We start from the raw sequence: 112,376 nt of genomic DNA on the forward strand, positions 1-112,376 counted from the left end.
AACGGCACTTGAGATGTTCGAGGCCAAGAAAGCCAAGACACTCAGCCCGGCAAATCGTGACCACAAGCCGCTTACGGATCTTGAGAAGTACTTTGTCGAACAGATGAGTGCGGCCAAGACCGAAGCTGAAAGACAGGCAGTGCTGAAACTGATCGAAGCGCTGACGGACACCTTCACCCCAGAGCAGAAGATCGCTCTGTTACAAACCCCCCGTGCTTTTGCTCATGAGGCCTGACCCCCTCACCTCATAGTACAAAGCCACCCATGCGGAGCCGTCTAATTTCGAGACGGCTCCGCTTTTTTTGCCCCTGAAAAGGGGAAGGAAGAGGATTATTCCTCTTCCAGTGCCTCAACGGCTTTCTGCAGATCGTCTTTGCTGACTTCTTTGTCTTCGACCTGTGCCAGCTCGACGATATAGTCGACAACCTTGTCTTCAAAAATCGGCGCGCGCAGTTGCTGTTGCATCTGAGCGTTCTGCTGCACGAATTCAAAGAACTGGCGTTCCTGACCCGGGTACTGACGCGCTTGGTTCATGATCGCCTGCGTCATCTCGGCATCGGTCACTTCGACCTCGGCTTTCTGGCCCAGTTCAGCCAGCAACAGGCCCAGGCGCACGCGGCGCTCGGCCAGCTTGTTGTGCTCGTCGGTCGGCTCGATCGGATCATGATCGTGACCTTCGACTTCCGGGTTCTCTTCGTGCCACAGCTGATGTGCGATCTGCTTGGCTTCGGCTTCAACCAGCGACGGCGGCAGTTCGAACGACACCTTCTCGTCCAGTACGTCCAGCAGGGCACGCTTCATAACAGCGCGCGACGCGCCAGCGTATTCGGCTTCCAGGCGTTCACCAATCTGTTCTTTCAGTGCAGCCAGATCGTCGGCGCCGAATTTCTTGGCCAGCTCATCGTCGACCTCGGCCGCGACCGGTTCCTTCACCTCTTTGATGGTGCAGGAGAAAACGGCGTCTTTACCCGCCAGATGCTCGGCACCGTACTCTTCCGGGAAGGTCACGTTGACGTCTTTTTCTTCCTCGGCTTTCACACCAACCAGCTGCTCTTCAAAGCCGGGGATGAAGCTGTTCGAACCCAGAACCAGCGGGTAATCCTCAGCTGAACCACCTTCGAACTCTTCGCCGTCAACCTTGCCAACAAAGTCGAAAACGATCTGGTCGCCGTCCTTGGCTTTGGAACCCTTACGGCGCGCTTTAAAGTTCTGCGCGGTCTCGGCCAGATTGTTCAGCGCTTCTTCAACGGCTGCGTCATCGGCTTTGACAACCAGCTTCTCCAGCTCGACCGATTTCAGGTCAACTTCGGGGATCGCAGGCAGTGCCTCATAAGACATCTCGACGTGGACGTCGTCGCCTTCTTTCCAGTCCTCATTGGTCATCTTGACCTCGGGCTGCAGAGCCGGACGATCACCGCTGTCTTCAAAGTGCTTGTTCATCGCACCATCGATGGTTTCCTGCATCGCTTCGCCCAGCAGGCGCTGGCCAAACTGCTTTTTAAGCAGCGCCATAGGCACCTTGCCTTTGCGAAAACCCTTCATTTCAACTTCGGGCTGCGCTTCGGTCAGCTTTTCGTTAACCTTGTCGTCCAGCTCGGCCGCGGTCACAACGATGTTGTAGCCGCGTTTCAGACCTTCGTTCAGCGTCTCGGTAACCTGCATTTTGGTAGTCCCCATAGGATTCGGGGCGCGCAAAACGGGCGCGCCGGGCAAATTTGACGCCTTCTATTTGCCCTGCCGCCTGCGTGCAAGAGGCAAAGGCCCTTTCGGCCCTGTTTTACCCCTATCTCAGACGAAAAAACGCCCCGACACAGACCGGGGCGTTCGAACATCAAATGTTGCGAAATCAGAACTTCCAGCGGGCGCCCAGCACCCAGGCTTCGTTGTTGTCAAACGAAGCGCCATCTTCGAAGTCGTGATTGCGGTATTTCAGGTAGGCATCGGTATTGATGCTGTCGATGCGCTGAACAACTGCAATGCCCCATGCATCGGTGTCAGACCCGTCATTTACAAAATCCGAACCTGAGTAATAGTCGATCCCGATACCGGTCTTGCCCCAAGATACCCACTGATCCTCGTAGGCAATCTTGCCGTAGAAGTAGTTCGGATCAGATGCTGCATCCGCATCATTGTCGCGCGTACCGGCAGCAACGGTAAAGCTGAGGCCACTTTGTAGCAGAACCGAGGCCGATCCGATGGTATCTTTGCGATCCCCTGATCCATCGTCAGCCGACCGAACCGAGTACGCAACGGCCGCTGCAAACTCGACCCCACCACCGAAGGTATTGTTGTAGCGCACACCGATGTCGTAATAATCGTCGTCATCGCTGCTGGACAGAATGTTTTGACCATAAGCGATCCCTGCCTTGAAACCGCTGAAGTCAGGCGTGTCATAGCGAACGCGGCCACGGCGTGCACCGTCAAAGTTGCTGCTGGAATCACCAACGGTGATGTCGCTCAGCAAACCGTCAGTACCGCGATAGAAGAACCCGCCATTTTCGTCATTGGTAAAGGAATACAGCGCGGTTCCGACATAAGACAGGTCCACTTCGGCAGCGCCATCCGCAACCATGCTACCCTGACCGGCTGAAAATTTACCCCAGTCACCGGCAAGAGCAAAATCAACGTGGCGGATATCTTCACGGGTCCAGCCGCTGAAATCCGTGCCCAGCTGGTTCCACTCGCTCGAGTTCGGAAGACCAAGGCCGGTTTCAAAGCGGAAGGTGAAATCGTTGTTGCCGAAAGGCTGCAGCAGTTCCAAACCGACGCGGCTATTCGACAGGTCATTGTCCAGAACCCGCGTTTCGGTTTCCTCACCATCGTCTACCGAGATCAAGGCCGGGTGCAATTGACCATAGAGCAGGACATAGCCACCCGTATTGTTTTCGTATTTCAATTCGGCGGCGGCAGGGATTGCTGTCGTTGTGACAAGCGCCGCTGCGATCGAAGTCAGCTTAAAATTCACTGTCATGTCATTCACCATAGATGGGTCAGTTTCTTGATATTGCCGATATGTTCACGCGGTTCATCGGTTCCAACGTTCGCAAATGCGAATAGGTCAGGCATTGCATTTCTGCCACATGCGGCGGCAGGCATCTTCTGGAAAGAACTTTATTATCAATAAGTTGACCTAATTGGGTAGGTGCCGCCAACCCACTCGCAAGACAATTCTGGCCCTGAGCGTTGCAGCATGCAAACATCCGTTATGCGCCATACGGGACAGAACGGCGAAACATCGCCGCTTTGCTCGGCCATCGGCCAATATTTGCCTATATACTTAGATATCTAGTTGCCTGAATACGGCTGGCACCTGTTCCGGAAGGTTTTCGGCGATCAATCCCGGCCCAAACTGCCTTGCGCATTCCACGTGCAACCATGCGGCGGTTTCAGCCGCGAGCACCGGGCTAAAACCGCGCGCCAATAGACCCACAATAAAGCCCGCCAACACATCACCTGATCCGGCGGTCGCCAGCCATGGTGACGCTCGATCATCAACCCCGGCATTGACCAGGCATCGACCATCTGGCGCTGCAATCACTGTATCAGGTCCTTTGAACAGAACCACGCAACCCGCTCGTTCAGCGGCTTCGCGGGTAGCATCCACTTTGGAAAAAGCCGGCCCCTTATTCGGGGCTGCCGAGAGCTTTTCTGCGATGCCGGGAAACAGCCGCGCGAATTCTCCGCCATGCGGCGTCAATACACATCTGTCATGGAGCATTCCTAACAACGTATCAGGTGAATCCGCGAAGGTGGTTAACGCATCCGCGTCCAACACAACAGAACGCCCCGTCGCCAAGGCGATGGGAACCAGATTTAGCGCACGCTCCAACCCCAAACCCGGGCCAAGGCACAGCGCATTCAACCGTTCGTCGCGTAGTATGTCAGTGAAGTCTTCGCTCTCATCAACTTGCTTGAGCATGAGCGCCGTAATCTGGCTGGCGACCTCTATCAATGCAGCCGGTGGAACACCGAGCGTCACCAACCCTGCCCCTACCCGCAATGCACCCCGAGCTGCCAACCGCGCAGCGCCGGTCTTGCCGACCCCACCCGTTAGAACGAACGCGTGCCCATGAGAATATTTGTGGGCATCCTGGCTTTTTCTGAGGTCCACGCCCGAGGGACGGCTTACAGCCTGAGCGATGTCAGTACTTCGCGCATTGTCGCTTAGCCCGATGTTTTTCACGACCACCCGACCACACATTGCTGGCCCTTCAGCCAGAATGTGCCCAAGCTTCCGCGCGTGGAATGAAACTGTCAGGGCTGATCGCGCACAACGACGACCGTGCGGGGGAAACGCACCGCCCAGAACCTTCCCGGAATCCGAACAAAGCCCAGATGGCAAATCGATTGCAATAGTGCGCGGCGGCGCGATGTTGGTTCCCCTACCCTCGCCGCGTGCTTCCCATGCATCCTCAGCATCATCATGGGCCCACAAGTGTTCCCACAATGCCGGATCCTCGATCGGACGCGCCAACCCGGTTCCAAACAACGCATCTATGGACAAATCCGGGTGCCGAATTTTCGACTTGGCAAGGTCAGCAGCGCCCAGTGTCCTTCCGTCCCATCGTTCGAAATTTGTCTTTGCGTCCGGTGGCAATTTGGCCGGATCACCGAAAAGAAACGCTTCGACCTCCCAACCTCGGTCTTTGAGCAACCGCGCGACAACAAATCCGTCCCCGCCATTGTTGCCTGGTCCACAAAGAACAACTGCGCGACCCTGGGCATTCTGTAGCTCGGGCCATTCTTCGAATATAGCCTCAACCACGCCCCGCCCGGCCCGCTCCATCAGCTCCAAACCCGTCACCTGACCAGACTCGATTGCAGCTTGTTCAATGGCGCGCATCTGTGCGGCGGTCAGCAAATCTGTCATCTCAATCCCCAAAGCGATTCAATTCTGATTACATTTTGTGCAAATCGATCAAAATTTCATCTGCTGCACGATTTCACAGCACAACAAAGCGACCAAATCCGCAGCGCCATTGCCGCCCGATCTTAGACGTGATCATTGCCGTCGTGACAACCATGCAAGGTGAGCCGGAATGAAAAAGATCGAAGCGATCATCAAGCCGTTCAAACTGGACGAAGTGAAAGAAGCGCTGCAGGACGTCGGCGTTCAAGGCCTCAGCGTGATCGAGGTGAAAGGCTTTGGCCGCCAGAAAGGTCACACCGAACTGTATCGCGGCGCGGAATATGTTGTCGACTTTCTACCAAAGGTGAAGGTCGATGTCGTTCTGGACGACGATCAGGTTGACGCCGCGATCGAAGCCATCGTCGGTGCTGCAAAAACCGACAAGATCGGAGACGGCAAGATTTTTGTCTCGCCCGTCGAACAAGCCATTCGCATCCGCACCGGTGAGACCGGTTCGGACGCCCTGTAACAGACCCATCTTCAATTCAGAGGAAACAAGAGTATGAGCAAGGACGCAGTTCTTCAGCTGATCAAAGACGAGGGCGCCGAATATGTCGACGTCCGTTTCACCGACCCGCGCGGCAAGCTGCAGCACGTGACACTTATGGCCGACCAGGTCGATGAAGACTTCCTGGAAGAAGGCTTTATGTTCGACGGCTCGTCCATCGCGGGCTGGAAATCGATCGAAGCTTCGGACATGAAGCTGATGGTCGACACCGACAGCGCCTATGTCGATCCGTTCTACGCGGAAAAAACCATCTGCGTGCACTGCTCGGTGGTTGAACCCGACACCGGCGAAGCCTACGAGCGTGACCCGCGCGGCACGGCCCAAAAGGCGGAAGCGTATCTGAAAGCATCGGGCATCGGTGATGCGGCTTATATGGGTCCTGAAGCCGAGTTCTTCCTGTTTGACGACGTTCGTTTCTCGAACAGTATCAACAAGGTATCCTACGAAGTTGATGCAACAGACGCATCGTGGAACACCGACACCGAATACGAGATGGGCAACATGGGCCATCGCCCGGGCGTCAAGGGCGGCTACTTCCCTGTTAACCCGGTTGACGAAGCCCAAGACCTGCGTTCGGAAATGCTGTCGACCATGAAGCGTCTGGGCATGAAGGTTGACAAGCACCACCACGAGGTTGCTTCGTGCCAGCACGAGCTGGGCCTGATCTTCGACAGCCTGACCAAACAGGCCGACGAGCTGCAGAAGTACAAATACGTGATCCACAACGTTGCACACGCTTACGGTAAATCAGCGACGTTCATGCCGAAGCCGATCGCAGGTGACAACGGCACCGGCATGCACGTGAACATGTCGATCTGGAAAGACGGCAAGCCACTGTTCGCAGGCGACAAATACGCTGATCTGTCGGACGAAGCGCTGTACTTCATCGGTGGCATCCTGAAGCACGCCAAAACGCTGAACGCCTTCACCAACCCGGCGACCAACAGCTACAAGCGTTTGATCCCCGGCTTCGAAGCCCCTGTTCTGCGCGCCTACTCGGCCCGTAACCGTTCGGGTTGTGTTCGTATTCCGTGGACCGAAAGCCCGAAAGCCAAGCGCGTCGAAGCTCGCTTCCCCGATCCGGCCGCTAACCCCTATCTGGCGTTTGCAGCCCTGTTGATGGCCGGTCTGGACGGCATCAAGAACAAGATCGATCCGGGCGAAGCCATGGACAAGAACCTGTACGATCTGCCTGCCGAAGAACTGGCCGACATCCCGACCGTTTGCGGCAGCCTGCGTGAGGCTCTGGAAGCTCTGGCATCTGATCACGACTTCCTGCTCCAGGGCGACGTGTTCACCAAAGACCAGATCGACGGCTACATCGCGCTGAAGATGGAAGAGGTCGAAACCTACGAGCACACACCGCACCCTGTAGAATACGGCATGTACTACAGCTGCTGATCCAGAATTTTCGACGAAAATTCTTACGAGGGCGCCCATCGGGCGCCCTTTTTCATTGGCCTGCACCAGATTTGACGGATCGCGGCTGATCTCTCAAACTCGGGACACAGTTTCCCGCGGAGATATCGCATGGCCTCTAGCAACGCACCCTTTTCTGAGTACTCAAATCTGGTGACTTCAGATGAAGAGCTGGAGCGAATTTGCGGTCGGCCGTTACCTCAGATCATTGCCAAGGAACTGTCTTCGCTTGATCAGATGTGCCGTGATTTCATCGACGCTTCGTCCTTTTGTCTGATCGCCTCGGCAAATCCCAATGGACACCTCGATATCTCGCCCCGCGGCGATCCCGAGGGGTTTGTACATGTGCTTTCCCCGACAATGATCGCGATCCCGGATCGGCCAGGAAACAAGCGCGTGGATACGTTTCACAACGTCGTTAAAGACCCACGCGTCAGTGTGATTTTCTTTGTTCCGGGAAAGATGGAAACTCTGCGCTTGCGAGGGGTTGCAAGGATATCTGCGGATCCGGACTTGCTTTCAGACATGGAAATAGGTGGTCGCGCCCCGAAGCTGGCCCTGTTGTTCCATGTCGACACTGTTTTTGCACACTGTCCCAAGTGCGTCATTCGATCAAACCTCTGGCAGCCGGACAAATGGCCAGACTCATCCCACCTGCCCAATATGAACGCCATGATGGTCAAACACGCGAAGATCGACAAAACACCGGATGAGTGGTTTGAATGCCTGAAAGACTCAGGCGAGCTTGACTTGTATTAAACCACTTTTCGGTGTGTCGATCTCGGCGTAGGCTGATCGCGTCACTTTCAGCTATCGGATTTTTCTATGCTTCGCCTCCGCTCTTATGTCGCCCTCGCTTTGCTCTTGCCCTCAATGGCGCTGTCGGCCCCTTGCGGGAACACAAGCAGCGGGTTCGAAGCGTGGAAATCAGACTTTGCCAAAACCGCCAAACGGGCGGGAGTGAAGAAGAAGGGTCTTCAGGCGCTTGCGCAATCTCAGTATGCGACCCGTACTATCGCGGCGGATCGCAATCAGAAGAGTTTCAAATATTCGCTGGACAAGTTCATGCAGGTCCGCGGTGCCAACACGATCGTTGCACAAGGACGCAAACGCAAAGCGCGCAACCCTGAATTCTACGCCGCACTAGAGCGCCAATATGGCGTGCCTGCGGGTGTTCTGATCGCCATTCATGGCATGGAAACGGGCTTTGGAAACTTCATGGGTGACAGCCAGGTTGTTTCCGCAATCACAACATTAGCCTATGATTGTCGCCGATCCGAGTTCTTCATACCACACGCCATTGGTGCGCTGAAATTGGTCGACCAAGGCACCCTTACGATGGCGACAAAAGGGGCAAAACATGGCGAGCTGGGTCACACCCAGTTTCTACCCGGCAATGCTTTGGCCTACGGAGTGGACGCAACTGGGGACGGTCGCGTTGACTTCTACAACATGACCGACTCACTGGCCTCGACCGCGAATTTCTTACGCAAGAAAGGGTGGAAGCCCGGTCGCGGCTATCAAAAGGGCGAGCCGAATTTTGCGGTGATTCAGCAGTGGAACGCGGCCTCGGTCTATCAGCAATCCATCGCCATTATGGCCGCCCGAATCGACAACTAAACTGGAAACTCACCTAAGGTCAGCATATCTGATTTCAGCCACATTCCCGCCACACAAACTTTAGAAAACCCTGATTTACTCAGTTTCCAAAGCGTAATCAATCTTGGGATTTTCTGACTTTTTTTCAGTTTCGCCAAAATTTGCTCTATTTCGCTTGGTATTTTGTTGTGAAGATTATTACGGCAAAGGAACATGCTGTGACTGCGAAGCATACGTACCACGGTGGCCTTCAGTTCGATGGTTCTGCAGATGGCGCGCTTGAGCGTCTTTGCGAGGTCGTTTCGACCACGCTGGGGGACTATGGCCATCTGGTCGAGCGCAGAACGCTTCTCAGCGCGTCTGAGGCTAGCATCGTTTGTAGCCAATACCTTGTTCGCCTGACATTGGATTCGAAACCTGCCGAAGCTGAGCGCAGTCATCATGAGCGGATGGATCGAACCGCTGGCCTGAAAACCAAGACCCGCCCTGCCGTTACACCGCCGGGTAATCGGTTGACCATCACGATCTGCCCGGTTTCAAAGCTACTCGACGATAGCGAGATTTCCGAACTGATGTTGGTGGTGATCCTGTATCGGATGGTCGACATCTGCACGACCAGACGCGTCGAATGGCTGTCACCCAAGACCGTTCTGACCATTGAACAATTCATGAGCGCATTTGATTCAATTGTGCCACGCAACAGCCGGAATCGTAAGCAAATATTCGAAACGGTCAGCGGCCCGTTTGCTGGGCTCGATCTGCCCGATCCTGATGCGGACAATATCCAAACTGAACAGGCAATACCGCGTCCGATTCAGCTGAGCGATGATCAGTTGCTTAGCATTGCTTTCCGGACCGAAGCCGAGCCTGCCAGACCTGCTTACAACGCCACCCAAGCAGATGAAGGCGAAGAACGCCCAAGCGACATTCTACGCCTCACCAGCTGGGGTATGACTGGCGCTGTGGCCAGTATCTCAGCCCCAATCGCCGTGTCATTGGCAGCGGTAAATTTGATCCGGGGCGAAGATTTTCGGCTTAATACACAAGTGCTTGCGTTCACCACGGCGATCTTCGGCCTAAACGCCACGAACGCCTTTGCCGAGGTCGCGAACGTCCTCGGCATGTAACCAAACGACCCAAGACCCTCCTTGGAGGCCCCGCCGTCAGGCGGGGTTTTCCATTTTCAGCACCTGTTCGGCGGCCAGCACGTAGGTATGGATGGAGAATACCACAGCTTTGGTTTCAGGCAGCCGCAACAGTGTTTGGCGTTCACTGCGCAGATACCGCGCCGAGGATTTGTTCTGCGGCTCGCGCCGCTGATGGATGCTTCGTGGTTGGAACAACTCCGCATCATGGTACCAAAGCGCGTTGAACCTCCACAGCGGTCGCGCAGGTTGAATGCCATCAAACAGACGCTGCACGCGCCGGGCGATGTTGGCGTCATACGCATCGACGGGCTCATGGATGGCAATCAGCGGACGCATGAATTTCTCGGACAGCATCCAACTTGCCGGGAAACACAATATCGCGCCCGTAAGAACATGCTCGTCTCCATGTTGTTGCAGAATACAGAAATCTTCCTGCACCAGTTGGCAGAGCGTTTCCAACGGTTGATCCTGATCAATCGCTATCAGCGATCCGTCCGGACGAGAAACCGCATCGGTCGCGTCCGGATAGACTTGCTGTAGAACAAGATCCAGCAACTCTTGCGCGGGTTTCAACGCCTCGGGACTCTGCGCCAAAACATCCGATTTCCGCTGAGCCAATAGTTCAGACCGACGTTTCATCTGGGCTGCAAAGGCATCGTCACGATGCAGCCAGTTCCCAGGGTCGGCCGGCTTTATGCCGGGCAGCGGGTTCGGGGCGAGGGGATCATACGGGATGGCTTGCTGTAAAATCACGGTCATGTCCGAGGCATAACACCCCACTCAGGCCGTGCCGGTCAAAAAGCGACCCAAAGACAGTCGCAAACCTTGAAGACGCAACACCTCAGGCTTTGCAGATAATACCGGCATGCAGAAAGGCCCATCTATGAACACACCCTATCGTGACACCCGCAAGATCGACCCGACCAAGGGCGCCACACTTGGCGATGGCACTCCGAACGATAATGACAGAATCGAAATCGGGCCGACGCAACTTGCGTTCAACGAATGGGAAATTGCGGGATTGAGCCTGCCAAATCTTGAGCGGATGAGGGAATATCGCTGGACTCGGCTGACCCAAGCCATCGTGCAGCGCGATTGGGGAGGTATCCTGCTGTTTGATCCCCTGAACATTCGCTACGCGACCGACAGCACAAACATGCAGCTTTGGAACACCCATAATCCGTTCCGGGCCGTTTTGGTCTGCGCCGATGGATATATGGTCATCTGGGATTACAAAAACTCACCGTTCCTGTCGGATTTCAACCCATTGGTACGCGAGCAGCGCTCGGGCGCGGATCTGTTCTATTTCGACAGGGGCGACAAGATTGATGTGGCGGCTGATGTGTTGTCGACCGAAGTGCGCGCGTTAATCGCGAAACATGGTGGCGGCAATATGCGGCTCGGCGTCGACAAGATCATGCTGCACGGCCTGCGCGCGCTTGAGGCGCAGGGGTTCGAGGTGATGGACGGTGAAGAACTCACCGAGAAAACTCGTGCCATAAAGGGCCCAGACGAAATCCTTGCGATGCGCTGTGCCAGCCACGCCTGCGAGACGGCGGTGGCCGAAATGGAACGCTTTGCACGTGCTAACGTAGGTGACGGGAAAACATCCGAGGATGATGTCTGGGCGGTGCTACATGCCGAAAATATTCGTCGCGGCGGTGAATGGATCGAAACTCGCCTGTTGGCCTCGGGTCAACGCACCAATCCGTGGTTCCAGGAATGCGGCCCGCGCATTACCCGGCAAAACGAGATTATTGCTTTTGATACCGACTTGATCGGTTCCTACGGCATTTGCGTCGACATCTCGCGCACTTGGTGGATCGGAGATCAAAAACCGCGCCCCGACATGATCTATGCCATGCAGCATGCGCACGAACATATCATGACCAATATGGAGATGCTGAAACCTGGCGTCATGATCCCTGAGCTATCCGCAAACACACACAGGCTGGATGACAAGTTCCAAGCACAAAAATACGGCTGCCTCATGCATGGGGTCGGGTTGTGTGATGAATGGCCTCTGGTGGCCTATCCCGACCAAGCGGTTGAAGGTGCATATGATTACCCGCTTGAACCCGGGATGGTGCTGTGCGTCGAAGCGGCTGTTGGCGAGGTCGGTGGCGATTTCTCGATCAAGCTGGAAGATCAGGTTCTGATCACAGAAGACGGCTACGAAAACCTCACAAAATATCCGTTCGACGCACAGTTGATGGGTATCGGCTGAGCATTATTTCGACCAGTGAGAGCGCCTGACATTCCCGTGCCAGTCCTCTGGCGCAGTGTTGGTGTGCGTGTCGAAGGACAATTTGACCAAAGGCCAGCTTTGCCCTAGCGCAAACCCAATTGCGCCGGTTAGCAGGATTGCGATCAGAACTCCGGGTCGGATCGCCGTGCTTAGGGGTGCAGATGTTGAATGTGCCATTTTGACCTCTGCTTTGGTTAAGAAGGATGTCTGCAAGTTGGGGATGGTCGAGAAATAAGTAAAATGAATGTTTAGTAGAAATGTCATCACGTATCGTGATGATATATGGCTAGCTTGGCCAAGCATTCAGCGCATCGATCAACCGGGTCGCGCTGTCCCGCGACCTCACCTTCCCGTTACGCTGCTGACACATAGGTTGAGCCAACTGCCTGCAGCACACAGTATTGTTGAAACCCAGAGTACCAAGGATTCGTCATGCCCACCGAACGCATTACATTTGCCGGTCACGACGGCAGCCAATTGGCCGCGCGCCTTGACCTCCCCGACGGGCCGGTTCTGGCGACCGCTTTGTTTGCGCACTGCTTTACCTGTTCCAAAGACATTCCTGCCGCACGGCGCATCTCGGCGCGTTTGGCAGCGATGGGCATCGCGGTCCTTAGGTTTGATTTTACCGGTCTGGGTCATTCGGGCGGTGAGTTCGCAAACACGACTTTCACATCGAATGTAGAAGATCTGATCGCCGCTTCACATTACCTCGCCAGTCGTAATATGGCCCCGGCCCTGCTGATCGGTCACTCACTTGGCGGCGCTGCAGTTCTGCGCGCGCGGGCCGGAATCCCTTCGGTTAAGGCGGTCGTTACGCTTGGTGCACCTGCTGATCCGGGCCATGTGTCCCACCATTTCGAAGCCACCCTGCCTGAGATTCAATCCCAGGGCAGCGCCGAGGTGTCACTGGGCGGTCGCCCGTTCCGTATCGGCAAGGCATTTGTCGACGATATATCCGAGGCCGCGCTAACCCCAGCAATTGCTGATCTAAAAGCGGCCCTGCTTATCCTGCATGCACCGCGCGACGAAACTGTCAGCATCGACAACGCAAGCACCATCTTTTTGGCTGCAAAACACCCCAAAAGCTTTGTCACGCTCGACGATGCGGACCATCTGATCACACGCGCCGCAGATGCGGATTACGCGGCGGATGTCATGGCGGCTTGGGTGTCGCGCTATGTCAAACTATGCCCCCCAGCCCCGCCACCCGGAGCTCCGGAGGGCGTTGTTCGCGTGACTGAGGCTGACCCGGCAGGTTTCCTGCAAGACATCCAGTCCGGCCCGCGCCACCATGCGGTCGCTGACGAGCCCGCCTCATACGGTGGCACGGATCGGGGCATGTCCCCGTATGGGTTCGTATCTTCGGGGCTGGGCGCGTGTACGTCGATGACCATTCGCATGTATGCTCGGCGCAAGAAATGGCCGCTGACGGGGATCACGGTCGATGTCTGCCACGACAAAGTGCACGCTCAGGACGCCGGATTGGCCAGCGATGGCAAGGTAGATCAGTTCCGCCGCAAGATACGGCTGCAAGGCGCCCTGGATGCGGAGCAACGGGCCAAACTGCTGGAGATTGCAGATAAATGCCCCGTCCATCGAACCCTTGAGGGTTCGGCCCATATCACGACCGAGCTGCTCGACTAAGCAACGTGCGCACCAAATTGGAAATTTGATTGGGGGCAATTGCCCCCTTTCCTATCGGCGGCGCGGTGAAGGCCGGTGAATCGGAGGCCTTGCTGCCGGCGGTCGAGCGACCGGAGGATGCGGACGCGACGGCGGTTTGGCGATTGGTGGTTTTGGTCGCGGCGGCGGATTGGGACGAACCGGTCGATCCGGGCGGTCGGGCCGGTCAGGGCGGTTGATCTCCACATCTACATTCACATCGCGGTCGTGGTAGTAGTCGTTCCACAGCATCGAGTCGTAGAACGGATCATAGCCGACGCCATACCCTACCCCGACGGACACACCATCGCAGGCAGTTAGAGTAAACGTTGCAGCGCCAAATCCCAGCACCAGAATAGACCGTTTGATCACTTTGCGGGTCATTCCGAGCCTCCTTACTGCAAAGACCGGAACGACGCGAAAACGGCGTTCAACGCATCAACATAAGATGGGTCAGCCCCGTCCCGCAGGATCGCGACGCCGATGGCGACACGGTCGCGTGGCAGGTCGATGACGGTTGCGGTGAAGTTCACACCCCGCCCATCCCGATTTCCAGTGCCGCGCACCACATGCGCGCGACGCCCGCCAATTCTTGTGTCGCTGATGCTGGTCACGGTCGGATCTTTGACCAGAAATTTGTCGATATCCTCGAGATAGCGCAGCCCGCCCTGGATGCTGGAAACACGCGATGGGGATACAAAGCCCATCCAGACATTGTCGTCAGTCACTGGCCTGATCCCCATAACGCGCGATACGGCGCGGGCATCCCCCAGATTGGTATCCTCAATCTCGCGCGGGCCACCGGTTCGCAGCGTCCAGAAGTCAGGAACCTCAAAGCGGAACAGGGCACGTCCATTGTCGGTATATGTGACGGGCGTGTCGGCCTGCGCAGGTGCTGTGAGCAGCCCAGAGGCGGCACTGGCGACAAGCGCCAAACTTAACAAAATACGCATATCTCAATAACCTGATCAGTTTTCTGGTATCAGGTTGCCGATACAGATCGACTTTGTCCAGCATCCTATTCTGCACACAATAAAAAACCCGCGCCCAGACGGCTCCGAACGCGGGTGTGATTTTGGCATGTACGCGGAATTAAGTGCGCGCGTCGCCCAGAAGTTTCCACAGGCCAGGGATCAGCAGCGCGGCCAGCGCCAGTTTGATTGCATCACCCAGCAGGAACGGTGTCAGACCCCATTCCAGGATCGGCTTGTCCCAGCCATAAAGTTGACCCAGCCACAGCAGGCCCGGCACATAGATCAGGACGTTGGCCAGCACCAGTGCCAGCGCCAGCTTGCCAACCGAACGGTCCCAGCCGCGCGCGGCCAGTGCCCCCAGCAGTACGGTCGCCATCAGATAACCGACCAGATAGCCGCCAGTTCCACCCATCATGTAGGTCAGGCCGTATTTCTCGGCCGAAGACCCCGCAAACACATCAAAACCCAGAGCGCCAACCAGAAGGTATCCCAGCATGGTGATCAGGCCAAGGCGCGCGCCGTATGCAGTGCCGATGGTCAGCACGGCGAATGTGCCCATCGTGATTGGAACCGGCCACATTGGCACTTTGATTTTGGCTGCAACAGCCAGAGCAACGATACCCAGGGCAACCAGAGCCGCCTGCTTGACGCGCAGCGCCGTCCCCTGACGCGGGCCAAAAGCATTGGCCAGTACGTTTGCGTTCATCTCATTTCTCCACATTCGGACTTATTTGCACCTGCAGCAATGCCCGTTCCGGGCCGTTGCTGCAAGATGATTACGCTATCGCAGCGTGTATTTGGTCTCCATTTCATAGGATTTTCGCGGTCCTGATACGATCCAGCGGACTGTCCAGCGCGGCCATCCCGAGAAATCATAGTGTGCATCATAGCTGTCTGGCGGGCAATCGTGATGATCCTCGGCGCGAGTTTGGCCAAGTTTGAGGGTGTGAAAGTACCGATCGTCGTCAAAGTGAATGGCGATCTGATCCCCAGCATCACGCCAAAGATACCGGCGCGTTCCCGTCATCGCAGGCTGCCCCGGAATGCGCAGCGTGACCGTTTCATCATAGACCAGTCCTTGGGTATCGTGTCGCAGAACCGCTTCGCCATCGGCGTCGATGATCTGCCCTGCCCGTTCATCTCGGATCAGTCGCGATAGGCTCCAAACACCTTGAAAGTCTGAGATATTCCTAGGCGCACTCACTCGGCGTAGGTTCCGTCGGTTGTATTGCCCGCATCATCCACAAATCGAATTGTTTCGCCACTTTGCTCGATATCGTAGCAGGCCCAATAGTCCGATGGCGGCCAGACCGAACAATACCGATCTTCGCGCACGGCCCATCGCCCCGAACTTGGGCGACCCGAAAAGTACTGCGTCAGCATGTTTTCATCGAAGGTCTGGGTGACCCCCTCGCCGTAATCGAGTTTCTTGCCCGAAAGCGCCTTCAGAATCTCATCGCCTGTCAGCTTCTGAAACTCTTCAGCCGCCACAATCCCGGGCAAAAGCAATAAAATCAGGGCAAACCGTCTCATCCCGCCACTCGTGCCTTGTTCCTTGGTGAATGCGCGGCTAAACCCCGCGCCAACGCCTCATCCCAATCACAAAAAGGTGCTGTCGCCAATGATTCCCCGCTATTCCCGCCCCGACATGGTTGCCATTTGGTCGCCCGAGACCAAATTTCGCATCTGGTACGAGATCGAGGCCCATGCCTGCGATGCCATGGCCGATCTGGGCGTGATCCCGAGTGAAAACGCTGAGGCCGTTTGGAAAGCCAAGGGCGTGGAATTTGACGTGGCCCGCATTGATGAGATCGAGGCCGTCACCAAGCATGATGTCATCGCCTTCCTGACCCATCTGGCCGAACATGTCGGCAGCGAAGAGGCGCGGTTTGTGCATCAGGGCATGACCTCTTCGGATGTGTTGGACACTTGTTTCAACGTGCAGCTGACTCGCGCCGCCGACCTGCTGATTGCAGACCTCGAAGGTCTGTTGGCCGCCCTGAAACGCCGCGCGATCGAACACAAAGACACCGTTCGCATCGGCCGTAGCCACGGTATCCACGCCGAGCCAACAACCATGGGCCTGACCTTCGCGCGTTTTTATGCCGAGATGGATCGCAACCTGTCGCGCATGCGCGACGCTCGCGCGGAAATCGCCACCGGAGCGATCAGTGGCGCGGTTGGGACCTTCGCCAACATCGACCCCCAGGTCGAAGAGCATGTCTGCGACAAGCTGGGTCTGGTGCCTGAACCGATCAGCACACAGGTCATACCGCGCGACCGCCACGCAGCTTTCTTTGCCACACTGGGCGTCATCGCCAGCAGCATCGAAAACATCGCCATCGAAATCCGCCACATGCAGCGTACCGAGGTGCTGGAGGGGGCCGAGTTCTTCTCGATGGGTCAGAAAGGCTCGTCTGCGATGCCGCACAAGAAGAACCCGGTGCTGACCGAGAACCTGACCGGTCTTGCCCGTATGGTCCGCGCCGCGGTGATCCCAGCAATGGAGAACGTGGCGCTGTGGCATGAGCGCGACATCTCACACTCCTCAGTCGAGCGCATGATCGGGCCGGACGCGACCATCACTCTGGATTTTGCGTTGGCCCGCCTGACCGGAGTGATCGACAAGATGCTGATCTTCCCGGAAAACATGATGGAAAACATGAACAAGTTCCCGGGCTTGGTGATGAGCCAGCGGGTGCTGCTGGCGCTGACCCAAGCTGGTGTCAGCCGTGAAGATGCCTATGCCATGGTGCAGCGCAACGCGTTGAAGGTTTGGGAACATCGCACTGATTTCAAAGAAGAACTGTTGGCCGACGCCGATGTGACCGCCGCGCTGAGCCCGGAAGAGATCGAAGAGAAATTCGATCTCGGCTATCACACCAAACATGTGGATACGATTTTCGCGCGCGTGTTCGGCGAATAAGGCAGGCTCCGAGCATTTTTTTGACATGGCCCGGCTGCAATCCGCAGACCGGGCCATGTGCTTTTGCCAACCAAGCAAAAATGCGGTATGCTCAGCGTGTATTTTCCACGAAAGGGAAACACGATGCTAAGAACTGCTCTCTGCACGATCACTCTTGTTTTTGTGGCTTCGGCCAGCATGGCCTGTAACGGGCACACCAAGCAAACCCAGTCCTGCGCAGAAGGCACGGTTTGGGACAGTGAAAGCCACAGCTGCCAGAAAATCGTCAATAGCTGACACTTTTCTTTCCTGCTTGTGAATAAAAGCGAAGCGTCAATTGTTAGCTTTTCTGAAGATCACGCTATGATTTTGACAAGTCACTTTGACAACGGAGTAGGAAAATGCGTCTCGTTCTAGCCTCGGCCATTGCACTTCAGGCCTTTACGTTTGCCCCCATGGCCATTGCTGCGGGTGGCGGCGATAGCAACCCGCCCAAGCCGACCAATACCACCAAGAAATGTCTGTTCGGCCGCGTCTATGACGAGGCAGCGGGCCGTTGCGTCAAGCCGAACAAATCCAATTTCACCGAAGATCAGCTGTATGATGCAGTGCGCGAACTGGCTTACGACGGGCAGTTCGAAAACGCTCAGGGTATTCTGCGCATCATGGATCAGAAAGATGACCGGGTGCAGACCTATTGGGGCTTCACCTATCGCAAGATGGGTGAACTTGAGTTGGCGAATGCCTTCTACCAGCAGGCCATCGAGACCAACCCCGACAACATCCTGGCCCGCAGCTATATGGGTCAGGGTTTTGTCGCCGAGGGGAAAACCGATCTTGCCATCGCCCAGTGGCGTGAGATCAAGGCACGCGGCGGAGAAGGCACATGGGCCGAAGCCTCGCTGCGCGATGCGATCCGCACCGGACTGACATATAGCTACTGAGTTTCAGGGTTTCTTTACCCGACTCTCTCTAATCTGCCTGCAACGCAAATTTAGCGATGCAGGCAGATGCAGGATACGAACCTCGTGGTACAGATGACGCCGGGTGCCCAAACCCCGGCGTCTGATCAGGAAACCGACACCCCGCGCGTCGTGCCGCGCGCTCTCAGCAATCGGGAAAAGGCCGCTGTTGTGGTCCGGCTGCTCCTGAACGACGGCGCAGATATCCCGCTTGAGGAATTGCCTGATCTGCTGCAAGAGCAGTTGACGCATCAACTCGGCCAGATGGGATTGGTTGATCGCGTGACGCTTGCCTCAGTTGCACAAGAATTCGCCGATGCGTTGGACGGAGTGGGCCTGTCATTCCCTCACGGGCTGGCCGGGGCGCTGGATGCCGTGAATGGCAAGATTGCACCGGCCACCGCAGCCCGGCTGCGCAAGGTGGCAGGCGTACGCCAGATCGGCGACCCGTGGCAGCGCCTGCGCGAAGTGTCTGCCGAAGATCTGGCCGAAATGGCCAAAGCGGAAAGCACCGAGGTCGCCGCCGTTATGCTGTCAAAACTCGAAACCGCAAAGGCTGCGCAATTGCTGGGCCACCTGCCCGGCCCCACTGCACGCCGGATCACCTATGCGATTTCAAAAACCACCAATGTGACGCCCGAGGCGGTAGAGCGGATCGGCTGGTCGCTCGCCGCGCAGTTGGACCAACGCCCTGAACCCGCTTTCCAGGACGGTCCCGGGGAACGGGTGGGCGCGATCCTAAACCAATCTGCCGCGGCGATGCGCGACGGGCTTCTGACCGCACTGGATGAAGAAGATGTCGACTTTGCTGAGACCGTCCGGCAGTCGATCTTTATTTTCTCGCATATCCCCACGCGCATCCAGCCCCGCGATATCCCTGCGATTCTGCGCGGCGTGGAACAACCTGTTCTTGTCACAGCGCTTGCCGGGGCCAGCACCGATGAGGATCTTGCAACAGCCGAATTTTTCTTGGCCAACATGTCCTCTCGAATGGCAGACAACCTGCGCGAAGAAATGGCCGAGCGTGGCAAGGTCAAACAAACCGATTCCGAGGATGCAATGTCTCAGATCGTTGCCGCCATTCGCGCTCTGCTAGACGAAGGGGCGATTACGCTCGCTGAAACAGAGGATGCGGAAGAGTAATCTGGCCCAGCGCGGACACTTGTGATCGCAGGATCGGGCCTGTATGTCTTGTCGCGAAATTCACATTACCCGGTGAGCCCTTCCCAATGCCCGTCGAGAAGTCGGAACTGAGCCGATTTGAGCTTGGAAAATACTACGTCGCCAACCTGTTCCTGACCGGCGTGATCGGCGGCATGCGATTGCTGCCGTACGAGCGTCGCATTGCAGCGATGGGCGCGATTGTGCGCTGGCTGGGCCCTGTTGTCGGTTTTCGGACCCGCGTGCGCCGCAATCTGAAGCTCACCTGCCCTGATCTGCCCGAGGCCGAAGTCCGACGCATCTGTCGTGCCGTGCCGGACAATGCCGGACGGGCCATCATGGAGCATTTTTCCGCCGATGGCTTTATCGAACGGCAAAGCAAGGCCAAGGTGTCGGGTTCTGGCGTCGAGGCGTTTGACAAAGCGGTTGCGGACGGGCGTCCGGTGATGATGATCACCGCCCATTTCGGGCATTATCTGGCCGCGCGGGTCGCGTTGCAGGCGCGCAGCGGTCAGCCTATAGGTTGCCTCTACCGCCGCATGGCGAACCCCTATTTCAACGACATGTATGTCGAAGCGTTCCACCAAACCGGGTCGCCCATGTTCGAGCAGGGTCGCCGAGGCATGGTTGAGATGGTTCGCTCACTCAAGAAAGGTGGCATCATTGCCATCGTCTCTGATCTGCATGCGCATGGCGGAGAGGAACTGACCTTTTTCGGCAAACCCGCTGTAACCTCGGTGCTGAATGCGGAACTCGCGATCAAATACAATGCGGTACTGATCCCTTGCTACGCGGTGCGCCAGCCGAACGGGATCGATTTTGAGATCGTTCTGCACGATCCGGTCCCGCACACCGACGCCAAAACCATGACTCAGTTCACCAATGACGACCTTGAGGCGATGGTGCGGCAGCATATGGGGCAGTGGTTCTGGATTCACCGCCGCTGGAAGGCTTGGAGAGGTCTGGGCGTTCAACCCAAGGATATGCCCTGATCACTCAACCCGCGTGGCGGCTACGATCGGCCCGTACCCGGCGCGCTGAATCAGAACAACCGTTGGTAATTCCGATGATAGCGACGCGGTGAATACCTGCGGTGCGACCCCGTCCCACTGACCCGCGATTTGCCAGTTTTCAACCACATTGGCGTAATCCAGATCGTGGCCAGCCAGTTCTCCGCGCCGGATCGAGGCATGGCGTATAGGTGAATACTGCACGACCCGGATCTCATATGTTTCGCCTTCGGGCAGCTCGACCGGCGTGACATCAACTGTCACTTCGTTACCAACGCGTTTGGCATTGACTTCGGCCTCGGGCGCGGCTGTCAGATGCGCGTCGATCAGGCGGCTCAACTCACCCGCTTTGGCACCAACGACATCCTGCTGCCCGTTGATGACCATCTGCGGCGTATAGATCATTGTCCGCCCCCCTTCGCGTGCATAGGCGCGTTGCCGCGCTGTATGATCCGGGTGGGCATATTCGTCTTTCCAGCCGATGTAGTCCCAATAATCCACATGCAGGGCCAGCCCGATCACATCATCCCGCTTGGCCAGATCATGCATGATCCGATCCGCGGGAGGGCACGATGAACAGCCTTGAGACGTGAATAGTTCGACCACCACGGGGTCGCCATCGGCCATCGCAGGGGCCGAAAGAGTAAGGGAAACAAGCGCTGTCAGTGCCGCAGTTCTGAGCATATTTTCATCTCGTTTGGTAAGACGTTTCAACTGATCTAAACCGTTAACAGTTCAACCTCCAATCAATGTTTCTTGAAAGCCATGACGTCAGCGGGCGGGCAAAATGTATGCAATGGCATACATTTTACACATATCTCGCCTGCAAGCCCTTGAACCAATGGCAAACGTGGTACAGATACCCCATAGCGAATCCCATTTTCTACGTCATTTGAGAGGGAGGCCACCCGATGCCCATCAAAGTCGGACAGGATACCGCCAAGACACGCCGCAGCCTGAGCGTGAATGGCAAATCCATTTCCTATTACTCGATCCCCGCCGCGCAAGACGCCGGTTTGGGTGATTTCTCGAACCTGCCCGCCGCGCTGAAAGTGGTGTTGGAAAACATGTTGCGGTTCGAAGATGACGGGTTCTCGGTCTCCGTCGAGGACATCAAAGCCTTTGCTGAATGGGGTGACAACGGTGGTAAAAACCCGCGTGAGATCGCCTATCGCCCTGCCCGCGTTCTGATGCAGGATTTCACCGGCGTTCCGGCAGTGGTGGATCTGGCTGCGATGCGCGACGGCATCAAAAGCCTGGGCGGCGATGCGCAAAAGATCAACCCGCTGAACCCCGTCGATCTGGTCATCGATCATTCGGTCATGATTGATGAGTTCGGCAACCCACGCGCTTTTCAGATGAATGTGGACCGCGAATATGAGCGCAACATGGAACGCTATCAGTTCCTGAAATGGGGCCAGAACGCGTTCAACAACTTCCGCGTCGTTCCCCCCGGCACTGGTATCTGCCATCAAGTTAACCTTGAATATCTGGCCCAGACCGTTTGGACCGACACGGATCAAAACGGCGAAGAAGTCGCATATCCCGATACGCTGGTTGGGACCGACAGCCACACCACCATGGTCAATGGCATGGCCGTTCTGGGTTGGGGCGTTGGCGGGATCGAGGCCGAGGCCGCGATGCTGGGCCAGCCGATCTCGATGCTGATCCCCGAGGTTGTGGGCTTTGAACTTACCGGTTCGATGGTCGAAGGCACCACGGGCACCGACCTTGTTTTGAAAGTTGTCGAAATGCTGCGCGAGAAAGGCGTGGTCGGTAAATTCGTCGAGTTTTACGGCGAAGGTCTGGACCGCCTGCCGTTGGCCGACAGGGCCACCATCGCCAACATGGCTCCTGAATACGGCGCGACCTGTGGCTTCTTCCCGATCGACGGCGAGACCCTGCGCTATATGCGCAATACTGGGCGAGACGAAGATCGTATCGCTTTGGTCGAGGCATACGCGAAGGAAAACGGCTTCTGGCGCGATGCCGACTACGCGCCGATCTATACCGACACCCTGACGCTGGATATGGGCACCATTGTACCCGCCATCTCGGGCCCGAAACGGCCGCAGGATTATGTCGCACTGACCGACGCCAAAGCCGCGTTCACCAAAGAAATGGCTGAGACTTTCAAGCGCCCAATGGGCAAACAAGTTGAGGTCAAAGGTGAAAACTACGGCATGGAATCGGGCAAGGTTGTGATTGCCTCGATCACATCCTGCACCAATACATCGAACCCTTACGTGATGATCGGCGCGGGCCTCGTTGCACGCAAAGCGGCCGCACTGGGTTTGGATCGTAAACCGTGGGTAAAGACGTCACTGGCACCCGGTTCGCAGGTCGTATCCGCCTACCTAGAGGCCGCGGGACTGCAGGACGATCTGGACAAGATAGGCTTTAACCTCGTCGGTTACGGCTGCACCACCTGCATCGGCAACTCGGGTCCAATCCAAAGGGAAATCAGCGAAGCGATTGCCGAGGGCGATCTGGTCGCCACGTCGGTGCTGTCGGGCAACCGCAACTTCGAAGGCCGGATCTCGCCTGACGTTCGCGCCAACTATCTGGCCTCGCCTCCACTGGTTGTGGTCTACGCGCTGGCCGGTACGCTGGACATCGATTTGACTTCGGAGCCGATTGGTCAAGACAAGGACGGCAACGATGTCTATATGAAAGACATCTGGCCGACCCAAAGCGAAATTGCCGAACTGGTCGAGGCCACCGTGACCCGCGAGGCGTTCCAGTCAAAATACGCCGATGTCTTCAAAGGCGACGAGAAATGGCAAGAGGTCGAGGTTCCGCAACAAGAAACCTATGACTGGCCGCCGACCTCGACCTATATTCAGAACCCTCCCTATTTTCAGGGCATGGGGCCTGAGCCTGGCTCGATCTCAAACATCGATGGTGCGAAGGTTTTGCTGATCCTTGGGGACATGATCACCACCGATCATATCTCGCCGGCCGGTTCATTTGCGACGACTACGCCAGCGGGTAAATATCTGACCGATCGTCAGGTTCAGCCGCGCGAGTTCAACTCGTATGGCTCACGCCGCGGCAACCATGAGGTCATGATGCGTGGTACCTTCGCCAATATCCGCGTCAAGAATGAGATGCTGGATGGTGTTGAAGGTGGCTACACCAAAGGCCCCGACGGTGAACAGACCTCGGTCTACGAAGCGTCGATGGCCTATCAAGAACAAGGCACCCCGCTTGTCGTCTTTGGTGGCGAGCAGTATGGCGCGGGCTCTTCGCGTGATTGGGCCGCCAAAGGGACCGCACTGCTGGGTGTGAAGGCCGTAATCGCCGAAAGTTTTGAGCGTATTCACCGTTCAAACCTTGTTGGCATGGGCGTCATTCCGTTTGAGTTCACTGGTGGTGATACCCGCAAAACACTGGGCCTGAAGGGTGATGAGACCGTCTCGATCGACGGGTTGGACTCGGTTGAACCCCTTCAAGAGGTGCCCTGCACTATCGTCTATGGGGACGGAACCGAAAAGACGATCACATTGAAGTGCCGCATCGATACCGCGCCCGAGATCGAGTACATCGAAAATGGCGGCGTGCTGCAATATGTGCTGCGAAACCTTGCAAAAGCGTCGTAAAGCAACACGTTAATATCCAACCCCAACCCCCGGCCCTGCGTCGGGGGTTTTTGTTTTCTGGCCATTTATTCAAAAATCTGAAACTGTTGTCCCGAACATTCACGGACATCAACCACCATGCAAAAACCCAACGCCCTGCTGGTTTGCTCGCTCAGCGTCATCGCGGTGATCGGAATCTGGGGCGTCATCGACATCGATAGCTTGGTGACCTGGGCCAATGGCATCGTGCAACAAACGTTCCACAGTCGGGGTTGGTTCGTGATGCTCGCCGCGTCTGGCATGTTGATCGGCTGTCTGTTTCTGGCCTTTTCTCCATACGGCAACATTCGCCTTGGCCGGGATGATGAAGAGCCCGAATTCTCAACCGCAACTTGGATTTCAATGCTGTTCTCTGCCGGAATGGGAGTTGGGCTGTTGTTCTGGGCGGTTGCCGAGCCTTTGACCCATTTCAACTTCATATCCGGCATGGCACCGGATTTCATCGCCGCTCAGCAGGCCATGCTAGCGACGAATTTCCACTGGGGTCTGCACGCTTGGGCGATTTACGGCTCGACCGCGCTGACGATCGCTTATTTCAGCTTTCGGCGTGGGACCGGGATGATGGTCAGCGCTCCGATCAAAAGCCTGTTCCCCGGCGAACGCTGGGCCGAGCGTGTCGGATGGCTATCGGATTTCATGGCCATCGTCGCAATCGCCATTGGCGTCGGCGGCTCAATGGCCATGGGCGTGTTTCAGGTCGCAGATGGAATTGCAGTTCTGGGTGGCCGGGAAACGGTAGGTGCGTTGTTGATAGGCATTGTCTTCATAGCCATGGTCGCGGCCTATATCCCTGCCCTCCTGATCGATCTGGGCCAGGGCATGGCGCGCTTGTCCAACGCTGCCATGCTTATCGCGATCTGCCTGGTTTCTTACACCGTGGTCCTTGGACCGACTGAATATCTGTTGAACACTGTGGTTCAGGGATTTGGCGATTACATCACCAATGTCATCCCGCGCGGCTTTCAAACCTTCACTTTCTTCGGCGATGACGTCGCCAGATGGTTCAGCGACTGGACCCTGACCTACATGGTCTGGTGGATCGCATGGGGCCCGTTTGTGGGCGTGTTCGTCGCGCGCATTTCGCGTGGGCGCACGATCCGGGAATTCGTGATCGGAGTTCTCTTTGCACCCACGCTGTTTTCGATCCTCTGGTTCGGCGCGTTCGGCGGTATCGGTTTATTCGAGGCACTCAACGGAGCCGGAGAATTGCTGGCCTATACTCAGACCAACATCGAACGAGTGACCTTCGCGCTGCTCGATCGTCTGCCCTTTTCCCTGATCACCACCCTCGCGACCGTTGCGGCGGCATTTTTATTCATCGTGACCAGTGTGGTAAGCGCAGCCTTTGTTCTGGGCACGTTTTCGACTGAAGGCGATGAAAACCCAACCCCGCGCGTGCGCCTGATCTGGGGTGCGTTATTGGGCCTTCTAAGCGTTGCCATGATCTTGTCCGGGTCGGTGGATTCGGTGAAAATCCTGATCTCCCTTGGGGCGCTGCCCTTTGTGTTCATCTCAGTTCTGCTGATGGTCTGCCTGTTCCGGGGGTTGCGGGAGGAGGGTCAAGACCATGCTGATCGGTGATCTGACAGACACCCTGATGAACCTGACGACTTTTGCTTTCATCGGCGCGATGATCTGGGTTTTGGTCCGAAAGTAACGGCTTGAACCTCGGTCATTTTGCCGATTTCCTGAGACCATGGACAAAGTTGCATTGATAACCGGCGGCGCGCGCGGAATTGGGCGCGCGATCGTCGAAGACCTTGGCCGCGATCACCATGTCGCGTTCACATGGCTGACAAGCGAACCCGCGCCCGAGCTATTGGGTGAGGATAATCTAGCCATTCGTTCTGATCTGTCCAAGCCGGATCAGCCTGCGAAGGTAATCGCGCAGGTGATGGAACGCTTTGGACGGCTAGATGTGATCGTCAACAATGCCGGCTTGGTGAAATCCACGCCGAAAGAGGTGTTTCAGGCCGAGGATCATCGCGCCATTCTGGACCTGAACCTGATGGCTCCAGCCGCGTTGTTGACCGCCGCGCTGCCGCATCTGAACCGCGATGCCTCAATCGTTAGCATCTCATCAATGAACGCGGTCCTGCCGCCCCGTGACGCGGTGACCTATGGTGCCAGCAAGGCGGCGTTGAACCTTTGGACCCGCGCCATGGCCAAGGAGCTTGGGCCAGCGGGGATACGTGTGAATGCAGTGGCACCTGGTGCGATCAATATTCCCGAAGCGCCCCGACCCGAGGATCTGACAGCGCTATTCGTCAAAGATACGGCGCTGGGTCGTGCTGGTAAGCCCGAGGATATTGCCAAGGTGGTCAGGTTTCTTGCCTCCGATGCCGCGTCCTTCATAACTGGCGAGGTTCTGGGCGTGACCGGCGGCTACCGCCTATGACCCGCCTGCGGCCTTTTCAAGTGCGGGGCGAATTGTGCTTTCGATCACCCGCTGCGTGATCGGCCCGGCCCAACGCAGGATGATCGTGCCTTCGCCGTCGATCACATAGGTCTCGGGTACGCCATAAACGCCCCAATCCAACCCCATCCGGCCTTGTTCATCGCGTCCGATTCCGGCATAGGGATCGCCCAGCTCAGTCAGGAAGGCTTCGGCATTGCCCAGCTGGTCTTTGTAGTTGATCCCGTAGACAGGGATTCCCTCGTCAGACAGAGCCCGCAGATTGGGGTGTTCAACGCGGCACGGGGCACACCAGCTGGCCCAGTAGTTGACCAGCTTGACCTCACCATCGCGCAGGGTTTCGTCGTCAAAGCCAGGCTTACCCGCGAATTCCGCCAGTACCACGGGCGGTGCTGGCTGGCCCTCACGCGCAGAAGGTAATGCGTTGGGATCATCGCGAAACATGCCGATGCCTGCGAGCACGGCGAATGCTCCGAAAATCAGCGGAGGAGCTATCATCAGAGGCGAAATCTTAGCCATTGCGCGACATCCTCTGCTCAACCTTCTCCATCTCGGCTCGCATCTTACGGCCCCGCATGACACTGAAGCCGACCAATGCAATCAGAAGCCCAAGGGACACCACATAAGACCACAAGACAGTATCGGCATACTTACCAAGATCAGGGATCATCCGTTTACCCTTTCCCGCGCTTGCAGTGCTTTTATCCGGCGAGCGCGAATTTCGGTGCCCGTGCGATAGAGGACAAGTGCAATGAACAGCAGCACGAAGCCAATGATACAGAGGAGCAATGGATAGAAATAAATGTTGCTCACCTTCTCTTCGGTATCGGTGCCAGTAATTGCTCCAGCTCGCATCACCGAGGCCCCCTGGTGCAGTCCCTGGTTCCAGAAATTCACCGCATAACGGCTGAGGATCGCAAAGACCGAGCCCACAAGACACAGAACCGACGTCAGGTCCGCCGCTGTATCGGGGTCTTCGATTGCTTCCCACAAGGCGACATAGCCCAGATAAAACAGGAACAGGATCAGGAACGAGGTCAGGCGTGGGTCCCAGGCCCACCACGTGCCCCACATGGGCTGCCCCCAAATCGCGCCCGTGGCCAGTGCGATCAGTGTCATCACGATGCCTACGGGTGCCGCTGCACGCGCGGCCAGCGCGCTGACGTGGTGGCGGCGGACCAGCCAGACCAGCGAAGTTGCCAGCATCATCAGCCAGCAATTGATCGCCATCAGCGCCGAGGGAACATGCAGATAGATGATCTTGACGGTCGAGCCTTGCTTGTAATCATCCGGCGTGAAGAAGAACCCCCAGACCAGCCCAACGATCAGGCAAACAGCCGAACTGATCCAGAAAAACGGAAGCACCCGTTCACTGGTGGCAAGGAACTTGCGTGGATTGGCATATTCCCAGAGGGAGTTGGCTTTGGCTACGATTGTCATGAGCCCTATCTAGTCCGAGTCGGCGTGGTTCTCAATTGACCTCAGTCAATCTTGGCCCTCGTCACCGAAGATTGATCCGCAACACGGCGGCGCTGGCAAAAGGTAATAGTGCAACTGTCGCGGCAGTAATCCCCGCCAGCATCAATAGTGGAGTTTGCGTCTCCATACCCGTTGCGCCACGCCGAGCAACCTCGGCGCCGAAAATCAAGGTCGGTACATAGAGCGGCAGAACCAACAGCGACAGCAGCAACCCGCCGCGTTTCAGACCAACGGTGAGAGCCGCGCCAAAGGTGCCAATGGCGCTCATCGCCGGTGTGCCGATCAGCAGGGAGATCACCAGCCAGGAGAATCCCGGAACGGGCAGGTTCAGCAACACGCCCAGAAATGGGGCCGCCAGAACCAGTGGTAATCCGGTGGTAAGCCAATGTGCCAGCGCCTTGATGGTAACAACCGCCTCAAGTGGTAGTGGCGCGGTGGCAAGCAGATCGAGCGAGCCGTCCTCCCAATCCAGCGCCAGCAGACGATCAAGTGAAAGGAGGCAAGCCAGCAATGCACCCAGCCAGAGAACACCCGGAGCGATGGTTGAAAGCAGCGAAGATTGCGGGCCGACAGAGAACGGTACCAAAACGGTGACGATCAGGAAGAATGCCAGCCCCAATCCGAACCCTCCACCCGCGCGGAAAGCCAGTTTCAGGTCACGCAACAGCAGGGCGATCACAAGAAGCCTCCGTCGAAATCATCGATGGGTTTGGGCTTGGCCTTGTTGGGGCCGACATCCAGAACCTCGCCGTCAAGACCAAGGTCGATATGGGTTGCGATCAAGGCCGAACCGCCCTGCCCCAGATGCGCGTGAACGGCGTCCGCGAACATCTGTACCGCGTTTTTGTCCAAGGACACGGTTGGTTCGTCCAGCATCCAGATCGGTCGTTCGGTGACCAGCATCCGAGCCAATCCCAAGCGCCGTTTCTGCCCAGCAGACAGGTTGCCTGCGTGTCGGTCGCCCAGTTCATTCAGCTCAAACGCATCAAGAGCGTACTGAATTTCGTGAGTGCCAAAAACAGATGCCCAGAACTTAAGGTTTTCAACCACGGTCAGTGTGGGCTTCAGACCGTCAGAGTGGGACGCATAGGCGATCTGATCTTCCGCCCCTTCGATCCGGCCCGCCAGCGGTGGTTGCAACCCGGCAAGCGTGCGTAACAGCGTGGTTTTACCAATCCCGTTTGGCCCCCGCAGGATCAACGCCTTTCCGGCCTCAAGCGAAAAGCTCAGCTCTTCCAGCACAGGAACGCCACCGCGCGCAATGGCCAGATCGGTTACTTTCAAAGTCATAGAGCCCGCTTAGCGGATTGTGCGGATGCGCAAAAGGTCGGAATTGCCGCAGAGTGGTCGAGACTGAGCAGAGCGAGGGGCCAGCCCCTCGCGCTCCCCGGGATATTTTTGGCCAGATGAAGGGCAGATCCTCAAACAGGGATCAATGCGAGGGCAACGCGGCGGCCTTCTGACAGCAGCACGTTATAGGTGCGACAGGCAGCGGGAGAGTTCATGATTTCAATACCAATACCTGCCTCTTCCAGTGTTGTGCGCAGACTGGCAGGAATGTGGCAGAGATCTTTGCCGGTTCCAATGAACAGAACATCAATATGTTCGGACAAAGCCAACAGTGGGGTCACATCAGAATAACCCGCCCAAGCCGATGTGCCAGCGGGGCCTGTCAGAACGGCAGCATCAAAGATCTGCCCTCCGATCCGAAAGAACCCCGGACCATAGCCATCGACAGGTTGTGCATTTGTGTATGTGATCTCATTCAGGCGCATGCGCAGGGTTCTATCCCCAAAGTGGCAGCCCCGACAAGGCCGCCGTTGCGATCACCAGATAAGCCACACCGCGATACAGTTTTCCGTGTTCCGGTCGAAACATCCAGCCGCCCAGCCAATTGCCCGCGATATTGGGTATCGCAAGCACAAGGCCCAATCCGATGCTTTCAACTGAAAGGCGCCCCATACCGCCGAGATATACGAGGATCAGAATATCGAACCCAAACAGGAACAGCAAAATTGTCGCGCGGATGATCTCGACCGGTAATGGGCGCGACATGTAGAACAGAATAACGGCAGGCCCCGGTAACCCGGCAATGCCGCCAAGGAACCCTGCAGCCCCGCCTATAACAGTGACCATGCGCCGCCGCACCTCTCCGCGATAACGCAGGCCCAGTATCAATACGACCAGCATCGACAGCGAAATCAGGCTGACCAGATAGCGAAATACTTCGGGGTCTGAACGGGTTAGCAGCCATAAACCCATCGGTAAGATCAATCCGCAGCCAAGCAGAAGCCGATACAGATCGCCTTTGTCAACGACAGCCCAAGCACGGCGCAAATTGGGGATCGGGCCAAAGATGTCCATGACCGTCAGCGCGATGATGGCACCAAACGGTCCAAGATATGGGCTGGCGATGGGTAGAAAGATCAGCGCTGTACCAAAGCCCGAGAAACCGCGCACGATGCCACCGATAAAGGCGGCAAAAACGATGACGGCCAGACCGGTTGGGGTCTGGCCGAAATATTCAGGCGTCAATATTGGCAAACTGGTTGCCCGACGTATTCGACGGTTTTGACCAGTCTCGTTTGACCCCCAGCCACAGCAGGATGGTCGACGCTACGAAAACCGAGGAATAGGTCCCGACAATCACGCCCCAGATCATCGCGAAGACGAAACCGCGGATCACATCCCCGCCCAGCACATAAAGCGAGATCAGCGCCAGCAATGTGGTGACCGAGGTCATCACTGTCCGGCTAAGCGTTTCATTGATCGAGATGTTCAGAACCTCTTTGAGGTCCTTCTTCTTGTATTTCCGCAAGTTCTCGCGCACCCGGTCGAACACCACAACGGTGTCGTTCAGCGAATAGCCGACAATGGTCAGAAGCGCGGCGATAATGGCCAGATCGAAACGGATTTGCAGCTCCGAGAAGATGCCGATGGTCAGGATGACGTCATGCACAAGTGCGGCCACCGCCCCGAGCGCAAACTGCCATTCAAATCTGAGCCAGATGTAGACAAGCACTGCGGCTATGGCCAATGCCACGGCGATCACAGCAGTCTGGATCAATTCGCCCGAGACCTTTGGGCCGACGGATTCGACCGAGACGAACTGGATATCCGGTGCCGCGACGGTCAGAGCCTCCTCGACGGCTGTAACGGTTGCGGCCGCCACAGCTTCGGCCCCATCCTGTGCCTGAATGCGGATCATAGCCACATTTTCATCTTCGCCGAATGTCGGGTCAAAAATCTCGGTGATGGTCACATCGCCAAGCCCAAGCGGTGCGATGGCGTCGCGATAGGCGCCCACATCGATCTCTTGCGCGGATTGCGTGCGGATCGTGGTGCCGCCCCGAAAGTCGATGCCGAAATTCAGCCCTTGCAGCAGGAAGGACGTGAAGGCGATCACCATCATCAGGCCCGAAATGCCCAGCCAGACTTTCCAGCGGCTGAAGAAATCGAACGAGGTGTTTTGCGGTACGAGTTTCAGTCTCATGTCAAACCTCGATCGTTTTCGGGCGGCGGCGTTCAAACCACATGACGATCATCAAGCGCGTCACAAAGATCGCGGTGAAGACCGAGGTTAGAATGCCCAGACCAAGCGTAATGGAGAAGCCGCGCACCGGACCACTGCCCATAGCAAACAGAATCACGGCGGTGATGAATGTGGTTACGTTGGCGTCCAGAATGGCCGACAGCGCCTTTTCATAGCCCAGCTCAATCGCGCGTGCCGGGCCTTTGGCGGATTTCAGTTCCTCGCGGATACGTTCGAAGATCAGCACATTGGCGTCCACCGCCATACCAACCGTCAGCACGATCCCCGCGATGCCTGGCAGGGTGAGCGTAGCACCAATCAGTGAGAGCAAGCCAAACAGCAGCCCAACGTTCAAGATCAGCGCGATATTGGCGAAGATGCCGAACAGGCCATAGCTGAGCGCCATAAAGACCAGCACCGCAACAAAGGCCACAATCGTTGCGACCTTACCTGCATCGATACTGTCCTGCCCCAATTCCGGGCCGATGGTCCGCTCTTCTAGAAAGTCCAGTCCCGCAGGCAACGCACCTGCGCGCAGTAGGACGGCGAGATTGGTACTCTCTTCAACTGTGAAGTTGCCAGTGATGATGCCCGAACCGCCCGGGATATGGCTTTGGATCACGGGGGCCGAGATCACCTCGTCGTCCAGAACGATGGCGAAAGGCGCCCCAATGTTTTCCAGCGTATAGTCGCCGAATTTACGCGCGCCAGACGTGTTGAACCGGAAACTGACAGCGGGGCGTCCGTTCTGGTCAAAAGATGGCTGCGCGTCGACCAGTTCCTCACCGGTTACAACGGGGGCAGCATCAAGAGTGTAATAGACCCCGTCTTCATCGATGGACGGCACAAGTTTCTCACCCACTCCCGGTATGGCGTCAGGATCAGTTCCGCGTCCTGCAACCGGATTAAAAGTCAGTTGTGCGGTTGTCCCGATGATCTCTTTGAGCTCCCCAGCGCTTCCGATACCAGGCACCTGAATCAGGATGCGATCTGCACCCTGGCGCTGGATCGTCGGTTCGCGCGTGCCAACTTCGTCGATCCGGCGGCGGATGATCTCCAGGGACTGCCGTACCGTGCGGTCGTCCGATGCAAGCTTTTCCGCCTCGGACAATTGGACGACAATGGTGTTCCCTTCGGCGCGGGCCTCGATATCTGTTGCCCCTACCCCGGTGAGCGTTTGCACCTGACGCGCCAGACCGCGCACAACCTCCAAAGCACGAGGCATACCCTCGGGCTGGCTGATAAGCACACGAATCTCATCGGGGGCCGAGTCCTGTCGGCGGATAGTGCCAACTGTCGCGCGCTCATCGCGCAGCGCATCGCGGATTTCAGGCCACATCGCCTCCATCCGGGATTCGTAGACATCGTCGACCTTGACCTCGGCCAGCAAATGCGCGCCACCGCGCAAATCCAGCCCGAGATTGACCAAAGACGAAGGCAACCAGTTCGGCCATTGCGCAGCCTCAGCCTGCATTTCAGGCGTATCCATGCCAAGTTCAATCGCGGCTTTGGCATCGTTCGATTGCTCGACCCGCGTGTAGAACGCATTCGGCAGGGCCATCAGCAGACCGATCACGCAGACCGCCCAGATCAGAACCCGCTTCCAGGAATCAATTTGCAGCATTACCCTGCCTTTTCAAGGATTTGTCGTGCGAGGTTACTTCGCCGGCTCGGTCTTGTTCAGAACCTGAGCGACGGTCGATTTGACAACGCGAACCTTTACGCCCTCGGCAATCTCGACCTCGATCTCGTTTTCGCCTTCCTTGACTTTCGACACTTTGCCGATCAGCCCACCCTGCGTGACAACCTGATCACCCCGGCGCACGGCTTCGACCATGGCTTGATGTTCCTTCATCTTTTTCTGCTGCGGACGGATCAGCAAAAAATACATGATCGCGAAGATCAGGATCAGCGGGAGAAACTGGGCGATTGCGCCACCTTCCATGGGATATTCCTTTGTTCTGATGATGCAGAGGGCTCTCTGCAAAGTTTGCGCGAACCTATGCTTTGGATCAGGCGTTTGCAAGCAAACCCACGTCCATTTCGCTTAACTGGTCCATAGGATTGCGGCGTGACGTTGCAGATATGTTCTAGGCAGAGCTCTTTAGTCGGATATAGTCATGCAGTAGGAGACGTAATGATTCAATCAATCCAGACCCTTGGCATGTTTGTCCGCCTGATTTTCGTAGCTGTATCGCTTTGCCTGTTCATACAGCCGCTTTGGGCCCAGAACACGGCTGTCGATGAGCCCAGCGTTGACGAAGTTGAATCGCAAACCTTCCAGGCCCCTGTGATCGTCGACGGCGACACTTTGTTTCATCTGCGCGGCTCCAGCGCTTTGCCTGCCCCAGAGCGGGCCGCAAGTGTGCAGAACAAGATCATTGAGGTCGCCGAAGCGTCAGAGGCGGAGCAGGTTTCCATAACTTTCGAGGATTCCGAATTCGGTATCCGAATATTTGCCGATGGCACGCAGATTTCTATTGTGACGGACGCCGATTCCGAGCTTGAGCAGATGGAGCTTAATGTTCTCAGCCTCTTGCACGGCGACGCTATAAAACAATCGATCGAGAGCTATCGTGCCAATAGAACCGAAGAGGCACGCGTGTCTGGCGCGATTGAAGCGCTGGCATGGACGCTCGGCTTTGCGCTTTTTGTCCTCATCATACTGTGGCTGCATCGGCGCATCCGCCGGCGTACGCTGAAGCTGGTCAAGCGATACCTTAAAGACGTTGAGACCGCGACCGCCAAGAGCGTACAGGCCGAGGCTATTGCCGCGCTAATCCGGTATGCTCTGAACTTCATTCTGTTGGTCGTCTTTTTCTTAGGCTTCTATTACTACCTCTCTTTCGTTTTGCTGGCCTTTGCCGAAACGCGTTACTTCGCGCAATTGCTGCTGACCTATCTGACTGAACCGGTCCTTCTGATCTTTAAAGGCGTCCTGAGTTACATCCCGAATCTGATCATGCTGGCGCTGATCACATGGATTACCCTCTATGTTATCAGAGGCATGCGTGTGTTCTTTGATGCGGTCGAGGCCGGGTCGTTCGACCTTGGCGATTTCGAAAGACACTGGGTAAACCCCACGTTCAACATCGCCCGTGTCGTGGTGATCCTGATCGCGCTGGTTTTTGCTGTACCCTACATCCCGGGATCGGATTCTGCTGCGTTCCAAGGCTTGACCATTCTCGTAGGGGCGATGCTGTCGCTGGGTGCGAACTCGGTGGTCTCAAACATGCTGGCTGGGCTTTTTGTGATTTATCGCCGCTCCACCTCGATTGGTGATCGTATCCAGATCGGCGAACATATCGGCGATGTGGTTCAGATCAAGCTAATGGAAACGCATCTGAAGTCGATCAAGAATGAGCTGATCTCGATCCCGAACGCGCAATTGATGAATTCGGATGTGGTGAATTTCTCAAAAAAAACTGACGGCAGCGGGCTGTTGCTGCACACAACCGTCGGAATCGGCTATGAAGAGCCGCCCGAGAAGGTCGAGGCGATGCTGATCGAGGCCGCGCACCGCACCAAGGGGATCAAGGCTAAACCCGAACCCTTTGTTTTATGGACGGCTTTGGCTGATTACGCGATCAACTATCAGATCAATGGATACACCACGCGTGGCAGCATCATTCCGAAAATCCGGTCAGATTTGCACCGCAACATCGTCGCCGTTTTCAATGAAAATAACGTGCAGATCATGACACCTTCGTACATGGCTGATCCGCCCGAGCCGAAGATCCCCGCCGAAGAGTGGAATGGTCATCTGGCGCATGAAACCCACGACGACGCGGATAAGTCATAACCGGCGCTACACCCTGCCTTTCAGATGGTGCATAAGCGGTTTCAGTGATTCACGCAGTTAAGGATCTGAACCATGCACGACATCCGCGCCATTCGCGAAAACCCTGCCGCCTTCGACGCCGCCCTTGCGCGCCGTGGGGACGCGCCGGTGTCGTCAGACCTGCTGAGGCTGGACGAAAGCCGCCGCGCTAAGATTTTGGCGGCTGAGACCGAGCAGGCCGAGCAGAACAAGGCCTCAAAAGAGGTTGGTGCCGCCAAAGGGCGCGGGGATGAGGCTGAATTCGAACGCCTGCGCGCTCTGGTCGCCGAGAAAAAGGCCGAAGTGGCCCGGATGCAGACCGAGGCCAAGGATCTCGATGCCCTGCTGACCGATCAGCTGATCCGCATCGCTAACCTACCGGCCGAGGATGTGCCTGAAGGCGCGGATGAGAACGACAATGTCGAAATCAATCGCTGGGGCACCCCGCGCGAATTGGACTTTGCCCCGAAAGAGCATTTCGAGATCGACGCGGTGCAGAACGGCATGGATTTTGAGACGGCTGCCAAACTATCGGGTTCGCGCTTTGTGCTTCTGTCCGGAGGCGTAGCGCGTATTCATCGCGCGCTGGCGCAGCTCATGCTGGACACGCACATCAACGAGAACAAACTGACCGAGGTCAATGGCCCGGTTCTGGTGCTGTCCGAGATGATGCAGGGCACAGGACAACTGCCGAAGTTTGGCGAGGACAGCTATCAAACCCGCGAAGGCTGGTGGTTGATCCCGACCTCCGAGGTCTCGCTGACGAATATCGTCAATGATACGATGATCGAGGAAAGCTACCTGCCCCGTCGTTATACCGCGCATTCCCTGTGCTTCCGGTCCGAGGCCGGATCGGCAGGCAAGGACACACGTGGGATGCTGCGTCAGCACCAGTTCGAAAAGGTCGAAATGGTCTCGGTCACGCACCCGGACAAATCGGATGACGAGCAAAAACGCATGCTACGCTGCGCCGAAGGTATTCTGGAAAAGCTGGGCATCCCCTATCGCACCGTGATCCTGTGTACCGGCGATATGGGCTTTGGTGCCCGCCGTACTTTTGACATCGAGGCCTGGCTGCCCGGTCAGAACACCTATCGCGAGATAAGCTCGGTCTCGACCTGTGGCGCTTTCCAGGCCCGTCGCATGAATGCGCGTTTCCGCCCTGAGGCTGGTGGCAAACCGGAATACGTTCACACTCTGAACGGCTCTGGTCTGGCTGTCGGGCGCTGCCTGATTGCTGTTTTAGAGAACGGTCAAAACGCGGATGGAACAGTCACCCTGCCCGAGGTTCTGGCGCCCTATCTGGGCGGCAAGCTGACCCTTCAGACGGACGGCACATTGGCATAAAAAACCGGCGGGCCGAGGCCGCCGGTTTAATAAGATCAGAGGCGGAGAAGTCTTACTTCTTCGCCTTTTTCTTATCCTTTTTCTTGCCGGGCTTTTTGTCGGACTTCTTCTTGTCATCCTTCTTTTTGCCGTCCTTTTTGGACTTTTTATCTTTCTTGCCCTTCTTGGACTTTTCCTTGACCTTTTCCTTGGCCTTAGAAAACGCCGCTTCCATCTCGGATTTCTTCTTGGCGGCTTTTTCCGCCTTGGCTTTCGCCTTGGCCTTTTTCTTTGCTTTGGCTTCCGCAGCCGCCTGTTCCGCCTTGGCCCGCTCTTCTTCGGCCTTGCGCGCGGCCTCGGCCTTATTCGCAGCCGCGTTGCTCTTTGCCGTCGCGCGCTGTACCGGCGATTTCCGATCCGCTGGCTTGCGGGCGGCTGTTCGACGCGCAGGCGCTGGGGCTGCCGGCTTCGGCTTTGCCACAGCCACTTCTTTTGCTGCCGAAATCAACCGTGCCGCGCGGGCGGTACCTATCCGGGGAACACTGGCCAAATCCTCGGGTTTGGCCTTGGCAATCGCCTCTGCCGTTTTAAAGCCCTTTGCATTCAGGGCCTGGGCCAGCGCTGGTCCAACACCACGCACCTCGGTAACTGCGGTCATTTCGGTTCCTTTCGTTGTCACCCCCAATCATGTATATACACAGCATATACAATTCAGCAAGAGCGTTGAATCACTGCCAGACTGGGTGCTATCCGCTTTCGGCCAGGCGATGGCCTGCGGCGCGGTCGGGAAATGGGACAAGCCGTTTAGCGTCTTCATCCCAAAGTTTCAGGTTCAGTGCCGCCACCGCCTCGGGGAATTTAATCCTTCGCGGCGTGTATTCGGGCGGCAGGTTATAGTGGCACGCACGCAGCCTATAAGATGGAATACGCGCGTTGAAATGGTGAATGTCATGCAGCGTGATGCATGCCACGGCATTGTCGAACCACCAGCCGAAATCCAGTGCTGACGATCCCTGAAGCGCCGCAAGTTTTGGATCAAGATCAGGGCGGCGATCCCAGTACGTATCTTCAAAATTGTGCTGCAGATATACAAGGAACACACCCAGCATCCCGCCCAACAGCGAGAATACCAGCCAGACCAAAATGCCGGTGCTACCCGCAATCAGATAAAGCAGCCCCAGAAAAACAACGATCGAGAGGTTGTGCATCAGCACCCCCATCACACCGAAGCGGATCGTGTTCTTGGGCCAGCGGTAGCGGATGAAATAGGTGAACAACGCCCCGACCGGCACCAGAATGAAGGGATTCCGATACAGCCGGTAGAACAAGCGCTTTTTCCAATCTGCCTCATTCCATTCGCGAAGCGTCATGGTGTGAATTTCACCGGTCTCGCGATGTTCGAGGTTACCGATGCCGGAATGGTGCAGATTATGGTTCTGCTTCATCACTTCAAACGGCGCGAAGGTAAAAGGTGACAACCCATGGCCCGCCCATTCGTTTTGCAGACGGGTCTCAAACAACGAATGGTGCCCGCAATCATGCTGCAGCACATAGAGGCGCACGGCTGAGAAGGCGAACACAATCCCCGCCGGAATCATGATATACCAGCGGTCGACATAGGTGATCGCCAGTGTCAGCGATGCAAAATACACCGCGAATGTTCCGAAATAACTCAGCGCGGCAAGTCTGTTGTCCTGAACCGCGTATTGTCTTGTATATTCTCTCAGATCCATCACGCCCGCTCCCCAGGGTGGTCCGACCAATCACAAACTCAAAATTAAGTGCGGAAAGCCCGCAAACAAGCAGCGCGTACAATACAAATGCACGCACTTGAATGCTAGCGCGCGGAAACGGGGCTGTCACGCCCCCTCTCTGAAAATGCTGAAAATTAGCGCAGTTACGCGCGCCCCTTGAGATGCTTGGCCAGGGCGCCCGCGTTTTTCTTGCGCCGCCCTTTGTAGGGGTTCTTGTCCCCTTGCCCGCGCAAGGTCAGCCGGATTGGGGTGCCAGGCATGTCAAAATCTTCGCGCAATCCATTGACCAGGTAACGGTTATAGCTTTCAGGCATTTTGTCCGGGTGCGAGCACATCACAACGAAGCCCGGCGGGCGGGTTTTGGCCTGTGTCATATAACGCAGCTTGATCCGTCGACCTTGTGGCGCAGGCGGCGGGTGCTGTTCCAGCATCGCCGTCAGCCAGCGGTTCAACGCAGCGGTTGGTACACGGCGATTCCACACGTCATGGGCACGCAAGATCGCAGCGCGAAGGCGTTCAAGCCCACGGCCCGTTTTTGCAGAAACAGTGATTAGAGGTGCGCCGCGCAGCTGTGGCAGCAGCCGTTCGAACGACTCTTTCAGATCGCGCAGTTTTTCCTGCTTGTTGTCTTCGACATCCCATTTGTTGACGGCTACGACCACGGCGCGGCCTTCGCGCTCAGCCAGATCGGCGATCCGCAGGTCCTGTTGTTCGAATGGGATGGCCGCGTCCAACAAAACCACAACAACCTCAGCGAATTTCACCGCGCGCAGACCGTCCGAGACCGAGAGCTTTTCAAGCTTCTCCTGCACCTTGGCCTTTTTGCGCATACCGGCGGTATCAAATATCCGCATCGGGGTGCTGCTGCCATCCGGGTCAGCCCAATCGATCTGCAAGCTGATCGCATCGCGGGTGATCCCGGCCTCGGGGCCAGTCAGCAGACGATCTTCGCCGATGATCTTGTTGATCAGCGTAGATTTCCCGGCGTTTGGGCGTCCTACTACGGCAACTTGCAAAGGCTTGTCGGCGGTGATCAGCGGGGTTTCGCCCTCACCCTCTTCGTCCAGTTCGATATCGGTTTGCGGTGTCTCTTCGGCACGCGATTCTTCAGCCGCATCGGCCAGCGGCATGAGCTGCGCGTAGAGGTCTGTCATCCCCTCGCCATGCTCACCAGACAGGCGGACCGGTTCGCCAAGCCCAAGATTGTAGGCCTCAAGCACACCCGCGTCAGCGGCGTTCCCTTCGGCCTTGTTCGCGGCTAGGATCACGTGCTTCGAGCGTTTGCGCAGGATATCGGCGAACATCTCGTCGGTCGGCGTCAGCCCCACCCGCGCGTCGATCATGAACAGGCAGACATCCGCCATGTCCACAGCACGCTCAGTCAGGCGGCGCATCCGTCCCTGCAAGCTATCATCCGTCGCGTCCTCAAGACCCGCCGTATCGATCACGGTAAAGCGCAGATCGCCTAGACGGCCCTCACCTTCGCGCAGATCGCGCGTTACGCCCGGCTGGTCATCGACCAAAGCCAGACGTTTGCCCACGAGGCGATTGAACAGGGTGGATTTGCCCACATTCGGGCGCCCCACAATGGCGAGGGTCAGCGACATGATACCAATCTTTCAAGACTCAAGATGCGCCCTTTAACGCATCTTTTCGTCAACGGAAAGCGTGCAGTTCGCCCTTGGTCGACACAACATAGAGCGTCTGGCCCGCCACAACCGGTGCCGTGGTTGCACCGCCCGGCACCTCGACCTGATGCACCAGCGCACCGTCAACGGGGTTGAAGAAGCGCAGATAGCCATCGTTCGAGGCCACGACAAGACGTCCACCCGCCATGATCGGGCCGTAATGGGCAAAGATCGGGCCGCGGCGACCCGGCTTGTTCTTGACAAAGCCCGGCAGATCGATCGCCCAGACGGTCGAGCCCTCATTTGCATCCAGCCGCACCAATTGGCTGCGGTCGCTGATCAAAAAGACACTGTTCCCAACAGGCCAGACGGTATCGACAGCACCTTCCGGCGCTGTCCAGTTCCGCTCGCCCGAGTTTCCGTCAAAGGACACGGTGCGCCCCGAGTGATTGCCGATGATGACCGAATTGCCCGACACCATCGGCCCGGCGGTTACGTCCACAATCTGTGCAGTTGCGCGGCCTCTGCGCCCACCGGCCACAGAGGCATTCCAGCGCAGAATGCCACCTTGGCGGAACGTGGCGGCAATATCGCCCGATCCAAAGGCAAAGACTGACAGGTCCGAGGCAATCACGGGCGCGGGCGCACCCAGAACGTTTCCAACACTTGGCGTGCCTTCGATCTGCCAAATGATCCGGCCATCCTTGGTATTCACGGCCCAACCGGTTTCATCCCCGGCTACCAGATAAAGAATACCGCCGCTGACCAAAGGCGCTCCGCTACCGGTTGCGTTCAGGCGTTTCTGCCACTTCTGAGCACCCGATTTGGCATCCAAAGCCGTCAGGCGTCCAAAACCGGATGAGACGTACAAAACACCGTCGGCGTAGGCGAGCCCCCCACCCGTAGCGTCAGCGTCCTTTTCATTCGGCGGGATCAGATTTGTGCTCCAGGCAACCTGCCCCTGTGGCGTGACGGCTGAGACATTCGCCCCGGAATCGAGCGTATAGATCAGACCACCTGCAACAACCGGGTCCGCGGTAATGCGCTGTTTGCGGCTGTCGCCGGAGCCGATGTTGGCAGACCAAATGCGTTGTGGCGTGGCGCTCAGCGCAGCGTTGGTGGTGCGGAACGCAGGCGTGCCTGCGCTTTGCGACCAACTGGCGTTGCGACTTTGTGCCGGGAGGCTGATCGGCTTGGCACCGCGTGTTTCCACGGTTTCATTATCGATGGCGGCGCGAACATCCTCACGCTCACCCGGCAGAATGACCTCGGGCTCCTGACACGCACTGAGTGCGGTGAGCGCGATGGCCGCCACGGGCAATCCAAAGCCTGAGAAATAACGTGCTACCATAGTCAATTAACTCGCCTGTGATGTTCCGTTTCGCCGCCGCGTTAACCCTGCTGCGCCGCTACCGGCTGGGGTTCGCCACCAAGGGCCACGATCAGCTGCGCCGCGCGCTGTTGCAGATCAACGCTGGCCTCAGCGTCCTGACGCAACGCCTGTAACCGATCCAATGCTGCTTGCGCGTTGCCTTCGGCCACGTCGATCAAGGCCAGTTGCTCTTCCGCCAGCAACCGCAGCGGCGCACCGGGTATCGCCAGCGCTTCGAACTGCTGACGGCGATCTGCCACCGGCAATGTATCGGTCTGCAGCAGCAGAGCCTTGAAGCTGGCGATGGCACGGTAGATTTCGGGCAAATCACCCTGTGTGGCAATCGCGTTCAGGCTGTTTACAGCATCTTGCTCGGATCCGGCTTCGGCCTGAGACGCAGACAGCAACATATTCAACACGGCATCTCCACCCACCGACGCAGGATCAACCGCCTGCAGGCTCTCTGCCCGCTCAGACGATCCGTTTTCAGCGAGCGCCGAAAGAATCGCATCTCCCAACGCTTCGGCCTGATTAGTGTCGCGGGCTTTGCGGTATTCATTAAACGCGGCGCCTCCGACGATGGCCACAACAGCGACCACGCCGACCCAGCCCCAGCGGCGCAACAGCAGGTACATGCGATCGCGGCGCACCTCTTCGGTGACCTCATCAATAAAACTGTCGGCGTCGCTCATCCCTGCCCCCAGGCTCAAGTGTCCGGTTTTCTAGCGCCATGTCATACCCCGGTGATCAGGCCAAGCCAAGTGCCCGATTTCACACATTTGCCTGCGTCGGCTTGACCCTTGCGTAAAAAACTAAACCGAACTATTCAGTTCAGTATGGAAAAGCCGTGCCATCTGCCCCATTTCTAAGGGTATGGGCCAAAGCCATCTGCGCGAACAGATCTGGAGATTGTACCGCATGCGATTGATTTCATTCGTTAACGCCGTATTGGTTATTGTTGCGTTGTATTTTCTTGTGTTCGAGCGCGACACGCTTTTTGCATTCGCAGGTCGTGGGGATGAACCGACTGAAACCGCGACTGAAGTTTCAGAATCAGTACCTGCACCGGATTCGATTGGTGTCGTCGTCGTCCGCTCAACCGCGCGCGAGATCGGCAGCGCAGTGCAACTGAGGGGTCAGACCAAGGCCAACCGTCAGGTCGAAGTCCTAGCTGAAACCATTTCGACCGTGGTGTCCGAACCCAAGCGCAAGGGTGCGTTTGTCGAGGCGGGCGATCTGCTATGTGAGCTTGATCCGGGAACGCGCCCTGCCAGCCTTGCCGAAGCCATGGCCGCAAAGCTAGAGGCCGAAAGCCGCGTTCCCGAAGCCGAGGCGCGCTTGGAAGAAGCCCACGCACGTGTGGCTGAGGCCGAGATCAACCTGAAAGCAGCGCGCAAACTGTCAGAAACCGGGTTTGGGTCGGAAACACGCCGCATCTCCAGCGAAGCTGAAATGAGCACCGCCGAAGCCGGTATCAAATCCGCCGAGGCTGGTCTGGAATCGACCCAAGCCGGGATAGAGGCTGCCACTGCAGCGGTTGCCGCAGCTGAGCGTGAAATTGACCGCCTGACCATCGAGGCTCCGTTCAAGGGTTTGCTGGAAAGTGACACCGCAGAATTGGGCAGCCTGATGCAACCGGGTTCTCTGTGCGCAACTGTCATTCAGTTGGACCCGATCAAGCTGGTGGCGTTTGTGCCTGAAACCGAAGTGAACCGGATTGTTGTCGGCTCGTTGGCGTCCGCACAACTGGTCACCGGTCTGCAGGTCGAGGGGCGTGTTACCTTCCTTAGCCGTTCGGCCGATGAGACTACGCGAACCTTCGAGGTCGAGATCACGGTTCCAAACCCCGAACTGCTGATTCGTGACGGCCAAACGGCCAACATTCAGATCGCCGCCGAAGGGGTCAAAGCGCATCTGCTGCCGCAATCCGCGTTGACCTTGAACAACGAGGGTGAGCTTGGGGTACGCACTGTTGTCGCCGATAACGTGGTCGATTTCGTCCCGATCCACCTACTACGCGACACAACTGATGGTGTGTGGGTTGGTGGCCTGCCGGAAACCGCTGATATCATTGTGATCGGGCAGGAATTCGTAACCCGAGGCGTAACGGTTGCGCCAACCTATAGGGAAGCATCGCAATGACGAGCGTCGTCAGTTGGGCCGCAAGCCGTGCCAGAATGGTTCTGGCTTTCATCGCGATCTCGCTGGTCATCGGCGGTTACGCCTATGTGGGCCTGCCGAAAGAGGGTGAGCCAGATATTGATATCCCGATGCTGTTCGTCTCGGTCCAGTTTCCGGGCATCTCGGCAGAGGATAGTGAAAGCCTGCTGATCAAGCCCATGGAAACCGAGATGGCCGATCTCGATGGTCTGGACTCAATGACCGCCACTGCCGCCGAAAGCTATGCAGGTGTTTTGCTGGAGTTCGAATTCGGTTGGGACAAATCCGCCACCATTGCCGATGTGCGCGACGCCATGAATAGTGCGCAGGCCGATTTCCCCGATGGGGCCGAGCAATATACGATCACCGAGGTCAACTTCTCTGAGTTTCCCATCGTCATTGTCAACCTAACCGGTCCGGTACCCGAGCGTACAATGGCGCGCGTTGCCAAAGACCTGCAGGATGAGCTTGAGGCGTTGGATGCGGTGCTTGAGGCCGGTATTGCCGGAAACCGCGACGAAATGCTTGAGGTCGTGATCGACCCGCTCCGGCTTGAGGCCTACAACGTCACGGCCGCTGAGCTGATCAACGTTGTGCAGAACAACAACCAGTTGATCGCGGCGGGCGAGGTTGAGACCGAGCAGGGCACGTTCTCGGTCAAGATTCCGTCGTCATTCAAGACCGCGCAGGACGTCTATGGCCTGCCCGTCAAAGTCAATGGCGACCGCGTGGTCACCTTGGGCGAACTGGCCGAGATTAACTATACTTTTGAAGACCGCGCAGGCACGGCCCGGTTCAACGGAGAATCCACCGTCGCGCTGCAGGTCGTCAAGCGCAAAGGCTTCAATCTGATCGACACCGTCGCGCTGATAAAATCCACAGTGGCCGAAGCGCAAACCAATTGGCCGGCTGAGCTGCGGGCTGCAGTTGATGTGGGCACCTCAAACGACCAAAGCCGCATCGTCGATTCTATGGTCCGTCAGCTTGAAGGGTCGGTCCTGACCGCCGTCGCGCTTGTGATGATTGTGGTTCTGGCTTCTCTGGGAACCCGCGCCGCATTGCTGGTGGGCTTTGCGATCCCGACGTCGTTCCTGTTGTGCTTCGCCTTTCTGGCGATGATCGGGGTCACGATCTCGAACATGGTGATGTTCGGCCTGATCCTTGCCGTGGGGATGCTGGTCGATGGCGCCATCGTTGTGGTGGAATATGCCGACAAGCGGATCAAAGAAGGCGTCGGCCCGATGCATGCCTATGTCGAGGCGGCGCAACGGATGTTCTGGCCCATTGTCTCTTCAACCGCGACGACCTTGTGTGCCTTCCTGCCGATGTTGTTCTGGCCCGGCATTCCCGGCGAGTTCATGAAGATGCTGCCGATCACGCTGATCTTCGTTCTATCAGCCTCGCTGATTGTGGCACTGATCTACCTGCCGGTTGTTGGTGGTGTTTCGGGCCGAATGAGCCGTAGTTTTGATCGCAGTTCCAACTGGCTGCGGGCACGCACAGCATGGTGGGTGCGCGCGCTTCTGGTGCCGCCATCGCTTTACATGATCTTCCTTGGCGCAATGCAGGTCTTGAACCCCAACTACCTGCTACCCGGCGGTTCACTTGCTGGCGTTCTCTTGTTCCTGTTTGGTGCTTTTGCTGGCTCTGTCACGCTGAGCGCCGCCAAAATCGAACGCGCCCCGGATGAACATGTCCATACCACCAAAGAGCACACGCCATTCGGTTATGTGATCAAATTCTTGGTCGGCAATCCGGTCATGCCGGTGGTGTCCATCGCGGTGGTCTTTGCGGCAGTCTTCTGGATCGCATTCATCCTGTTCCCGCAAAACTCGCGCGGTGTCGAGTTCTTTGTGGAAAGCGAACCGGAACAGGCCACGGCCTATGTTCGGGCGCGCGGTAACCTGTCTCTGGCCGAGAAAGACGAAATGGTTCTTGAGGCCGAGCGCGTAATCAGCGCACACCCGGCCGTGATCAACGTATTTGCCTTTGCGGGTGAAGGCGGGCTGAATCAGAACAATGGCGGTGCCGAAGCCCCTGCCGACACCATTGGCCGTGTGCAGTTCGAGCTTATTCCTTGGGAAGATCGCCCGATCAGCTCTGAACAGATCACCGGTTGGTTCTGGGGGCCGATTGCAGGCCTGCTTGGTTTTGCAAAGGAAGAAGTCGCAGCCGAATATGACGGCAATTATGTTCTGGAAGAGCTTACCGCCGAGCTGGCAACCCTTCCCGGGTTCATCGTTGATCTTCAGGCGCTGGAACAAGGCCCCGCTTCGGCCAAGCCCGTTCACCTGCGGATCAAGGGTGATAGTTGGGAAGATTTGACGGCAGCCACGATTACAGCGCGGGAGGCGTTCGACACGACCCCAGGCCTGATTAAAATCGAAGACACTCTACCCCTGCCCGGCATCGATTGGCAGATCGACGTGGACGTGGCGAAAGCCGGCCGGTTCGGCGCAGACGTCGCAACCGTTGGTGCGATGGTGCAGCTTGTGACGAGGGGTATCCTGCTGGGCGAGATGCGCCCGGATTCCACCGATGAAGAGGTCGAAATCCGCGTCCGCCTGCCTGATCAGGATCGTGTCTTGTCGACGCTGGATACGCTCAAGGTGCGCACGCCTGACGGGTTGGTGCCGCTGTCGAACTTTGTCACCCGCAAACCGGTGGCCAAGCTGGCCGAGATCAATCGCGTGGACCAGCAGCGCTACTACGACGTCAAGGCAGATGTCGAACCGGGGCTGAGCAAGATCGTGACCACTGGCCCGGACGGCGCAGAACAACGTCTGGCCACCGTGCGAGCGACTAGCGAAGGTTCCACGCCAACCGGCACCATAATCACCAATACGGACGGGTCCGAGTTTGAGCTGGTGCAACTGACCGGTGCCGAAAGTGCGGGCGAAGTGCGGGCCGCCATCGAAAGCGGTGACGCTCGGTTTGCCCTGATCAATCCGAACGAACGGATTGCCGTACTGACCGAATGGCTGCAGACCGACCCGTTCGGCCGCACCATCGCGTGGGAGTGGACCGGCGATCAGGAAGATCAGGCTGAAAGCCAGGCCTTCCTGTCCAGCGCGTTTCTTGCGGCCTTGGGCCTGATGTTCGTGATCCTGCTGGCGCAGTTCAACTCGTTCTACAACTCGGTGCTGGTGCTTCTGGCCGTGGTTCTGTCTACGACCGGCGTGTTGCTGGGCATGATGGTCATGCAGCAACCGTTCTCGATCATCATGACAGGGACAGGCATCGTCGCGCTGGCCGGGATCGTGGTGAACAACAACATCGTTCTGATCGACACCTATCAGGAATACAGCGGATACATGTCGCGTATCGATGCCATCGTCCGCACGGCCGAGGCGCGTATCCGTCCGGTTCTGTTGACTACGCTAACGACCATGGCGGGTCTGACCCCGATGATGTTTGGCCTTTCGCTGGATTTCATCGGTGGCGGATATTCGATCGATAGCCCCACGGCTCTGTGGTGGAAACAGCTGGCCACGGCGGTGGTCTTTGGCCTGGGTACGGCCACGGTGCTGACGCTGATCGTCACGCCGTCATTCCTGGCGCTGCGGGTGTGGGTCACTACCTACGCAGTATGGCTGGGTAAGGCGCTGGCGCGCGCCACGGCGGGCCGATCCAGCCAGATCGCGCAGGACATGGCGATTGGGCAAAGCGCGCGAGATGTGCAGGCGGCCGAGATGATCTGGACCGACGAACGGGACAGAGCTGCCCCTGATCAGAGCGCCCAAGACGACCGCCCCAATCATCCCCCGACAACACCGCTGAAGGCGGCGGAATAAAAAAAGGCGAGCCCGAGGGCTCGCCTTTTCGTTTCTGGCATGGCTGTTACTCGACGAACGCGTATTCGCCCAGATCGCACAGGTTCAGACCATAGTCTTCAATCGATTCTCCGTCGCTGAAAACACCGCGGATGTCATAGACACAGGTGGTCAGACCGTCCGCGATGAGGACGCCCACTTCGTAATCTGCACCCAAATATCCACCCTCAAGCAGGTTGCCTTCCCAGCTGCCGGACGAGGCCGGAGACACATTGAACTCAACCAGATCATAGCTGGTTTCATTGATAATCAAGAATTCCAGATCCTCGGCTGCCACCGAAGTCGCCATCAACAGTGTTGCAGTCAACGCCGCTGCTGCTCGCATTTTCATGAAGTTTCTTCCTTGTCTGTGTTTCGGCCCGCACAGTGTCGCGGCGGCGGGTCCGCGTCAAACGGAAAACCGTATCGCAGCGACCGATTTTTTTTCGAATCGATCCGCACAATCCTCGGCTGTCAGGGCCGTTGGGCTTAGGCCGCTTCGCTGTCGGCCTGTTGACGGTTCCACAGCTGGGCATATCGCCCCTCACGGCCGAGCAGCTCATCATGCGTGCCCTGTTCGATGATCTCACCACGTTCCAGCACGACGATCCGATCAGCCTCAGCGATGGTGCTGAGACGGTGTGCGATGGTGATCACCGTCCGCCCCTCACCTGCCCGGGCCAAAGCGTCTTTGATGTCCTGCTCGGTATCCGTGTCCAAGGCCGACGTTGCCTCGTCCAGCAACAGGATCGGCGGGTTCTTTAGCAAGGTTCGGGCGATACCGACGCGTTGTTTCTCACCCCCCGACAGCTTCAATCCCCGTTCACCGACTGTGGTGTCGTAACCTTCGGGCAGGCTAACGATGAAATCGTGAATCTGCGCAGCTTTGGCGGCGGCTTCTACATCCGCCTCAGACGCCCCTTCGCGCCCATAGGCGATGTTGTAGCGGATCGTGTCATTGAACAGCACCGTATCCTGCGGAACAACGCCGATCGAGGCATGCAGGCTGGACTGGCTGACATCGCGCACATCCTGCCCGTCGATCTTCAGCGACCCGCCGGTGACGTCATAAAACCGAAACAGCAGCCGTCCGATGGTGGATTTCCCGGAACCGGTGGCGCCGACAATTGCCACGGTCTGACCGGCTGGCACGGTCAGAGAAACGCCCCTGAGGATTTCGCGATCCGGCTCGTATCCAAAGCGGACATCTTCAAGCGTGACCTCTCCGCCATTTACCTTAAGGTTCGGGGCGCAGGGCTTATCGCTCACTTCCGCAGGCTGTTCCAGCAGATCGAACATCTGCCCCATATCCACCAATGATTGACGAATTTCGCGGTACACCGTGCCAAGGAAATTCAGCGGGACAGTTATCTGGATCATATACGCGTTGACCATCACGAAATCGCCGACCGTCAGCGACCCGTTCTGTACGCCCATTGCCGCCAGAACCATCACCCCGATCAGGCCGCAGGTGATCAATAGAGATTGACCGAAATTGAGGAAGGCCAGCGAATACGCCGTCTTCAGCGCAGCCTTGGCGTAGCCCTTCATCGAAACATCATAGCGTTCAGCTTCGCGTGTTTCGGCATTGAAATACTTGACTGTTTCAAAGTTCAATAGGCTGTCGATAGCGCGCTGGTTGGCCTCGGTATCTTGTTCGTTCATCTCGCGCCGCAGCTTCACGCGCCATTCGGTCACTGCAAAGGTGAACCAGATGTAAAGCGCGATCGTCACGGCCACGACGACCAGATACCAGACGTCGAACAGCCACAGCAGGATGATTGACACCAAAAGCAGTTCCAGGATCAGCGGCCCGATTGAGAAAAGCAGAAAGCGCAGCAGGAATTCAACGCCTTTCACCCCCCGTTCGATAATCCGGCTCAGGCCACCCGTGCGGCGGGTCACGTGATAGCGCATTGATAGCTGGTGAATATGCTGGAAAGTCTCAAGCGCCAGCGCCCGCAGCGCGCGTTGTCCAACCGGAGCAAAAAATGCATCCCGCAATTGCTGGAAGCCCACGGTCATCATGCGGGCCACGCCATAGGCCACGGTCAGCCCGATCGCGCCTAGCGCAAGCGGCGGCACACCCTCGCCCGCCAAGCCGTCAACAGCGCCCTTGTACAGGATTGGGGTATAGACAGCAATCAGCTTGGCCAACACCAACATCGCCATTGCCAAGACAACACGGCGTTTCACCCATGGCTGATCTTCGGGCCACAGATAGGGGGCGACTTTGCGGATGGTGCGCCAGCCCGAGCGGTGCTCGTCAGGCTCGGTTTGGATCGCGGAGGGCTGTCTCATCACGTACCTTAACTGCGGTCAGAGATTGAACTGGCCCGAAAAGGGCCAGTAGAATTGTTCATTCGGGAATAGTGAAGATTTGTCCCGGATAGATCAGGTCAGGATCGCGGATCGAATCCTTGTTGGCCTCAAAAAGTTTGACGTACAGCACACCATCCCCGAACCGATCCCGTGAAATCGCCCAAAGCGTATCGCCCTTTTGAACCGTGACAGAACGAATAGCCGGGGTTTGCCCCTCGGTTTCTCCGGATTCACTGGCTTCGGCTGCTCGCAGCGCTTCGACAGGCTCGCGTTTGAATGGGGTCTCAAGTCGGCTCACAACGGTGCCGTCCGGAGCAACCTCATCCACACGCAAGGTATAAACTCCGGGATCGATCCCTTCGACCTCGCCACGCCACTGCCCATCCGTCGAGGGCCCAAGATCTGCCACAAGCTGATTGTTCAGATACAGACGAACCGCTGATCCATCTTTGGCACGCCCGGTCAGCTCGACATCCCCGGCGTCCGAATAACCGATAGTATCCAAGGCGATCTGCTTTGGCGGTGTGTCCTGCACGGTCGGGGGTTGGACAAGCTCAACCCCTTCTTCGCCCGAGCGCAAGATCGCAACCTGCTGATCAGGTGCGTTTTCCGGTTCAGGCTGCGTTTCTGCTGCTGGTTCGGTCTCGTCGGTCGAAGGCGTCGCGACGCTTGCAACATCGGTCTCGTTCCCTTCGGTCGCGTTATCATCGACGACTTCCGTTTCGGCGGTCGCTGCTTCGGCAACCTCAACATCCGCCTGATCGTCAGCGGGGTCAGACGGTTCTGGTACTGCCGGAGCTGGCAGGGCGGCGATCAGGTAATCGTCGGAACGGCTGGATTTTTCACCACCACGGGTTTCCAGAACCAACCCTCGGGCGTCGTCAGAAAACGGGATCGAGACGAATTCGGCGAACTGCCCGCTCTCATCGACAGTAAAGCTGTGAACGGCTTCTCCATCTAACAGCACGGCGACCTCGGAACCCGGCTCAGCATTGCCGGACAGCAGTGCGTTTCCGTCGGGTTCAACGAAAATCTGATCCAAGACTGGTGCAAGCGCGACAGGGCTTTCAGCATCTGCGCCTTCCGCCGCCTGTTCTTCAGTCTCTTGCACCTGCTCGGTCCCAATGGCTGGAGAGTCATTGGTTGCGGCCTCTTCGACTTCCGCAGCCTGCGCTTCGGGCTCCTCTTCCGTTGGTTGAGTGTCTTGCTGCGCAACGTCTTCCACCGGTTCGGATGTTTCAGTCGCTTCGACCTCGGCACTCTCGTCAGGACCGCTGAACATCCCCGACAGGTACAACCCGCCAGCGACAAGCACCACGACGATTCCAGCGACTAGACCCCATATGAAGGTACCAGAGCCTCCGCTTCCCGAATTGGCGTTCATTCTTTTCCTTTCACTCCGCCCGGTAAATACCCAGATTGGCGTGCATTCCAACGGACGGTTGAGCCAACCTATCAATCCCGCTATCAGGGGTCAAAACCCCTAACACAAGAGCAGAGAGCCCAAATCATGTCCCAGAAATCCGTCTGTGTGTATTGCGGGTCACGCAATGGTGTAAATCCGGCCTATTCTACCGCGGCTCAGACGTTCGGCACACTGCTGGCTAACGAAGGCTGGCGACTGGTTTATGGGGCCGGAGATGTGGGGCTCATGGGTGAGGTCGCCCGCGCGGCGCAATCATCAGGTGGCGACACATTCGGGGTGATCCCGGTCCACCTGTTGCAGCGCGAAGTGGGCAAGACCGACCTCACGCGCTTCATCGTGACTGAAACCATGCACGAGCGTAAGAAGGTCATGATCATGAATGCCGATGCCGTGGTAGTGCTGCCCGGCGGGCCCGGATCATTGGACGAGCTGTTCGAAGCGCTGACTTGGCGGCAACTGGGGCTGCATGACAAGCCCATTCTGGTGATGAATGTTGATGGATATTGGGACACACTGCATACACTGCTGGACCAGTTGATCGGTCAGGGGTTTGCAGACGGGTCTCTGGCAGAATTCATTACTTGGGTCGATACACCGGAATCGGCGATGTCGGCGCTTCGCCGATTGCTTAACTGACAGCGCGCAATCGGGCGGCATGAACCGCCCGAGCATCCGCACTTGTTTAAGCAGGTTTAGCCAATCGGGTCCGCAGAATTCGCTCAACCTTGTGCAGTGGGTGATTTGTAAGCGTCTTGTCGACCTCGGCAACAACCTTTGCCAACACCTCGCTGTGCAATCGGCGACGCAAAAGCCCCAGAACATGCGGGCTAGCCACAAGTACCAAACGTTTATAAGCCCCTTTCAGACCCTTACGATTCAGCAGATTGGCAACATCCTGAACGAAAAGAGATTTGGCGTGGGCTTTCCAGCTGTCCTCTTCAACTGCTGATTTCTGGTTCGGGCCTGTATCTGGCCGTCGACCAGCTCGGTCGGTTGGTTTGGCCGGTGCCCCGTCCTGTTCTTCAACAGACACGACAACCAAATTGGGGTCTTGCGCGTCGGTGATATTCTCCATCACCAGCGCCTTTTCACCATCGGCTATGATGACCCATGTTCCCTGTTCAAGTGCAGCCATTCGTGATCTCCTGTATCGCTTGGATTGGCTTTCACTTGTCCCTCAGACACACCCGCTTTGAGATGCGGTGCTGATATTTCGCACGCATTCTGACTGGTACTAAGTTGATTGGCGGTTCTCTCCCTCCGCCTAACTTAGGTAAGGGCTAAGGGGCCCCACACAATAGGCCATTTGTCGAAAGTTGACGTACCGGCAGATTTTCACCAATTGCTCATGTTAAACAAAGAAAAGGCCCGCCGGTATTGCTGCCGGCGGGCCATTGTCTTGTTGCGCTAAGCGCAGATCACATGCGCGATGCCACGTTTTCCCAGTTCACCAGGTTGTCGAGGAAGTTCGACAGGTAAGCCGGACGCTTGTTGCGGAAGTCGATGTAGTAGGAATGCTCCCACACGTCACAACCCAGCAGTGCGGTCTGACCAAAGCACAGCGGGTTCACGCCGTTTTCGGTCTTGGTCACGGCCAGCGAACCGTCCGCGTTTTTGACTAGCCATGCCCAGCCCGAACCGAATTGACCGGCACCGGCCGCGCTGAACTGCGACTTGAATTCGTCAATCGAGCCAAAGCTTTCGGTCAGTGCTTTTTCCAACTCACCCGGCATTGCGTTACCGCCGGGGCCCATCATCTCCCAGAACTGGTTGTGGTTCCACAGCTGGCTGATGTTGTTGAAGATACCGTTCTGCGCCACAGAGTTCGCGTCATAGGTGCCAACGATGATTTCTTCCAGCGACTTGCCGTCCCACTCGGTTCCGGCGATCAGCTTGTTGCCGTTGTCGACATAGGCCTTGTGGTGCAGGTCGTGGTGATATTCCAGCGTTTCCGCGGACATGCCCTTGGCTGCCAGCGCGTCATGTGCATAAGGAAGATCAGGAAGTTCAAAAGCCATCTCGGCCCCCTGTTGAAAATGAATGTTGCGGTTCCAAAGGTTAAATGCTTTGACAGCCGCCGCAGGTCAAGGGCTGCGACACAAAAACCCGGAGGTCCGCGATGCTGACACAGGCGCGCAAAATGTTCTATCGCGCCCGCGGGTACTATGCGGGCAACCTGAACGGCGAGCCGTTTCGCCTGGACCCGTATCATTCGAAATTCTGGCGCAAGGCCGCCGCTGGTGACTGGGAGCCGGAAACCTTTGAAGTTTTGGATCGTTTCTTGTCCCCGGAAAGCGATTATCTGGATATCGGAGCTTGGATAGGCCCGACCGTCCTTTATGGTGCCCGCCGCGCTCGTCAAGTCTATTGCTTTGAACCCGACCCGACCGCTTTCCGTCACCTTGCCTGGAACCTAGACCTGAACGAGATTCGAAACGTTTCGGCCTTCGGCGTCGCGCTGTCCGATCGGTTTGGGGTCGCCAGAATGGCATCTACCCGAGGGGAGCCGGGCGATTCCACCAGTTCCCTTTTGCACGATGCAGATCATGGCACCGATGCACTGACCATCTCATGGGATCAATTCGAAGCGGCGAATGATCTGTCCGGGGTAACTCTGGTAAAGGTGGATATTGAAGGGGCGGAATTCTTTGTTCTTCCGACTTTGGTGCCTTGGTTGAAAACACATAAACCTGCGTTGTTTCTGTCCTTGCACGCGCCCTTGCTGCTGGATCATGACAAGCAAGAGGCAACGAAGACACTGCTTGACCTACTGGCGTTCTATCCCAGCATAAGCGATCAAAACTTACAACCTGTGACCGCTGATCAACTGCTTGAACCCGATGCTCTTTCAAGGTTCCAGACGGTTCTTTTGCACAGCTGAACAGGCCCGCCACTAATTCTCGTAAATCGGTAGTGCCAGCTTGTCATCTCGCGCCTAAAGTGTTGTCTGTCCGGTATCAAACGAAGACGACGGATACCCATGAAATATATAACTCTTTCTTTTCTGATGTTGCTGGGTGCGCAAGCTGCCTCAGCCCAAACCACGAATTATTTGTGTACGATGACCAAGCAAGACAGTCACGGCTGGATCGCACCCGAATACGCGTTTCAAATCGATCCAACGGCAAGCGCCGCCTTAGCCGCAAGCTCCCATCACACCTGGGAAGAAGCAAAGTTCAAGAATCGAGGCGCAAAAGGGTATCGAATTGTCTGGAACATGGATCAAACAATGGCGGCAGGCGGAAATGTCCGCGTCCGCTACCAAGCCAATCTGGATCCGACCGATAATACTATCAAAGTACGTATGGCGTTCTTGCAGGGAAATTTTTTGAACAAGCCATATGGCGTTGGGGCCTGCGCCGCGCAATAGCAAAAAGGCCCCGGTCGAACCGGGGCTTTTTTCGTCTCAGTAAACCCCGACCTCACTGCCGAGTTGCGCCGCAACCTTAAGCAGTTTGAACACATAATCCGCAGCCGAGCGGAAGCAGACGATGCGGAAGCTCTCAGCGTCTTCCATCCAGAAGGCACCAGCCACCTGCGCCAGGCGTGAGCGGCGGATGTGCCCTGGTTGAAACGCTTCGGGAGACAGGTCGACCGGTGTCAGCTTGCCCAGGACTTCGCGTGCACTGCGCCCCGAAACCCGAAATACCACGCGCGCATCCGAAACATTCACGGCCAACGCGTGTATACCGCTAAGCGCATTGGTCATTGCCGCCAGCTTAGCCTCGACTTCGGCGTAGGGCACCAGCACCAGCAACTCATCAGTGGACATCCAGCAGACGCCAGTTTCTCCGTCGACAAAAGCTTCGCGTTGGCCCGGCACTTTCTGCCCTGTGGCGTCTTTCACGGCCTTGGCCAGCACTTTGTCCGACAGATCCCCGCGCAGTGTGATCATTCCCTGCAGGCCGCATTCTTCGATCTTTGCAATGCCGTCATAGGAGGCGTGGTTCAGTGCGCTGATGGGTTCAGACATTCTGCTTCTCCCCGTCCTTGTCGTAGAAGATCGGGTCCACGATCTTGGCTTTGTAAGTTTTTCCGTCCGTCCCCGGGAATTCGACAACTTCGCCCATGCGATCCGGCCCGTGCTTGATCAAGCCCATGGCGATGCCTTTGCCCAGATTGGCCGAGTAATAAGTCGAGGTTACGCGCCCGATCATGTTACGCTGGCCATTGGCATTCACGCCCTCGCCTACTGCATAGGCACCATCTGGCAGCACCGATCCATCCACAGTCTCAAGACCAACCAGTTTCCAGCGCTCCGGATCGGCCATATGGGTCCGTGAATGGGCGCGTTTACCAAGGTAGTCCTCTTTCTTTTTTGACAGCGCCCAGTGCAGCCCAAGATCCTGCGGGATCACAGTGCCATCGGTCTCGTCGCCGATCATGATAAAGCCCTTCTCGGCCCGCAGGATGTGCAGACATTCGGTGCCATAGGACATCACTCCGAACTCCTGCCCTGCCTCGATCAGGGCGTCCCAGAACGCCTGACCCTGCGAGGCCGGTACGGCAATTTCGTAGGACAGTTCGCCAGAGAACGAGATGCGGTAGGCGCGTGCATCGAAATCACCGATCTTGCCATCGCGCCACTCCATGAAGGGCAGCGCCTCTTTCGACAGGTCCATGCCGCCCAACTTCTCAAGCACCTTGCGGGCATTCGGGCCCACAACGGCAACCTGCGCATATTGCTCGGTCACGTTCGCAACGTAGACTTTCCAATCCCACCACTCGGTCTGCAGCCATTCTTCCATGTGGCCATGAATACGCTCGGCCCCACCGGTCGTAGTGTGGCACAGCCATGTGTCGTCATCGATGCGGGCGACAACGCCGTCGTCGATCAGAAAGCCATTTTCGGAACACATCAGGCCATAGCGGCATTTGCCGACCTTCAGAGTGGACATCATGTTGGTGTACATCATGTCCAGAAACTTGCCTGCGTCCGGCCCTTTGACGATGAGCTTGCCCAGCGTTGATGCATCCAACAGCCCGAGGTTTTCGCGGGTGTTTTTCACCTCTCGGTTCACCGCGTCATGCACAGATTCACCGGGTCGGACATAAGCATAGGTCCGGCGCCAGTGGCCGACCGGCTCCCAATCGGCACCGTTCTTGTCGTGCCAGTTATGCATCGGCGTTTGACGGATGGGCTGGAACACCTCACCACGCGCTTCACCACCAATCGAAGCCATCGAGATGGGAGTATAAGGCGGGCGGAAGGTGGTGGTACCGACCTTCGGGATCTCTGAATCCAATGCATCAGCAAGAATCGCCAGGCCGTTGATATTACTCAACTTACCCTGATCCGTGGCCATACCCAGCGTGGTGTAACGCTTGGTATGCTCGACACTTTCATAGCCCTCGCGCGCAGCCAGTTGCACGTCCGAGACTTTGACGTCGTTCTGGAAATCCAGCCACGATTTCATGCGCAGGCTAATCTCGGCATTTGAGGGCATCAACCAAACGGGCGCCATCGGTGCCTCTGCCATGGTCTCTCCAGCCGGAGCCTTCGTCCGCTTGGCGGTGCACCCGGCCGCCTTCGCTGCCGCCTTACCCGCTGCATCTGCGTCGGTCAGAACCTCGCCTAATGCTAGCGGACCGTTGGACGACCCTGCCGCCAGCACGAACCCTTTGCCATCAGCACCTAGAGGAGGCCGTGATGGATCGGGGCGGAAATGCGCGTTCGCTTCGTCCCAGATCAGCTTGCCGCCGCAATGCGACCACATGTGTACGACCGGAGACCAGCCACCTGACATGGCAACCGCATCGCATTCGACTTCTTCCCGAGCACCGCCAATTCCCTCTTGGTTGCAGATCGCAACCTTCTTGACGCGCTTGCCGCCTTTGACTTTGGCGATCGCCTTGCCCGGATCAACGCGGATACCCAGCTGGCGCGCCTCTTCGGCTAGGGGGCCCGCAGTGTCGCGTGCATCAACAACCCGCAATACATCGACGCCAGCCTGTTTCAGAATGATCGCAGTGCGGTAGGCATCGTCATTATTTGTGGCGACAATCACACGCTCACCCGGGGTGACACCCCAGTTGACGACATAGTCGCGCATGGCCGAGGCCAGCATGACGCCCGGCACATCATTGCCCGCAAATGACAGCGGGCGCTCGATGGCCCCTGTCGCGGTCACAACCTGTTTTGCGCGGATCCGCCACAGGCGATGACGCGGGCCTTGGGTGCCGGGCTTGTGGTCTGTCAGACGCTCATATCCCAGCACATATCCGTGGTCATAGACCCCCGCGCCCATGCAGCGGCTGCGCATGGTGACGTTATCCATTGTTTCGAGTTCGGAAACTAATTGTTCCACGAACTTATCCACAGGCTCACCACCCACGGTTCCACCATCGACCGGAGCGCGCCCACCCCAATGTGCGGTCTGTTCGATCAGCATCACCTTGGCACCGGACTGCGCCGCTACCTTGGCGGCCTGCAGACCCGCTACTCCGCCACCGATCACCAGTACATCGGTGAAGGCGTAAAAGTGTTCATAGGTATCCGCATCGCGGCTGTCCTTGTCGGGCGCTTTGCCCAGACCCGCCGACTGACGGATGAAGGGCTCGTACACATGTTTCCAGAACGGCTTGGGATGGATGAACATCTTGTAGTAGAAACCCGCTGGCAAAAAGCGGGAAAGATGCGTGTTGATCGCGCCTACGTCGAACTCGAGGTTCGGCCAGTGGTTCTGCGATACCGATGTCAGACCATTGAACAGCTCAGTCGTTGTGGCACGCTGGTTCGGCTCGAACCGGTTGCCCTCACCCAGACCGACCAGTGCGTTCGGCTCTTCCGCACCGCTGGCAACCATGCCGCGAGGACGGTGATACTTGAACGACCGGCCAACCATCATCTGGTCATTGGCCAATAGGGCTGACGCGAGTGTATCGCCCTCGTAGCCCTGCATCGAGGTGCCATTGAAGGTAAAGGTTACCTGTTTCGACCGGTCGATAAGGCGACCATGTTTTGCGAGGCGGGTGCTCATGATGCGGACCTTTCGCAGGTGGAAGCGTCGATGCCTCCGGCGGGAGTATTTTCAAAAAGATGAAGCATCAGGAGAAATCTCTCCATGCCCATCCCGGACGTTTTGCGGTGATGGCGTCCTTGATCTCTTGAGGCGGTTCGGTGACCTGGGCGGAATAAGTTCCAAAGACCTCAAGTGTATTCGTACAACGCGCGGCATGGAACCACTTGCCGCACCCATTGGCATGGCGCCAACGCTCGAAATGTACGCCTTTGGGGTTTTCGCGCATGAACAGATAGTCGTGGAATTCATCATCTGACGAGCCCGGGCCGTAACGCTTCAGATGCGCCTCGCCACCTGCGGCCAGTTCCGTTTCTTCGGCGTCGACGCCGCAATAGGGGCAATTCAAGATCAGCATTTTCTTACTACACCTATAGTTACTTGGCAGATGTCTGCTGCCGTTGCGCTGTCAGCGGGGCCACGTTCTGAAAATGAAACATGGCTTCGATTGGAACCGAGATACAGTTGGGCCGGATCGCAACGATTTCGCCCGCTACGAAATAAGTGAGCAATCCAGCGTCGTTGAGCCTTGCAGAAATCTCATCCCTGACCGTTCGGTCACTGTAATTGCACTCGATGACTGCAATGTTGACCCCTAAGGCCGCGAAATCAAAACTGTTGAAGACTTCAAGCTCATGCCCTTCAACATCTATCAACAGTAGATCAGCGGTTTCGACACCCTGTGACATCAGGATTTCATCCAGACGACGCACCTCAACCTCTGTTTCATCGATCACAGAATCGGCGAGTTCACCATCGAACTGGACATTGGCGTTTTGAACAGCAGACAACATGCGCTCTTTTTCCAATGATGCGCAACCGCGCAGCCATTCGGGGAACGACGCCTTCATGTCTTCACGCATGTGAAACAGCGTCATAGTACCCGAGGTTGAAGAAACAGCAGAATTCACAAGGGTTATGTTTGGATTATCATCGTGCCGTTTCTTAAGGTTCGAAAAATAGACAGGATGCGGTTCAATCAAAACACCTGTCCAAGAATCCTTTGACCAATAGCGCCAAATGGGATCTTCCATCTGGCCGTCATTAGCCCCAACCTGCACAACCCTGACTTGACGCGATTGTGCATCGAAGAAGGCGATCAAGAAATTCAGCAGCGCCAGCTTGGTTTTGCGTGGACGTCCGGGAATTGCTTGGGGCAAGCTTTCAATGTTCATTTGGCTTCACCGTTGACCGACATCAAGTCCGCCTGCGCAACCCATCGCGTTTCAGTTGCACCAAAACGGGCACAAATCAGATACTTGATGTGTCCAATTCTTTGCATCAGTGCGCCACCCCGGCCGCCACGCTCTCATCGATGAAGCGGCCCTCTTTGAAGCGATCCAACGAGAACGCTTCGGTCAGCGGTGAATGGCCTGTTGCCATCAGCTGCGCCATGCCCCAGCCCGAGCCCGGAATGGCCTTGAAGCCGCCTGTACCCCAGCCCGCGTTGATAAAGCAGCCATTCAGCGGCGTTTTTGACAGGATGGGCGAGCGGTCGCCGGTCATATCCACAATGCCACCCCACTGGCGCAGCATCTTCAGACGCGAGATCATGGGGAAAGTCTCGACCAGGGCGCGAACAGTCTCTTCAATATGATGGAATGAACCGCGCTGGGTGAAGTTGTTGAATCCGTCAGTACCACCGCCGATCACCATCTCGCCCTTATCGGACTGAGACATGTAGCCGTGAACGGTGTTGGCCATCACGACCACATCCATGCAGGGCTTAATCGGTTCTGAGACCAGAGCCTGCAGCGCAACGGCCTCAAGCGGCAGACGGAAGCCCGCCATCTCTGCAAGTTGACCGGAATGACCAGCAACCACGATCCCCAGCTTGTCGCAATCGATGGCACCCCTGGTGGTGTCGACACCTACAACACGGCCGTTCTCGGACCGCACGCCCGTGACTTCGCATTTCTGGATGATGTCCATGCCCATGGCCGAACATGCTCGGGCATAGCCCCAGGCCAGGGCATCATGGCGTGCTGTGCCGCCGCGTTCCTGCCAGAGACCGCCCAGAACCGGATAGCGTGGGCCTTCCAGATTGATGATCGGCACCAGCTCTTTCACGCGCTCGGGCCCGATCCACTCGGTCTGAACACCTTGCAGCGCATTCGCATGTGCCGTGCGCTGATAGCCGCGAATCTCGTGCTGGGTCTGCGCCAGCATGATTACGCCGCGCGGGCTGAACATGATGTTATAATTCAGTTCCTGGCTCAGATCTTCATACAGGCCTCGCGCCTTTTCATAGATCGCGGCTGACGGGTCCTGCAAATAGTTCGACCGGATAATTGTGGTATTCCGGCCAGTGTTACCACCGCCCAACCAGCCTTTTTCGATAACGGCGACATTCTGGATGCCATAGTTCTTACCCAGATAATACGCCGTCGCCAAACCATGACCGCCCGCACCTACAATGATGACGTCATAACGCTTTTTCGGCTCAGGTGATCGCCAGGCGCGTTCCCACCCGGTGTGATGGCGCAGCGCTTCCCGCGCAACAGCAAAGGCTGAGTAGTGTTTCATGATCGAATCCATCCGGCTCGGTAATTGGACGCAGATATGCCGCGCCCTGACATTTTAACCCTGCCACGCAACGTCGCAATAATACACTATTGCGACATGAGCGCCCCTCGCGGCCATTTGTCCCTTTTTTCTATGCTCTGACAGGTCTAAGTCAGGGCAACCATTTTGGAGGGACCATGTCGTTCTGGGTTCTGATCTTCCTGATCGCGCTGCTGATTGCCGTATTTCTGGGTTACACCATGCTGCGTGGTCGTCGCGCCGATGGCCCGACTGCGGCCTATGACCTGCGTGTATATCGCGAACAGCTGGCGGGGGTAGATCGTGATCTTGCGCGCGGGGTGATCGCAAAAGCTGATGCTGAGCGTGTTCGCACCGAAATCTCGCGCCGCATTCTTGCTGCGGATGCTCAGATGCGTGGCGAAGCGGAGAGTACCGGGCCGTCTCGTACTGTTACGATTATCGCTTTCCTTGCGATGGCCGCTGTTCTGGTGGGTGGGGCACTCGCGATGTATCGCCAGCTCGGCGCTGCCGGTTTTCCCGATATGCCCCTGTCGGTACGCTTGGAAATGGCAGAAGATCTTCGTGAAAATCGACCCAGCCAGATCGATGCCGAGGCCATCGCCACTCCGATTCAGGCACCCCCGCTTGAAGAAAGCTATGAGGCACTGCTGAACCGACTGCGAGAGACGGTAGCTGAGCGACCAGATGATCTGCAAGGCCATACATTGCTGGCACAGCATGAGACCAATGCCGGAAATTTTAAAGCAGGCTATGAGGCACAGACGCGCGTGATCGAGTTGTCGGGCGAGAATGCGCCAGCACATGCCTACTCGGATCAGGCCGAGATGATGATCCTTGCAGCCGGTGGCTATGTGTCCCCCGAAGCGGAAGCAGCCTTGATGCAAGCGTTAGAGCGCAATCCACGCTTAGGCCCTGCACGGTATTACTGGGGACAAATGCTGGCACAAACCGGGCGGCCTGACATGGCCTACCGCGTTTGGGTCGAAACCCTGAACGATGCCCCCGCCGGCGCGCCATGGGCAGATGCGATCCGATCTCAGATCGATGAGCTGGCGTTTCGTGCTGGGGTGTTCAATACCCCCGATTTTTCGGCACCCCCCGGCCCCAGTCAAGACGATGTAAATGCAGCGGCCGAGATGACAGCCGAGGAGCGGCAGCAAATGATACGCGGCATGGTCGATGGCCTCTCGGATCGCTTGGCAACCGAAGGCGGAACCCCCGAGGAATGGGCCCGGCTTATTGCGGCATTGGGCGTCTTGGGTGAAGGGCAAAGGGCCATCGCCATCCGGGATGAGGCCAAGGCGGTGTTCGCCGGTAATTCCGAAGCTTTGCAAATGATCGACGCTGCAGCGCTGCAAGCCGGGATTGCGCAATGATCCACGACGTTTTTGAAGACTTCGCCTCGTCCTTGACCCCTATGTCCGCCCTGATGGGGCTGGATCTGGGCGAGAAGACCATCGGTGTTGCCGTCTCGGATCGGATGCGCGGCGTGGCAACCCCGCTCGAAACAGTTCGTCGCAAGAAATTCACATTGGATTCAGCCCGGTTGATCGAGATTGTGGCCGAACGTGAAATCGGCGGCATCGTTCTTGGCCTGCCACGCAACATGGATGGCAGCGAAGGCCCCCGGTGTCAGTCAACTCGCGCATTTGCAAGAAATATGACCCGTTTGTCCGACATTCCCATTGGTTTCTGGGATGAACGGCTGAGCACAGTTGCTGCAGAAAAAGCACTGCTTGAGGCGGATACGACACGAAAACGTCGCGGACAGGTTATTGATCACGTCGCAGCGGGTTATATTTTGCAAGGCGCGCTGGATAGGTTGCGCTTTCTTTGACGGATCGGAAAACGCCCATGACGAATATGGTTTGGAAACGGGACGAGGTCGAAAGCCCTTGCATCCAGATCTGTGTCGTTCATCCCACCGAGCGTATCTGCACCGGTTGTTATCGCACGATTGACGAGATTACCCGTTGGTCCAAAATGGACAGCACCGAGCGGGCTGAGATCATGCAGGACCTTCCAGAACGTAAACCCCGTTTGGCAAAGCGCCGTGGCGGGCGGGCTGCGCGTTTGAACGGAACCTGATTTTCGATCTAAGTTTTCGGTGCCGGTGGTGTTCCGAGATCATTTAGCCGGTCATGGCTGCGGAGTTCTGCACCAAACAGCTCGACCAGCTCAGTTTGGGTCGTTGACCGCTTAACAGTTCTGTTGAGCTCTTCCTCCAACTCGGCTACTTCGGGTCGTTCATGCGTATTTTTGAAAAGTATGCGCTTAAGGACAGTGCGTAGTATCATTTAATTTACAACTTAGAGCAATCGACGCGCCACTGCAGGTCCATTCCGAACCCCGAGGGGGTAGTGAGTCCGGATTCTGTGGTTGAGTGAGTGGTAGCCCACAGCGGCGCGAAACAGTTTGATACCAATCCCTTATGCGGTGGGACGGTGCCAACTTTGTTAAGTTATTTGATCAACCAGTCAATAATGGTGTTGGCGATACTTTGCATTCCGTGGCGTCAACCGAAAAAACAACAATGCATGTCGAAACAAGATATTGTTTACAATATATTACTCAACTCACTTAACCTACCGATAGCCAAGCCTTCGCTTCGTCGAATTCTTCAGCCGGAAAATACTGAGTTCGGGTTCCCAGAACATGGCTGGCCATTCTCTGCGCCATCTTTTGCCAGGACTTGTCGCCGACAATCGCCGCACGATCCAACATTCCAATATGACCTGCTGCCAGTCGAAAATGCGCAGCCATGGCCGTTAGCCCCTGCCAGCCATCAAATTCGCGCAGGTCAATCAGCAAGCGGAACCCATCACGCCCGCGCAACAGTGCGTCAAGATCGGTTTGCGCCTGGCTGTACTCCTCTGAATCCAGTTTGCCCATCAAGCTGATCTGCACGCAAGGACCACCCAAATCTGTCACGTGAATCGACCCAAGTGACTCGCGCATCCAACGTCGCGCCTCTTCCAGCTCATCCATCCCGAAGACATGCACAGGACAAGGAAGAATTGGTGCAGCCAGTCGAATGCTGGTTTGAACCCACCCTTGATCCGCAACCACTCCGATACGGTCAAAGCCGCGCCAGTGACTGAGCCCAAGCTTCGTGTCTGACCACGCTGCGCCAAGATCATATCCTTTGAATTCCGGCGCCACGATCGCCAGCAGGCGTACCGAATCGTGCTCTTTCAACGCAGCCTCAATGGCAGGCACCAGGGTTTCCGCGTAATCCGCGCTCGTGACTTCGCCCGAAAGCTCGACTTCAATCAAACTACCGTCAGAATTTGTAAGGACCGTAATCATCTAACTCATCCTCCAAAGCCAAATAATGGCAGGAGGTTATGGGGATTCGAGCCATTGCGCCACTCCACCGGGAAGCTCGGGTCGGAAATAGGCAATCATCCGTCCATCCGGCCCTCCTTTAGCATCCCCGCCCCAGGGGGCAACACCATGCAAGCAATGGCGATGTAACAGATAGGCCTCACCCGGTCGTGCCGGCAACTCGATGCGAGTGCAGGTCTCAAACACTTGGCGGCGGGCGGCCTGATAGATGTCAGTAATATCAGCGATGGCCAACTGGTCTTTCGGCAAATCCCTTAACGCATCACGGAATGCCTCACCGAGGGTTTTGTGGCTGCCATCCCAAAGTACCATCGGTGCTGCGTCCGCGCTGGCCTCGGTCAGGGGGATTCCCAGTATCCACGCATGCGGTTCATCAATGCGGCGGCGCCGGTTAGGGCCCATCGGCCTTAGCCCGTCCACATGCGCCGCGTCCCGTCGTGCACGATAGCGTGCCGCGCCCTCACTTTCGCCTCGCCGGGGCTTCGGGTAACCTGGATAGATCACCGACACCTGCCCTTTGTGCAAATCGATCGGCCCGTAGTGCCGGTGCGCAAAGTCAATCGCAGCACCCGGCAAAGCTGAGGAGCCTACCACCCTGCCATGCGCATCATTTTCCAGTGCATCGACGCCGATGAACCACGTGCCTTCACAGTCGTGCCATTCAGCATGTTTGGGATCACAAACAGATGCCTTTGCAGCCGGTAGAACCTCTGCCACCCAGTTTGCCAACGCCTGATCGTAGGGAAACTTTACCCAGCCCCGTTCAAAAAAGGCCTCTACCACCCCAGCGCCTTTCTCAGCATGTTCAACGCGACAAGCGTCAGGAATACTGCGAAGACTCGTTTCAGCGGTTTGGGATCCATTGCGTGGGCCAGCTTCACACCCCAAGGTGCTGTGATCATGGTCATCGCAACGACTATACCGAAGGCAACCAGATTGACGGCCCCGAACGTCAGCGGCGGGCGATGTTCCGGGGCGATATTGAGGAATAAGAACCCGATTACTGATGGCACTGCAATGATCACTCCGAACCCAGCAGCAGTGGCCACAGCGCGATGGATGGGTGTGTTGTACAGGCTCATCAATGGAACACCGAAACTACCGCCACCGATGCCCATGAGAACCGACAAGAACCCCACCGAAGGCGACAGAGCTGCGCGACGCAGCCCTTTCGGCATTGCATCCCCCAGCCTCCATTCGGATTTTCCAAGCCCGAGATAGAGCCCAATGACCATGCCAAGCACTCCAAACAGCGCCTGCAACCACTCCGTGCGCAGCGCAGAAGCTACCAGCACACCAAGCACCGCACCGGCCGCGATGCCCGGCCCCCAACTGCGCAGGATGCCCCAATCTACCGCGCCTTTTTTGTTGTGGCTCAGGACGGATCGGATCGAAGTTACGATAATCGTTGCAAGCGAAGTAGCCAGACACAGTTGCATCAGCTGCGGTCCGCCATAGCCAAGCGTTTGGAATGCATAAAAAAACGCTGGCACAAGAACGATACCGCCCCCTACTCCAAGCAACCCTGCCAGAACCCCAGCCAAAGCGCCGATCACAAGCAAAAGGCCCAGCATCTGGGCCAGCAACATCGTCTCGGGCATCATTCCCCCAATACCGGCCCTAAGCCGACTTAGCCAACCTGTTCCACCTGCGACAACGCCGCGACAGAGTCCAGAGCCTGCAGGATCACTTCTGGGCCAGCATTCTCGCGCACGGCACCCTCAGAGAGCATCCGCCGCCACCCACGCGCACCCGGGCGTCCGGCAAACAGACCCAGCATATGCCGTGTGATCTGGTGCAAACGTCCACCATCGACAAGATGCGACTCAGCATAGGGCAACATGTTCTGTACCACTTTGACCGGATCGGCGACCTCGCCGGTTCCAAAGATCGACGCATCAGCGCCAGCCAGAATATCTGTCGGCTGATGATAAGCCGCGCGTCCGATCATGACGCCATCCAATCCGGCCTTCAGATGCTCGTGCGCCTGCTCAAGCGAGGTGATGCCGCCATTGATCGAAATATGCATGTCCGGAAATTCAGCCTTCATCTGGTGTACCAGACCATAGTCCAAAGGCGGAATATCCCTGTTTTCCTTGGGGCTTAGCCCTTGCAACCATGCTTTGCGCGCATGGATCGTGACCCGTTTGCACCCTGCAGCCTGAATCTGTCCGAGAAAAGCGGGCAGCACCTGTGCGGGCTCTTGTTCATCGACCCCGATGCGACATTTAACCGTGACCTCAACATCCACTGCGTCGCGCATCGCGGTCACGCAGTTAGCAACCTTTTCAGGCTCGCGCATCAAGACAGCGCCGAACGTGCCTGACTGCACCCGATCCGACGGGCACCCGCAGTTAAGGTTAATCTCGTCATATCCCGCATCAGCCCCCAGTTTTGCCGCCAGCGCAAGTTCCTGCGGGTCCGAGCCTCCCAATTGCAACGCAACCGGATGCTCTTGCGGATTGTGATCCAGCAAATGCAACGCACCACCGCGCACCAGCGCAGGTGCGGTCACCATCTCGGTATACAGCAGGGTTTCAGAGCTAAGCAGGCGATGCAGATACCGGCAGTGGCGATCCGTCCAATCCATCATGGGCGCCACACTCAAACGTGCGCTTTTCTGGATATCTTTGGGGTTCTTTTCCGGCATATCATGCTCGCGTTATCAGAATACGGGTTTCACCAGAAACCGGATATACTGAAAGACCCGCATCCGGCAAACTGTTCTGTATATCGGGAAATGGTACCGCCTCCCTGGCTTGAACAGGGGACCTCTGGATCCACAATCCAGCGCTCTAACCAACTGAGCTAAGGCGGCACTCGTGAGGGGCGATTTAGCGAAGGCGTGCGGGGATTGCAAGGGGATTAAAGCTGAATTCGCCAGCTTTGTTCGACCAAATCACATCCAAAAGAACGCACAGGCTTACTGTCAATCAACTGCCACCCAAACGACTGGTAGAGCCCGCAAGCTGCGGTGTGGCTTTCATGCGTCCACAGCGCCATTTCGCGATATCCGACCTCGCGGGCAAAACCCATACAAGTGGTCAACAACTGCTTGCCCAACCCCTGCCCTCGTACTTCGGGCACCAAGAGAAACAAGCGCAGCTTGGCGGTTTGGTCCGTCTGCTTGACGCAAAAGATACTGCCTAACCTTTGGCTCGCGTTCTCGGCGATCCAACCTTGCTCGTAAGCAGGGTCATGATTGGCAACGAAGTCATCAAGAATGCGTCCGACCAGTGGGCCGAAACTGTCGTCAAACCCTTCGTCACGGGAATAGAGCGCGTCATGCTGATGAACCAGCCAAGGGGCATCTTCGGCACGGAAGGGTCTGAGGGTCGTCGTTTCCATGCCCTATCTGACCCCATAGCTGGCTTGATTCTCAACCCATCGCACGTTAGCACCAAATCTCATTTCCCGGAGGCGAACATGGGCATTAACACCGAACGCGATATCGAAGCGAACTTACAAATCGGGCCAACCGATCATGGCATGGTGCGCCTGTTCATCGAAGGCAGCGGGATTGAGATTCCAATGGACTTTGATCCTGAAGAGGCCGAAGAAATCGCCGAGGAAATCCGAGCAGCGGCCCAAGCCGCGCGCGCTGTCAAAGGCTAGATCCTAGGATCGCGCAGCGCCTGCAATCGCCGTGCCGCGTCTGATGCGAATTTCTGCACCATCTTCTTGCGGCGTGCGGGGGCCAGCTTACTTTCGGGCCCCATGCGGATGATCTCGGCGTCATAAGCATCGGCGATGATCAAACCCGTTTCGGCAGGTAACAACTCGGTCGGGAAATCAGTATCCACGGCCCAGAAGAATCGATCACACCAGTCCAGATAACCCTGCCACTTGGAATCCGACTGATAATCAGCGCGGCTGGATTTACATTCGACCACCCAAATCTCGCCCTTGGGACCCAGCCCCATGACATCCACCCTTAGTCCGCGCGACGGAACGAATTCTTCAATTGAAACATAGCCATGGGTCAATAAGTGACGCGAAACACCACGAGCAAGTTTCTGTCCAGGCTGCATATCCAGAGTCATTCTGAAAATGTGAACAATTCGTGAACAAAAATCAAGCACTCAAACAATTCTTGACATGATACCATTTGGTATCTCAATTATATGATACCCAATAGTATCATATGGAGTTTATAATGAACTCACAAACCCAAAACGCGTTCCGGGCGCTGGCCGACCCTACTCGGCGGGACATCGTGCAAATGCTCGCAACCCAGGACATGACGATCGCCCAACTGACCGAACGTTTCGACATGACTCGCGCAGCGGTCAAAAAACACCTGACAGTTCTGTCAGATGGCGGCCTGATCACAGTCGAAGCCAAAGGTCGAGAGCGCATCAATCGCCTGGAACCTCAAGGAATGGCTCCGGTTCTGGACTGGCTCAGCTATTTCGATCGGTTCTGGGATGATCGTCTGGCAAATCTGAAGAAAGCTATTGAAGGAAACAACAAATGACTGATGCTGTTTTACAGAAAACGATCTTTCTCCGCGCAACGCCGGAGGTGGTTTGGGACTATCTGACCGAACCCGACCGGCTGGCCGAGTGGTTTCACAAACCCGAGCGGCCTTTGGTTTCGGGACAAAAACTTGAGATGTTCGGGACGACCAGCGGCGATCTTCTGATCTGGGGGGAAGTGCGCGAGGCGCGGCGTCCGAAGTATCTTGAGTACACATTCACCATAAAGCCGATGGGCGATACCGTGAGCGTGGTCAAATGGACGCTGGAACCGGTTGCAGGCGGCACCAAACTCGCGCTGGTCCACGAAGGTCTACCGCAGGGAGCCGACGCTTTCGGACTGATCCTTGCGCTGGACGATGGTTGGGACGAACATTTTGGCAAGATGCGTACATCACTGCACGAAACTGTTGATGCATGACCCCTTGTGCGAACCCGTCCGACGCCCTAACTAAGCGCTTGGCGGGTTCTGCCCTTCTTGTGACAGGTAGCATTCTGGTGGCCTTAAGCAATTCCGAGGGGGCTGGCTCTGTTCAGGTCCTGGCCTGATTACCTGGCGCCCACCTGTACATACAGGTCCTCGGGAATCAAACCGCACGGTTGACTGGTGGTCCCGCCACACTATTCACCGAACTATCAGCGCCCGGTGCGTGCTTCTTGCTTGATCACCGCAGGCTTTAAACCATGCGCAATCGGTGTTCCGCCGCGTGGTTTACCGGGCTTTTCAGCCATGCTCATGACGGCATAGGCGAACTGCACGCCTGCGAAGACGATCCCGTTCATGAACCAGATCATCACGAGGGCAATAAGCCCGATTTCTGAACTGGTGATCAGGTGGCGCAGATTGGCCACGTTGAACGCCAACAGGACCCCGACGAATACGGCTGAGATCACAAAGCCCCATACGACTTGTGTGATATAGAGACGGATCAATTTGGGCATGGCGAACCTCCTTGCGCTCTGACATTCAGTTTAGCGCATGTCTGGTCGCGGTAAAGGCGTCAGAACGCCTCGGGCTGGGCCTCGCGCGCCATATGGTCGAGCACGGCATTGACGAATTTCGGCTCTTTGCCCTCTGGGAAGAAAGCGCGTGCCACATCAACGAACTCAGTGATCACGACCTTGGGCGGCGTGTCGCTTTGGGTCAGTTCTGCCCCTGCCGCGCGGAACACAGCGCGCAGGGTCGGGTCGATGCGCGCGATGGGCCATTTGGCAACCAGCGCGCGATCCGTCATCTGGTCGATCGGGGCCTGATAGTTCACCGCATCATCCACCAGCTTGCGGAAGACGCTGATATCGCCATTCAGCATTTCCTCGCCTTCATAGACAGCACCAAACCGGTGATCCAGAAACTCGGTCACGACTGCTTCAGTCGTCTGGCCCGACTGTTCCATCTGGAACAGCGCCTGCACGGCATAGAGGCGTGCGGCGGATTTCATCAGGCGTTTCTGGTTGGCCGGTTTTGGCGCGTCTGTCTGGGTCATGCTGTCGAAGGTCCGTTGCTGTCGTCCGCCACAAGGATGGACTCGGACGGCGGCTTGAAACCGACGCCCTTCTTGGAAGAGCCCCACTTACGGCTGAGCGCAATCAGATGCAAGGCCGCAGCAGCAGCCCCGCCGCCTTTATTCATCTTTTCGGGATTTGCGCGAACTTCGGCTTGATCGTCATTTTCAACCGTCAGAATTCCATTGCCGATACATAGGCCCTGTAGCCCCATCAGTTGGATGGCACGGCTGGAATCGTTGCAGACAGTCTCATAATGCGTGGTCTCACCACGAATAACGCAGCCCAACGCAACATAGCCGTCAAAGTTACACTGGCGATCTGCCATCGCGATCGCTGTTGGGATCTCCAACGCACCCGGGACTTCCACGACTTCGCAGGTGCCGCCAGCGGCCTCAATCTCTGCCTTGGCACCAGCGATCAGATTGTCAGCAATCGCGCGGTAGAACGGAGCAGCCACGATCAGTAGTTTCACCGGTTTGTCGAATGTCGGCGTCGGCAGAATGCCATGTGTGTCTTGTTCAGCCATTATCAATCATCCTTGGAGATGGCGCGGGTTCCGACGATGGACAGCCCAAATGCGTCGAGCCCGAGATAAACAGTTTCCGGTGAGTCCGTCAGAAGAATCAACTCTTGCACACCCATCTTGGACAGAATCTGGGCCCCAAGGCCAGTTTGCTTGATAGTGCGCGGCCCTTCGTCATCAGCGGCATAAAGCGAGTTGCGGGGTTGGCGGAACAGGCAAACCACGCCGCGCCCTTCTTCCGCGATCTTCTCCATTGCACGCGGCAGCTCACGAGGCGATTTCGGACCAAGCCCCAGAATGTCCGGAGCTTCGTGTAGTGCGTGGGTCCGCGTCAGAACCGGTTCGGGTGTGGTGATATCCCCTTTGACCATTACGACGTGTTCGATACCATGGGTCTGATCGGTGAAAATGCGCATCTCCCATTCGCCGCCATATTCCGAGTTTACCTTTTGGCGCGATGTTTCAACGACCAGATTGTCGTTGCGCGAACGATATGAAATCAAGTCGCTGATCGTGCCGATCTTCAAGCCATGTTCTTTGGCAAACTCTACCAGATCGGGAAGGCGGGCCATTGTGCCGTCTGGGTTCATGATTTCGCAGATCACTCCCGCTGGGTTCAAACCCGCCAAACGCGAGATATCCACTGCGGCTTCGGTGTGCCCCGCGCGCACCAGAACCCCGCCGCGTTTGGCCCGCAACGGAAAGACGTGACCAGGTGTCGCGATATGCGCCATCGTGTTCTGTTCGTTGATCGCCGTCGCCACAGTCAGCGCTCGGTCGGCTGCGGAGATACCGGTCGAAACCCCTTCTCGCGCTTCAATCGAAACCGTAAAGGCGGTTTCGTGGCGAGAAGAGTTGTTCACGGCCATCATTGGCAGACCCAAATGATCGATCCGTTCCGCCGTCATCGGCAGGCAGATCAATCCACGCCCGTGCGTGGCCATAAAGTTGATGGCGTCCGCGTCAGCAAACTCGGCCGCGATCACCAGATCACCCTCATTCTCGCGATCCTCATGATCCACAAGAATATACATCCGACCTTTGCGGGCCTCTTCGATGATATCTTCGATCGGACTGATCGCCTCGCGCAGTTGGGCCTCAACTGGTCCAGGGGTTTCAAAACTCATATGGCAGCCTTTCGCACAACGGGTTTGTATGGCGGGATAGACCAGTGTGAACGCAAAGACCAGACCTCTGGGAAGAAGCCGACCGGCTGGCTTGGCGTCAACGCCCTCTAGGGCAAGTTGAATGTTTGCCTTTGCTCAGCGCTATGGATGATCTGTAGATCGGTCACAGCGATGAAGGCCGCACCACACCCGGCAATTGTTCGCTTTGCTCGAACGTTCAGATCAATTCAAGCCGCTTTGTCCACAAAATGCCTCATTCAGGCCTCTGGATCGCCCAAGCTTGACCTCAGTAACTTAACGGAACTCTTGTAAGCGCGCGAGATACAACTGCCGTGTTATACTCAACGGAATTGCCTCAACAGTCCTCTCTCTTCGCTAGCACATTGCGGCGAAACAGGCTGCTTCTCTCGATCGTACTATTGCATGTTCTCGCCGGTCTCGCGGTGAGTTTTTATACAGGCAATTCATTCTGGGCATCGACAGCATCAAACATCCTGAGCGCCTTTAGCATGTTGTCATGCTTTATCGTTGCCAACTATTTTCTTTGGCGATTGTACGTTGCGGCCTTTAAGGTCAAACCCAAAAAGCCCATTCACTGGATGCTATCTGATTTGCGGGCGACGCTTTCGGATCGGGTAAAAACCTCTGACGCGCTTGTCTGCTTTCTAAGCATCGTTCCACTCATTGTGACATTTTCATATCTCAAAACTGAGATCCCGAATGTGGTTCCCTATTCGTGGGATCCAATCTTTGCTGAGCTGGACCGATTGCTGCACGGTGGCCATGATGTCTGGACATTGCTTTGGCCGCTGCTTGGATCACCCTACGTAACGACCGCAATCAATGCCGCTTACAATCTGTGGTTCGTGTTCATCTACATGGCTGTTTGCCTTGCCTGCATCGATCGTCGCGACCCTGATCGTAGTACGATATTCCTTGTAGCTTTCGCGCTTAGCTGGGCGATCGGCGGCAACCTTCTTGCAATTGCATTCGCGTCGGTAGGACCGGTGTATTATGAGATCTTCGGGTTCGGCGATACGTTTACGCCGCAAGTCGAACTTCTTCATCTCTCGCACCAGACCAGCCCCGTCTGGGCGCTGGAGTGGCACCAACTCTTGCTCGACGGGCATTTCAACGATGGCCCTGTGGGCGGTATTTCTGCCATGCCCAGCATGCATGTTTGCACCAGTGTAATTCTGGCCCTTTATGGGTTTACATATTCACGCTGGATTGGCTGGGCAATGACCGCGTTTACCGCAGTCATTATGTTGGGTTCTGTCCACCTCGCGTGGCATTATGCGGTTGATGGTTATGCCTCCATCCTACTCGCGCTTGCGCTGTGGTGGCTGTCCAAAAAGTTGACGTCCAGATTTGGCCCTTCAACCTAACGATCAGGACATCTCGGCCAATCGCGCCACGTATCGAGCCAAAGTGTCAATCTCAAGGTTCACGCGATCACCAACCGCGACATCGCCCCAGGTGGTGACCTCTTTGGTGTGTGGGATGAAGTTGATGCCGAAATCGCAGCCTTCCACATCATTTACCGTCAGCGAAGTGCCATTCAATGCCACCGACCCCTTCGGAGTAATGAACCGAGCCAGATCCGCAGGCGCCCGCAAGGTCACCCGTGTGCTATCGCCTTCGTCGACCACTGCGACCACCTCAGCAACACCATCAACATGGCCCGAGACGATGTGGCCGCCCAGTTCATCCCCAACCTTCAAGGCCCGCTCTAGGTTGACACGCTTGCCGAGCTTCCAATTGTCCAGATTGGTTTTTGAAACCGTCTCGGCGCTGATCTGCACGTCGTACCAGTCATCGCCAAGTGCGATCACGGTCAGGCAAACACCATCGCTTGCGATTGAGGCGCCGATATCAATGCCCGCGGTATCGTAACGTGTCTTAATCCGAGCCCTCAGGTCGCCCTGCTGGTCCAGTTCGGTAACAGTGCCGATATCAGTGACGATCCCTGTAAACATTTCATCAACCCTCTGAACCTAGCTTCAACCGCCGAGGTAAAGGCCCGCGACCCCACCGACAAGCCCTGCCTTGCCGTGAAACCAAGAAACAGGCATATTTTTGTGCAAACGCACCACAAAGCGATCACCCGAGCAGACAGCATGTCACATTTAACGGCTAGCCCCGATCGGCGTGTGTTCCTGTTTCTGCAGGGACCACATGGCCCGTTCTTCAACGCGCTTGGTCGGATGCTTCGTGCGGCCGGGGCTCAAGTCTGGCGAGTTGGCTTCAACGCGGGTGATCAGGCCTTTTGGGGCGACAATGTCAGCTATATTCCGTATCTTGGCGAACCCGACGATTGGTCTGAAACTTTTGGCGAATTGATTACGCACCACGGTGTGACTGACATTGTGCTTTATGGCGATACCCGACCTATCCATGCCCACGCAATCCAGATCGCTAAAACGCGTGGGATCACCGTGCATGTGTTTGAAGAAGGATATTTACGCCCTTGGTGGGTGACTTATGAACGGAACGGGTCGAACGGGAACTCGCGTCTTATGGAATTAGACGTTGCGCATATGCAAGCAGCACTCGCGCAATCCGAAGGCCATTCACCTCCGCCGCCAACCCATTGGGGGGATATGCGGCAGCACATCTTTTACGGTGCGTTATATCACTGGTTCGTCCTATTTCTGAATAGACGCTACAGAAACTTCCGCCCTCATCGAGAGCTTCCGGTCTCAAAAGAGTTTCGCCTGTATTTCAAGCGCTTGGCATTGATGTCAATTCATAGGTTGCAACGCGGTTGGGCCACAGCACAAGTCAGGTGGAGCGGTTTCCCCTATCATCTTGTATTGCTGCAATTGGGGCATGATAGCTCGGTCCAATACCACTCGGACTTTTCGTGCATGGCTGATTTCCTGGAGCAGGTCATTGCGGGATTCGCAAAAGGCGCCCCGTCGCATCATCACTTGGTCATCAAAGAGCATCCGCTTGAAAACCACCGTGAGCCACTACGGCAAAGGGCGCGTCAGATTGCAGAGCAGCACGGCATAGCGGATCGTATTCACTATGTCCCCGGCGGAAAGCTGGCAAAACTGCTTGGCGATGCAAAATCTGCAGTGACCGTCAATTCAACGGCGGGTCAGCAAGTTCTTTGGCGCGGCATTCCGTTGCGAATTTTCGGGCAGTCGGTCTATGATAAACCGGAATTCGTATCGCAGCAATCGATCGAGGCGTTTTTCGCCCGCCCGGATGCCCCTGGTGGCAAAGCCTATCGGGCCTATCGCCAATTTCTTCTGGAAACCTGTCAGGTGCCCGGCGGGTATTACTCTCGCCGGGGACGCCGTCAATTGCTGAGGCGGGCTGTCGATATGATGTTGTCGCCTCAGGACCCTTATGAGGTGCTGCTTTCGGATAAAGAGGCCACAGCGCCACAGTTGCGCCTTGTTGATTGATCGAGGCCAACCTGTTGCTGGATGTTTCAAATCGAAGCGGGTAACCTTTCCAAAATAAAAGACGACTGAGGTAAATTGGCAGTGCATTGCTTTCCTACCCGATGGATCCGGGGGGCGTCGCTTGTGGCGGCCCTTGGCCTGCTGGCAGCATGTCAGCTGCCCAAATCCGGACCGAACAAGACCGAGATTTTGGCCGGTTCGGTCGAGAATGGCGGCAATGCCTTTGTTGTCGAGGTCGACGACCGCGTCGCACGCGCAACCTCGGCAGTTCCGCAATATGGGTTCTCGCAGTCATTCCGCAGCGCACAAAGCGTCGCGTCGGACACCGTGCGCCCGGGTGATGTGCTGAGCCTGAGCATTTGGGAAAACGTCGATGACGGTCTGCTGACTTCGGAAACCGGTGGAGCGACCATTCTGGACCAAGTGCAGGTCGACAGTGAGGGCTATATCTTCGTCCCCTACGCCGGGCGCCTGCGGGCGTCGGGGAACACCCCGGAACAGCTGCGCACATTGATCTCCTCGAAACTGGAAGAACAGACACCAGACCCCCAGGTTCAGGTGACCCGCACGCCGGGCGACGGATCGACTGTATCCTTAACCGGAACCATCGGCGCGCCGGGTATTTATCCGATTGAACGTCCGACCGGCACCTTGTCGACCATGCTTGCACAGGCAGGCGGCGTTGCGGTGGCGCCGGATATTGCGTTGGTGACGGTGATACGGGGCAGGCAGAAGGGAACCATCTGGTACAACGATCTCTTCCGCAACCCGGAAACCGATATCGCTCTGCGTGGTGGTGACCGTATTCTTGTCGAAGAGGACAGCCGTTCGTACATCGCGCTGGGTTCGACTGGCGGCCAGTCCCGAGTAGCCTTTGAAAGTCAGGATTTGTCAGCCCTTGAAGCGTTGGCGCAGGTTGGAGGCTTGCAATCGCTGTCCTCGGACCCCACCGGCATTTTCGTCCTGCGCAATGAACGGCAGGACATCGCGCGCAATGTGATGGGACGGCCAGAGCTGAATGGCGATCAGCGTATGATTTATCTGCTGAACCTGACCGCACCCAACGGGCTATTTGTAGCCCGCGATTTCGTAATCCGCGACGATGACACGATATACGTCACTGAGGCCCCATATGCGCAGTGGAGCAAATCCGTCTCGTTGATTGCCGGAGGTTTGACGCCATTTGCCAATGTGGCGACGCTGACGGGTAACTGATAAATGCTCTCTGAACCGGAGAACATGGCCGGGGGCGAGCGCTCCCGGCTTTTTGTTTACAACGGCGGTTTCCTGACACAGCGGCGTGTGCGGCGCATGCTATCTTTGGCGGGATATGACATACGGCTAGGGCTGCCTCAGCCGGATGATCTGGTTGGGGTCTGGGGCAACAGTCCGACGGCCCATCGCGGCCTTCGTATCGCGCAGAAACACAATGCGCCTCTTCTCAGGGTCGAAGATGCGTTCCTAAGGTCGCTACACCCCGGAAGAACCGGAGACGCCCCGCTGGGCTTGCTTCTGGATCGATCAGGACTGCATTTTGATCCGAGCTCATCCTCGGATCTGGAGACCCTGCTGGCCACGCATCCTCTGGATGACACCGCCCTGCTGGATCGCGCACGGGGCGCAATAGCGCGGGTCCAAGAGCTGCATCTAAGCAAATACTCGGCCTTTGATCCTGATCTTGCGCCCCCCGATCCCGGTTACGTCCTGGTCGTTGACCAGACCCAAGGGGATGCAGCCGTCACTGCAAGCAATGGCGATTATGCACGGTTCCGCGAAATGCTTGTCATCGCGCAAGAGGAAAACCCCGGCGCGCGCATCATCATCAAAAGCCATCCCGAAACCATATCAGGACACCGAAGCGGGTATTACTCGGATCAAGACCTTACCGATCGTGTGTCAATTCTGGACAGCCCCATCAGCCCCTGGTCGATGCTGGAGGGGGCCATCGGCGTCTATACTCTGTCGTCACAAATGGGGTTCGAGGCCATCTTGGCAGGGCACAAACCTCGCGTGTTCGGGCAACCCTTCTATGCCGGATGGGGGTTGACCCAAGACGATGCGCCCCTGCCCCGTCGGCAACGCAACCTCACCCGGGCGCAGCTTTTTGCAGCTGCCATGATCCTCTATCCCAGCTGGTATGACACTTATCATGATCGTCTGTGCGAATTGGAAACCGTGCTCGATACGCTTGAGGCGCAAACCCGCGCCTGGAGGCAAGACCACAAGGGCTGGACCGCATCCGGGATGCGGGTGTGGAAGCGCCGCCACCTGCAGCGCATGTTCGGGCAACATGGCAAGCTGCGTTTCGTGTCCGAGCAACCGAAAGATACTGCACAACCGCACATGGTCTGGGCGAGCCGAGCCGCTGATACCGTGAACGCAACTCGGGTCGAGGATGGCTTTCTGCGTTCGCGTGGATTGGGGGCGGAACTGGTGCCGCCGCTGTCGCTGGTGATCGATGATATCGGCATCTACTACGACCCTACGCACCCATGTCGGCTGGAAGAATGGATCACCACGCGCGAGACCTTGCGCCCGGATCAAAAGCTTCGTGCCGAACGGCTAGCGGCCCAACTAATTGCTGAGGGTCTTAGCAAGTATAACGTCGGTCACCCTGCCCCGGATCTGCCGAAGGGGCATCGTATTCTTGTGCCGGGTCAGGTTGAGGATGACGCTTCGATCCGCTTGGGAACCAGCAATATTCGCACCAATCTGGACCTGTTGCGCGCCACACGCGAAGCCAATCCTGACGCTGTTCTGATCTACAAGCCGCACCCGGATGTTGAAGCTGGATTGCGCGAGGGCAAGATCGAAAGTGATCTGGCCGATATCACAGTGGAAGGCACGGATCCTGCGACCCTTCTGGCGCAGGTAGATGAGGTCTGGACCATGACCTCTCTTCTGGGGTTCGAGGCATTGTCGCGCGGCGTGAAGGTCATGACGCTGGGCGCGCCGTTCTATGCCGGATGGGGGTTGACGACCGATCTTGGGGCCGTGCCTGCTAGACGTGGTGCGCGGCCTTCGTTGATGGGGTTGGTCCATGCAACCCTGATCGATTATCCGCGTTATTTTGACCCCGCGACCGGGCAGGCCTGTCCTGTCGAAGTCGCGGTCGAACGGCTTGCACAAGGCACGCCGTCCCCCACCGGCCCTCTCAATCGCATTCTATCAAAGCTACAGGGTGCACTGGCGACCCATGCACGGTGGTGGCGCTGAGCCTTAGTGCGTCACACGTCCCCAGCGATGCAGGACGTCACCACAGACGACCTGTGTTTCGATCAGATCGAACCTCGGTGCTGCCTCCAAAGTCTCAAGACCAAGCGCTCCGAGTGCGGGGAGGCCCTCGGCGCCGATCGTCAAACCGGCGGTGAATCCAACCAGCTCATCCACCAGATCACGCTCCAGCAAGGACGCCGCCAACGCTGATCCGCCCTCACAAAAGATGCGCGTCAGCCCGACCTGCCCAAGTTGCTGCAACAGATCCGAGGCATCAATGTGATGATCATCCAAAGCGCAGGGGATCAATCTTGCGCCCAGCCCTTCCCAAGCGCGCGCACGTTCAGGGTCTGGATGAGGGCCATGGCAGAGCCAGACCGGGACCTTGGACGCTGTGCGAGCGAGATGTCCCATCAAAGGCAAGTCCAAATGACGAGACACGACCACACGCACCGGCTGATATTCGATGCCAAGATCGCGAACGGTCAGCGACGGGTCATCGGCGCGCGCCGTTCCAGCGCCGACCATGACCGCATCATGTCGAGAGCGCATGGCATGCACCACGCGGCGCGCCTTGGGGCCGGTGATCCATTGGCTATGACCGGTTTCCGTAGCGATGCGTCCATCAAAGCTGCTGGCTAGTTTCAACGTCACAAACGGGCGGCCTTGTTCGGTTTTCAGAAAAAACCCGGCGTGGTCACGCGCGGCCTGTTCTGCCAGCACCCCGGTCGCGACCTCGATCCCGGCCTCGCGCAACATGGCAAACCCTTGGCCTGCGACGCGTGGGTCACTGTCTTCAATTGCTGAGACAACCCGCGCAACACCTGCCTTGATCAAAGCCTCGACGCAGGGCGGCGTTTTTCCGTAGTGAGAACAAGGCTCAAGCGAGACATAGGCCGTAGCCCCCCTTGCTGCCTCACCCGCCTGGGCAAGCGCCTCGGGTTCAGCATGTGGGCGTCCTCCGGGCTGTGTCCACCCACGCCCGACGATGCGCCCATCGCGCACGATGACACACCCGACAGACGGGTTCGGCCAGCACGTGCCTTGTCCGCGCCGCCCCAATGACAGAGCCAGCGCCATAAATCGCTTATCTGTTTCGCTCACTCGTCCGTCGAAGGTTGCGGCGGGCGCAACTCGTGGACAAACTCCTCGAAATCGTCGGCCGCCTGGAAATTCTTGTACACACTCGCAAAGCGAACATAGGCGACAGTATCGATCCGGGCCAGCGCTTCCATGACGATTTCACCGATTTTGTTGGATGGGATATCGGTGTCCCCCATGCTTTCCAGACGGCGTACGATACCCGAGATCATCTGATCGATCCGATCAGGTTCAATGGGTCGTTTCTGCATCGAAATGCGTATCGAACGCTCAAGCTTGTCGCGGTCGAAATCTTCGCGTTTGCCGTTGGTCTTGATCACGACCAGATCGCGCAGTTGCACACGCTCATACGTAGTAAAGCGTCCACCACAAGCCGGGCAAAACCGGCGCCTCCGGATCGCGACGTGATCCTCTGCCGGGCGTGAATCCTTGACCTGAGTGTCGATATTTCCGCAAAACGGGCAGCGCATCCGCCGTCTCCTCGTCCCTAGCTGGCCTCTTTTTGTAAGCGCTGCGGCTTACTTATCCACAACTATAGGGCAGCCGCTAGGGTTTGGGTAGTCGGAATTTTTCACCGCAATATAAAGCGTCACATAAAATGCGCAGCGACCTTTCGCGCGTGCGGCGCGCTGCGATGTTCAAACAGGTATATTCCCTGCCATGTGCCCAGCTTGGGAACCCCGCCCGAAACCGGTATCGATAAGGACACAGGCATAACGGCGGCCTTGATATGGGCGGGCATGTCGTCCGGCCCTTCATAAGTATGGCGCAGGTAAGACATTGAGGGATGATCCGACGGCGGGACAAGCCGCTCAAAGAAGGCATGCAGATCAGTCTGGACCTCAGGATCTGCATTCTCTTGAATGAGCAAAGAACAAGAGGTGTGTCTGACAAAGAGGGTTAATAAACCGTCTGAAACCGGGCTTAGCCAACTGCGCACAGGGGCGGTGAACTCATAAAGCCCCGCACCCTGTGTCTGGATCGTGAATTCCGTTTGCATCAGGATCAGTTGATAAAGGGGCGGACGCCGCAGCGCCCATTCGCGCCTTGAACCGACATGCTGTCGCCTGGCTTGAACCCAGAAGAAAAACTGCTCTGCTGTTGAACATTGGCGGGCTGCGTCAAAGTGAACTGGACGGCTGTTCTGCGCCCTGTCGTCACGCTGGGCCCATAGCCTCGCAGGACATAGATTTGTTGCTGCCATCCAGCGCCCAGCTTACGTCGCGCAAAATCAGCCGCCGCACACCAGTACCCGTCGATATCCTGACGTGTCCTCGGAATGACTTCAAAGTTGTCACCACTCATGAGTTCAGTTCGATAACCGTTCGGCGCCGCTTCAACCACGACCGGGGAACTTGCCATGAGCATCGCTGCAAATGTAAATAGTACTGTCTGTTTCATCGCAATCATCTTTCTGTTTCTACCTGAAATATAGACTAGCGCGCCGATATCGTCAGCAAAGCGAACTTAACGATCATGTCAGTTCGACCCTCTTTGTTCGTGATCATATGTCAACCAGCCTTCGTATCGGATCAGCTGTCCCAATCCGGGCGCGTGCGCCGAGATGTCGAACCGAAATCGCGATTGCGCATCCTCGCTTTCTGTCGATGCAGAGCGAGGAAGCAGAAACCCCGGGCATGGTAGGCCAAACAGGCTGAGGCGTCGGATCTCGACGCCCAATCCCATATCGGTTTGAACTGGCTGCAACCAAATTGTCAGTCCACCAATCTGCTCTCGCACGCATTCTAGGCGCGAGTCATAACTGATCCGTGAACGGGTTCGATGCCCTGCAAAATCACGATCCCACTGCCAGTTCGAGCCGCTCTTTTTGATGCGAAGGTTGACCGGCAAATCCCTTCCTTCGGGTGGAAATCGCCCGATGCGCAACATCAAGGCAACCAGCCACCCTCGATCTCGTGTGACGCTGCATCGACCGGAATATCGCCCTTCGCGGCTGTGCAACTGCTGGATCGATGCGGGTAGGCCATTGTACTCGCCAAGCGCCTGAAGGAATGGATCAGCGTCAGAAGCCATCAGGCGCGAACCTAGTTCTGAGACGAGTATCCGGAACCAGACATTTATCCTGCCGTCCGAACAGAGCATATCGATTTCGGGCAATCATGCAGTAGATCGGGTTCTTCACAAACTTAGGCAAGAAACGACATATCGAGAGCACGCGCCATGGCCCGGGCAAAGCCCTCATTGCTGCGGCAAACGCGTCGAGCTTTTGGTGAACCTCGCCATCAACGATCACCAGATTGGTTTCGAACTCATCCGTTGGCAGGCTCAGGCGGGAATATAATTGTTGCCCCAGCGGGGATTGGGCGGTCGCAAAACAAAACCTCTCGTCCCGATCATGTTTCAGAATGAAGTGAAAGAACCCCGAGCACAGCACACATTCACCATCAAAGACGATTAAATCAGTATCTATGGGCAGGTTTAGGGGCACAAGAATTCGAATTTTAGCAAGCTGTTACACGGATGCTGTCATGCGAGATACCTCGCGACAATGCGACATGACAGACCAACCATAAGGATAGAGTGTGCCGGGGAACCCGTTGAAACGGTTTGGTGGACCGTTCGCCCAGGCTCTGACCTTATCCCCAAAAGGCGCTAACCCGACAACACCGGCTATTTAGGTATCCGACCACACGACTAACATGGCCATTTCAGCCAAATCCTTGTGATAATCAGACAGGCCTCGCGCGCGGCCTTCAAGACTGGCGCATTGAAACGAATTGCCGCTAAGGTAACAGGATTACAGGAATGAGTTTTGGACTAAGTTATGGATGTCGATATTTCGCGTATTCAACTGTTGGCACGAACGCTTGAGAAATACGCTGACGTGCAGGTGGTGAACCAGGCACTAAATGACAGCGCCTTGACCCGCGCCGATATCGATCCCCCAGCCGAACAGTATAGCGCCCACAAAGAGGCACTCTTTGTTCGCAATGCCTGTGATGCGCTTGGTGATATCACCTTTGGTGCCCGCGCGGGGCTAGAGTTCAGCTCATCCTCCAGCATCACTGCCTATATCAGCAAATACTCGCGCGATCTTAGACAGGTCATGGAAAACACCACGCGTTTCCACGGTATCATAGACCCGGCTCTTGTTTTCAATCTGCGTGTGTCGGGTAACGCCGCCTCGCTTGAGGCGGATTGGAAAGATCCAAGCTTTTCCCGCTATCATCGGCGGACCGAGTTCCTGTTATTCGGCGCCATCGCGCGAATGCGCGCACTGACGCAGCTGGATCTAAACCCAATCGAAATGCGGTTTCAGCACAGCGTTGGACAGCACGCCGCAACCTATCAAAAGATCGGAGGGTTTCCGGTGACCTTCGGTGCTGAGCGTCTGGAGATCATCCTGTCGCTTCCTTCGCTCGATGTCCCGATCCCAACTTATGATCCCAGCCTGCGCGCACATCTTGTGGAATATGGCGAACGTTTGCTGGCTGAGAGGCAACTTCCCAAACAAAAGACACGGGCACAAATCGAAGGGTTGATCACGCGTTCCATGCCCGGAGCCATTATTCACGCAGATGATGCAGCGGCACAGCTTGGTCTAAGTCCTCGGACTTTGGCGCGCCGCTTGTCCGATGAAGGCACCTCGTATCGAGAAATCGTCGAGGAACTGCGCTGCGATCTGGCGCAAACATTTATCAAGAACGGCATGCACTTATCCGAGGTTTCTTACGCGCTGGGCTATTCCGATCAGCCTGCGTTCTCAACCGCCTTCAAACGATGGACCGGTCAGGCCCCCAGTTCATTTCGCAAGCGCGTATCGCACCCGCTCTCTCGCGAATGAGGGTGGCCGGGGGTCAACAGCTCCATCACCTCGCCCCGGCCTGTCCATGAGTGGACACCAGCGATATAGGCAAAGCCTCGGTTCTACTCTTGTGAGTTCTCGCCAATTTGAATCGAAGTTCAGACAATGTGATCGACGCTCAGAAAAAAAGCGCCTCGGATGAGGCGCCTTTGATTTACTGATCCAGGAAAGACCGCAGTTTTCGCGACCGGCTGGGATGTTTGAGTTTCCTCAGCGCTTTTGCTTCGATCTGACGAATACGTTCGCGTGTCACGCTGAACTGCTGGCCCACTTCTTCCAGAGTGTGGTCGGTGTTCATGCCGATGCCAAAGCGCATCCGCAAAACCCGTTCCTCACGCGGCGTGAGTGAGGCGAGAACCCGTGTAGTCGTTTCCTTGAGGTTCTCCTGAATGGCACTGTCCAGCGGCAGCACGGCATTCTTGTCCTCGATGAAATCGCCCAACTGGCTGTCTTCCTCGTCACCAATTGGCGTTTCGAGGCTGATCGGCTCTTTAGCGATTTTCATCACCTTGCGAACCTTCTCAAGCGGCATCTGCAGCTTTTCGGCCAGTTCTTCCGGCGTCGGCTCACGGCCGATTTCGTGCAGCATCTGACGACCGGTCCGAACCAGTTTGTTGATCGTCTCGATCATGTGCACCGGAATACGGATCGTCCGCGCCTGATCCGCGATGGACCGCGTGATCGCCTGACGAATCCACCAGGTCGCATAGGTCGAGAACTTATAGCCGCGGCGGTATTCAAATTTGTCCACCGCCTTCATCAGGCCAATGTTACCTTCCTGAATAAGATCAAGGAATTGCAGACCGCGGTTCGTGTACTTTTTGGCGATCGAGATCACCAGACGCAGGTTGGCCTCGACCATTTCTTTCTTGGCCTGCCGCGCCTCTTTCTCACCCTTCTGAACCTGCTGCACGATGCGGCGGAATTCAGGGATATCGAGGCCTACATACTGACCGACCTGAGCCATGTCGTTGCGCAGCTCCTCAACCTTTTCGGTCGAGCGTTCGATGAACATCTGCCAGCCCCGGCCCGGCTTCTCGGCCATCTCTGCCAGCCAGTTCGGATCAAGCTCGCGCCCACGATAGGCGTCAATGAACTCACGGCGGTTGATCCGAGCCTGGTCAGCCAGCTTCACCATCGCACTGTCCAAAGACATGACGCGGCGGTTGATGCCATAGAGCTGGTCAATCAGTGCTTCGATCCGGTTGTTGTGCAGGTGAAGGCCGTTCACCAGTTCCACAATCTCGGCCCGCAGCTTTTGATAGGTTTCTTCATCTTGCGCACTAAAGGTGCCGTCTTCGTTCAACGTGGCCGAAATCCGGCTATCCTGCATCTCGCTTAGCTGAGCGAAGTCGGTCGAGATGCGTTCCAGCGTGGTCAGCACCTGATCCTTCAGCGCCGCTTCCATCGCGGCCAGAGACATATTGGCCTGATCGTCATCGTCGTCGTCATCATCGCTGGCAATCGGGTTGCCATCAGCGTCAAGCTCTGGCCCTTCATCCTTGGCTGGTTTAGCTGCCTGAACCGCTGACGTATCAACCACCGGTTCTTCGACTTCGCCATCTTCACCCATCTGATTGCCGAAGGTGGTTTCCAGATCGATAACATCGCGCAGCAAAATGTCTTCGGACAGGAGCTCGTCGTGCCAGATGGTGATCGCCTGAAAGGTCAGCGGGCTTTCACACAGCCCCGCGATCATCGTGTTGCGCCCGGCCTCTATCCGCTTGGCGATGGCGATCTCGCCCTCACGGCTCAGCAGTTCAACCGATCCCATCTCGCGCAGATACATGCGCACTGGGTCATCCGTGCGGTCCAGCTTTTCGGTAGCAGCCCCAGCCAGCGCAACCTCGCGCGGGCCTTCGGTCGTGACCAGTTCAGTCGAGCCTTTGTTCTCTTCCTCTTCGGCCTCTTCATCTTCGATGATGTTGATGCCCATCTCGGACAGCATCGACATTACGTCTTCGATCTGTTCCGAGCTGACCTGATCAGGCGGCAGAACCTGATTGAGCTGGTCGTAGGTGATGTAACCTTTCTCGCGAGCCTCGGCGATCATCTTCTTGACCTGGGCCTGGCTCATGTCCAGCGAGATTTCCTGTTCCTGCTCGTCGGATTTGCGGTCTTCGTTCGTATCCTTGGCGGCCATTCAATGCTCCTGCAGGGATGGGTGATTCGTTAGAACCGAATCATTAGCGCGTAGAAGTGATTCGGCCACCCGTTTACCCGTTTTTCTTTTCCAGTGCCTTACGAAAACACCACTAACGGCGTTTCCGCTCGAAATTGATACCCGACATGATGGCCTCAAACGCGTCTTTCTCGTCGCGGTTGATTCGCGCACCATTGTCGGCGATGTCGAAAACGGCCCTGTCTTCGTTCTGGCTGCGGCTTGTGCGGTTGCGCTCTTCGGCGGCCTGCGCCAGCCGATATGTCAGCGCCTCATCGGCCAGATCAGACAATTCCTCCGCCGCTTCGGCAATCTCAGCATCCAACCCCCGGAGCGCTTTGATCTTTGCGAGTTCCTCGGCCAGCGTCATCTCGGCCTTTTCAACGTCGCCCGGTTTGTACACACAGGGGATCACAGCGACATGGCGAAGGGCCAGAAGGTTTTCAAGGGGTTCTGGGCCCAAAGTTTGCATGATGTGGTCTTGCAGATTCTCAGGATCGTCGATTGCATGGCGCAGGATTGCGTGACGCAACGCGGCGTGATCGGGATCGAGACAATCCATTTCCTCAAGCTGGTGTTCGAATTGCACCACAACCTGCGGATTTAGAATGGCAATTGCCAGAATGGCCGCTTCGCGCAACTGAATGTCAGCATTCTCGGCCGAGGCCAGAAAAGACGCCCGCGCGCCAGGCGTGGCAGGCTGAGCCGGCGGCTGCCACTTGCCGCGCAGCTGCCATGGGCGATTCGGCGATTGTCGCTGCGGACGAAACAATTGCCACCGTAGGTCCTTAATTTCCTGTCCGTAATGCGACCGGATTGAGGGATCGCGGATCAGCTTGATCTTCTCACGCAGAGATTTATCCAACGCCGCCTTTCGTTCGGGGCTGTCAAAAACCTTACCCTCTGTCTCACGCTGCCACAGCAGTTTGACCATCGGGATCGCACCTTCAAGCACAGCTTGAACTGCCCCCGGCCCGTCAGCGCGCAGCAGATCGTCGGGATCTTTGCCTTCAGGCATTAGCGCAAAGCGCAGAGATTTCCCGGCCTCTAGCAACGGCAAGGCCAAATCGACCGCCCTCATCGCCGCGCGCAATCCTGCAGTATCGCCGTCCAGCGCAATGATTGGCTCATCAGAAATGCGCCACAGCAATTGCAACTGATGCTCGGTGATCGCGGTTCCCAAGGGCGCGACCGCAGCGCCAAAGCCAGCCTCAGCCAGCGCGATCACGTCCATATACCCTTCGGCCACGATCAACGGTTGCCCCTTCCCCGCTGCCTGGCGCGCCGGCCCGTGGTTATAGAGGCTTCGCCCTTTGTCGAACAACTCGGTCTCGGGCGAGTTCAGGTATTTGGCGTTGTCATTGGGATCCATCGCCCGACCGCCGAACGCAATACAGCGCCCGCGCGGGTCTCGAATCGGATACATGATCCGGTTGCGGAATGTGTCATAAGGTTTCTTACCCTTGTTCGATGGCTTGGCCAGCCCGGCCCCGAGGATCAGATCTTCGGCCACGTTCTTGCCGGTCAGATGATCCCACAGCGCCTGCCAACCGTCCGGCGCGAACCCGATCTCCCACCGATCCAACGCCTGCGCGTCCAGTCCACGGCGACCCAGATAGTCGCGTGCCGCCCCCCCTGCGCCGGTCTTGAGTTGCAGGCGGAAGAATTGCACCGCCTGCTCCATCACATCTGCCAGTTGCGAGCGGCGATCCTGTTTTTCCTGCGCTTTCGGGTCCCGCGCGGGCATTGGCATCCCGGCCTCGCGCGCCAAAATCTCAACCGCTTCGATGAACGAGACATTCTCGGTCTCTTTCACAAAGCTGATTGCGTCGCCTTTAGCGTGGCAGCCAAAGCAGTAATAGAATCCCTTTTGGTCATCGACGTGGAACGATGCGGTTTTTTCATGGTGAAACGGGCACGGTGCCCACATGTCTCCTTTGCCTTGATTGGATTTACGCTGATCCCACATGACCTTACGCCCAACAACCTGAGACAGGCTGAGGCGCGTGCGCAATTCATCCAGAAATCCGGGGGGCAAAGACATGGGTCAAACCTGCCAGAAATGAAAACGCGCGCCAAGGGGATGGCACGCGGTTGTCCACAAAGAAATTCTCAAGCTGTGGATTATTGCTGCAAACACAGCTCCAACCATGCGGCGCCGAGGTCTTTCTTACGCACATCGCGCATCTTTTGTTCATAGACCCAAGGTGTGATCAGCGGAACCGCCGCGTTGTAGTTTTCCGGCCAAGTCGGGCCGCTATCTGCCACTGCCTGCGCTACATCGCGCTCTTTCACCCGATCAAGGCGCGCCTGCTGAATCGCGGCAACAACATCGGCCTGATACTTGCAGCTCTGCTCTTTGGTTTCCTGAGCAAACGCTGGGGTGGCAAGCAAGGCCGTGACAATGGCGATACGCAACATGAAGGTCTCCGAGGATTCGTTTCGTTCCAAGAAGTTTAGCCGCGGGCGGCGATGCCTTCCATCGCCCTTTTCAAATCGTGAACTAATGTCTCAGCCATGGATCGGAAGATCATGATCTGAAACGCATTTTCACCGACACGCGTGATCGAAGCGGTCATGTGGAACAACAGCGTCCGGGCGGTATGGCCACGCTTGAACTGCGCCCCGCGCAAATCAATGGGCACGACACGAGCCAGCACGTCCTCAACATCAGCGCCCTCTAATCGGACAACCGTCCACGCATCCGATTGATCCACGATGGCCGCATGCTCCAACAACCCAGCATCAGGCCCCGGCCCCATCAGCATCGCATGCGCCGGTCCAAACCATATTGCCCGAGACCCCGCCTTTCCGGTCGCCCGGTTGGCCGACGGATAAGCCATCCCATGCGCTGCTTTCAAAGCCTCAGACACAGTCTTTTGCTTGTTTTTCAAAGGCGATATCGAATGGATCGCCCCTGCGTCCTCTTCGCTGAGAGTCACAGAACCAACGGTCAGAGGCAACAGCCCGTCGCAAGGCGATTTAGCGATCAGTTTATCCACGAACGCGCCCTCCTTCAGGGTCAAAGAAGACCGGGTTTACGACTTCACACAGGGTTGTCACACCACGCAGTTGATCGACCATCTTTACGATTTCTCCGTACCTTTCTGGCCCATCAGCCAGGAATCCCAGCCCCAGCATGGTTTCCATCGTTGGTGAATAACAGACCGAGGTCAGATAGCCCTGATCATTTGTCCGAACGGGCTCGGCCTCTTCGTTGTAAAGATGCGCACCGGCCAGCAGTTCCCTGCTTTCACCGATTGGTTTCAACCCGACCAATCGCTCACGACCCGGCTCTTCCAGCCCGGGACGTTCGGACATGGTCTTGCCGATGCAGTCTTTCTTCTGAGACACCATCCGGCCCATGCCGATATCATAGGCTGTTGTGCGCCCATGAATCTCGGAATGCGTAATAAAGCCCTTTTCGATCCGTAGAACGTTCAACGCTTCCATCCCATAAAGACCTCCGCCCAGCGCTTCGGCACGCTCGGTCAGAATGTCGAACAGGCTTGCGCCATAGCGGGCAGGCGCGGCGATCTCATAGGCATGTTCACCCGAGAACGAGATGCGGAATAAACGCCCCTGAACCCCCAGCACTGAGATCGGGCCACAGGCCATAAAGGGCCAGCTTTCATCATCCAGAGGTGTATCGAGCAGACCGTTCAACAGCTCGCGCGATTTTGGACCCGCCACGGCAAACTGCGCCCACTGCTCGGTAACCGACGTGAACGAGACATCCCAATCCGGGCGCAGGCCTTGATGTACGAATTCCAGATGTTTCATGACGTCGCCTGCACCAGCGGTCGTCGTAGTCATCACATAGTGCGTCTCACCCAGCCGCGCGGTCGTACCGTCATCCATGACGAACCCATCCTCGCGCAACATCAGGCCATAACGTGCACGGCCGACTTTGAGGGTCGAGAACATGTTGGTATAGACGAAATCCAGTAAGGCCCCCGCATCAGGTCCCTGAATGTCGATCTTTCCAAGGGTCGAGACATCGCAGACGCCAACAGACTGGCGGACCATATTGACCTCACGGTCGCACGACTGCCGCCATGTCGTCTCGCCCTCTTTGGGGAAATAGCTGGGCCGATACCACAGACCCGCTTCGATCATCGGAGCCTTCCGCGCCACTGTCGCTTTATGCGATGTGGCAAATCGCTGGGGTTTGAACCCCTTGCCTTCGGCCCCGGCACCCAATGCGGCCATGGCAATCGGAGAATATGGCGGCCGGAATGTGGTGGTTCCCGTTTCGGGTATACCGCGACCCGTCGCATCGGCCAGAATGGCCAGCGCTGCCACGTTCGAGTTTTTGCCTTGATCCGTCGCCATGCCCTGAGTGGTGTAACGCTTCATATGCTCGACTGAACGGAAGTTCTCGGTCGCGGCCTGCTTGACGTCTTTCACCGTGACATCGTTCTGGAAATCCAACCACGCGCGCCCTTTGCCGGGAACAGACCACAGCTGAGTTAATTCGTATGGCGTATCTTCTGCTTGCGGCAGCGCGGTTTTGGCAACCTTCAAACCAAGGTCAGCAGCAACGGCTTCTCCCGCCTCAACCCCTTCGCGCAGGCAGGCCGCAGTCGAGAATGAGCCGTTACACGCCCCTGCCGTCACCATGCCCGGCACCGCCCCCGGTGAGGGCACAAAAGCTTCGATCTCTCGCTTCCAAGTTGGGCGACCGTTCATGTGACACGTTAGATGCACCGAAGGATTCCATCCGCCAGTCATCGCCAAACAGTCGGTATGAATACGCTCCTCACCGCTGGCGCGACGCACCGTAATCGCCTCCAGCCCCTTGCGCCCCGAGCTTCCGCAGACCTGCGCACCACGCAGCACCTCATAGTCATCTGACAATGGGGCATCGTGTCGGCTGTCGATCACGGCGGCCACGTGGACGCCTGCCTCCAGCAAATCCCGCGCAGTGCGGTGGATGTCATTGGTGTTGCCAAAGATCGTCACGTTCTGCCCCGGGCTGACACCCCAGCGATTCAGATAGGCCCGCACGGCGCCAGCCGTCATGATCCCCGGTCGGTCATTGTCGCGGAACGCCACTGGGCGCTCTAGCGCCCCCGCTGCCAGAACCGAGCGTTTGGCCACGATCCGCCAATATGTCTCCAGCGGCGCCCCATTTGGTCGCCGATCCGTATGATGCAGCACCCGTTCCAACGCCGCATAAGTGCCTTGGTCATAGGCCCCGGCCACGGTCGTGCGGGTCATCAGGCGCACGTTGTCCATGCTGCCGAGTTCCGCCAGAACCTCATCCGCCCAGACGTGACCCGGTTTACCGTCAATCTCATAAGTCTCAGCCAGCAACCGGCCGCCCATGCGCGCATTCTCATCGGCCAGAATGACATCCGCCCCGGCACGCGCGGCTGTCAAAGCCGCCATCAGTCCGGCAGGCCCCGCACCAATGACCAACACATCGCAGAAGGCATAGGCGCTTTCATATTTGTCGGTGTTATCTTCACCCGACAACGCGCCCAGGCCCGCCGCGCGACGGATTACAGGCTCATAAAGCTTTTCCCAAAAGCTCTTAGGCCACATGAATGTCTTATAGTAGAACCCTGCACCCAGAAACGGAGCGGCCAGATCATTCACGGCCATCACATCAAACCCGAGGCTGGGCCAACGGTTTTGGCTGCGCGCCTCAAGCCCGGAATAAATTTCCTGCATCGTGGCCCGCACGTTCGGTTCCTGCGCACCTCCCTGCCCCACTGTCACCAAGGCGTTAGGCTCTTCACTTCCCGCCGTCAGAACGCCGCGCGGGCGGTGATACTTGAACGACCGCCCCATCAGTCGCACGCCATTGGCCAACAAGGCCGACGCCAGAGTGTCGCCCTGAAACCCTTCATAGCTGGCACCGTCAAATACAAATGGCACCGTTTTTGTACGATCAACCAGCCCCTTGCCTGCGATCCTCATGCGTTCACCTCTGAGGCCAATTGCGTGCCGATTATCTCATGCGTAACCGTGTTGCGCGTGACCACGATCCAGGCACCGCAGCCGCCCTCATGATACCAAAGCTCGCGGGTCACTCCGGCCGGATTGTCGCGCAGATAGACAAAATCATCCCACGCAGCTTCGCCCGCGTCCGGGGCGGGGCGTTCCAGATCAACGGCTGCCCCGCGATAATAGAACTCGCGGCGATCCCGTTCACCACAACATGGACAGGTAATCCTCATACCCGCACCCCCAACTTCATCTTTTCAGAAATAATCGAATCCGACATCGCCGATCTCAATGCAGATTGTGTTGAGAGCCCTTGCCCTCTTCATCGATGATCCCACGACCAGTGCGGAAGCGATCAAGTTGGAATCCAGTCGCATTCTCATGATACCGATCCGTTGCGATCAGATGCGCAAACACATTGCCCGAGCCCGGAACCGCCTTGAACCCACCGTAGTTCCAGCCACAATTCAGATAGAGACCCTCGATATCCGTCCTGTCGATGATCGGCGAGCCATCGGGTGACATATCCATAATACCACCCCAGGACCGCAGGACCCGCGCCTTACCGATCATTGGCATCAGGGCCATCCCGGCCTCCATCACGCTCTCCACGGTCGGCAGGTTACCCCGCGCTGCGTAGGAAGCGTAGAAATCCAGATCACCACCGAAGACCAGCCCGCCTTTGTCCGACTGGCTGATATAGAAATGCCCCATGCCAAAGGTCACGACATGATCAATGCATGGCTTCAGCCCCTCGGTCACAAAGGCCTGCAGAACATGACTTTCGATTGGCAAGCGCATTCCGGCCATCGCTGCCACTTGCCCTGACCGGCCCGCCGCAACCATCGCCACCTTCTTTGCCCGGATCGACCCGCGCGTGGTCTGAACCCCGCGCACCGCCCCGTTTTCGATATCTATCCCGGTCACTTCGCAGTTCTGGATCAGGTCTACACCGCGTTGATCTGCACCACGTGCATACCCCCACGCAACCGCATCATGCCGCGCCGTGCCGCCGCGCGGATGATAAAGCCCGCCATAGAGAGGAAAGCGCAAATCATCGTAATTCAGATAGGGCAACATCTCGCGCAGTTGATCCCTGCTCAGCAGAACGGCATCATCCCCCTGGCTGATCATCATGTTTCCACGCCGCGCAGCCGCATCGCGCTGCCCGTCCGAATGAAACAGGTTAATGATCCCCCGCTGAGAATGCATGACGTTGTAGTTCAGGTCCTGCTCAAGACTTTCCCAAAGCCTCAGCGAGTGTGAATAGAACTCGGAATTGCCCTGCAGAAAGTAATTTGCGCGCACAATCGTTGTGTTGCGCCCGACGTTCCCTCCGCCGATATATCCCTTCTCCAGGACTGCCACATTGGTAAGGCCGTGTTCTTTGGCGAGATAATAGGCCGTGCTCAACCCATGTCCTCCACCGCCGATGATGACGATGTCATATTCGGATTTCGGCTCGGGTTCACGCCAGTGAGGTGACCAGCCTTTGTTGCCGGTCAAGCCCTCTTTCAGGACACGAAGGCCGGAGAAACGCATACAGAACTCCCTACGAGTATGTTGGTATCAAACCAATTTCGCCAAGAAGTAACAATGTCGGTGTCCGGCGCCACCTCTATTTTCGACTGAAACTTGTCAGTTGGCGACTAATCCACCTAAGCGGGCGACATCCTCGAAACACAAAACGACCGACCCAAAGGCCGGTCGCATCTTTGTAATTGGTTTGTAGGGGGCTTAAAGCCCTTTGGCGCGATAGCTTTTGGAAACGCGGTCGATGGCAACGATATAGGCCGCTGTCCTCAGGTCATCGACGTCAGCACGATTATGCCAGACTTCACTCATGGCCTGATAAGCAATGCGCATCGTGTCATCGAGACCCGAACGTACCAGCTCCAACTCACCCGCGCCCTTCAGATATTTGGTTTTGAAGTCGGGTGACATCGTCCAGGCGTCCCCTAGATATCGATCTAACCGCTCCAGTTCGCTGACAATCAACTCGTGCCGCGCTTCTTCCTGGCGGCGCTGCATCCGGCCAAAACGAATGTGGCTCAGGTTCTTGACCCACTCAAAATACGAAACGGTCACACCGCCCGCATTGGCATACATGTCCGGAATGATGACGGTACCTTTTTTGCGCAAAACCTCATCCGCACCAGCAGTCACCGGGCCGTTCGCGGCCTCGATAATCAGCGGCGCCTTGATCCGTTCGGCATTGGACAGATTGATCACGCCTTCCAATGCAGCAGGGATCAGGATGTCACATTCTTCTTCAAGCACTGCGCCACCTTCAGCCGAATGCGTCGCATCGGGATAGTCTTTGACCCCGCCATGCTTAACGATCCATTGCCGCACGGCTTCGACGTCAATGCCGTCGGGATTGTACAGCGCACCATCCCACTCGATGATCCCAATGACACGAGAGCCGTCTTCTTCGCTCAGGAATTTGGCGGCGTGATAGCCCACGTTGCCAAGCCCCTGCACAATAACGCGCTTGCCGTCCAGCGTACCTGACATGCCTGCCTTGGCAATGTCTTCCGGGTTTCGGAAGAATTCGCGCAATGCATACTGGATGCCCCGCCCGGTTGCTTCGACTCTGCCCGCGATGCCGCCGGCATTCAAAGGTTTACCGGTCACACAGGCGCGCGCGTTGATGTCGGTCGTATTCATCCGCGCATATTGGTCAGCCATCCACGCCATTTCACGCTCGCCTGTCCCCATATCGGGCGCTGGGACGTTCTGAGACGGGTTGATCAGATCACGTTTCGCCAACTCATAAGCAAAACGCCGGGTGATCTGCTCCATCTCATGCTCTTCATATTGGCGGGGATCAATGCAGAGCCCCCCTTTCGAGCCACCGAAGGGCGCTTCGACCAATGCACACTTGTAGGTCATCAGGGCAGCGAGGGCTTCGACCTCATCCTGGTTCACTGCCAAGGCATAACGAATGCCGCCCTTTACGGGCTCCATATGTTCTGAGTGAACCGAACGATATCCCGTGAAGGTGTGGATATCTCCCCTCAAGCGTACCCCGAACCGAACGGTGTAGGTTGCATTACAAACCCGTATCTTTTCCTCAAGCCCGGGCGGCAAGTCCATCAGAGACGCCGCTCTGTTGAACATGAGATCAACACTTTCACGAAAGCTGGGTTCTTTAATGCCGGTCATAAAATCCTCCGTGCCGGTAGACGGGATACGTCATGACTTTTTGTCGCACTGCTTGTGAAATACCGCAATCAGTAACTGCACGTATTTTGATCAGTTTGAGAACTTCACGCCAACGATACACAAGTGAGTCGGCCGTTAACGATTTCCGTGGAATTGTTCCGCGTGCAGAAACAAAGCCCCCTGAAAAACCCGGAATAAAGCCAAAACTCGTTAAAAACGAGCGGTATAGCCCCCCCTGCGCCCAAATCTCGCCATGTTCCGTGATTAACTTATTAAAGTTGCGAAGAGCTGGCATCAGTATGTCTGATCGACAGAGGAACCCATTATGCGCAAGATTGATTTGATGGCCCAATTCAACCGTATCTGCCACGAGAACAGATGCTCTCGGCACTTGCGGCGCTTTGTTGCTGCGACAGATGGCACGATGACAATCCTCGCGCTCTTTCTCGTCATGATGGTTTTCACCGTCGCCGGTTTTGCCGTGGATGTCATGCGTTATGACCGCGAAAGGGTAAGGCTGCAATACGCTTTGGACCGCGCGGTCCTGGCCGCTGCAGACCTGGATCAAGAGCTTTGCCCACGTGAAGTCGTGAATGACTATATCCGCAAAGAAGGCTTCGATCCGGCGATTATCAAGAAAATTACGGTCGAACCCGAGACTTGCCGGACAAATGCCGATGGCTCTGTTGATCAAATTGCCGAGCTTGAGGGTAAGCGGAAAGTCGAAGCCAGTGCCGACATGAGCATTGAAACCCACTTTATGAAGTGGAGTGGTGTCAACCATATTGATACCCAAGCGATTAGCGTCGCCGAGGAATCAATTGGTAACGTAGAGATTTCGCTTGTGCTGGACGTCTCCGGTTCGATGCGCGGAACAAAACTGACCAACCTCAAGAGTGCCGCAGAAGATTTCGTTGATGAAATGATCCTCAAGTCAGAAGACGGCAGGTTGTCGATCTCGATCGTGCCCTACTCGGAGCAGGTTTCGGTACCCGATTACTTGATGAATGCTATGAACACAATCGGGGCGAACGAGGTTGCCAACTGTATCGACTTCCAAGCTTCGGATTTTACAACAACCGATTTCAACTACTATGATATCGTCGATGATGGTGGAAACATTGTCAGAAAAGGAGACTACGTTCCCCAGACGCTGCACTTCGTGGACTATGGCTCAAGCGACTACAGGTTTAGTGACAGTCTGGTGGGCAGTACAACCTGCCGCTTGGAAAAGAGTACTGACAAGCGTGAAATGACCGTTATCCAAAATGATCCAGATATTCTGAAGCAACGGATCCAAAACCTGGTGGCAAGCGGTTGGACTTCGATTGACGTCGGTCTGAAGTGGGGCCTGACCTTGCTTGATGACAGCGTCCAACCGTTGATCGCCCAAATCGCTGACAGTTCTGAAATTCCAGATCGGTTCGATATCCGGCCTGCTCCGAACAACACTACAGATACGCTCAAGGTTCTGGTGCTGATGACCGATGGTGAAAACACCTATCAGCACAAGGTGAATGCGCCGTATAACGACGGTCCCTCAGACATCTATTGGAACGAAGATGCCCAGACATATTCGATCTATGATGATGAATACGACCGTTGGGCTTGGCCTAATGTGGCAACAACAGTACGGGATAGTTCGTACAGACGCTGGACGCGGGATAAATACCAAGATCATGCCCATGGTAATGGGACCTATCTTCGCTACCGCTGTACAGACTATTATAATGGAACATGTTATGAGATGGACAGATCTCAAACACGCGAAGATTCCGAAGGGCTTTCGACGGATTCCCATCCGGTTGAGCTTGATTGGCCAGATGTCTGGGCGCATACCGAAAAAAACGCAATCCGGAATATGCTGCGTCACGCCTACGGATGGGACCGCGGCAATGCATTTTCGGCAGCCTCGACAACAGAAATCGGTCCTTCGACAAAGAACCCCAATGTAGTTGACCTTTGTAAAGAAGCTGAAGAAGAAAAAGTCATCATCTTCTCGATCGCTTTCGAGGCCCCTTATGGTGTCAAACAAATGCTGAAAGACTGCGCGATCAAACCCGCGCGGTACTATGAAGCGACCGGCACACAAATCGAACGGGTCTTTGACTCGATCAGCACCTCCATCCAAAATCTGAGGCTGACCCAATGACCAGTACACTGCGGATTCGGCTGCGCAGATTCCGAAAAAATGAAGACGGGAACTCGTCGATCGAGTTTATCTTCTGGTTTCCATTCTTTCTCTATGTCGCCTACTCCGGGATGGATTTGGGGCTGCAGTCCTTCCATCACGCCGATCTTGAGCGATCACTTGATATGACCATTCGAGAGGTTCGGCTTAATCGTCTTCCCGAAGGTGAGGACGAATGGGATCACGCCCTGCTTAAAAAAATGATCTGCGATGAGGCGTTAATAACCAATTGCTCGAAACATCTTGCGCTTGAGATGAAATCCATCGACCCACGCGTCGGCAATCAGCTGGATCCAACCCCGTATTGTGTCGACACCCCGGAGGCGATCCGAAAAGCGAAAGACGTTGTGTTCGAACAGGGAACATCAAATGAATTGATGATTATTCGGGCTTGCCTTGAGGTTACACCTGTATGGGGAATTTCGATGCTGGCTGATATTGCAAAGCAGGACAATGACGGCCAGTGGGAATTGCACGCAATAACAGTATTTGTTCATGAACCGTTTGGAGGGTCATCTGGCTCTCCAGATGGCGGTTCGTCCGAAACATCAGTGGATGTTGCCGATGCCTCGCAATAACAATTACGTAGATCTGTCCTACAGCCGAAAGTTCTTAAGCCGGTTCTTACGGCGGGAAGATGGCTCGCTCTCGGTAGAAGCAATGCTGATACTGCCGTTGCTGTTCTGGTCTATGTTCGCATCATACACCTACTATGACAGCTATCGCCAAAGCGCGCGTAATGTCAAAGGTGCCTATGCAGTCGCCGACATTATTTCGCGGGAAGACGGCGATATAAACGCAGCATATATTGATACACTGTATGATCTGTTAGAGGCGATGGTCTACACTCGTTCTCCGGTTTCAATGCGCACTTCGTATATCGAATACGATGCTGACGCCAAAACCCACAATGTGGTTTGGTCCTGTACCCGAGGCACAAAGTACATTCAGATGGACAATACCGAGGTTGTTAAACTGAAACATCGAATTCCGGTCATGCCTGATAATGGCTCAATGATCATCGTGGAAACCAACAATACCTACAAAGCCCCGTTCCAGATCGCATTCAAGTTCGCTGACTTTGAGATGGACAACTTTGTGTTTACCCACCCGCGCGTATTTGACCAGATCGTCAATACGCCTTGCACCCTGTAGGATGAGCTAACCCCTCTCAGCCAGCATCGCTGACAGCATTTCTGACATGAACTTAGTCTCGGCGGCGGCTGTCATTCCGCCGATGCCAACCCTGCGGCCCACGCGCCACCACAGCCCTGGCGCCCAGCGATTTGAACTCGGTGCCTGCGTTTTCAGCAAAAATCCGTTTGAAGGCTTAAAGGCGAACACGCCGCGATCGACGGCTTCCACATCCTCGACATTGCAGATTACTTGCCCCGAGCCCGTTCGCAATTGGGATGGGGTGAGTTCAATCCTATCTTGGGTTGCATACCACATGCGATGTGCCAGCCAGAATGCGGCAGCTCCGATGACAAGCAAGAATACTTGCCAGCCGAACTGAGGTGGTGATGCAAGAGCCACGTAAATCACCAGCGTTCCGACAGTGGCCAGCATCCCTACCCCGGTCCAGCGTCGTGCCGCTGAGGCTGCGACCGTGGCCAGCACTTCTTCTTGCATGTCATTCTCCTGATTGCATGCCTGCTCTAGCCGCTTTGATACGCAAAGGACAGTGCCGCGTCACCCGTCTGAGCATCTTTGCACAGCATCGGTGTTCCTGCGCAAATTGATTGCTTCAGCCCACAGCATATTTTGCGGTCAAAGGATCAGGAGGCTGCAATGTCACTCAGACCAACTCTGGAATTCCGCAAAGCGGTTCCCACGATGGAAGGTGCCGGCGTCAAGCTGCATCGGGCCTTCGGGTTTCAGGACCCATCGGAGCTGGACCCGTTCCTGCTGTTTGATGATTTCCGAAATGACAATCCTCAGGACTATATAGCTGGTTTTCCATGGCATCCGCATCGGGGCATCGAGACGATCACCTATGTCTTGTCCGGCTCGGTCGATCACAGCGACTCGTTGGGAAACAGTGGCACGCTGGGGGCTGGCGACGTTCAGTGGATGACAGCCGGGTCGGGCATCTTGCATCAGGAAATGCCCAAAGGTGCTACAAATGGTCAGATGCATGGGTTTCAGCTGTGGGGCAATTTGCCGTCGGATCAGAAGATGACGGCTCCGCGTTATCAGGACGTTCAAAGCACCGATATTCCAGAGGTCACCGATGATGACGGCACCAAGGTGCGCGTGATCGTTGGATCATTTTGGGGGAGAACCGGCCCGGTCGACGGGATCGCTGCTGATCCGCAATATCTGGATATCAGTATACCGGCTGGCGTGAAAAAGACTTTTCGTATCGATACGTATCGCCGGGCCTTCGCGTATATCTTCGAAGGCAACGCTGCCTTTGTGGATGCGTCCAAACCAACCGGTGTTCTTCTGGAAAAAGAAGTTGCCGGACAAGAGGTCAACATCCGTGACATGTCGGGTGACAGGACACTGGTTCGGTTCGGAACCGGGGATGAGATCACCGTTCAGGCCGGGCCCGAGGGTGTGCGATTTCTTTTGATATCAGGCGCTCCGATTGACGAACCAGTCGCGTGGCACGGCCCAATCGTCATGAACACGCAAGAGGAGTTGCAACAGGCCTTTCGCGAGTTGCGAAATGGAACCTTTATCCGTCCGGCCCACTAAGGGCCGGTCAGGCGGTGACCGCCTTGCGCACCATGTCCCAATAAACTTGTTCAACCTCGTCAAGCGACAAGCGCCCGCCACTGCGATACCAGGTGATCACGCCGTTGAGCATGGCAATCACCGCCAGGGTGGCGATCTTGGTATCGGTCACCGAGAACTGGCCGGATTGCTGACCTTCGCACAGAATACGCTCAAGCGAATCTTCATAGCGACGGCGCAGGGCCTCGATTTCGGTAAAGTTTTCGGGGTTCAAGTTGCGCAGTTCCATATAGGCGATGAACACCTCATCTGGGCGCTGTAGGTGAAAACGAATGTGAAACCCAACAAATTGGCGCAAGGCATCTTGCGGGTCGTCAAATCGGTCAAGGTCGTCGTAGGCCATCATCAGATCCTGCATATGCTCTCGCATTAGGCGGAACAGCAGGCTTTGCTTGTCTGGTGTGTAATTATAGAGCGCCCCTGCCTGAACGCCCACCTCGCCCGCAATCTGCCGCATCGACACGGCGGCATAGCCGTGACGGGCAAATAGCCTGAGTGCCGCTTCGCGAATGCGAGGGCCGGTAATGTCGGAATGAGAACCTTGTGTACGCGCCATATCGCCACTCTATCTGAACGACCGTTCAGATAGAACCCCGCTTGAACCAATCCAGCAAAACGTGCATCACGTGGGAAACGCTCGAAATCAAAGGTCAGCGATGAAGCTTTTGCCACCGATATTCCTTATGCTTGCTGCAGCAGGTTGCGCGAATATCCCTGAGTTGGAAGGCAGCGAGACCGCCGCCCTGCGCAAAGCGCCCTATCCCAAACTCATCGCACTGGATCCGGCACTTGGTGCCCCCGCAAACCCGATCAGCGAAGCCGAAGAGGTTGAGGAAGATCTGACCACACGCAGCGAAGCGTTGGCGAAAAAGGCAGAAGCGCTGCGAAATGCCGAGATTGAATAAGAATTCGATCACGCCATTCCCTCAGACAGCTTAGACGGATTGCACCCCTGCCCTGAACCCGCTAAGGCAGCCCGCAAAGGACGTTTCGCCATCGCGGGCGGTATTTCGAGCAGAAAGGACCCAAGGGAATGACACAGGCGCTGAGGCTGGGAATTGCCGGATTGGGAACCGTAGGCGTGGGCGTGGTCAAAATCGTACGCCGTCACGCGGATCTTCTGCAAGCACGCACCGGACGGCCGATTGAAATCACTGCTGTCTCGGCCCGTGATGCGAACAAGGATCGTGGCGTGAACCTGTCTGATTACGCCTGGGAGACCGATCCGGTATCTCTCGCCAAACGCGGTGACGTGGATGTGTTCGTTGAGCTGATGGGCGGCGAAAACGGACCAGCGAAAGCTTCCGTAGAAGCCGCTTTGGCAAGCGGCAAGGATGTTGTCACAGCCAACAAGGCGCTGCTGGCAATCCATGGTCAAGAACTGGCAGAAAAGGCCGAAGCCGCGGGTCGCGTCATTCGGTTCGAGGCTGCTGTAGCAGGTGGTATCCCGGTTATCAAATCTTTGACCGAAGGGTTGGCAGGTAACGAAATCACCCGCGTCATGGGCGTGATGAATGGGACCTGCAACTACATTCTGACCCGGATGCAATCGCAAGAATTGGGCTATAATGCTCTGTTCGAGGAATGCGCACAGCTTGGTTATCTTGAGGCTGATCCCAATCTGGACGTTGGAGGCATCGACGCGGCGCATAAACTGGCGCTGCTGTCTTCGATTGCCTTCGGCACCAAGCCGAACTTCGATGGTATCGAGATTGAAGGCATTCAACAGATCAGCCTAGATGACATCCATCAGGCTCATGACATGGGGTATCGCATCAAACTGTTGGGCGTTGCACAACGCACTCCGCGGGGTCTGGAACAGCGGATGCAGCCCTGTCTGGTACCCAGTGACTCGCCGCTGGGTCAGTTGGAAGGCGGCACCAACATGGTTGTGCTGGATGGCGACGCGGTTGAACAGATTGTGCTGCGTGGTCCGGGCGCGGGCGAAGGTCCGACCGCGAGCGCCGTAATGGGTGATGTCTGCGATCTTGCGCGCGGTCTGCAGATATCGACATTTGGCCGCCCCGCCTCATCTCTGCAAGAGGCGGCCCCTGCCGTAACCGGGCTGCCTGCACCCTACTATCTGCGGCTCGGCTTGCTGGACAAGCCCGGCGCGCTGGCCAAAGTGGCGGCCATTCTGGGCGACGCCGGAGTGTCCATCGATCGGATGCGCCAATACGGACATACAGAGAGCACGGCGCCTGTATTGATAGTGACCCACAAAACCACTCGGACCACGCTGGACCATGCCCTGGACGGCCTGCGCGCCACTGATGTTGTGGCCGGAGAACCCGTCGCATTGCGCATCGAACAGGTCTGACCCCTTGCGGCCTGCACCGCACGCAGGCTATGCCGAGTATAACGCCTTAGCTGTCTAAAGGATTTTCGAAGATGAACGCTGCCAAGATCGATTTCAACGACCGCCTACTCTCTCTGGGGTTGGCAAGGGTGGCGGAACAGGCCGCGCTGGCCTCTGCCTCTCTGGTTGGTCGCGGAGACGAAAAAGCCGCTGATCAGGCTGCTGTGAACGCCATGCGCGAGCAGCTGAACCTGCTGGATATCGAAGGTGTTGTCGTGATCGGTGAAGGCGAGCGCGATGAGGCGCCGATGCTGTATATTGGCGAAGAGGTTGGCACCGGAAATGGCCCCGGTGTGGATATCGCGCTGGACCCGCTTGAGGGCACCACCTTGACCGCTAAGGACATGCCCAACGCCTTGACCGTGATCGCAATGGGGCCGCGCGGATCGATGCTGCACGCACCGGACGTCTATATGGACAAGCTGGCCGTAGGACCTGGCTACCCCGAAGGCGTCGTCAATCTGGAGATGAGCCCGCGCGAGCGCGTTGAGGCCTTGGCCAAAGCAAAAGGGTGTGAGCCTGCCGATATCACCGTCTGTATTCTGGAGCGCCCACGCCACGAAGCAATGATCGCCGAGGTCCGCGACACTGGCGCCTCGATCCGACTGATCACAGATGGTGACGTCGCTGGCGTCATGCATTGCGCCGAAAGCGAAGTGACCGGCATCGATATGTATATGGGTCAAGGTGGCGCCCCCGAAGGTGTTCTGGCTGCTGCGGCACTGAAATGCATGGGTGGTCAGATCTTTGGCCGCCTGCTGTTCCGCAACGATGACGAACGCGGCCGTGCGGCCAAGGCGGGCATCACCGATCTGGACCGAGTCTATGCCCGCGATGAGATGGTGACGGCCGATGTTATCTTTGCCGCCACTGGTGTGACTGGCGGCTCTTTGCTGCCGCGCATCAAGCGGGAACCGGGCTGGGTTGAAACAACAACGCTACTAATGCGTTCGAAAACCGGCTCGGTCCGTCGCATGTCTTATCGCACGCCGATGTGGTCGCATACGGACACATAGCGGCTTGCGCCGCTGCCTTCGGCGAGAGTATTTGTGAAAAGATGAAGAGGCCGGGTCCGAAGGGGCCCGGCCTTGGTACATGAGGTGAGATGTGGCGTTTCTGGGCGTAGAGCAATCATTGACCGGTCGACGTTGGATTGGACCGGGTATCGAGGTCGAGCGGTCGGCCGAGATGATGGCGCAGCAGACCGATCTGCCACGGGCGCTGTGCCAGGTTCTGGCACGGCGCGGTGTACCGGTGATGGAGGCCTCAGGATTTCTTGAGCCCAAGCTCAAAGAACTGCTGCCCGACCCACGCTCGATGAAGGATATGGAGGTGGCGGCGACCCGGTTTTTGGAAGCTGTCCGCAACCGCCAAAAGATCGCTGTATTTGCCGACTACGACGTCGATGGAGGCAGCTCGGCGGCGCTGTTGCTAGTGTGGCTCCACCAAATGGGGCTTACCGCGACTCTCTATGTGCCCGACCGGATCGATGAGGGTTATGGGCCGAATGTCCCGGCCATGCAGGAGTTGGCTGCCAGCCATGACCTGATTATCTGCGTGGATTGCGGGACCCTCAGCCACGAGCCAATCGCGGCTGCAAAGGGTGCGGATGTCATCGTGCTTGACCACCACTTGGGTGGAGAGACCCTGCCCGATTGCGTCGCCGTGGTAAACCCGAACCGGCAGGATGAAAGCGGCGATCTGGGCTATTTCTGCGCTGCTGCTGTGGTGTTTCTGATGCTGATCGAGGCGGGTCGTCAATTGCGCGCGGCTGGCGCCAAAGGGCCGGATTTGATGGCGATGTTGGATCTGGTGGCGCTGGCCACGGTGGCCGATGTCGCACCGCTGATTGAGGCCAACCGGGCCTTGGTGCGGCAAGGGCTGAAGGTGATGGCCCAGAGGCAACGGCCAGGGTTGGTCGCGTTGTCGGACGTGGCGCGTATGGATACAGCGCCCAACAGCTATCATCTCGGGTTTCTGTTGGGCCCGCGCGTGAATGCGGGTGGGCGCATCGGTCAGGCCGATTTGGGTGCTCGGTTGCTGAGCACGGACTCGGTCACCGAAGCGCAGGCCTTGTCCGAACGGCTGGATGCCCTGAACTCTGAACGGCGTGAGATTGAGAACACTGTGCGTGCGGCAGCGCTGGCGCAAGCTGAAGAACGAGGGTTGGACGCGCCGCTGGTCTGGGCCGCCGGTGAAGGCTGGCACCCCGGCGTTGTCGGCATCGTCGCATCGCGGTTGAAAGAGACCGCAAACCGCCCCGCTATCGTGATCGGATTCGATGGGGACGAAGGCAAAGGCTCGGGCCGGTCTGTCACAGGCGTCGATCTGGGCGCGTCGATCCAGCGCCTTGCGTCCGAAGGGCTGCTGATCAAAGGCGGCGGCCATAAGATGGCAGCCGGTCTGACAGTGACGCGCGATCAGTTGGAACCCGCAATGGCGCGCCTGTCAGAGATGTTGGCCAAACAGGGCGCAGGACAGAGCGGGCCTGCTGACCTAAAGCTGGACGGGGCACTGATGCCGGGCGCCGCGACGGTCGATCTGATTGAACAGATTGAAAAGGCAGGCCCTTTCGGCGCTGCGGCCCCTGCCCCGCGCTATGCTTTGCCCGATCTGCAGGTACGCTTTGCCAAACGCGTGGGCGAGACACATTTGAAGCTGTCGCTGTCGGATGGCATGTCCAGCGGTCTGGACGCCATCGCCTTTGGGGCCTTTGACGGGCCACTTGGCGACCGGCTGTCCAATCACGGCGGCGCGCGGTTTCATTTCGCAGGTCGGCTTGAGGTCAATTCCTGGGGCGGACGGCAAAGCGTACAACTCAGATTGGAAGACGCGGCAGAAGCGGTCTGACACCTGTTTCAAACCGCCCCGAATACGGTCAAAAAAGTTTCGCAAGCTTGCGTTTTTCGGCTTGCGGGGGGGAAAGGTAAACCGTAAAAGGCCCTCCACAAGCCAGCGTGGCCCGTTCGTCTATCGGTTAGGACGCCAGGTTTTCAACCTGGAAAGAGGGGTTCGATTCCCCTACGGGCTACCATTTTGCTTGTCTGGTCTAGTTGGCCCGTTCGTCTATCGGTTAGGACGCCAGGTTTTCAACCTGGAAAGAGGGGTTCGATTCCCCTACGGGCTACCATTTCTCATGAAAGCCAAAGCGTCACGGGGCAACTGCCGATTTGAGATTTCACGGCGCGCCGATCCTATTCGCGATGTTGGAACGTCGCGCTTAAGTAAAGCAATTAAATAAGCCTTGCATCGCCCTTCGCCCGATGTCTCAGGTATAGCGTTTGCGTTTTCCGTGCCAAATCTACAAAGTTTCAATAACCGAGATTTGGAAATTGGAATGCCAATGATTGATTTCATCTCGCGCAAGGATTTCGCGGTCGCAATCTGCAAGGAAGCCGGTGTAACCGCCGCCGGGTATTTTGCGGACCGGAGTAGCTTGGAGGTCAACCAGAAGGGCGCCCAGGATTGGGTCAGCGAGGCTGACAGGAATGTGGAAACATTCATCCGTAAAAAGATCGCCGAGGCTTGGCCTGATGACGGAATAGTTGGCGAAGAATACGGTACGACCAGCGGTAAAAGCGGGTTCATCTGGGTGATTGATCCCATTGATGGCACTACGAATTTTGTCAACGGAATACCGGCTTGGACCATTGTTCTTGCAGGTGTCGCGCAGGGTAAAACTGAAATTGGGGTAATCCATGATCCGAACGTTGACGAGACCTACGTGGCGACGCGGAATCGTGGGGCAACTTTGAATGGCACTCCGATGCGCGTTGCTTCGGGTATTGCACTGAATCAGGGAACGGTCGCAGTGGGATATTCGAACCGGATTGAACCCAGCCACGTCGTGCCAATTGTCTCGGATCTGATCGAAAACGGAGCCATGTTTCATAGAAACGCTAGCGGCGCGCTATCGTTGGCCTATGTCGCGGCAGGTCGGTTACTGGGCTATGTCGAAGAACATATGAATGCCTGGGATTGCCTGGCCGGGCAATTAATGATCGCAGAAGCAGGTGGCAGGGTCGAAGATCAGGATGCCGACGCGATGATCCGTGATGGCGGTCGGGTTATTGTTGGAACACCGGATGTATTTGATACACTTCGCGAATTCGCAGAAAACGCCTGGAAGAACTGAGCAGCTAGCCGATTGAACACCACCCGGAAAGCGGTTTCAAAGTGTTCAGATCAGCCCGCCAGTAGTGACCTTGCGACGGTTGATCAAATCGCCGGTCAATCGGGCGCCCTGAACAGGCGCACCAAAGCAACGTACCGACCGCACCGTGCGTAACGATGGCAAGATCGCCTCCTTCATGCGCGTCAATGATCGAGGTAATCACTTGTTTTATGCGCCGTTGAGCCGCGACCGCAGTTTCCCACCCTCGAAAGCTGGTATTGGGGTGCGCAAAGAAAGCATCAGCTGCTGCCTCAAACTTGTCCCGTAAAAGGAAGCCCGTTGAACTTCGGTCATTTTCTCCCAATGCAGCGTCCTGTCTGATCGGCAAGTTACGGGGCGCAGCAATAATATCCGCTGTATCTCGGGCTTTTTGTTCGGTGCTAGTCCAGATATGGGTGACGCTTGCGAGCACCTCATCCGATGCAAAGGCGGCAGCGCGATGGCGACCGGTCTCGCTCAACTCCCAGTCTGTCACAGGCAGGTTTGGGTCAATGATGACTTCAGGATGGGTGATGACAAGAAGCTTTGGCATTCATTCAGGCAACAGGACAGGCCCTTTCCGGGCAAACCCCATCCGTACTTCAGCACCCGGTTCAAGTGGTGCATCGACATCGTCATGTACAGCAAAGACCTGACCAAATTCACCGGTCAGAGTATATTCCATGCGGACGCCAACATAGGTTGCCTTAGCGACGGTCGCAGCAACCCCTTCCTCTGCCCCGATCACAAGGCGCGAAGGCCGAATGGCAACTGTTGCAGATCCCAGGGGCAGTCCACGGGACAGCAAGGAATGGCGGTAGCCTTCGATCTCGATTGTGGCCATATCGCCATCGACTGCGATGATCTGGCAGGCAAGCAAGTTCGCTTCTCCGATGAAGTCAGCTACAAAGCGATCATTCGGGGCGTCGTATAACTGGCGGGGCGTGCCAATCTGGGCAATCGCGGCATTCCGCATCACGACGATTTCGTCGGACACCGCCAAGGCCTCTTCCTGATCATGTGTCACATAGACGACCGTCAGGCCAAGGTCCTGTTGGATGGCCCTGATGTCCTCGCGCACCTGGCGGCGCAGTTTCGCGTCGAGATTAGACAGAGGTTCGTCAAATAGCAGCACCTGTGGCTCTAACACCAAAGCCCGCGCAACTGCGACGCGCTGCTGCTGTCCGCCAGACAACTCGGATGGCAAACGGCTATCAAAACCTTTCAGGCCAACCAACTCCAAACCGTCCAGAGCGCGGCTGCGGGCCTCGTCTTTGGCAAAGCCCGAGAACGTGAGGCCATACATAACATTCTCAAGCACACTCATATGGGGAAACAGAGCGTATGACTGGAACACCATCGACACGTCCCGGTCCGTTGCGGGCAGTTTGGTCACGTCGCGATCCCCGATGGTGATCTTGCCCGAGGTAGCCATTTCGAGCCCCGCGATCATCCTCAGGGTCGTTGTTTTGCCACAGCCTGAAGGGCCCAGCAGCGTGACCAGCTTTCCAGCTTCGACATGCAGGTTGATGTTGTCGACAGCAACGACATCCTTGCCGAACATCTTCGTCACAGACTCGAACCGAACCGGCGCGGCTTTGGACTGCAGGCTCATGTCAAACTCTCCTAAACATTGGTCCGCGACTGCGTCATTCGCCGCCCGATCTTGGTCCGACCCACGATCAGCTGCATCAAGGCAACTACAGACAGCATCACAAAGATCAGCGTGGTAGAATAGGCAATGGCGAGACCATAGTCGTTATTCTCGACCCGCCCGATGATATAGCTGGTTGCCATGTCATATTCCGCGCTGACCAGAAAAATCACTGCCGAAATCGCCGTCATGGCCCGCACGAAACTGTAAACAAGCGCCGCCAGAATTGCCGGGCGCAACAGCGGCAGGATGATCCGGCGGAAAGTCTGCCAGGAATTTGCACCAAGGGTCAGCGAGGACTCGTCCAGACTGCGATCCAATTGCGACATGCTGGCAATGCCTGCCCGGACACCCACTGGCATGTTGCGGAAGATGAAGCTGACAACAAGGATGACTCCAGTGCCCGTGATCTCGATCGGTGGTACGTTGAAGGCCAGAATGTAGCTGACGCCAATCACGGTGCCGGGGATGGCAAAGGACAGCATGGTGCCGAACTCAAAAGCGTCTTTGCCTGCGAAACTCTGCCGGGTTAGTAGATAGGCCGTCACGAGCCCAACTGCAGCCGTAAGCGGCGCGGCGATTGCGGCGATTGTTATGGTGGTCCAGAAACTGTCCCATGCGGCCCCTGTCCAGCGAATTCCTTCCGCCTCGAACCGAACCGAGAAGGCAGTGACGTAGTGTTTGAACGTGAGGGAATTATTGACCCCCCACAGCTCGACCACGCTGCCATATACGATCATAGCATAAACGACGATGGTAAATACGGCCCAGCCAAGGGCGACCGTCAGAACCGGGATGGAAAGGCCGGTTGGCATCAATGGATGTACGCCTGCGTCGCCCTTGCCGGTGACAGTGGTGTAACTCTTTTTCCCAAGCCAAGCACGCTGCGCGTAGAAGGCTGAAAGTGTGAAGAACAACAGCACCATAGCCAGAACCGCAGCGCGACCTTGATCGTATTGCGCGCCCACGATTGCAAAGAAAATCTCGGTCGACAGCACATCGAAATTGCCGCCCAGCACAAGCGGGTTGCCGAAATCGGCCATGCTTTCGATGAAACCCAGAAGGAAAGCATTGGCAAGGCCCGGACGCATCAACGGCAAGGATACGGTTTTAAACGTCTGCCATCTGTTCGCCCGCAACGTCTGGGCCGCTTCTTCCATGGATGGCGAGACGCCTTCGACCACTCCGATCAGAACCAGAAATGCGATAGGCGTAAAGGCTAGCGTCTGTGCAATCAGAACACCCGGCATTCCGTATAGCCACCGCGTGGGCTGCGTGCCGAACAGCTCGGCAAAGAACTGCGTGACCGAGCCCGAAAGGCCAAACAGCAGGATCAACGCAAGTCCGATGACAAAGGGCGGTGTAATGATCGGCAGAACCGTCAGTGCGCGGAGCGCGCGTTTGTAGCGAAAGCCTGATCGGGTCACGACCAGTGCAAAGCACAATCCCAGCGCTGTGGTGATGAAACCGACCAAAATGGCGAGGAATAGTGAGTTCCAGGCCGCCCCGCATCGCGCACCCCAGAAACATCCCAGCCCCCAAAGCCGGTCGTCAAAGAACTTCGAGAAGAAAACCGCGATGGAGTACGCGCCCTCTTCCGTCACAAAGGCGGCGAACAGCATCTTGGCGATGGGAAAGAATACAAACGCGGTAACGATGGTGATTACACCACCGATGGCGCTGACCACGAAAACGTCTCCGTTTATCGCCCCGCGCGCGGCGATGCCTTGCGTCAGCAGAAACAGAAAACTCGACGCACAGATCATCGCGCCATAGCCCATGCCGAATTGCCGATCCCCGAGTTCTCCGAACGCGGACTCCAGCCAATCGAAGTTGTAACCTCGGATACCGATGCTAAAGCCTTGTGCGATCAGCCAGCCGAAGCCCAGCGCCCCTGACAGGATCAGAATACGCGCATAGAGCGGATCTGATTTGGCGCGCCTTAGTACCGAAAGCGGCAACAGTAGAGCGATAAGAAGCGGAGCAAGCCACAGTTTTTCGCCCTGCCCGATCAGAAAGGCAGCAGGCGCATAGTCTTCGTCGAGCGGGTAGCCGTCCAGAAGCCACTCGAACGACCACAGGCCGCCGTCAACCATGTACCAGGGCAGCAGGCAGAATCCGACCCACCCGGCGATGACCCAGAAGATCAGAACCGGATGGGTCGTTTTTGTCGTGTCGTCAGTCATTTACTGCGGCAGTACCGAAACCTCTTCGTCCCATTTCTGTAATAGGCGCTTCCGCTCATCCGACGAGCCGTATTTCTTGAAGTCATAGTCGATCAACTTGATCTGACTCATATCAGGAGCACTTTCAGACGTCTCAGCACCTGTGTTGGATGGCACCTGAAACGCGTTGACCTGAAGTGCAAGGTTCTGTGCTTCAGGTGACAAGGCCCAGTCATAGAACTTTTTGGCCTCTTCCTCGTTACGTGCGCCTTCAATGATCGACATCGAGCCAATTTCGTACCCGGTTCCCTCGCACGGCGCGACGACCTTGATAGGGAAACCTGACACGGCCTGCTTTACCGCGTCATGCATAAAGACAATCCCGATGGTATTTTCGCCGCGCCCTGCAGCCTTGATCGGGGCCGAGCCCGACTTGGTGTATTGGTTGATGTTGGAATGCAGGCCTTTCATGAAGTCGAAACCTTCATCCTCGCCAAAAATCTGCACCATTGAGGCAAGTGTCGTGTAGGCCGTACCTGACGAATTTGGGTTCGCCATCTGAACGTGGCCCTTGTACTCGGGCTTCAGAAGGTCCTTCCAGCACGCTGGTTCGGGCAGGTTGTTCGCGGCGACAAGATCGGAATTGTAGCCGTAACCAAGCGCACCAGAATAGATGCCGATGGTCTTGTTACCAGCGCTTTCCGCCTGAGAAATCGCCCAGTCATGAAGCTGATCGCGCATTGGCGAGACGTATTCCATCGTCAAGCCTTCTTCTGCGGCCTGCAGGTGAGGATCCCCGGTGCCACCCCACCAGACGTCACCTTTCGGGTTGGAGCTTTCTGCGCGTATCTGTGCAAATGTTTCACCCGAGGATTTACGTGTCATATTGACGTCAATGCCTGTCGCATCCTCGAAGCTGCGCGCCATAAGCTGGCACCAATCCTCCTGCGCCGAGCAATATAAGGTCAATTTATCCGCGTGCGCCGCTGACACCGATGCAGCGAGTGCTATGAGCGATCCCAACGCTGTGGATGTAATATTTTTCATTTTTCTCCTCCCTTTAGATTCAATGTATCCGGGTTTCCCGGTTCTATTTTGCGCTTCCTCATGCAGCCTTTCGCAGCTTTCTAATGGCCGCCACGGTCTTCTGATCTTCTGACAAGCCCTTTAGCAAACGCGCCAGCTCTTCCTCTTCGACAAGCTTCGCGGCCTTGGCGGGTGAGAACCAGTGACGCTTGCGCTCGTCGCGTTCTTTCCAATGCCGCTTGAGCTTTTCTACGATCAGCGGGTACAGCGTCACGCGGCATGGAACGCTGTTCTTTCCTTCATACCGCTTGTCATAGTGAAAACGTCCGATCGGATCATGGGAAATGAAACCGACTGCGCCGGCCTCTTCCAGTGCTTCGATTTCGGCCGCATGCCACGGCTTTTTTCCATCCATCATCCAACCTTTGGGTATGACCCAGCGACCGCGATCACGTGAGGTAACCATCAGAACACACAGCTTGTTTGACTTGTCCCAACGTATGGGAAGCGCGCCAATCTGATCTGTGAAAGCGACTTTACTCATGCACGTCCTCGGCGCCCCAAACGCGTGCGAACGGCCAAAGCGATGCCCGGATCACACCGGTTCGTTTGTCTGGCATTGCGATAACATTGGCACACATTGAGTTCTGCACCTCGAAATTGAACATGTCACTTAAAGTCTCACAATGAATCGTGGCCTTTGCAACAGATTTTGTTGCAAAACGCCCGAAACCCCACAAAGCTGAGCGAAAGCCGAGTCGGATTGCCACATGTCCAAAACAGATACACGCGGTCAGAATTCCAACAGCGGGCAGAGTCGAATTAAGAAATCCGACCGCCGCCGCGAGATATTGTTAGAGCTGAAGCTTCGTCCGCATGTCCGGATCAGCGAATTGGCGCAGCGCTTCAATGTTTCGGCTGAAACGGTGCGCAGGGACTTTGATGCGCTGTCGGATGATGGCCTGATTTCTAGGGCCCATGGTGGAGCTTCGGCTCCGATACAGGGACGTTACCCAAGTTTGGACGAACGCACGCATTCGCGCCTTGAAGAGCGTGAAAAGATTGGAAAATGCGCCGCCGACCTGATTCAGGAAGGCGAAACCTTGATGATCGATTCCGGATCAACCACGATTGAGATGGCGCGTATGCTCGCCTATCGCGGCACCCATTGTACGGTAATTACAAACTCGATCCCGGTGGCCATGACATTGGGCCACGCGCCGGTCGAAGTCATACTGTGTCCAGGCGAATATATGGCGGCAGAGTCTGCCACGATCGGTACGGAAACATTGGATTTCATGGCACGATACAGCGTCGATCGCTGCGTGATCGGTGCGTCGGGTATTTCGGAAGAAGGACCATCAGAAACTGTACGCGGATTTGCGGCCGTTAAACGAATGATGCTGGGGCGCGCCACAACACGGCATCTTGTGATCGGGTCCGAGAAATTCGGCCGCAAAGGACTTAATCAAATAAGCGCGCTTGATGGGTTGGAT

General features: G+C 56.7%; 112 protein-coding genes and 3 tRNA genes (2 of these 115 cut by a window edge). 45 read left to right on the forward strand and 70 right to left on the reverse strand.

All coding sequences use genetic code 11. The annotated features are described in order from the left end of the window. Positions 1-235: the final stretch of an acyl-homoserine-lactone synthase gene (locus ACR0B3_RS09600; RefSeq protein ID WP_480808859.1), read on the forward strand. Its footprint begins 620 nt before the window's first position; the window shows 235 of its 855 coding nt (coding positions 621-855); the start codon falls outside the window, past its left edge; its stop codon occupies positions 233-235. 95 nt (positions 236-330) lie between these two features. Here the strand turns inward: ACR0B3_RS09600 and tig are convergent, their stop codons facing one another. The 3 genes from tig to ACR0B3_RS09615 all read right to left on the reverse strand — a co-directional run bounded on the left by tig (position 331) and on the right by ACR0B3_RS09615 (position 4,870). Continuing rightward, the gene (gene tig, locus ACR0B3_RS09605; RefSeq protein WP_480808860.1) at positions 331-1,662 is read right to left on the reverse strand and encodes a trigger factor; all 1,332 of its coding nucleotides are present in this window, start codon (positions 1,660-1,662) and stop codon (positions 331-333) included. Positions 1,663-1,846: 184 nt separating this feature from the next. Beyond that, a complete protein-coding gene (locus ACR0B3_RS09610) occupies positions 1,847-2,971 on the reverse strand; it encodes a porin (protein WP_480808861.1) in 1,125 nt (374 codons plus the stop codon). A gap of 306 nt (positions 2,972-3,277) precedes the next feature. After that, positions 3,278-4,870, reverse strand: a complete 1,593-nt coding sequence (locus ACR0B3_RS09615) for an NAD(P)H-hydrate dehydratase (protein WP_480808862.1) — start codon at positions 4,868-4,870, stop codon at positions 3,278-3,280. 169 nt (positions 4,871-5,039) lie between these two features. Here ACR0B3_RS09615 and ACR0B3_RS09620 point away from each other — a divergent pair, with 169 nt between their 5' ends. The 5 genes from ACR0B3_RS09620 (at position 5,040) to ACR0B3_RS09640 (ending at position 9,562) form a co-directional block, all read left to right on the forward strand. Further along, positions 5,040-5,378 (forward strand): P-II family nitrogen regulator, encoded by a 339-nt coding sequence (locus tag ACR0B3_RS09620; protein WP_170686181.1) that lies wholly within the window; start codon positions 5,040-5,042, stop codon positions 5,376-5,378. A 33-nt stretch (positions 5,379-5,411) separates the two neighbouring features. Then, entirely contained in the window at positions 5,412-6,818 is a 1,407-nt protein-coding gene (gene glnA / locus ACR0B3_RS09625) for a type I glutamate--ammonia ligase (RefSeq protein ID WP_480808863.1), read from the forward strand. Positions 6,819-6,947: 129 nt separating this feature from the next. Further along, positions 6,948-7,595 carry an MSMEG_1061 family FMN-dependent PPOX-type flavoprotein gene (locus tag ACR0B3_RS09630; RefSeq protein WP_480808864.1) on the forward strand — a complete coding sequence of 216 codons (648 nt, stop codon included), beginning with the start codon at positions 6,948-6,950 and terminating at the stop codon, positions 7,593-7,595. A 66-nt stretch (positions 7,596-7,661) separates the two neighbouring features. After that, positions 7,662-8,456 (forward strand): lytic murein transglycosylase, encoded by a 795-nt coding sequence (locus tag ACR0B3_RS09635; RefSeq protein WP_480808865.1) that lies wholly within the window; start codon positions 7,662-7,664, stop codon positions 8,454-8,456. 197 nt (positions 8,457-8,653) lie between these two features. Further along, a complete protein-coding gene (locus ACR0B3_RS09640) occupies positions 8,654-9,562 on the forward strand; it encodes a hypothetical protein (RefSeq protein ID WP_480808866.1) in 909 nt (302 codons plus the stop codon). Between the two features lie 36 nt (positions 9,563-9,598). On the opposite strand, the gene ACR0B3_RS09645 is transcribed toward ACR0B3_RS09640, so the two are convergent. Next, on the reverse strand, positions 9,599-10,342 hold the full coding sequence (locus ACR0B3_RS09645) for a heme-dependent oxidative N-demethylase family protein (protein ID WP_480808867.1): 744 nt from the start codon (positions 10,340-10,342) through the stop codon (positions 9,599-9,601). A 124-nt stretch (positions 10,343-10,466) separates the two neighbouring features. Between ACR0B3_RS09645 and dddP the strand changes: the two genes are divergently transcribed. Then, positions 10,467-11,810 (forward strand): dimethylsulfonioproprionate lyase DddP, encoded by a 1,344-nt coding sequence (gene dddP, locus ACR0B3_RS09650; protein ID WP_480808868.1) that lies wholly within the window; start codon positions 10,467-10,469, stop codon positions 11,808-11,810. Positions 11,811-11,813: 3 nt separating this feature from the next. Here the strand turns inward: dddP and ACR0B3_RS09655 are convergent, their stop codons facing one another. Next, entirely contained in the window at positions 11,814-12,008 is a 195-nt protein-coding gene (locus tag ACR0B3_RS09655; protein WP_480808869.1) for a hypothetical protein, read from the reverse strand. 255 nt (positions 12,009-12,263) lie between these two features. Here ACR0B3_RS09655 and ACR0B3_RS09660 point away from each other — a divergent pair, with 255 nt between their 5' ends. Next, on the forward strand, positions 12,264-13,478 hold the full coding sequence (locus ACR0B3_RS09660) for a bifunctional alpha/beta hydrolase/OsmC family protein (RefSeq protein ID WP_480808870.1): 1,215 nt from the start codon (positions 12,264-12,266) through the stop codon (positions 13,476-13,478). A gap of 51 nt (positions 13,479-13,529) precedes the next feature. Here the strand turns inward: ACR0B3_RS09660 and ACR0B3_RS09665 are convergent, their stop codons facing one another. The 5 genes from ACR0B3_RS09665 to ACR0B3_RS09685 all read right to left on the reverse strand — a co-directional run bounded on the left by ACR0B3_RS09665 (position 13,530) and on the right by ACR0B3_RS09685 (position 16,003). Continuing rightward, complete coding sequence (locus tag ACR0B3_RS09665; RefSeq protein WP_480808871.1) at positions 13,530-13,880, reverse strand: hypothetical protein; 351 nt, start codon at positions 13,878-13,880, stop codon at positions 13,530-13,532. Positions 13,881-13,891: 11 nt separating this feature from the next. Then, complete coding sequence (locus ACR0B3_RS09670) at positions 13,892-14,449, reverse strand: hypothetical protein (RefSeq protein WP_480808872.1); 558 nt, start codon at positions 14,447-14,449, stop codon at positions 13,892-13,894. A gap of 139 nt (positions 14,450-14,588) precedes the next feature. Further along, a complete protein-coding gene (locus ACR0B3_RS09675; RefSeq protein ID WP_480808873.1) occupies positions 14,589-15,176 on the reverse strand; it encodes a biotin transporter BioY in 588 nt (195 codons plus the stop codon). A 75-nt stretch (positions 15,177-15,251) separates the two neighbouring features. Continuing rightward, on the reverse strand, positions 15,252-15,674 hold the full coding sequence (locus ACR0B3_RS09680; protein ID WP_480808874.1) for a DUF6314 family protein: 423 nt from the start codon (positions 15,672-15,674) through the stop codon (positions 15,252-15,254). Further along, the gene (locus ACR0B3_RS09685; RefSeq protein WP_480808875.1) at positions 15,671-16,003 is read right to left on the reverse strand and encodes a hypothetical protein; all 333 of its coding nucleotides are present in this window, start codon (positions 16,001-16,003) and stop codon (positions 15,671-15,673) included. Before ACR0B3_RS09685 ends, ACR0B3_RS09680 begins: the two co-directional genes overlap by 4 nt. An 88-nt stretch (positions 16,004-16,091) precedes the next feature. Here ACR0B3_RS09685 and purB point away from each other — a divergent pair, with 88 nt between their 5' ends. From purB to ACR0B3_RS09705, 4 genes are all read left to right on the forward strand, one after another. After that, positions 16,092-17,396, forward strand: a complete 1,305-nt coding sequence (gene purB, locus ACR0B3_RS09690; RefSeq protein ID WP_480808876.1) for an adenylosuccinate lyase — start codon at positions 16,092-16,094, stop codon at positions 17,394-17,396. 380 nt (positions 17,397-17,776) lie between these two features. Then, positions 17,777-18,319 carry a tetratricopeptide repeat protein gene (locus ACR0B3_RS09695; protein ID WP_480808877.1) on the forward strand — a complete coding sequence of 181 codons (543 nt, stop codon included), beginning with the start codon at positions 17,777-17,779 and terminating at the stop codon, positions 18,317-18,319. A gap of 93 nt (positions 18,320-18,412) precedes the next feature. Beyond that, complete coding sequence (locus ACR0B3_RS09700; RefSeq protein ID WP_480809124.1) at positions 18,413-19,480, forward strand: flagellar motor switch protein FliG; 1,068 nt, start codon at positions 18,413-18,415, stop codon at positions 19,478-19,480. 86 nt (positions 19,481-19,566) lie between these two features. Beyond that, positions 19,567-20,490 carry a lysophospholipid acyltransferase family protein gene (locus ACR0B3_RS09705; protein WP_480808878.1) on the forward strand — a complete coding sequence of 308 codons (924 nt, stop codon included), beginning with the start codon at positions 19,567-19,569 and terminating at the stop codon, positions 20,488-20,490. On the opposite strand, the gene ACR0B3_RS09710 is transcribed toward ACR0B3_RS09705, so the two are convergent. Then, entirely contained in the window at positions 20,491-21,192 is a 702-nt protein-coding gene (locus ACR0B3_RS09710) for a DUF1223 domain-containing protein (RefSeq protein ID WP_480808879.1), read from the reverse strand. 227 nt (positions 21,193-21,419) lie between these two features. Between ACR0B3_RS09710 and acnA the strand changes: the two genes are divergently transcribed. The 3 genes from acnA (at position 21,420) to ACR0B3_RS09725 (ending at position 26,547) form a co-directional block, all read left to right on the forward strand. Then, the gene (gene acnA / locus ACR0B3_RS09715) at positions 21,420-24,110 is read left to right on the forward strand and encodes an aconitate hydratase AcnA (RefSeq protein WP_480808880.1); all 2,691 of its coding nucleotides are present in this window, start codon (positions 21,420-21,422) and stop codon (positions 24,108-24,110) included. Positions 24,111-24,227: 117 nt separating this feature from the next. Next, the gene (locus ACR0B3_RS09720; RefSeq protein ID WP_480808881.1) at positions 24,228-25,730 is read left to right on the forward strand and encodes a BCCT family transporter; all 1,503 of its coding nucleotides are present in this window, start codon (positions 24,228-24,230) and stop codon (positions 25,728-25,730) included. Between the two features lie 115 nt (positions 25,731-25,845). Further along, entirely contained in the window at positions 25,846-26,547 is a 702-nt protein-coding gene (locus ACR0B3_RS09725; RefSeq protein ID WP_480808882.1) for an SDR family NAD(P)-dependent oxidoreductase, read from the forward strand. Here ACR0B3_RS09725 and ACR0B3_RS09730 read toward each other — a convergent pair. From ACR0B3_RS09730 to yajC, 10 genes are all read right to left on the reverse strand, one after another. Then, on the reverse strand, positions 26,542-27,084 hold the full coding sequence (locus ACR0B3_RS09730; RefSeq protein ID WP_480808883.1) for a DsbE family thiol:disulfide interchange protein: 543 nt from the start codon (positions 27,082-27,084) through the stop codon (positions 26,542-26,544). The genes ACR0B3_RS09725 and ACR0B3_RS09730 overlap by 6 nt on opposite strands. After that, positions 27,077-27,235: a heme exporter protein CcmD gene (gene ccmD, locus ACR0B3_RS09735; protein WP_170686203.1), complete on the reverse strand. Its 159-nt coding sequence runs from the start codon at positions 27,233-27,235 to the stop codon at positions 27,077-27,079. Before ccmD ends, ACR0B3_RS09730 begins: the two co-directional genes overlap by 8 nt. Further along, entirely contained in the window at positions 27,232-28,005 is a 774-nt protein-coding gene (locus ACR0B3_RS09740; protein ID WP_480808884.1) for a heme ABC transporter permease, read from the reverse strand. Before ACR0B3_RS09740 ends, ccmD begins: the two co-directional genes overlap by 4 nt. A 61-nt stretch (positions 28,006-28,066) precedes the next feature. After that, positions 28,067-28,723, reverse strand: coding sequence for a heme exporter protein CcmB (gene ccmB, locus ACR0B3_RS09745; protein WP_480808885.1), 657 nt, complete (start codon positions 28,721-28,723; stop codon positions 28,067-28,069). Continuing rightward, complete coding sequence (gene ccmA / locus ACR0B3_RS09750) at positions 28,720-29,334, reverse strand: heme ABC exporter ATP-binding protein CcmA (RefSeq protein WP_480808886.1); 615 nt, start codon at positions 29,332-29,334, stop codon at positions 28,720-28,722. Before ccmA ends, ccmB begins: the two co-directional genes overlap by 4 nt. Positions 29,335-29,465: 131 nt before the next feature. Then, positions 29,466-29,819: an Mth938-like domain-containing protein gene (locus ACR0B3_RS09755; protein WP_480808887.1), complete on the reverse strand. Its 354-nt coding sequence runs from the start codon at positions 29,817-29,819 to the stop codon at positions 29,466-29,468. A 10-nt stretch (positions 29,820-29,829) separates the two neighbouring features. Continuing rightward, positions 29,830-30,588, reverse strand: coding sequence for a sulfite exporter TauE/SafE family protein (locus ACR0B3_RS09760; RefSeq protein WP_480808888.1), 759 nt, complete (start codon positions 30,586-30,588; stop codon positions 29,830-29,832). After that, a complete protein-coding gene (gene secF / locus ACR0B3_RS09765) occupies positions 30,569-31,537 on the reverse strand; it encodes a protein translocase subunit SecF (protein WP_480808889.1) in 969 nt (322 codons plus the stop codon). Before secF ends, ACR0B3_RS09760 begins: the two co-directional genes overlap by 20 nt. Before the next feature lies 1 nt (position 31,538). Then, positions 31,539-33,200, reverse strand: a complete 1,662-nt coding sequence (gene secD / locus ACR0B3_RS09770) for a protein translocase subunit SecD (RefSeq protein ID WP_480808890.1) — start codon at positions 33,198-33,200, stop codon at positions 31,539-31,541. Positions 33,201-33,233: 33 nt separating this feature from the next. Further along, on the reverse strand, positions 33,234-33,521 hold the full coding sequence (gene yajC, locus ACR0B3_RS09775) for a preprotein translocase subunit YajC (protein WP_170686211.1): 288 nt from the start codon (positions 33,519-33,521) through the stop codon (positions 33,234-33,236). A 192-nt stretch (positions 33,522-33,713) separates the two neighbouring features. Here yajC and ACR0B3_RS09780 point away from each other — a divergent pair, with 192 nt between their 5' ends. Together ACR0B3_RS09780 and serS are read left to right on the forward strand one after the other, a co-directional pair. Continuing rightward, positions 33,714-35,378: a mechanosensitive ion channel family protein gene (locus ACR0B3_RS09780; protein ID WP_480808891.1), complete on the forward strand. Its 1,665-nt coding sequence runs from the start codon at positions 33,714-33,716 to the stop codon at positions 35,376-35,378. A 72-nt stretch (positions 35,379-35,450) separates the two neighbouring features. Next, the gene (gene serS / locus ACR0B3_RS09785) at positions 35,451-36,743 is read left to right on the forward strand and encodes a serine--tRNA ligase (RefSeq protein WP_480808892.1); all 1,293 of its coding nucleotides are present in this window, start codon (positions 35,451-35,453) and stop codon (positions 36,741-36,743) included. Between the two features lie 52 nt (positions 36,744-36,795). Here serS and ACR0B3_RS09790 read toward each other — a convergent pair whose 3' ends face one another. The 5 genes from ACR0B3_RS09790 to ACR0B3_RS09810 form a co-directional block, all read right to left on the reverse strand. Further along, positions 36,796-37,380: a helix-hairpin-helix domain-containing protein gene (locus ACR0B3_RS09790; protein WP_480808893.1), complete on the reverse strand. Its 585-nt coding sequence runs from the start codon at positions 37,378-37,380 to the stop codon at positions 36,796-36,798. A gap of 88 nt (positions 37,381-37,468) precedes the next feature. Continuing rightward, entirely contained in the window at positions 37,469-38,455 is a 987-nt protein-coding gene (locus ACR0B3_RS09795; RefSeq protein ID WP_480808894.1) for a fatty acid desaturase, read from the reverse strand. 164 nt (positions 38,456-38,619) lie between these two features. Further along, positions 38,620-40,083 carry a ribosome biogenesis GTPase Der gene (gene der / locus ACR0B3_RS09800; protein WP_480808895.1) on the reverse strand — a complete coding sequence of 488 codons (1,464 nt, stop codon included), beginning with the start codon at positions 40,081-40,083 and terminating at the stop codon, positions 38,620-38,622. Between the two features lie 49 nt (positions 40,084-40,132). Then, on the reverse strand, positions 40,133-41,455 hold the full coding sequence (locus ACR0B3_RS09805; protein WP_480809125.1) for a PQQ-like beta-propeller repeat protein: 1,323 nt from the start codon (positions 41,453-41,455) through the stop codon (positions 40,133-40,135). 41 nt (positions 41,456-41,496) lie between these two features. Beyond that, a complete protein-coding gene (locus ACR0B3_RS09810; RefSeq protein WP_480808896.1) occupies positions 41,497-42,168 on the reverse strand; it encodes a hypothetical protein in 672 nt (223 codons plus the stop codon). Between the two features lie 226 nt (positions 42,169-42,394). Between ACR0B3_RS09810 and ACR0B3_RS09815 the strand changes: the two genes are divergently transcribed. Both ACR0B3_RS09815 and ACR0B3_RS09820 read left to right on the forward strand, forming a co-directional pair. Beyond that, a complete protein-coding gene (locus ACR0B3_RS09815; protein ID WP_480808897.1) occupies positions 42,395-43,618 on the forward strand; it encodes an efflux RND transporter periplasmic adaptor subunit in 1,224 nt (407 codons plus the stop codon). Further along, the gene (locus ACR0B3_RS09820; RefSeq protein WP_480808898.1) at positions 43,615-47,430 is read left to right on the forward strand and encodes an efflux RND transporter permease subunit; all 3,816 of its coding nucleotides are present in this window, start codon (positions 43,615-43,617) and stop codon (positions 47,428-47,430) included. The genes ACR0B3_RS09815 and ACR0B3_RS09820 overlap by 4 nt, the downstream gene beginning before the upstream one ends. A gap of 46 nt (positions 47,431-47,476) precedes the next feature. Here the strand turns inward: ACR0B3_RS09820 and ACR0B3_RS09825 are convergent, their stop codons facing one another. From ACR0B3_RS09825 to ACR0B3_RS09835, 3 genes are all read right to left on the reverse strand, one after another. Continuing rightward, complete coding sequence (locus ACR0B3_RS09825; RefSeq protein ID WP_480808899.1) at positions 47,477-47,800, reverse strand: hypothetical protein; 324 nt, start codon at positions 47,798-47,800, stop codon at positions 47,477-47,479. Positions 47,801-47,937: 137 nt separating this feature from the next. Beyond that, positions 47,938-49,749 (reverse strand): ABCB family ABC transporter ATP-binding protein/permease, encoded by a 1,812-nt coding sequence (locus ACR0B3_RS09830; protein ID WP_480808900.1) that lies wholly within the window; start codon positions 49,747-49,749, stop codon positions 47,938-47,940. A 58-nt stretch (positions 49,750-49,807) separates the two neighbouring features. Continuing rightward, positions 49,808-51,154, reverse strand: coding sequence for a LysM peptidoglycan-binding domain-containing protein (locus tag ACR0B3_RS09835; RefSeq protein ID WP_480808901.1), 1,347 nt, complete (start codon positions 51,152-51,154; stop codon positions 49,808-49,810). A gap of 126 nt (positions 51,155-51,280) precedes the next feature. Here ACR0B3_RS09835 and ACR0B3_RS09840 point away from each other — a divergent pair, with 126 nt between their 5' ends. Continuing rightward, entirely contained in the window at positions 51,281-51,832 is a 552-nt protein-coding gene (locus ACR0B3_RS09840; RefSeq protein WP_480808902.1) for an LOG family protein, read from the forward strand. 46 nt (positions 51,833-51,878) lie between these two features. Here ACR0B3_RS09840 and ACR0B3_RS09845 read toward each other — a convergent pair whose 3' ends face one another. Together ACR0B3_RS09845 and ACR0B3_RS09850 are read right to left on the reverse strand one after the other, a co-directional pair. After that, positions 51,879-52,331 carry a baeRF12 domain-containing protein gene (locus ACR0B3_RS09845; protein WP_480808903.1) on the reverse strand — a complete coding sequence of 151 codons (453 nt, stop codon included), beginning with the start codon at positions 52,329-52,331 and terminating at the stop codon, positions 51,879-51,881. A 283-nt stretch (positions 52,332-52,614) separates the two neighbouring features. Continuing rightward, entirely contained in the window at positions 52,615-53,214 is a 600-nt protein-coding gene (locus ACR0B3_RS09850; RefSeq protein WP_480808904.1) for a superoxide dismutase, read from the reverse strand. 101 nt (positions 53,215-53,315) lie between these two features. On the opposite strand from ACR0B3_RS09850, the gene ACR0B3_RS09855 reads away from it, so the two are divergent. Together ACR0B3_RS09855 and ACR0B3_RS09860 are read left to right on the forward strand one after the other, a co-directional pair. Next, positions 53,316-54,077 (forward strand): FkbM family methyltransferase, encoded by a 762-nt coding sequence (locus tag ACR0B3_RS09855; RefSeq protein ID WP_480808905.1) that lies wholly within the window; start codon positions 53,316-53,318, stop codon positions 54,075-54,077. 180 nt (positions 54,078-54,257) lie between these two features. Beyond that, positions 54,258-54,566 (forward strand): hypothetical protein, encoded by a 309-nt coding sequence (locus ACR0B3_RS09860; protein ID WP_480808906.1) that lies wholly within the window; start codon positions 54,258-54,260, stop codon positions 54,564-54,566. Positions 54,567-54,602: 36 nt separating this feature from the next. Here the strand turns inward: ACR0B3_RS09860 and ACR0B3_RS09865 are convergent, their stop codons facing one another. From ACR0B3_RS09865 to ACR0B3_RS09885, 5 genes are all read right to left on the reverse strand, one after another. After that, positions 54,603-55,169, reverse strand: a complete 567-nt coding sequence (locus ACR0B3_RS09865) for a sarcosine oxidase subunit gamma (RefSeq protein ID WP_480808907.1) — start codon at positions 55,167-55,169, stop codon at positions 54,603-54,605. Next, entirely contained in the window at positions 55,162-58,176 is a 3,015-nt protein-coding gene (locus ACR0B3_RS09870) for a sarcosine oxidase subunit alpha family protein (RefSeq protein WP_480808908.1), read from the reverse strand. The genes ACR0B3_RS09865 and ACR0B3_RS09870 overlap by 8 nt, the downstream gene beginning before the upstream one ends. A 67-nt stretch (positions 58,177-58,243) precedes the next feature. Then, on the reverse strand, positions 58,244-58,573 hold the full coding sequence (locus ACR0B3_RS09875; RefSeq protein WP_170723994.1) for a sarcosine oxidase subunit delta: 330 nt from the start codon (positions 58,571-58,573) through the stop codon (positions 58,244-58,246). Between the two features lie 19 nt (positions 58,574-58,592). After that, positions 58,593-59,390 carry an FkbM family methyltransferase gene (locus ACR0B3_RS09880; RefSeq protein WP_480808909.1) on the reverse strand — a complete coding sequence of 266 codons (798 nt, stop codon included), beginning with the start codon at positions 59,388-59,390 and terminating at the stop codon, positions 58,593-58,595. Positions 59,391-59,496: 106 nt separating this feature from the next. Beyond that, a complete protein-coding gene (locus ACR0B3_RS09885) occupies positions 59,497-60,741 on the reverse strand; it encodes a sarcosine oxidase subunit beta family protein (protein WP_480808910.1) in 1,245 nt (414 codons plus the stop codon). A gap of 176 nt (positions 60,742-60,917) precedes the next feature. On the opposite strand from ACR0B3_RS09885, the gene ccmI reads away from it, so the two are divergent. The 3 genes from ccmI to ACR0B3_RS09900 are packed head-to-tail and all read left to right on the forward strand — an operon-like array spanning position 60,918 to position 62,850. After that, positions 60,918-62,138 (forward strand): c-type cytochrome biogenesis protein CcmI, encoded by a 1,221-nt coding sequence (gene ccmI / locus ACR0B3_RS09890; RefSeq protein ID WP_480808911.1) that lies wholly within the window; start codon positions 60,918-60,920, stop codon positions 62,136-62,138. Then, positions 62,135-62,599: a Holliday junction resolvase RuvX gene (gene ruvX, locus ACR0B3_RS09895; protein WP_480808912.1), complete on the forward strand. Its 465-nt coding sequence runs from the start codon at positions 62,135-62,137 to the stop codon at positions 62,597-62,599. Before ccmI ends, ruvX begins: the two co-directional genes overlap by 4 nt. 17 nt (positions 62,600-62,616) lie before the next feature. Then, positions 62,617-62,850, forward strand: a complete 234-nt coding sequence (locus ACR0B3_RS09900) for a DUF1289 domain-containing protein (protein ID WP_170723991.1) — start codon at positions 62,617-62,619, stop codon at positions 62,848-62,850. Positions 62,851-63,342: 492 nt separating this feature from the next. Here the strand turns inward: ACR0B3_RS09900 and ACR0B3_RS09905 are convergent, their stop codons facing one another. The 6 genes from ACR0B3_RS09905 to ACR0B3_RS09930 form a co-directional block, all read right to left on the reverse strand. Beyond that, entirely contained in the window at positions 63,343-64,071 is a 729-nt protein-coding gene (locus tag ACR0B3_RS09905) for a SpoIIAA family protein (protein ID WP_480808913.1), read from the reverse strand. A 36-nt stretch (positions 64,072-64,107) separates the two neighbouring features. After that, complete coding sequence (locus ACR0B3_RS09910; RefSeq protein WP_480808914.1) at positions 64,108-64,893, reverse strand: hypothetical protein; 786 nt, start codon at positions 64,891-64,893, stop codon at positions 64,108-64,110. Further along, a complete protein-coding gene (locus ACR0B3_RS09915) occupies positions 64,887-65,711 on the reverse strand; it encodes a sulfite exporter TauE/SafE family protein (RefSeq protein ID WP_480808915.1) in 825 nt (274 codons plus the stop codon). The genes ACR0B3_RS09910 and ACR0B3_RS09915 overlap by 7 nt, the downstream gene beginning before the upstream one ends. A gap of 29 nt (positions 65,712-65,740) precedes the next feature. After that, positions 65,741-66,760, reverse strand: coding sequence for a tRNA dihydrouridine(20/20a) synthase DusA (gene dusA / locus ACR0B3_RS09920; RefSeq protein ID WP_480808916.1), 1,020 nt, complete (start codon positions 66,758-66,760; stop codon positions 65,741-65,743). Between the two features lie 91 nt (positions 66,761-66,851). Then, positions 66,852-66,928: transfer RNA gene (locus tag ACR0B3_RS09925), tRNA-His, on the reverse strand. 47 nt (positions 66,929-66,975) lie between these two features. Then, entirely contained in the window at positions 66,976-67,458 is a 483-nt protein-coding gene (locus ACR0B3_RS09930; RefSeq protein WP_480808917.1) for a GNAT family N-acetyltransferase, read from the reverse strand. Positions 67,459-67,536: 78 nt separating this feature from the next. Between ACR0B3_RS09930 and ACR0B3_RS09935 the strand changes: the two genes are divergently transcribed. Beyond that, complete coding sequence (locus tag ACR0B3_RS09935) at positions 67,537-67,725, forward strand: DUF6324 family protein (RefSeq protein ID WP_170686245.1); 189 nt, start codon at positions 67,537-67,539, stop codon at positions 67,723-67,725. Here the strand turns inward: ACR0B3_RS09935 and ACR0B3_RS09940 are convergent. Continuing rightward, the gene (locus ACR0B3_RS09940; protein ID WP_170686246.1) at positions 67,722-68,153 is read right to left on the reverse strand and encodes an MmcB family DNA repair protein; all 432 of its coding nucleotides are present in this window, start codon (positions 68,151-68,153) and stop codon (positions 67,722-67,724) included. The genes ACR0B3_RS09935 and ACR0B3_RS09940 overlap by 4 nt on opposite strands. Before the next feature lie 113 nt (positions 68,154-68,266). Between ACR0B3_RS09940 and ACR0B3_RS09945 the strand changes: the two genes are divergently transcribed. After that, entirely contained in the window at positions 68,267-68,587 is a 321-nt protein-coding gene (locus tag ACR0B3_RS09945; RefSeq protein ID WP_170686247.1) for a metalloregulator ArsR/SmtB family transcription factor, read from the forward strand. Beyond that, positions 68,584-69,009: an SRPBCC family protein gene (locus ACR0B3_RS09950; protein WP_480808918.1), complete on the forward strand. Its 426-nt coding sequence runs from the start codon at positions 68,584-68,586 to the stop codon at positions 69,007-69,009. Before ACR0B3_RS09945 ends, ACR0B3_RS09950 begins: the two co-directional genes overlap by 4 nt. A gap of 215 nt (positions 69,010-69,224) precedes the next feature. Here ACR0B3_RS09950 and ACR0B3_RS09955 read toward each other — a convergent pair whose 3' ends face one another. The 4 genes from ACR0B3_RS09955 to ribB are packed head-to-tail and all read right to left on the reverse strand — an operon-like array spanning position 69,225 to position 71,744. Continuing rightward, positions 69,225-69,530 (reverse strand): hypothetical protein, encoded by a 306-nt coding sequence (locus tag ACR0B3_RS09955; RefSeq protein ID WP_480808919.1) that lies wholly within the window; start codon positions 69,528-69,530, stop codon positions 69,225-69,227. A gap of 59 nt (positions 69,531-69,589) precedes the next feature. Next, complete coding sequence (gene nusB / locus ACR0B3_RS09960; protein WP_480808920.1) at positions 69,590-70,072, reverse strand: transcription antitermination factor NusB; 483 nt, start codon at positions 70,070-70,072, stop codon at positions 69,590-69,592. Continuing rightward, positions 70,069-70,620: a 6,7-dimethyl-8-ribityllumazine synthase gene (locus ACR0B3_RS09965; RefSeq protein ID WP_480808921.1), complete on the reverse strand. Its 552-nt coding sequence runs from the start codon at positions 70,618-70,620 to the stop codon at positions 70,069-70,071. Before ACR0B3_RS09965 ends, nusB begins: the two co-directional genes overlap by 4 nt. A 2-nt stretch (positions 70,621-70,622) precedes the next feature. Further along, a complete protein-coding gene (ribB, locus tag ACR0B3_RS09970; protein WP_480808922.1) occupies positions 70,623-71,744 on the reverse strand; it encodes a 3,4-dihydroxy-2-butanone-4-phosphate synthase in 1,122 nt (373 codons plus the stop codon). A 443-nt stretch (positions 71,745-72,187) separates the two neighbouring features. On the opposite strand from ribB, the gene ACR0B3_RS09975 reads away from it, so the two are divergent. Beyond that, positions 72,188-73,132 carry a phosphatase PAP2 family protein gene (locus tag ACR0B3_RS09975; RefSeq protein WP_480808923.1) on the forward strand — a complete coding sequence of 315 codons (945 nt, stop codon included), beginning with the start codon at positions 72,188-72,190 and terminating at the stop codon, positions 73,130-73,132. 3 nt (positions 73,133-73,135) lie between these two features. On the opposite strand, the gene ACR0B3_RS09980 is transcribed toward ACR0B3_RS09975, so the two are convergent. Further along, a complete protein-coding gene (locus ACR0B3_RS09980) occupies positions 73,136-73,723 on the reverse strand; it encodes a riboflavin synthase (RefSeq protein WP_480808924.1) in 588 nt (195 codons plus the stop codon). A gap of 141 nt (positions 73,724-73,864) precedes the next feature. Here ACR0B3_RS09980 and ACR0B3_RS09985 point away from each other — a divergent pair, with 141 nt between their 5' ends. The 3 genes from ACR0B3_RS09985 (at position 73,865) to ACR0B3_RS09995 (ending at position 78,379) form a co-directional block, all read left to right on the forward strand. Further along, a complete protein-coding gene (locus ACR0B3_RS09985) occupies positions 73,865-75,163 on the forward strand; it encodes a capsule biosynthesis protein (protein ID WP_480808925.1) in 1,299 nt (432 codons plus the stop codon). 123 nt (positions 75,164-75,286) lie between these two features. Beyond that, entirely contained in the window at positions 75,287-76,378 is a 1,092-nt protein-coding gene (locus ACR0B3_RS09990; RefSeq protein WP_480808926.1) for a polysaccharide biosynthesis/export family protein, read from the forward strand. 3 nt (positions 76,379-76,381) lie between these two features. After that, positions 76,382-78,379: a capsular polysaccharide biosynthesis protein gene (locus ACR0B3_RS09995; protein WP_480808927.1), complete on the forward strand. Its 1,998-nt coding sequence runs from the start codon at positions 76,382-76,384 to the stop codon at positions 78,377-78,379. A 3-nt stretch (positions 78,380-78,382) separates the two neighbouring features. Here ACR0B3_RS09995 and ribD read toward each other — a convergent pair whose 3' ends face one another. The 6 genes from ribD to ACR0B3_RS10025 all read right to left on the reverse strand — a co-directional run bounded on the left by ribD (position 78,383) and on the right by ACR0B3_RS10025 (position 81,929). After that, positions 78,383-79,483, reverse strand: a complete 1,101-nt coding sequence (gene ribD / locus ACR0B3_RS10000) for a bifunctional diaminohydroxyphosphoribosylaminopyrimidine deaminase/5-amino-6-(5-phosphoribosylamino)uracil reductase RibD (RefSeq protein WP_480808928.1) — start codon at positions 79,481-79,483, stop codon at positions 78,383-78,385. After that, on the reverse strand, positions 79,480-79,950 hold the full coding sequence (nrdR, locus tag ACR0B3_RS10005; protein WP_170686258.1) for a transcriptional regulator NrdR: 471 nt from the start codon (positions 79,948-79,950) through the stop codon (positions 79,480-79,482). Before nrdR ends, ribD begins: the two co-directional genes overlap by 4 nt. Before the next feature lie 119 nt (positions 79,951-80,069). Beyond that, positions 80,070-80,480: a secondary thiamine-phosphate synthase enzyme YjbQ gene (locus ACR0B3_RS10010; protein ID WP_480808929.1), complete on the reverse strand. Its 411-nt coding sequence runs from the start codon at positions 80,478-80,480 to the stop codon at positions 80,070-80,072. 5 nt (positions 80,481-80,485) lie between these two features. Beyond that, on the reverse strand, positions 80,486-80,881 hold the full coding sequence (locus ACR0B3_RS10015) for a hypothetical protein (RefSeq protein WP_480808930.1): 396 nt from the start codon (positions 80,879-80,881) through the stop codon (positions 80,486-80,488). A gap of 78 nt (positions 80,882-80,959) precedes the next feature. Continuing rightward, positions 80,960-81,514, reverse strand: a complete 555-nt coding sequence (locus ACR0B3_RS10020) for a DUF4166 domain-containing protein (RefSeq protein ID WP_480808931.1) — start codon at positions 81,512-81,514, stop codon at positions 80,960-80,962. After that, entirely contained in the window at positions 81,504-81,929 is a 426-nt protein-coding gene (locus ACR0B3_RS10025; RefSeq protein ID WP_480808932.1) for a thiol-disulfide oxidoreductase DCC family protein, read from the reverse strand. The genes ACR0B3_RS10020 and ACR0B3_RS10025 overlap by 11 nt, the downstream gene beginning before the upstream one ends. A 336-nt stretch (positions 81,930-82,265) precedes the next feature. On the opposite strand from ACR0B3_RS10025, the gene ACR0B3_RS10030 reads away from it, so the two are divergent. Further along, the gene (locus tag ACR0B3_RS10030) at positions 82,266-83,285 is read left to right on the forward strand and encodes a helix-turn-helix domain-containing protein (RefSeq protein WP_480808933.1); all 1,020 of its coding nucleotides are present in this window, start codon (positions 82,266-82,268) and stop codon (positions 83,283-83,285) included. A gap of 175 nt (positions 83,286-83,460) precedes the next feature. On the opposite strand, the gene rpoD is transcribed toward ACR0B3_RS10030, so the two are convergent. The 9 genes from rpoD to ACR0B3_RS10075 form a co-directional block, all read right to left on the reverse strand. Then, on the reverse strand, positions 83,461-85,449 hold the full coding sequence (gene rpoD / locus ACR0B3_RS10035; RefSeq protein WP_170686263.1) for an RNA polymerase sigma factor RpoD: 1,989 nt from the start codon (positions 85,447-85,449) through the stop codon (positions 83,461-83,463). Between the two features lie 112 nt (positions 85,450-85,561). Continuing rightward, complete coding sequence (gene dnaG / locus ACR0B3_RS10040; protein ID WP_480808934.1) at positions 85,562-87,511, reverse strand: DNA primase; 1,950 nt, start codon at positions 87,509-87,511, stop codon at positions 85,562-85,564. A gap of 80 nt (positions 87,512-87,591) precedes the next feature. Beyond that, positions 87,592-87,888, reverse strand: coding sequence for a hypothetical protein (locus tag ACR0B3_RS10045; protein ID WP_170597918.1), 297 nt, complete (start codon positions 87,886-87,888; stop codon positions 87,592-87,594). Positions 87,889-87,923: 35 nt separating this feature from the next. After that, positions 87,924-88,469 carry a sarcosine oxidase subunit gamma gene (locus ACR0B3_RS10050; protein ID WP_480808935.1) on the reverse strand — a complete coding sequence of 182 codons (546 nt, stop codon included), beginning with the start codon at positions 88,467-88,469 and terminating at the stop codon, positions 87,924-87,926. After that, positions 88,462-91,395 (reverse strand): sarcosine oxidase subunit alpha family protein, encoded by a 2,934-nt coding sequence (locus tag ACR0B3_RS10055; RefSeq protein ID WP_480808936.1) that lies wholly within the window; start codon positions 91,393-91,395, stop codon positions 88,462-88,464. Before ACR0B3_RS10055 ends, ACR0B3_RS10050 begins: the two co-directional genes overlap by 8 nt. Further along, complete coding sequence (locus ACR0B3_RS10060; protein ID WP_480808937.1) at positions 91,392-91,655, reverse strand: sarcosine oxidase subunit delta; 264 nt, start codon at positions 91,653-91,655, stop codon at positions 91,392-91,394. Before ACR0B3_RS10060 ends, ACR0B3_RS10055 begins: the two co-directional genes overlap by 4 nt. A gap of 55 nt (positions 91,656-91,710) precedes the next feature. Then, complete coding sequence (locus ACR0B3_RS10065) at positions 91,711-92,964, reverse strand: sarcosine oxidase subunit beta family protein (protein WP_480808938.1); 1,254 nt, start codon at positions 92,962-92,964, stop codon at positions 91,711-91,713. A 195-nt stretch (positions 92,965-93,159) separates the two neighbouring features. Continuing rightward, complete coding sequence (locus tag ACR0B3_RS10070; protein ID WP_170723969.1) at positions 93,160-94,590, reverse strand: Glu/Leu/Phe/Val family dehydrogenase; 1,431 nt, start codon at positions 94,588-94,590, stop codon at positions 93,160-93,162. Then, positions 94,577-94,885: a hypothetical protein gene (locus ACR0B3_RS10075; protein WP_480808939.1), complete on the reverse strand. Its 309-nt coding sequence runs from the start codon at positions 94,883-94,885 to the stop codon at positions 94,577-94,579. The genes ACR0B3_RS10070 and ACR0B3_RS10075 overlap by 14 nt, the downstream gene beginning before the upstream one ends. Before the next feature lie 444 nt (positions 94,886-95,329). On the opposite strand from ACR0B3_RS10075, the gene ACR0B3_RS10080 reads away from it, so the two are divergent. The 3 genes from ACR0B3_RS10080 to ACR0B3_RS10090 are packed head-to-tail and all read left to right on the forward strand — an operon-like array spanning position 95,330 to position 97,936. Beyond that, complete coding sequence (locus tag ACR0B3_RS10080) at positions 95,330-96,742, forward strand: hypothetical protein (RefSeq protein WP_480809128.1); 1,413 nt, start codon at positions 95,330-95,332, stop codon at positions 96,740-96,742. Beyond that, complete coding sequence (locus tag ACR0B3_RS10085; RefSeq protein ID WP_480808940.1) at positions 96,739-97,359, forward strand: TadE/TadG family type IV pilus assembly protein; 621 nt, start codon at positions 96,739-96,741, stop codon at positions 97,357-97,359. The genes ACR0B3_RS10080 and ACR0B3_RS10085 overlap by 4 nt, the downstream gene beginning before the upstream one ends. Continuing rightward, entirely contained in the window at positions 97,346-97,936 is a 591-nt protein-coding gene (locus ACR0B3_RS10090) for a TadE/TadG family type IV pilus assembly protein (RefSeq protein ID WP_480808941.1), read from the forward strand. Before ACR0B3_RS10085 ends, ACR0B3_RS10090 begins: the two co-directional genes overlap by 14 nt. A 6-nt stretch (positions 97,937-97,942) precedes the next feature. On the opposite strand, the gene ACR0B3_RS10095 is transcribed toward ACR0B3_RS10090, so the two are convergent. Beyond that, complete coding sequence (locus ACR0B3_RS10095) at positions 97,943-98,413, reverse strand: hypothetical protein (protein WP_480808942.1); 471 nt, start codon at positions 98,411-98,413, stop codon at positions 97,943-97,945. Positions 98,414-98,572: 159 nt separating this feature from the next. Between ACR0B3_RS10095 and ACR0B3_RS10100 the strand changes: the two genes are divergently transcribed. Further along, positions 98,573-99,484 carry a pirin family protein gene (locus ACR0B3_RS10100; protein WP_480808943.1) on the forward strand — a complete coding sequence of 304 codons (912 nt, stop codon included), beginning with the start codon at positions 98,573-98,575 and terminating at the stop codon, positions 99,482-99,484. Between the two features lie 7 nt (positions 99,485-99,491). Here the strand turns inward: ACR0B3_RS10100 and ACR0B3_RS10105 are convergent, their stop codons facing one another. Continuing rightward, entirely contained in the window at positions 99,492-100,079 is a 588-nt protein-coding gene (locus ACR0B3_RS10105) for a TetR/AcrR family transcriptional regulator (RefSeq protein ID WP_480808944.1), read from the reverse strand. A 100-nt stretch (positions 100,080-100,179) separates the two neighbouring features. Between ACR0B3_RS10105 and ACR0B3_RS10110 the strand changes: the two genes are divergently transcribed. The 7 genes from ACR0B3_RS10110 to ACR0B3_RS10140 all read left to right on the forward strand — a co-directional run bounded on the left by ACR0B3_RS10110 (position 100,180) and on the right by ACR0B3_RS10140 (position 106,017). Beyond that, positions 100,180-100,428, forward strand: a complete 249-nt coding sequence (locus tag ACR0B3_RS10110; RefSeq protein WP_480808945.1) for a hypothetical protein — start codon at positions 100,180-100,182, stop codon at positions 100,426-100,428. Positions 100,429-100,556: 128 nt separating this feature from the next. Further along, positions 100,557-101,843: a homoserine dehydrogenase gene (locus tag ACR0B3_RS10115; protein ID WP_480808946.1), complete on the forward strand. Its 1,287-nt coding sequence runs from the start codon at positions 100,557-100,559 to the stop codon at positions 101,841-101,843. 71 nt (positions 101,844-101,914) lie between these two features. Continuing rightward, positions 101,915-102,898, forward strand: coding sequence for a class II fructose-bisphosphatase (glpX, locus tag ACR0B3_RS10120; RefSeq protein ID WP_480808947.1), 984 nt, complete (start codon positions 101,915-101,917; stop codon positions 102,896-102,898). A gap of 91 nt (positions 102,899-102,989) precedes the next feature. Next, positions 102,990-104,732, forward strand: coding sequence for a single-stranded-DNA-specific exonuclease RecJ (gene recJ, locus ACR0B3_RS10125; protein ID WP_480808948.1), 1,743 nt, complete (start codon positions 102,990-102,992; stop codon positions 104,730-104,732). A 109-nt stretch (positions 104,733-104,841) separates the two neighbouring features. Next, positions 104,842-104,916 (forward strand) — tRNA-Glu (locus ACR0B3_RS10130). Positions 104,917-104,937: 21 nt separating this feature from the next. After that, positions 104,938-105,012, forward strand: a tRNA-Glu gene (locus ACR0B3_RS10135). 207 nt (positions 105,013-105,219) lie between these two features. After that, positions 105,220-106,017, forward strand: a complete 798-nt coding sequence (locus ACR0B3_RS10140; RefSeq protein ID WP_480808949.1) for an inositol monophosphatase family protein — start codon at positions 105,220-105,222, stop codon at positions 106,015-106,017. A 4-nt stretch (positions 106,018-106,021) separates the two neighbouring features. Here ACR0B3_RS10140 and ACR0B3_RS10145 read toward each other — a convergent pair whose 3' ends face one another. From ACR0B3_RS10145 to ACR0B3_RS10165, 5 genes are read right to left on the reverse strand one after another with little or no spacing between them, the layout of a single operon-like run. Beyond that, entirely contained in the window at positions 106,022-106,588 is a 567-nt protein-coding gene (locus ACR0B3_RS10145; protein ID WP_480808950.1) for a histidine phosphatase family protein, read from the reverse strand. Next, on the reverse strand, positions 106,589-107,650 hold the full coding sequence (locus tag ACR0B3_RS10150) for an ABC transporter ATP-binding protein (RefSeq protein ID WP_480808951.1): 1,062 nt from the start codon (positions 107,648-107,650) through the stop codon (positions 106,589-106,591). An 11-nt stretch (positions 107,651-107,661) separates the two neighbouring features. Next, entirely contained in the window at positions 107,662-109,875 is a 2,214-nt protein-coding gene (locus ACR0B3_RS10155) for an ABC transporter permease (protein ID WP_480808952.1), read from the reverse strand. Further along, positions 109,876-110,901: an ABC transporter substrate-binding protein gene (locus ACR0B3_RS10160; RefSeq protein WP_480808953.1), complete on the reverse strand. Its 1,026-nt coding sequence runs from the start codon at positions 110,899-110,901 to the stop codon at positions 109,876-109,878. 58 nt (positions 110,902-110,959) lie between these two features. Then, entirely contained in the window at positions 110,960-111,424 is a 465-nt protein-coding gene (locus ACR0B3_RS10165; RefSeq protein ID WP_480808954.1) for an NUDIX hydrolase, read from the reverse strand. A 226-nt stretch (positions 111,425-111,650) separates the two neighbouring features. Here ACR0B3_RS10165 and ACR0B3_RS10170 point away from each other — a divergent pair, with 226 nt between their 5' ends. Further along, positions 111,651-112,376, forward strand: the 5' portion of a protein-coding gene (locus tag ACR0B3_RS10170) for a DeoR/GlpR family DNA-binding transcription regulator (RefSeq protein ID WP_480808955.1). It continues 129 nt past the right edge of the window; only the first 726 of its 855 coding nucleotides appear in the window; its start codon is at positions 111,651-111,653; its stop codon lies off the right edge, out of view.

It is taken from the genome of Ruegeria sp. CE9, from assembly GCF_056537425.1.

Bases quoted from the DNA above. Each gene is read 5' to 3' on its own strand.
- tig (WP_480808860.1), bottom strand. From the start codon at position 1,662: ATGCAGGTTACCGAGACGCTGAACGAAGGTCTGAAACGCGGCTACAAC.
- ACR0B3_RS09610 (WP_480808861.1), bottom strand. From the start codon at position 2,971: ATGACAGTGAATTTTAAGCTGACTTCGATCGCAGCGGCGCTTGTCACA.
- ACR0B3_RS09615 (WP_480808862.1), bottom strand. From the start codon at position 4,870: ATGACAGATTTGCTGACCGCCGCACAGATGCGCGCCATTGAACAAGCT.
- ACR0B3_RS09620 (WP_170686181.1), top strand. From the start codon at position 5,040: ATGAAAAAGATCGAAGCGATCATCAAGCCGTTCAAACTGGACGAAGTG.
- glnA (WP_480808863.1), top strand. From the start codon at position 5,412: ATGAGCAAGGACGCAGTTCTTCAGCTGATCAAAGACGAGGGCGCCGAA.
- ACR0B3_RS09630 (WP_480808864.1), top strand. From the start codon at position 6,948: ATGGCCTCTAGCAACGCACCCTTTTCTGAGTACTCAAATCTGGTGACT.
- ACR0B3_RS09635 (WP_480808865.1), top strand. From the start codon at position 7,662: ATGCTTCGCCTCCGCTCTTATGTCGCCCTCGCTTTGCTCTTGCCCTCA.
- ACR0B3_RS09645 (WP_480808867.1), bottom strand. From the start codon at position 10,342: ATGACCGTGATTTTACAGCAAGCCATCCCGTATGATCCCCTCGCCCCG.
- dddP (WP_480808868.1), top strand. From the start codon at position 10,467: ATGAACACACCCTATCGTGACACCCGCAAGATCGACCCGACCAAGGGC.
- ACR0B3_RS09655 (WP_480808869.1), bottom strand. From the start codon at position 12,008: ATGGCACATTCAACATCTGCACCCCTAAGCACGGCGATCCGACCCGGA.
- ACR0B3_RS09660 (WP_480808870.1), top strand. From the start codon at position 12,264: ATGCCCACCGAACGCATTACATTTGCCGGTCACGACGGCAGCCAATTG.
- ACR0B3_RS09665 (WP_480808871.1), bottom strand. From the start codon at position 13,880: ATGACCCGCAAAGTGATCAAACGGTCTATTCTGGTGCTGGGATTTGGC.
- ACR0B3_RS09670 (WP_480808872.1), bottom strand. From the start codon at position 14,449: ATGCGTATTTTGTTAAGTTTGGCGCTTGTCGCCAGTGCCGCCTCTGGG.
- ACR0B3_RS09675 (WP_480808873.1), bottom strand. From the start codon at position 15,176: ATGAACGCAAACGTACTGGCCAATGCTTTTGGCCCGCGTCAGGGGACG.
- ACR0B3_RS09685 (WP_480808875.1), bottom strand. From the start codon at position 16,003: ATGAGACGGTTTGCCCTGATTTTATTGCTTTTGCCCGGGATTGTGGCG.
- purB (WP_480808876.1), top strand. From the start codon at position 16,092: ATGATTCCCCGCTATTCCCGCCCCGACATGGTTGCCATTTGGTCGCCC.
- ACR0B3_RS09695 (WP_480808877.1), top strand. From the start codon at position 17,777: ATGCGTCTCGTTCTAGCCTCGGCCATTGCACTTCAGGCCTTTACGTTT.
- ACR0B3_RS09700 (WP_480809124.1), top strand. From the start codon at position 18,413: ATGACGCCGGGTGCCCAAACCCCGGCGTCTGATCAGGAAACCGACACC.
- ACR0B3_RS09705 (WP_480808878.1), top strand. From the start codon at position 19,567: ATGCCCGTCGAGAAGTCGGAACTGAGCCGATTTGAGCTTGGAAAATAC.
- ACR0B3_RS09710 (WP_480808879.1), bottom strand. From the start codon at position 21,192: ATGCTCAGAACTGCGGCACTGACAGCGCTTGTTTCCCTTACTCTTTCG.
- acnA (WP_480808880.1), top strand. From the start codon at position 21,420: ATGCCCATCAAAGTCGGACAGGATACCGCCAAGACACGCCGCAGCCTG.
- ACR0B3_RS09720 (WP_480808881.1), top strand. From the start codon at position 24,228: ATGCAAAAACCCAACGCCCTGCTGGTTTGCTCGCTCAGCGTCATCGCG.
- ACR0B3_RS09725 (WP_480808882.1), top strand. From the start codon at position 25,846: ATGGACAAAGTTGCATTGATAACCGGCGGCGCGCGCGGAATTGGGCGC.
- ACR0B3_RS09730 (WP_480808883.1), bottom strand. From the start codon at position 27,084: ATGGCTAAGATTTCGCCTCTGATGATAGCTCCTCCGCTGATTTTCGGA.
- ccmD (WP_170686203.1), bottom strand. From the start codon at position 27,235: ATGATCCCTGATCTTGGTAAGTATGCCGATACTGTCTTGTGGTCTTAT.
- ACR0B3_RS09740 (WP_480808884.1), bottom strand. From the start codon at position 28,005: ATGACAATCGTAGCCAAAGCCAACTCCCTCTGGGAATATGCCAATCCA.
- ccmA (WP_480808886.1), bottom strand. From the start codon at position 29,334: ATGACTTTGAAAGTAACCGATCTGGCCATTGCGCGCGGTGGCGTTCCT.
- ACR0B3_RS09755 (WP_480808887.1), bottom strand. From the start codon at position 29,819: ATGCGCCTGAATGAGATCACATACACAAATGCACAACCTGTCGATGGC.
- secF (WP_480808889.1), bottom strand. From the start codon at position 31,537: ATGAGACTGAAACTCGTACCGCAAAACACCTCGTTCGATTTCTTCAGC.
- secD (WP_480808890.1), bottom strand. From the start codon at position 33,200: ATGCTGCAAATTGATTCCTGGAAGCGGGTTCTGATCTGGGCGGTCTGC.
- yajC (WP_170686211.1), bottom strand. From the start codon at position 33,521: ATGGAAGGTGGCGCAATCGCCCAGTTTCTCCCGCTGATCCTGATCTTC.
- ACR0B3_RS09780 (WP_480808891.1), top strand. From the start codon at position 33,714: ATGATTCAATCAATCCAGACCCTTGGCATGTTTGTCCGCCTGATTTTC.
- serS (WP_480808892.1), top strand. From the start codon at position 35,451: ATGCACGACATCCGCGCCATTCGCGAAAACCCTGCCGCCTTCGACGCC.
- ACR0B3_RS09790 (WP_480808893.1), bottom strand. From the start codon at position 37,380: ATGACCGCAGTTACCGAGGTGCGTGGTGTTGGACCAGCGCTGGCCCAG.
- ACR0B3_RS09795 (WP_480808894.1), bottom strand. From the start codon at position 38,455: ATGGATCTGAGAGAATATACAAGACAATACGCGGTTCAGGACAACAGA.
- der (WP_480808895.1), bottom strand. From the start codon at position 40,083: ATGTCGCTGACCCTCGCCATTGTGGGGCGCCCGAATGTGGGCAAATCC.
- ACR0B3_RS09805 (WP_480809125.1), bottom strand. From the start codon at position 41,455: ATGGTAGCACGTTATTTCTCAGGCTTTGGATTGCCCGTGGCGGCCATC.
- ACR0B3_RS09810 (WP_480808896.1), bottom strand. From the start codon at position 42,168: ATGAGCGACGCCGACAGTTTTATTGATGAGGTCACCGAAGAGGTGCGC.
- ACR0B3_RS09815 (WP_480808897.1), top strand. From the start codon at position 42,395: ATGCGATTGATTTCATTCGTTAACGCCGTATTGGTTATTGTTGCGTTG.
- ACR0B3_RS09820 (WP_480808898.1), top strand. From the start codon at position 43,615: ATGACGAGCGTCGTCAGTTGGGCCGCAAGCCGTGCCAGAATGGTTCTG.
- ACR0B3_RS09825 (WP_480808899.1), bottom strand. From the start codon at position 47,800: ATGAAAATGCGAGCAGCAGCGGCGTTGACTGCAACACTGTTGATGGCG.
- ACR0B3_RS09830 (WP_480808900.1), bottom strand. From the start codon at position 49,749: ATGAGACAGCCCTCCGCGATCCAAACCGAGCCTGACGAGCACCGCTCG.
- ACR0B3_RS09835 (WP_480808901.1), bottom strand. From the start codon at position 51,154: ATGAACGCCAATTCGGGAAGCGGAGGCTCTGGTACCTTCATATGGGGT.
- ACR0B3_RS09840 (WP_480808902.1), top strand. From the start codon at position 51,281: ATGTCCCAGAAATCCGTCTGTGTGTATTGCGGGTCACGCAATGGTGTA.
- ACR0B3_RS09845 (WP_480808903.1), bottom strand. From the start codon at position 52,331: ATGGCTGCACTTGAACAGGGAACATGGGTCATCATAGCCGATGGTGAA.
- ACR0B3_RS09850 (WP_480808904.1), bottom strand. From the start codon at position 53,214: ATGGCTTTTGAACTTCCTGATCTTCCTTATGCACATGACGCGCTGGCA.
- ACR0B3_RS09855 (WP_480808905.1), top strand. From the start codon at position 53,316: ATGCTGACACAGGCGCGCAAAATGTTCTATCGCGCCCGCGGGTACTAT.
- ACR0B3_RS09860 (WP_480808906.1), top strand. From the start codon at position 54,258: ATGACCAAGCAAGACAGTCACGGCTGGATCGCACCCGAATACGCGTTT.
- ACR0B3_RS09865 (WP_480808907.1), bottom strand. From the start codon at position 55,169: ATGTCTGAACCCATCAGCGCACTGAACCACGCCTCCTATGACGGCATT.
- ACR0B3_RS09870 (WP_480808908.1), bottom strand. From the start codon at position 58,176: ATGAGCACCCGCCTCGCAAAACATGGTCGCCTTATCGACCGGTCGAAA.
- ACR0B3_RS09875 (WP_170723994.1), bottom strand. From the start codon at position 58,573: ATGCTGATCTTGAATTGCCCCTATTGCGGCGTCGACGCCGAAGAAACG.
- ACR0B3_RS09880 (WP_480808909.1), bottom strand. From the start codon at position 59,390: ATGAACATTGAAAGCTTGCCCCAAGCAATTCCCGGACGTCCACGCAAA.
- ACR0B3_RS09885 (WP_480808910.1), bottom strand. From the start codon at position 60,741: ATGAAACACTACTCAGCCTTTGCTGTTGCGCGGGAAGCGCTGCGCCAT.
- ccmI (WP_480808911.1), top strand. From the start codon at position 60,918: ATGTCGTTCTGGGTTCTGATCTTCCTGATCGCGCTGCTGATTGCCGTA.
- ruvX (WP_480808912.1), top strand. From the start codon at position 62,135: ATGATCCACGACGTTTTTGAAGACTTCGCCTCGTCCTTGACCCCTATG.
- ACR0B3_RS09900 (WP_170723991.1), top strand. From the start codon at position 62,617: ATGACGAATATGGTTTGGAAACGGGACGAGGTCGAAAGCCCTTGCATC.
- ACR0B3_RS09905 (WP_480808913.1), bottom strand. From the start codon at position 64,071: ATGATTACGGTCCTTACAAATTCTGACGGTAGTTTGATTGAAGTCGAG.
- ACR0B3_RS09915 (WP_480808915.1), bottom strand. From the start codon at position 65,711: ATGCCCGAGACGATGTTGCTGGCCCAGATGCTGGGCCTTTTGCTTGTG.
- dusA (WP_480808916.1), bottom strand. From the start codon at position 66,760: ATGCCGGAAAAGAACCCCAAAGATATCCAGAAAAGCGCACGTTTGAGT.
- ACR0B3_RS09930 (WP_480808917.1), bottom strand. From the start codon at position 67,458: ATGGAAACGACGACCCTCAGACCCTTCCGTGCCGAAGATGCCCCTTGG.
- ACR0B3_RS09935 (WP_170686245.1), top strand. From the start codon at position 67,537: ATGGGCATTAACACCGAACGCGATATCGAAGCGAACTTACAAATCGGG.
- ACR0B3_RS09940 (WP_170686246.1), bottom strand. From the start codon at position 68,153: ATGACTCTGGATATGCAGCCTGGACAGAAACTTGCTCGTGGTGTTTCG.
- ACR0B3_RS09945 (WP_170686247.1), top strand. From the start codon at position 68,267: ATGAACTCACAAACCCAAAACGCGTTCCGGGCGCTGGCCGACCCTACT.
- ACR0B3_RS09950 (WP_480808918.1), top strand. From the start codon at position 68,584: ATGACTGATGCTGTTTTACAGAAAACGATCTTTCTCCGCGCAACGCCG.
- ACR0B3_RS09955 (WP_480808919.1), bottom strand. From the start codon at position 69,530: ATGCCCAAATTGATCCGTCTCTATATCACACAAGTCGTATGGGGCTTT.
- nusB (WP_480808920.1), bottom strand. From the start codon at position 70,072: ATGACCCAGACAGACGCGCCAAAACCGGCCAACCAGAAACGCCTGATG.
- ACR0B3_RS09965 (WP_480808921.1), bottom strand. From the start codon at position 70,620: ATGGCTGAACAAGACACACATGGCATTCTGCCGACGCCGACATTCGAC.
- ribB (WP_480808922.1), bottom strand. From the start codon at position 71,744: ATGAGTTTTGAAACCCCTGGACCAGTTGAGGCCCAACTGCGCGAGGCG.
- ACR0B3_RS09980 (WP_480808924.1), bottom strand. From the start codon at position 73,723: ATGTTTACAGGGATCGTCACTGATATCGGCACTGTTACCGAACTGGAC.
- ACR0B3_RS09985 (WP_480808925.1), top strand. From the start codon at position 73,865: ATGTCACATTTAACGGCTAGCCCCGATCGGCGTGTGTTCCTGTTTCTG.
- ACR0B3_RS09995 (WP_480808927.1), top strand. From the start codon at position 76,382: ATGCTCTCTGAACCGGAGAACATGGCCGGGGGCGAGCGCTCCCGGCTT.
- nrdR (WP_170686258.1), bottom strand. From the start codon at position 79,950: ATGCGCTGCCCGTTTTGCGGAAATATCGACACTCAGGTCAAGGATTCA.
- ACR0B3_RS10010 (WP_480808929.1), bottom strand. From the start codon at position 80,480: ATGCAAACGGAATTCACGATCCAGACACAGGGTGCGGGGCTTTATGAG.
- ACR0B3_RS10015 (WP_480808930.1), bottom strand. From the start codon at position 80,881: ATGAAACAGACAGTACTATTTACATTTGCAGCGATGCTCATGGCAAGT.
- ACR0B3_RS10020 (WP_480808931.1), bottom strand. From the start codon at position 81,514: ATGGCTTCTGACGCTGATCCATTCCTTCAGGCGCTTGGCGAGTACAAT.
- ACR0B3_RS10030 (WP_480808933.1), top strand. From the start codon at position 82,266: ATGGATGTCGATATTTCGCGTATTCAACTGTTGGCACGAACGCTTGAG.
- rpoD (WP_170686263.1), bottom strand. From the start codon at position 85,449: ATGGCCGCCAAGGATACGAACGAAGACCGCAAATCCGACGAGCAGGAA.
- dnaG (WP_480808934.1), bottom strand. From the start codon at position 87,511: ATGTCTTTGCCCCCCGGATTTCTGGATGAATTGCGCACGCGCCTCAGC.
- ACR0B3_RS10045 (WP_170597918.1), bottom strand. From the start codon at position 87,888: ATGTTGCGTATCGCCATTGTCACGGCCTTGCTTGCCACCCCAGCGTTT.
- ACR0B3_RS10055 (WP_480808936.1), bottom strand. From the start codon at position 91,395: ATGAGGATCGCAGGCAAGGGGCTGGTTGATCGTACAAAAACGGTGCCA.
- ACR0B3_RS10060 (WP_480808937.1), bottom strand. From the start codon at position 91,655: ATGAGGATTACCTGTCCATGTTGTGGTGAACGGGATCGCCGCGAGTTC.
- ACR0B3_RS10065 (WP_480808938.1), bottom strand. From the start codon at position 92,964: ATGCGTTTCTCCGGCCTTCGTGTCCTGAAAGAGGGCTTGACCGGCAAC.
- ACR0B3_RS10070 (WP_170723969.1), bottom strand. From the start codon at position 94,590: ATGACCGGCATTAAAGAACCCAGCTTTCGTGAAAGTGTTGATCTCATG.
- ACR0B3_RS10075 (WP_480808939.1), bottom strand. From the start codon at position 94,885: ATGCCAGCTCTTCGCAACTTTAATAAGTTAATCACGGAACATGGCGAG.
- ACR0B3_RS10080 (WP_480809128.1), top strand. From the start codon at position 95,330: ATGAGCATTGAAACCCACTTTATGAAGTGGAGTGGTGTCAACCATATT.
- ACR0B3_RS10085 (WP_480808940.1), top strand. From the start codon at position 96,739: ATGACCAGTACACTGCGGATTCGGCTGCGCAGATTCCGAAAAAATGAA.
- ACR0B3_RS10090 (WP_480808941.1), top strand. From the start codon at position 97,346: ATGCCTCGCAATAACAATTACGTAGATCTGTCCTACAGCCGAAAGTTC.
- ACR0B3_RS10095 (WP_480808942.1), bottom strand. From the start codon at position 98,413: ATGCAAGAAGAAGTGCTGGCCACGGTCGCAGCCTCAGCGGCACGACGC.
- ACR0B3_RS10100 (WP_480808943.1), top strand. From the start codon at position 98,573: ATGTCACTCAGACCAACTCTGGAATTCCGCAAAGCGGTTCCCACGATG.
- ACR0B3_RS10105 (WP_480808944.1), bottom strand. From the start codon at position 100,079: ATGGCGCGTACACAAGGTTCTCATTCCGACATTACCGGCCCTCGCATT.
- ACR0B3_RS10110 (WP_480808945.1), top strand. From the start codon at position 100,180: ATGAAGCTTTTGCCACCGATATTCCTTATGCTTGCTGCAGCAGGTTGC.
- ACR0B3_RS10115 (WP_480808946.1), top strand. From the start codon at position 100,557: ATGACACAGGCGCTGAGGCTGGGAATTGCCGGATTGGGAACCGTAGGC.
- glpX (WP_480808947.1), top strand. From the start codon at position 101,915: ATGAACGCTGCCAAGATCGATTTCAACGACCGCCTACTCTCTCTGGGG.
- ACR0B3_RS10140 (WP_480808949.1), top strand. From the start codon at position 105,220: ATGCCAATGATTGATTTCATCTCGCGCAAGGATTTCGCGGTCGCAATC.
- ACR0B3_RS10145 (WP_480808950.1), bottom strand. From the start codon at position 106,588: ATGCCAAAGCTTCTTGTCATCACCCATCCTGAAGTCATCATTGACCCA.
- ACR0B3_RS10150 (WP_480808951.1), bottom strand. From the start codon at position 107,650: ATGAGCCTGCAGTCCAAAGCCGCGCCGGTTCGGTTCGAGTCTGTGACG.
- ACR0B3_RS10155 (WP_480808952.1), bottom strand. From the start codon at position 109,875: ATGACTGACGACACGACAAAAACGACCCATCCGGTTCTGATCTTCTGG.
- ACR0B3_RS10160 (WP_480808953.1), bottom strand. From the start codon at position 110,901: ATGAAAAATATTACATCCACAGCGTTGGGATCGCTCATAGCACTCGCT.
- ACR0B3_RS10165 (WP_480808954.1), bottom strand. From the start codon at position 111,424: ATGAGTAAAGTCGCTTTCACAGATCAGATTGGCGCGCTTCCCATACGT.